This window comes from Nocardia sp. NPDC060249, assembly GCF_042728755.1.
Taxonomy (GTDB): domain Bacteria; phylum Actinomycetota; class Actinomycetes; order Mycobacteriales; family Mycobacteriaceae; genus Nocardia.
The window spans coordinates 132,690-242,981 of the sequence record NZ_JBHXAQ010000007.1; the positions used below are offsets into that span (position 1 = coordinate 132,690).

At 67.7% G+C, this 110,292-nt stretch carries 114 protein-coding genes, 4 tRNA genes and 2 pseudogenes (1 of these 120 cut by a window edge); 43 read left to right on the forward strand and 77 right to left on the reverse strand.

Translation table 11 applies throughout. From position 1 onward, the window contains the following. Positions 1–281: 281 nt before the first annotated feature. Positions 282–1,949, reverse strand: a complete 1,668-nt coding sequence (locus tag ACFWFP_RS23905) for an FAD-dependent oxidoreductase (RefSeq protein WP_379298492.1) — start codon at positions 1,947–1,949, stop codon at positions 282–284. Between the two features lie 155 nt (positions 1,950–2,104). Here ACFWFP_RS23905 and ACFWFP_RS23910 point away from each other — a divergent pair, with 155 nt between their 5' ends. Beyond that, on the forward strand, positions 2,105–2,596 hold the full coding sequence (locus ACFWFP_RS23910) for a SixA phosphatase family protein (protein WP_379298494.1): 492 nt from the start codon (positions 2,105–2,107) through the stop codon (positions 2,594–2,596). Positions 2,597–2,612: 16 nt separating this feature from the next. On the opposite strand, the gene ACFWFP_RS23915 is transcribed toward ACFWFP_RS23910, so the two are convergent. After that, entirely contained in the window at positions 2,613–2,816 is a 204-nt protein-coding gene (locus tag ACFWFP_RS23915; protein WP_062988972.1) for a hypothetical protein, read from the reverse strand. 48 nt (positions 2,817–2,864) lie between these two features. On the opposite strand from ACFWFP_RS23915, the gene ACFWFP_RS23920 reads away from it, so the two are divergent. The 5 genes from ACFWFP_RS23920 to ACFWFP_RS23940 all read left to right on the forward strand — a co-directional run bounded on the left by ACFWFP_RS23920 (position 2,865) and on the right by ACFWFP_RS23940 (position 6,229). After that, positions 2,865–3,233, forward strand: a complete 369-nt coding sequence (locus tag ACFWFP_RS23920) for a VOC family protein (protein WP_378634314.1) — start codon at positions 2,865–2,867, stop codon at positions 3,231–3,233. A gap of 87 nt (positions 3,234–3,320) precedes the next feature. Beyond that, the gene (locus ACFWFP_RS23925; RefSeq protein WP_379298496.1) at positions 3,321–3,785 is read left to right on the forward strand and encodes a MerR family transcriptional regulator; all 465 of its coding nucleotides are present in this window, start codon (positions 3,321–3,323) and stop codon (positions 3,783–3,785) included. Then, entirely contained in the window at positions 3,782–4,798 is a 1,017-nt protein-coding gene (locus ACFWFP_RS23930; protein ID WP_379298498.1) for an aldo/keto reductase, read from the forward strand. Before ACFWFP_RS23925 ends, ACFWFP_RS23930 begins: the two co-directional genes overlap by 4 nt. 130 nt (positions 4,799–4,928) lie before the next feature. Beyond that, entirely contained in the window at positions 4,929–5,243 is a 315-nt protein-coding gene (locus tag ACFWFP_RS23935) for a GNAT family N-acetyltransferase (RefSeq protein ID WP_379298500.1), read from the forward strand. Between the two features lie 5 nt (positions 5,244–5,248). Further along, complete coding sequence (locus tag ACFWFP_RS23940; RefSeq protein WP_379298897.1) at positions 5,249–6,229, forward strand: pirin family protein; 981 nt, start codon at positions 5,249–5,251, stop codon at positions 6,227–6,229. Between the two features lie 64 nt (positions 6,230–6,293). On the opposite strand, the gene ACFWFP_RS23945 is transcribed toward ACFWFP_RS23940, so the two are convergent. Further along, positions 6,294–6,767 (reverse strand): SRPBCC family protein, encoded by a 474-nt coding sequence (locus ACFWFP_RS23945; RefSeq protein ID WP_379298502.1) that lies wholly within the window; start codon positions 6,765–6,767, stop codon positions 6,294–6,296. Beyond that, a complete protein-coding gene (locus ACFWFP_RS23950) occupies positions 6,764–7,096 on the reverse strand; it encodes an ArsR/SmtB family transcription factor (protein WP_379298504.1) in 333 nt (110 codons plus the stop codon). The genes ACFWFP_RS23945 and ACFWFP_RS23950 overlap by 4 nt, the downstream gene beginning before the upstream one ends. 124 nt (positions 7,097–7,220) lie before the next feature. Here ACFWFP_RS23950 and ACFWFP_RS23955 point away from each other — a divergent pair, with 124 nt between their 5' ends. Together ACFWFP_RS23955 and ACFWFP_RS23960 are read left to right on the forward strand one after the other, a co-directional pair. Further along, a complete protein-coding gene (locus ACFWFP_RS23955; RefSeq protein ID WP_379298505.1) occupies positions 7,221–8,477 on the forward strand; it encodes an FAD-dependent oxidoreductase in 1,257 nt (418 codons plus the stop codon). A 111-nt stretch (positions 8,478–8,588) separates the two neighbouring features. After that, entirely contained in the window at positions 8,589–9,230 is a 642-nt protein-coding gene (locus tag ACFWFP_RS23960; RefSeq protein ID WP_379298507.1) for a hypothetical protein, read from the forward strand. Between the two features lies 1 nt (position 9,231). On the opposite strand, the gene ACFWFP_RS23965 is transcribed toward ACFWFP_RS23960, so the two are convergent. Beyond that, positions 9,232–10,077 carry a helix-turn-helix transcriptional regulator gene (locus tag ACFWFP_RS23965; protein WP_379298509.1) on the reverse strand — a complete coding sequence of 282 codons (846 nt, stop codon included), beginning with the start codon at positions 10,075–10,077 and terminating at the stop codon, positions 9,232–9,234. A gap of 100 nt (positions 10,078–10,177) precedes the next feature. Between ACFWFP_RS23965 and ACFWFP_RS23970 the strand changes: the two genes are divergently transcribed. Both ACFWFP_RS23970 and ACFWFP_RS23975 read left to right on the forward strand, forming a co-directional pair. Next, the gene (locus tag ACFWFP_RS23970) at positions 10,178–11,188 is read left to right on the forward strand and encodes an aldo/keto reductase (protein WP_379298511.1); all 1,011 of its coding nucleotides are present in this window, start codon (positions 10,178–10,180) and stop codon (positions 11,186–11,188) included. Positions 11,189–11,268: 80 nt separating this feature from the next. Further along, on the forward strand, positions 11,269–11,946 hold the full coding sequence (locus ACFWFP_RS23975) for a hypothetical protein (protein WP_379298513.1): 678 nt from the start codon (positions 11,269–11,271) through the stop codon (positions 11,944–11,946). Positions 11,947–12,007: 61 nt separating this feature from the next. On the opposite strand, the gene ACFWFP_RS23980 is transcribed toward ACFWFP_RS23975, so the two are convergent. Both ACFWFP_RS23980 and ACFWFP_RS23985 read right to left on the reverse strand, forming a co-directional pair. Beyond that, on the reverse strand, positions 12,008–13,342 hold the full coding sequence (locus tag ACFWFP_RS23980) for a serine hydrolase domain-containing protein (protein ID WP_379298515.1): 1,335 nt from the start codon (positions 13,340–13,342) through the stop codon (positions 12,008–12,010). A 24-nt stretch (positions 13,343–13,366) separates the two neighbouring features. Beyond that, a complete protein-coding gene (locus tag ACFWFP_RS23985; RefSeq protein ID WP_379298517.1) occupies positions 13,367–13,885 on the reverse strand; it encodes a hypothetical protein in 519 nt (172 codons plus the stop codon). A gap of 114 nt (positions 13,886–13,999) precedes the next feature. Between ACFWFP_RS23985 and ACFWFP_RS23990 the strand changes: the two genes are divergently transcribed. Beyond that, positions 14,000–14,668 (forward strand): TetR/AcrR family transcriptional regulator C-terminal domain-containing protein, encoded by a 669-nt coding sequence (locus ACFWFP_RS23990; protein WP_379298519.1) that lies wholly within the window; start codon positions 14,000–14,002, stop codon positions 14,666–14,668. Between the two features lie 42 nt (positions 14,669–14,710). Here ACFWFP_RS23990 and ACFWFP_RS23995 read toward each other — a convergent pair whose 3' ends face one another. Continuing rightward, positions 14,711–15,241 (reverse strand): CGNR zinc finger domain-containing protein, encoded by a 531-nt coding sequence (locus ACFWFP_RS23995; RefSeq protein WP_379298521.1) that lies wholly within the window; start codon positions 15,239–15,241, stop codon positions 14,711–14,713. Between the two features lie 38 nt (positions 15,242–15,279). On the opposite strand from ACFWFP_RS23995, the gene ACFWFP_RS24000 reads away from it, so the two are divergent. Next, complete coding sequence (locus ACFWFP_RS24000; protein ID WP_379298523.1) at positions 15,280–16,281, forward strand: DMT family transporter; 1,002 nt, start codon at positions 15,280–15,282, stop codon at positions 16,279–16,281. Between the two features lie 15 nt (positions 16,282–16,296). Here ACFWFP_RS24000 and cynS read toward each other — a convergent pair whose 3' ends face one another. Then, positions 16,297–16,746, reverse strand: coding sequence for a cyanase (gene cynS / locus ACFWFP_RS24005; RefSeq protein ID WP_379298525.1), 450 nt, complete (start codon positions 16,744–16,746; stop codon positions 16,297–16,299). A gap of 157 nt (positions 16,747–16,903) precedes the next feature. On the opposite strand from cynS, the gene ACFWFP_RS24010 reads away from it, so the two are divergent. Further along, the gene (locus ACFWFP_RS24010; protein WP_379298527.1) at positions 16,904–17,731 is read left to right on the forward strand and encodes a formate/nitrite transporter family protein; all 828 of its coding nucleotides are present in this window, start codon (positions 16,904–16,906) and stop codon (positions 17,729–17,731) included. On the opposite strand, the gene ACFWFP_RS24015 is transcribed toward ACFWFP_RS24010, so the two are convergent. The 6 genes from ACFWFP_RS24015 to rplJ form a co-directional block, all read right to left on the reverse strand. Next, complete coding sequence (locus tag ACFWFP_RS24015; RefSeq protein ID WP_379298529.1) at positions 17,728–18,261, reverse strand: hypothetical protein; 534 nt, start codon at positions 18,259–18,261, stop codon at positions 17,728–17,730. The two genes, ACFWFP_RS24010 and ACFWFP_RS24015, sit on opposite strands and share 4 nt — an antisense overlap. A gap of 81 nt (positions 18,262–18,342) precedes the next feature. Then, entirely contained in the window at positions 18,343–22,296 is a 3,954-nt protein-coding gene (locus tag ACFWFP_RS24020) for a DNA-directed RNA polymerase subunit beta' (protein WP_379298531.1), read from the reverse strand. 107 nt (positions 22,297–22,403) lie between these two features. Further along, entirely contained in the window at positions 22,404–25,904 is a 3,501-nt protein-coding gene (locus ACFWFP_RS24025; RefSeq protein ID WP_358060948.1) for a DNA-directed RNA polymerase subunit beta, read from the reverse strand. Between the two features lie 642 nt (positions 25,905–26,546). Next, a complete protein-coding gene (locus ACFWFP_RS24030) occupies positions 26,547–27,626 on the reverse strand; it encodes an ABC transporter ATP-binding protein (protein WP_379298533.1) in 1,080 nt (359 codons plus the stop codon). 231 nt (positions 27,627–27,857) lie between these two features. Then, entirely contained in the window at positions 27,858–28,244 is a 387-nt protein-coding gene (gene rplL, locus ACFWFP_RS24035) for a 50S ribosomal protein L7/L12 (RefSeq protein WP_379298535.1), read from the reverse strand. Positions 28,245–28,306: 62 nt separating this feature from the next. Next, a complete protein-coding gene (rplJ, locus tag ACFWFP_RS24040) occupies positions 28,307–28,870 on the reverse strand; it encodes a 50S ribosomal protein L10 (RefSeq protein ID WP_062988862.1) in 564 nt (187 codons plus the stop codon). Positions 28,871–29,272: 402 nt separating this feature from the next. On the opposite strand from rplJ, the gene ACFWFP_RS24045 reads away from it, so the two are divergent. Further along, on the forward strand, positions 29,273–30,880 hold the full coding sequence (locus tag ACFWFP_RS24045) for an MFS transporter (protein WP_379298537.1): 1,608 nt from the start codon (positions 29,273–29,275) through the stop codon (positions 30,878–30,880). Between the two features lie 98 nt (positions 30,881–30,978). On the opposite strand, the gene rplA is transcribed toward ACFWFP_RS24045, so the two are convergent. From rplA to ACFWFP_RS24095, 10 genes are all read right to left on the reverse strand, one after another. Then, positions 30,979–31,692, reverse strand: coding sequence for a 50S ribosomal protein L1 (gene rplA, locus ACFWFP_RS24050; protein WP_301903705.1), 714 nt, complete (start codon positions 31,690–31,692; stop codon positions 30,979–30,981). 81 nt (positions 31,693–31,773) lie between these two features. Beyond that, positions 31,774–32,208: a 50S ribosomal protein L11 gene (gene rplK, locus ACFWFP_RS24055; RefSeq protein WP_019049397.1), complete on the reverse strand. Its 435-nt coding sequence runs from the start codon at positions 32,206–32,208 to the stop codon at positions 31,774–31,776. 214 nt (positions 32,209–32,422) lie between these two features. After that, positions 32,423–33,208 (reverse strand): transcription termination/antitermination protein NusG, encoded by a 786-nt coding sequence (gene nusG, locus ACFWFP_RS24060; protein WP_379298899.1) that lies wholly within the window; start codon positions 33,206–33,208, stop codon positions 32,423–32,425. Positions 33,209–33,320: 112 nt separating this feature from the next. After that, a complete protein-coding gene (secE, locus tag ACFWFP_RS24065; RefSeq protein WP_379298539.1) occupies positions 33,321–33,701 on the reverse strand; it encodes a preprotein translocase subunit SecE in 381 nt (126 codons plus the stop codon). 31 nt (positions 33,702–33,732) lie between these two features. Then, a tRNA-Trp gene (locus tag ACFWFP_RS24070) sits at positions 33,733–33,805 on the reverse strand. A 194-nt stretch (positions 33,806–33,999) separates the two neighbouring features. Continuing rightward, positions 34,000–35,073, reverse strand: coding sequence for a fused (3R)-hydroxyacyl-ACP dehydratase subunits HadA/HadB (locus tag ACFWFP_RS24075; protein WP_379298901.1), 1,074 nt, complete (start codon positions 35,071–35,073; stop codon positions 34,000–34,002). Between the two features lie 162 nt (positions 35,074–35,235). Further along, positions 35,236–35,406, reverse strand: coding sequence for a 50S ribosomal protein L33 (gene rpmG / locus ACFWFP_RS24080; RefSeq protein ID WP_056814348.1), 171 nt, complete (start codon positions 35,404–35,406; stop codon positions 35,236–35,238). 36 nt (positions 35,407–35,442) lie between these two features. Then, positions 35,443–35,518 (reverse strand) — tRNA-Met (locus tag ACFWFP_RS24085). A gap of 59 nt (positions 35,519–35,577) precedes the next feature. After that, positions 35,578–35,650: transfer RNA gene (locus ACFWFP_RS24090), tRNA-Thr, on the reverse strand. Between the two features lie 242 nt (positions 35,651–35,892). Then, positions 35,893–35,975, reverse strand: a tRNA-Tyr gene (locus ACFWFP_RS24095). A 177-nt stretch (positions 35,976–36,152) separates the two neighbouring features. On the opposite strand from ACFWFP_RS24095, the gene ACFWFP_RS24100 reads away from it, so the two are divergent. Further along, positions 36,153–36,644 carry a YajQ family cyclic di-GMP-binding protein gene (locus ACFWFP_RS24100; protein WP_056814350.1) on the forward strand — a complete coding sequence of 164 codons (492 nt, stop codon included), beginning with the start codon at positions 36,153–36,155 and terminating at the stop codon, positions 36,642–36,644. A gap of 17 nt (positions 36,645–36,661) precedes the next feature. On the opposite strand, the gene htpX is transcribed toward ACFWFP_RS24100, so the two are convergent. Beyond that, on the reverse strand, positions 36,662–37,525 hold the full coding sequence (htpX, locus tag ACFWFP_RS24105) for a zinc metalloprotease HtpX (RefSeq protein ID WP_379298541.1): 864 nt from the start codon (positions 37,523–37,525) through the stop codon (positions 36,662–36,664). 143 nt (positions 37,526–37,668) lie between these two features. Then, the gene (locus tag ACFWFP_RS24110; RefSeq protein WP_379298543.1) at positions 37,669–38,691 is read right to left on the reverse strand and encodes a polyprenyl synthetase family protein; all 1,023 of its coding nucleotides are present in this window, start codon (positions 38,689–38,691) and stop codon (positions 37,669–37,671) included. Positions 38,692–38,836: 145 nt separating this feature from the next. Between ACFWFP_RS24110 and ACFWFP_RS24115 the strand changes: the two genes are divergently transcribed. From ACFWFP_RS24115 to ACFWFP_RS24125, 3 genes are read left to right on the forward strand one after another with little or no spacing between them, the layout of a single operon-like run. Further along, entirely contained in the window at positions 38,837–40,102 is a 1,266-nt protein-coding gene (locus ACFWFP_RS24115; RefSeq protein WP_379298545.1) for a geranylgeranyl reductase family protein, read from the forward strand. 25 nt (positions 40,103–40,127) lie between these two features. Then, the gene (locus ACFWFP_RS24120; protein WP_379298547.1) at positions 40,128–40,589 is read left to right on the forward strand and encodes a helix-turn-helix transcriptional regulator; all 462 of its coding nucleotides are present in this window, start codon (positions 40,128–40,130) and stop codon (positions 40,587–40,589) included. 9 nt (positions 40,590–40,598) lie between these two features. Next, on the forward strand, positions 40,599–41,015 hold the full coding sequence (locus ACFWFP_RS24125) for a VOC family protein (RefSeq protein ID WP_379298549.1): 417 nt from the start codon (positions 40,599–40,601) through the stop codon (positions 41,013–41,015). 41 nt (positions 41,016–41,056) lie between these two features. Here the strand turns inward: ACFWFP_RS24125 and ACFWFP_RS24130 are convergent, their stop codons facing one another. Beyond that, entirely contained in the window at positions 41,057–41,554 is a 498-nt protein-coding gene (locus ACFWFP_RS24130; protein ID WP_379298551.1) for a DUF2505 domain-containing protein, read from the reverse strand. Positions 41,555–41,711: 157 nt separating this feature from the next. On the opposite strand from ACFWFP_RS24130, the gene ACFWFP_RS24135 reads away from it, so the two are divergent. From ACFWFP_RS24135 to ACFWFP_RS24150, 4 genes are all read left to right on the forward strand, one after another. Beyond that, entirely contained in the window at positions 41,712–42,152 is a 441-nt protein-coding gene (locus tag ACFWFP_RS24135) for a DUF3592 domain-containing protein (RefSeq protein ID WP_379298553.1), read from the forward strand. Positions 42,153–42,224: 72 nt separating this feature from the next. Then, complete coding sequence (locus ACFWFP_RS24140; RefSeq protein ID WP_379298555.1) at positions 42,225–43,367, forward strand: glycosyltransferase family 4 protein; 1,143 nt, start codon at positions 42,225–42,227, stop codon at positions 43,365–43,367. Positions 43,368–43,418: 51 nt separating this feature from the next. Next, positions 43,419–44,132 (forward strand): demethylmenaquinone methyltransferase, encoded by a 714-nt coding sequence (locus ACFWFP_RS24145; RefSeq protein ID WP_379298557.1) that lies wholly within the window; start codon positions 43,419–43,421, stop codon positions 44,130–44,132. Between the two features lie 198 nt (positions 44,133–44,330). Beyond that, on the forward strand, positions 44,331–48,590 hold the full coding sequence (locus ACFWFP_RS24150; protein WP_379298559.1) for a molybdopterin-dependent oxidoreductase: 4,260 nt from the start codon (positions 44,331–44,333) through the stop codon (positions 48,588–48,590). Positions 48,591–48,604: 14 nt separating this feature from the next. Here ACFWFP_RS24150 and ACFWFP_RS24155 read toward each other — a convergent pair whose 3' ends face one another. Then, positions 48,605–49,651: an aldo/keto reductase gene (locus tag ACFWFP_RS24155; RefSeq protein WP_379298561.1), complete on the reverse strand. Its 1,047-nt coding sequence runs from the start codon at positions 49,649–49,651 to the stop codon at positions 48,605–48,607. A gap of 82 nt (positions 49,652–49,733) precedes the next feature. On the opposite strand from ACFWFP_RS24155, the gene ACFWFP_RS24160 reads away from it, so the two are divergent. Then, positions 49,734–50,366 carry a TetR/AcrR family transcriptional regulator C-terminal ligand-binding domain-containing protein gene (locus ACFWFP_RS24160; RefSeq protein ID WP_379298563.1) on the forward strand — a complete coding sequence of 211 codons (633 nt, stop codon included), beginning with the start codon at positions 49,734–49,736 and terminating at the stop codon, positions 50,364–50,366. 8 nt (positions 50,367–50,374) lie between these two features. Here the strand turns inward: ACFWFP_RS24160 and ACFWFP_RS24165 are convergent, their stop codons facing one another. Continuing rightward, positions 50,375–50,965, reverse strand: coding sequence for a TIGR03086 family metal-binding protein (locus ACFWFP_RS24165; RefSeq protein ID WP_379298565.1), 591 nt, complete (start codon positions 50,963–50,965; stop codon positions 50,375–50,377). A 34-nt stretch (positions 50,966–50,999) separates the two neighbouring features. On the opposite strand from ACFWFP_RS24165, the gene ACFWFP_RS24170 reads away from it, so the two are divergent. Then, a complete protein-coding gene (locus tag ACFWFP_RS24170; RefSeq protein WP_379298567.1) occupies positions 51,000–51,401 on the forward strand; it encodes a hypothetical protein in 402 nt (133 codons plus the stop codon). Positions 51,402–51,460: 59 nt separating this feature from the next. Here ACFWFP_RS24170 and menD read toward each other — a convergent pair whose 3' ends face one another. The 3 genes from menD to ACFWFP_RS24185 all read right to left on the reverse strand — a co-directional run bounded on the left by menD (position 51,461) and on the right by ACFWFP_RS24185 (position 54,421). Next, a complete protein-coding gene (gene menD / locus ACFWFP_RS24175; protein WP_379298569.1) occupies positions 51,461–53,092 on the reverse strand; it encodes a 2-succinyl-5-enolpyruvyl-6-hydroxy-3-cyclohexene-1-carboxylic-acid synthase in 1,632 nt (543 codons plus the stop codon). Positions 53,093–53,349: 257 nt separating this feature from the next. Next, positions 53,350–53,610 carry a hypothetical protein gene (locus tag ACFWFP_RS24180; protein ID WP_379298571.1) on the reverse strand — a complete coding sequence of 87 codons (261 nt, stop codon included), beginning with the start codon at positions 53,608–53,610 and terminating at the stop codon, positions 53,350–53,352. Positions 53,611–53,974: 364 nt separating this feature from the next. Then, positions 53,975–54,421: a DUF6918 family protein gene (locus tag ACFWFP_RS24185; RefSeq protein ID WP_301903721.1), complete on the reverse strand. Its 447-nt coding sequence runs from the start codon at positions 54,419–54,421 to the stop codon at positions 53,975–53,977. A gap of 141 nt (positions 54,422–54,562) precedes the next feature. Between ACFWFP_RS24185 and ACFWFP_RS24190 the strand changes: the two genes are divergently transcribed. The 5 genes from ACFWFP_RS24190 (at position 54,563) to ACFWFP_RS24210 (ending at position 59,132) form a co-directional block, all read left to right on the forward strand. After that, positions 54,563–55,456, forward strand: a complete 894-nt coding sequence (locus tag ACFWFP_RS24190) for a 1,4-dihydroxy-2-naphthoyl-CoA synthase (RefSeq protein ID WP_056816187.1) — start codon at positions 54,563–54,565, stop codon at positions 55,454–55,456. Positions 55,457–55,470: 14 nt separating this feature from the next. Beyond that, the gene (locus ACFWFP_RS24195) at positions 55,471–55,863 is read left to right on the forward strand and encodes a VOC family protein (RefSeq protein ID WP_379298573.1); all 393 of its coding nucleotides are present in this window, start codon (positions 55,471–55,473) and stop codon (positions 55,861–55,863) included. A gap of 277 nt (positions 55,864–56,140) precedes the next feature. Further along, positions 56,141–57,265, forward strand: a complete 1,125-nt coding sequence (menE, locus tag ACFWFP_RS24200; protein WP_379298903.1) for an o-succinylbenzoate--CoA ligase — start codon at positions 56,141–56,143, stop codon at positions 57,263–57,265. Positions 57,266–57,324: 59 nt separating this feature from the next. Then, complete coding sequence (locus ACFWFP_RS24205) at positions 57,325–58,311, forward strand: ATP-binding cassette domain-containing protein (RefSeq protein ID WP_379298575.1); 987 nt, start codon at positions 57,325–57,327, stop codon at positions 58,309–58,311. Next, positions 58,308–59,132, forward strand: a complete 825-nt coding sequence (locus tag ACFWFP_RS24210) for an ABC transporter permease (protein WP_379298577.1) — start codon at positions 58,308–58,310, stop codon at positions 59,130–59,132. The genes ACFWFP_RS24205 and ACFWFP_RS24210 overlap by 4 nt, the downstream gene beginning before the upstream one ends. A gap of 54 nt (positions 59,133–59,186) precedes the next feature. Here the strand turns inward: ACFWFP_RS24210 and ACFWFP_RS24215 are convergent, their stop codons facing one another. Then, positions 59,187–63,098: a BTAD domain-containing putative transcriptional regulator gene (locus tag ACFWFP_RS24215; RefSeq protein WP_379298579.1), complete on the reverse strand. Its 3,912-nt coding sequence runs from the start codon at positions 63,096–63,098 to the stop codon at positions 59,187–59,189. A gap of 114 nt (positions 63,099–63,212) precedes the next feature. On the opposite strand from ACFWFP_RS24215, the gene ACFWFP_RS24220 reads away from it, so the two are divergent. Both ACFWFP_RS24220 and ACFWFP_RS24225 read left to right on the forward strand, forming a co-directional pair. Beyond that, positions 63,213–63,677: an SRPBCC family protein gene (locus ACFWFP_RS24220; RefSeq protein WP_379298581.1), complete on the forward strand. Its 465-nt coding sequence runs from the start codon at positions 63,213–63,215 to the stop codon at positions 63,675–63,677. 78 nt (positions 63,678–63,755) lie between these two features. After that, positions 63,756–64,628 (forward strand): 1,4-dihydroxy-2-naphthoate polyprenyltransferase, encoded by an 873-nt coding sequence (locus ACFWFP_RS24225; RefSeq protein ID WP_379298583.1) that lies wholly within the window; start codon positions 63,756–63,758, stop codon positions 64,626–64,628. Here the strand turns inward: ACFWFP_RS24225 and ACFWFP_RS24230 are convergent. The 5 genes from ACFWFP_RS24230 to ACFWFP_RS24250 all read right to left on the reverse strand — a co-directional run bounded on the left by ACFWFP_RS24230 (position 64,625) and on the right by ACFWFP_RS24250 (position 67,383). Continuing rightward, the gene (locus tag ACFWFP_RS24230; protein WP_379298585.1) at positions 64,625–65,020 is read right to left on the reverse strand and encodes a phage holin family protein; all 396 of its coding nucleotides are present in this window, start codon (positions 65,018–65,020) and stop codon (positions 64,625–64,627) included. The genes ACFWFP_RS24225 and ACFWFP_RS24230 overlap by 4 nt on opposite strands. 63 nt (positions 65,021–65,083) lie before the next feature. Beyond that, on the reverse strand, positions 65,084–65,659 hold the full coding sequence (locus ACFWFP_RS24235) for a Clp protease N-terminal domain-containing protein (RefSeq protein WP_379298587.1): 576 nt from the start codon (positions 65,657–65,659) through the stop codon (positions 65,084–65,086). After that, on the reverse strand, positions 65,659–65,880 hold the full coding sequence (locus tag ACFWFP_RS24240) for a hypothetical protein (protein WP_019049431.1): 222 nt from the start codon (positions 65,878–65,880) through the stop codon (positions 65,659–65,661). Before ACFWFP_RS24240 ends, ACFWFP_RS24235 begins: the two co-directional genes overlap by 1 nt. A 94-nt stretch (positions 65,881–65,974) precedes the next feature. Further along, a complete protein-coding gene (locus tag ACFWFP_RS24245; protein ID WP_379298589.1) occupies positions 65,975–67,060 on the reverse strand; it encodes a PLP-dependent cysteine synthase family protein in 1,086 nt (361 codons plus the stop codon). Then, a complete protein-coding gene (locus ACFWFP_RS24250) occupies positions 67,057–67,383 on the reverse strand; it encodes a DUF4229 domain-containing protein (protein WP_378991009.1) in 327 nt (108 codons plus the stop codon). The genes ACFWFP_RS24245 and ACFWFP_RS24250 overlap by 4 nt, the downstream gene beginning before the upstream one ends. A gap of 164 nt (positions 67,384–67,547) precedes the next feature. Here ACFWFP_RS24250 and ACFWFP_RS24255 point away from each other — a divergent pair, with 164 nt between their 5' ends. From ACFWFP_RS24255 to ACFWFP_RS24265, 3 genes are all read left to right on the forward strand, one after another. Then, positions 67,548–67,757 carry a BldC family transcriptional regulator gene (locus ACFWFP_RS24255; protein WP_056814442.1) on the forward strand — a complete coding sequence of 70 codons (210 nt, stop codon included), beginning with the start codon at positions 67,548–67,550 and terminating at the stop codon, positions 67,755–67,757. Positions 67,758–67,871: 114 nt separating this feature from the next. Continuing rightward, positions 67,872–68,063, forward strand: coding sequence for a hypothetical protein (locus tag ACFWFP_RS24260; protein WP_379298591.1), 192 nt, complete (start codon positions 67,872–67,874; stop codon positions 68,061–68,063). A 79-nt stretch (positions 68,064–68,142) separates the two neighbouring features. Then, entirely contained in the window at positions 68,143–68,793 is a 651-nt protein-coding gene (locus tag ACFWFP_RS24265) for a hypothetical protein (protein ID WP_379298593.1), read from the forward strand. A gap of 73 nt (positions 68,794–68,866) precedes the next feature. On the opposite strand, the gene ccsB is transcribed toward ACFWFP_RS24265, so the two are convergent. The 7 genes from ccsB to hemL all read right to left on the reverse strand — a co-directional run bounded on the left by ccsB (position 68,867) and on the right by hemL (position 75,222). Beyond that, positions 68,867–69,823 carry a c-type cytochrome biogenesis protein CcsB gene (ccsB, locus tag ACFWFP_RS24270; RefSeq protein WP_379298595.1) on the reverse strand — a complete coding sequence of 319 codons (957 nt, stop codon included), beginning with the start codon at positions 69,821–69,823 and terminating at the stop codon, positions 68,867–68,869. A gap of 31 nt (positions 69,824–69,854) precedes the next feature. Then, positions 69,855–71,483 carry a cytochrome c biogenesis protein ResB gene (locus ACFWFP_RS24275; RefSeq protein ID WP_379298597.1) on the reverse strand — a complete coding sequence of 543 codons (1,629 nt, stop codon included), beginning with the start codon at positions 71,481–71,483 and terminating at the stop codon, positions 69,855–69,857. Next, positions 71,483–72,298: a cytochrome c biogenesis CcdA family protein gene (locus ACFWFP_RS24280; protein WP_379298599.1), complete on the reverse strand. Its 816-nt coding sequence runs from the start codon at positions 72,296–72,298 to the stop codon at positions 71,483–71,485. The genes ACFWFP_RS24275 and ACFWFP_RS24280 overlap by 1 nt, the downstream gene beginning before the upstream one ends. Then, positions 72,295–72,531, reverse strand: a complete 237-nt coding sequence (locus tag ACFWFP_RS24285; protein ID WP_131816568.1) for a hypothetical protein — start codon at positions 72,529–72,531, stop codon at positions 72,295–72,297. The genes ACFWFP_RS24280 and ACFWFP_RS24285 overlap by 4 nt, the downstream gene beginning before the upstream one ends. Continuing rightward, the gene (locus ACFWFP_RS24290; protein ID WP_379298601.1) at positions 72,528–73,169 is read right to left on the reverse strand and encodes a TlpA disulfide reductase family protein; all 642 of its coding nucleotides are present in this window, start codon (positions 73,167–73,169) and stop codon (positions 72,528–72,530) included. The genes ACFWFP_RS24285 and ACFWFP_RS24290 overlap by 4 nt, the downstream gene beginning before the upstream one ends. After that, positions 73,166–73,783, reverse strand: a complete 618-nt coding sequence (locus tag ACFWFP_RS24295; RefSeq protein WP_378943160.1) for a histidine phosphatase family protein — start codon at positions 73,781–73,783, stop codon at positions 73,166–73,168. Before ACFWFP_RS24295 ends, ACFWFP_RS24290 begins: the two co-directional genes overlap by 4 nt. A 119-nt stretch (positions 73,784–73,902) precedes the next feature. Continuing rightward, on the reverse strand, positions 73,903–75,222 hold the full coding sequence (gene hemL, locus ACFWFP_RS24300; RefSeq protein WP_379298603.1) for a glutamate-1-semialdehyde 2,1-aminomutase: 1,320 nt from the start codon (positions 75,220–75,222) through the stop codon (positions 73,903–73,905). A 207-nt stretch (positions 75,223–75,429) separates the two neighbouring features. Here hemL and ACFWFP_RS24305 point away from each other — a divergent pair, with 207 nt between their 5' ends. Continuing rightward, a complete protein-coding gene (locus tag ACFWFP_RS24305) occupies positions 75,430–75,816 on the forward strand; it encodes a hypothetical protein (RefSeq protein ID WP_379298605.1) in 387 nt (128 codons plus the stop codon). Here ACFWFP_RS24305 and ACFWFP_RS24310 read toward each other — a convergent pair whose 3' ends face one another. From ACFWFP_RS24310 to ACFWFP_RS24330, 5 genes are all read right to left on the reverse strand, one after another. Beyond that, positions 75,817–76,041, reverse strand: coding sequence for a hypothetical protein (locus ACFWFP_RS24310; protein WP_143875995.1), 225 nt, complete (start codon positions 76,039–76,041; stop codon positions 75,817–75,819). Between the two features lie 76 nt (positions 76,042–76,117). Beyond that, positions 76,118–76,381, reverse strand: a complete 264-nt coding sequence (locus ACFWFP_RS24315) for a hypothetical protein (RefSeq protein WP_379298607.1) — start codon at positions 76,379–76,381, stop codon at positions 76,118–76,120. Between the two features lie 210 nt (positions 76,382–76,591). Then, positions 76,592–77,104: a hypothetical protein gene (locus ACFWFP_RS24320; protein WP_379298609.1), complete on the reverse strand. Its 513-nt coding sequence runs from the start codon at positions 77,102–77,104 to the stop codon at positions 76,592–76,594. Beyond that, positions 77,101–78,078, reverse strand: coding sequence for a porphobilinogen synthase (gene hemB, locus ACFWFP_RS24325; RefSeq protein ID WP_379298611.1), 978 nt, complete (start codon positions 78,076–78,078; stop codon positions 77,101–77,103). The genes ACFWFP_RS24320 and hemB overlap by 4 nt, the downstream gene beginning before the upstream one ends. A gap of 42 nt (positions 78,079–78,120) precedes the next feature. Next, complete coding sequence (locus ACFWFP_RS24330; RefSeq protein WP_379298613.1) at positions 78,121–79,299, reverse strand: serine hydrolase domain-containing protein; 1,179 nt, start codon at positions 79,297–79,299, stop codon at positions 78,121–78,123. Positions 79,300–79,553: 254 nt separating this feature from the next. On the opposite strand from ACFWFP_RS24330, the gene ACFWFP_RS24335 reads away from it, so the two are divergent. Next, the gene (locus ACFWFP_RS24335) at positions 79,554–79,832 is read left to right on the forward strand and encodes a hypothetical protein (protein ID WP_364403472.1); all 279 of its coding nucleotides are present in this window, start codon (positions 79,554–79,556) and stop codon (positions 79,830–79,832) included. Positions 79,833–79,888: 56 nt separating this feature from the next. Here ACFWFP_RS24335 and ACFWFP_RS24340 read toward each other — a convergent pair whose 3' ends face one another. The 5 genes from ACFWFP_RS24340 to ACFWFP_RS24360 all read right to left on the reverse strand — a co-directional run bounded on the left by ACFWFP_RS24340 (position 79,889) and on the right by ACFWFP_RS24360 (position 85,389). Further along, on the reverse strand, positions 79,889–81,463 hold the full coding sequence (locus ACFWFP_RS24340; RefSeq protein WP_067449880.1) for a bifunctional uroporphyrinogen-III C-methyltransferase/uroporphyrinogen-III synthase: 1,575 nt from the start codon (positions 81,461–81,463) through the stop codon (positions 79,889–79,891). After that, positions 81,460–82,491, reverse strand: a complete 1,032-nt coding sequence (gene hemC / locus ACFWFP_RS24345) for a hydroxymethylbilane synthase (protein WP_379298615.1) — start codon at positions 82,489–82,491, stop codon at positions 81,460–81,462. Before hemC ends, ACFWFP_RS24340 begins: the two co-directional genes overlap by 4 nt. Further along, a complete protein-coding gene (locus ACFWFP_RS24350) occupies positions 82,488–83,960 on the reverse strand; it encodes a glutamyl-tRNA reductase (RefSeq protein ID WP_379298617.1) in 1,473 nt (490 codons plus the stop codon). The genes hemC and ACFWFP_RS24350 overlap by 4 nt, the downstream gene beginning before the upstream one ends. Positions 83,961–84,036: 76 nt before the next feature. Further along, positions 84,037–84,900 carry a redox-sensing transcriptional repressor Rex gene (locus ACFWFP_RS24355; protein WP_378634153.1) on the reverse strand — a complete coding sequence of 288 codons (864 nt, stop codon included), beginning with the start codon at positions 84,898–84,900 and terminating at the stop codon, positions 84,037–84,039. 207 nt (positions 84,901–85,107) lie between these two features. Continuing rightward, the gene (locus ACFWFP_RS24360; protein ID WP_379298619.1) at positions 85,108–85,389 is read right to left on the reverse strand and encodes a glutaredoxin family protein; all 282 of its coding nucleotides are present in this window, start codon (positions 85,387–85,389) and stop codon (positions 85,108–85,110) included. 88 nt (positions 85,390–85,477) lie between these two features. Here ACFWFP_RS24360 and ACFWFP_RS24365 point away from each other — a divergent pair, with 88 nt between their 5' ends. After that, positions 85,478–86,503 carry an HAD family hydrolase gene (locus ACFWFP_RS24365; protein ID WP_378815460.1) on the forward strand — a complete coding sequence of 342 codons (1,026 nt, stop codon included), beginning with the start codon at positions 85,478–85,480 and terminating at the stop codon, positions 86,501–86,503. On the opposite strand, the gene ACFWFP_RS24370 is transcribed toward ACFWFP_RS24365, so the two are convergent. From ACFWFP_RS24370 to ACFWFP_RS24410, 9 genes and pseudogenes are all read right to left on the reverse strand, one after another. Further along, positions 86,500–87,516: a lysophospholipid acyltransferase family protein gene (locus ACFWFP_RS24370; protein WP_379298621.1), complete on the reverse strand. Its 1,017-nt coding sequence runs from the start codon at positions 87,514–87,516 to the stop codon at positions 86,500–86,502. The genes ACFWFP_RS24365 and ACFWFP_RS24370 overlap by 4 nt on opposite strands. Then, positions 87,513–88,547, reverse strand: coding sequence for an NAD-dependent epimerase/dehydratase family protein (locus ACFWFP_RS24375; RefSeq protein ID WP_379298623.1), 1,035 nt, complete (start codon positions 88,545–88,547; stop codon positions 87,513–87,515). The genes ACFWFP_RS24370 and ACFWFP_RS24375 overlap by 4 nt, the downstream gene beginning before the upstream one ends. A 234-nt stretch (positions 88,548–88,781) precedes the next feature. After that, the gene (locus tag ACFWFP_RS24380) at positions 88,782–88,883 is read right to left on the reverse strand and encodes a 30S ribosomal protein bS22 (RefSeq protein ID WP_003402602.1); all 102 of its coding nucleotides are present in this window, start codon (positions 88,881–88,883) and stop codon (positions 88,782–88,784) included. A 188-nt stretch (positions 88,884–89,071) separates the two neighbouring features. Next, complete coding sequence (locus ACFWFP_RS24385; RefSeq protein ID WP_379298905.1) at positions 89,072–89,353, reverse strand: helix-turn-helix domain-containing protein; 282 nt, start codon at positions 89,351–89,353, stop codon at positions 89,072–89,074. Between the two features lie 144 nt (positions 89,354–89,497). Further along, the gene (gene proC / locus ACFWFP_RS24390) at positions 89,498–90,316 is read right to left on the reverse strand and encodes a pyrroline-5-carboxylate reductase (protein ID WP_379298625.1); all 819 of its coding nucleotides are present in this window, start codon (positions 90,314–90,316) and stop codon (positions 89,498–89,500) included. Between the two features lie 28 nt (positions 90,317–90,344). Beyond that, positions 90,345–91,211, reverse strand: coding sequence for a thioesterase family protein (locus ACFWFP_RS24395; protein WP_379298627.1), 867 nt, complete (start codon positions 91,209–91,211; stop codon positions 90,345–90,347). A gap of 102 nt (positions 91,212–91,313) precedes the next feature. Then, positions 91,314–92,198, reverse strand: coding sequence for a sugar phosphate isomerase/epimerase family protein (locus tag ACFWFP_RS24400; protein WP_379298628.1), 885 nt, complete (start codon positions 92,196–92,198; stop codon positions 91,314–91,316). A gap of 16 nt (positions 92,199–92,214) precedes the next feature. Further along, positions 92,215–92,433: pseudogene (locus ACFWFP_RS24405) on the reverse strand (hypothetical protein); the annotation flags it as partial. Positions 92,434–94,346: 1,913 nt separating this feature from the next. Beyond that, positions 94,347–95,333, reverse strand: coding sequence for a hypothetical protein (locus ACFWFP_RS24410; RefSeq protein ID WP_379298630.1), 987 nt, complete (start codon positions 95,331–95,333; stop codon positions 94,347–94,349). Positions 95,334–95,398: 65 nt separating this feature from the next. On the opposite strand from ACFWFP_RS24410, the gene ACFWFP_RS24415 reads away from it, so the two are divergent. After that, positions 95,399–96,277, forward strand: a complete 879-nt coding sequence (locus ACFWFP_RS24415) for a hypothetical protein (RefSeq protein WP_379298632.1) — start codon at positions 95,399–95,401, stop codon at positions 96,275–96,277. A gap of 70 nt (positions 96,278–96,347) precedes the next feature. Next, complete coding sequence (locus ACFWFP_RS24420; RefSeq protein WP_379298634.1) at positions 96,348–96,677, forward strand: hypothetical protein; 330 nt, start codon at positions 96,348–96,350, stop codon at positions 96,675–96,677. Between the two features lie 190 nt (positions 96,678–96,867). Here ACFWFP_RS24420 and ACFWFP_RS24425 read toward each other — a convergent pair whose 3' ends face one another. The 3 genes from ACFWFP_RS24425 to ACFWFP_RS24435 form a co-directional block, all read right to left on the reverse strand. After that, a complete protein-coding gene (locus ACFWFP_RS24425) occupies positions 96,868–97,557 on the reverse strand; it encodes a response regulator transcription factor (RefSeq protein ID WP_056814516.1) in 690 nt (229 codons plus the stop codon). After that, the gene (locus ACFWFP_RS24430; protein WP_056816211.1) at positions 97,554–98,792 is read right to left on the reverse strand and encodes a cell wall metabolism sensor histidine kinase WalK; all 1,239 of its coding nucleotides are present in this window, start codon (positions 98,790–98,792) and stop codon (positions 97,554–97,556) included. Before ACFWFP_RS24430 ends, ACFWFP_RS24425 begins: the two co-directional genes overlap by 4 nt. A gap of 130 nt (positions 98,793–98,922) precedes the next feature. Beyond that, positions 98,923–99,303 (reverse strand): winged helix-turn-helix transcriptional regulator, encoded by a 381-nt coding sequence (locus ACFWFP_RS24435; RefSeq protein WP_379298636.1) that lies wholly within the window; start codon positions 99,301–99,303, stop codon positions 98,923–98,925. 110 nt (positions 99,304–99,413) lie between these two features. On the opposite strand from ACFWFP_RS24435, the gene ACFWFP_RS24440 reads away from it, so the two are divergent. After that, the gene (locus ACFWFP_RS24440; RefSeq protein ID WP_379298638.1) at positions 99,414–100,130 is read left to right on the forward strand and encodes an NADPH-dependent F420 reductase; all 717 of its coding nucleotides are present in this window, start codon (positions 99,414–99,416) and stop codon (positions 100,128–100,130) included. 76 nt (positions 100,131–100,206) lie between these two features. Here ACFWFP_RS24440 and ACFWFP_RS24445 read toward each other — a convergent pair whose 3' ends face one another. From ACFWFP_RS24445 to ACFWFP_RS24460, 4 genes are all read right to left on the reverse strand, one after another. Further along, entirely contained in the window at positions 100,207–100,554 is a 348-nt protein-coding gene (locus ACFWFP_RS24445; RefSeq protein WP_379298640.1) for a DoxX family protein, read from the reverse strand. Between the two features lie 135 nt (positions 100,555–100,689). After that, entirely contained in the window at positions 100,690–101,427 is a 738-nt protein-coding gene (locus tag ACFWFP_RS24450; protein ID WP_379298642.1) for a phosphoglyceromutase, read from the reverse strand. Positions 101,428–101,454: 27 nt separating this feature from the next. Continuing rightward, positions 101,455–101,631, reverse strand: a complete 177-nt coding sequence (locus ACFWFP_RS24455; protein ID WP_170112119.1) for a hypothetical protein — start codon at positions 101,629–101,631, stop codon at positions 101,455–101,457. Between the two features lie 86 nt (positions 101,632–101,717). Further along, positions 101,718–102,611, reverse strand: coding sequence for an ROK family protein (locus ACFWFP_RS24460; RefSeq protein WP_379298644.1), 894 nt, complete (start codon positions 102,609–102,611; stop codon positions 101,718–101,720). A 187-nt stretch (positions 102,612–102,798) separates the two neighbouring features. Between ACFWFP_RS24460 and ACFWFP_RS24465 the strand changes: the two genes are divergently transcribed. Further along, positions 102,799–103,974 (forward strand): lipase family protein, encoded by a 1,176-nt coding sequence (locus tag ACFWFP_RS24465; protein WP_379298646.1) that lies wholly within the window; start codon positions 102,799–102,801, stop codon positions 103,972–103,974. A gap of 50 nt (positions 103,975–104,024) precedes the next feature. On the opposite strand, the gene ACFWFP_RS24470 is transcribed toward ACFWFP_RS24465, so the two are convergent. The 5 genes and pseudogenes from ACFWFP_RS24470 to ACFWFP_RS24490 form a co-directional block, all read right to left on the reverse strand. Beyond that, positions 104,025–104,501: a YbjN domain-containing protein gene (locus ACFWFP_RS24470; RefSeq protein WP_379298907.1), complete on the reverse strand. Its 477-nt coding sequence runs from the start codon at positions 104,499–104,501 to the stop codon at positions 104,025–104,027. 14 nt (positions 104,502–104,515) lie between these two features. Beyond that, on the reverse strand, positions 104,516–105,874 hold the full coding sequence (mshA, locus tag ACFWFP_RS24475) for a D-inositol-3-phosphate glycosyltransferase (RefSeq protein ID WP_379298908.1): 1,359 nt from the start codon (positions 105,872–105,874) through the stop codon (positions 104,516–104,518). 152 nt (positions 105,875–106,026) lie between these two features. Next, positions 106,027–107,019, reverse strand: coding sequence for an alpha/beta hydrolase (locus ACFWFP_RS24480; protein WP_379298910.1), 993 nt, complete (start codon positions 107,017–107,019; stop codon positions 106,027–106,029). 393 nt (positions 107,020–107,412) lie between these two features. Then, positions 107,413–108,105: pseudogene (locus tag ACFWFP_RS24485) on the reverse strand (alpha/beta hydrolase); the annotation flags it as partial. Positions 108,106–108,232: 127 nt separating this feature from the next. Beyond that, positions 108,233–109,051 (reverse strand): alpha/beta fold hydrolase, encoded by an 819-nt coding sequence (locus ACFWFP_RS24490; RefSeq protein WP_379298648.1) that lies wholly within the window; start codon positions 109,049–109,051, stop codon positions 108,233–108,235. Positions 109,052–109,160: 109 nt separating this feature from the next. On the opposite strand from ACFWFP_RS24490, the gene ACFWFP_RS24495 reads away from it, so the two are divergent. Further along, on the forward strand, positions 109,161–109,895 hold the full coding sequence (locus ACFWFP_RS24495) for an SDR family NAD(P)-dependent oxidoreductase (protein WP_379298650.1): 735 nt from the start codon (positions 109,161–109,163) through the stop codon (positions 109,893–109,895). Between the two features lie 274 nt (positions 109,896–110,169). After that, positions 110,170–110,292, forward strand: the 5' end (the start) of a protein-coding gene (gene mscL, locus ACFWFP_RS24500) for a large conductance mechanosensitive channel protein MscL (protein ID WP_379298652.1). 330 nt of this gene lie beyond the right edge of the window; only the first 123 of its 453 coding nucleotides appear in the window; the start codon lies at positions 110,170–110,172; its stop codon lies off the right edge, out of view.

The window sequence follows — 110,292 nt, forward strand, 5'->3', positions numbered from 1 at the left end:
GATCTTCCCTCCCTCCGGGCACTCCTTCGTCGCACCCTCCACTCAGTCCAGATCAAGGCGGCCGAGAACCGGCCTGCGGCCGTTCCTGTGGCGCGGCTGGCACGGCACCCGGCGCCGCGGGTTCTCGGCCCGGAAGCCTCGATCTTCCCTCCCTCCGGGCACTCCTTCGTCGCACCCTCCACTCAGTCCAGATCAAGGCGGCCGAGAACCGGCCTGCGGCCGTTCCTGTGGCGCGACTGACACGGGAACCCGGCGCCGCGGGTCCCGTGTCAGCACTGCACCTAGCCCTTGGCTGCTTTGAGCAGGTCGGCGCGGGTGGTGAACTTGACCCGCGGCCTGCCCGCCGACTTGCCCGCGGTCTTCTCGGCCTGGTCGATGGTCTTCCAGCCCTTGCGGTCGACCAGATCGGGCTGGCGCTGCGCGAGCAGGGCGCGCAGGGCGGCCCGGTCGCCGGTCGGCGCGGTGAGTTTGCCCGCCATGAAGTCGGCGATCACCGCTTCGACGGTCTCCTCGGCGTCGATTCGGTTGGAGCCGATCACCCCGCGCGGGCCGCGCTTGATCCAGCCCGAGACGTAGACGCCGGGGACGGGCTCGGTGGCGTCGATGACCCGGCCGTGCTCGCTCGGCACAGTGCCTCGGCGCTCGTCGAAGGGCAGGCCGGCGACGGGTTCGCCGCGGTAGCCGATCGAGCGCAGCACCAGGCCGGTCTCGATGGTCTCGGTACGGTCGGTGGCGGTGGCCACCAATTGCCCGTTCTCCTCGGTCAATTCGTTGTGCGCGAACTCGATCGCGGTGACCGCGTCGGTGCCGTGCACCGCGGTCGGCGCGGCGAGGTAGCGGAAGACGATCCGCTTGTTCGCCGGGTCGGCCTTCGCCGTCGAATACTCCGTGGCGAGCTCGTACTTCAGGCGCAACGAGGGTTCGATGTTCGGATCGTCGAGCAGCGCGCGGCTGTGCGGGTCGAGTTCGATATCGGCGGGGTCGACGATCACGTCGACGCCGTTGCGATGGGTGAGCGCCAGGAACTCCGGCGAGCTGTAGGCGGCTTGCAGCGGACCACGGCGTCCGAGGACCACGACCTCGCGAATATTGCTGCGCCGCAGGGCGTCCAGCGCGTGGTCGGCGATATCGGTCTTGGCGAGCTCGTCCGGGTCGCCGGTGAGCACGCGCGCCACATCGAGGGCCACGTTGCCGTTGCCGACGATCACCGCGCGCTCACCCGACAGGTCGAATTCACGCTCGGCGAAGTCTGGGTGGCCGTTGTACCAGGCCACGAACTCGGTGGCCGAGTGGCTGCCGGGCAGGTCCTCGCCGGGGATGTCGAGCGAGCGGTCGCTCGAGGCACCGACGGCGTAGATCACCGCGTGATGGTGGTCGAGGAGCTCCTGGTGATCGATGTGCTCACCGACCTCCACATTGAGGTAGTACTGCAGCGTGTCGCGGCGGAAGGCCGACTCGAACATCTCGGCGACGCCCTTGGTGCCCGCGTGATCGGGGGCGACGCCCGCGCGTACCAGGCCCCACGGGGTCGGCAGCCGGTCGAACATCTCGACCTCGACATCGCTGCGCCGCAGCAGTTCGTCGGCGGCGTAGCAGGCCGCGGGGCCCGCGCCGACGATCGCGACGCGCAGCGTGCCCAGGCTCTTGGGCGGGCGGGTCGGCGTGCTCAGTGGGTCGAAGTTCGACTCGAGCGGGTGACGCTGGAAGTAGGCGGCGTTGATCTCGCGGTATCTGGACAGCGAGGCGAGCAGGTCGTCCTCGGAGAAGATCGCGTCCACCGGACATGCGTCAACGCAGGCACCGCAGTCGATGCAGGTGTCAGGGTCGATGTACAACATTTCCGCCGTGGCGAACTCCGGTTGATCCGGAGTCGGGCGGATGCAGTCGACCGGGCATTCGGTGACGCAGCTGGCGTCGTTGCAACAACGCTGCGTGATGACGTAGGCCATAGGTGCAGATCCTCGAAATGTGTGGTCGGTGGCTCGAGACGCCCCCTATCAGGGCCCGTGGCGGGTAAACCACGAACCCATCGATAGTGACGCAGCTTTCAGTGTGCCTCGAGTGTGACTGCTACCTCACCCCTGCCCAGGATTACGGTGGTCTCATGGTGGCGACCCTGATCCTGATGCGGCACGGAAAATCGGCCTATCCCGACAACGTCGACGACCACGCGCGCCCGCTGGCACCGCGTGGCGAGCGTGAAGCGGCACTGGCCGGTGACTGGTTGCGCGCCGCCGCGCCGCCGATCGACGCGGTGCGCTGCTCGACCGCCGAGCGCACCAGACAGACCCTCGAAGCCACCGGCATCACCGCGCCCGTCGAGTACACCGACGACATCTACGACGCGAACCCGCACACCCTCATGGAACTGATCGGGCTCACCGACGACACGATCTCGACCCTGCTCATCGTCGGCCATGTGCCCGGGATTCCCTGGACCGCGTGGGAACTGGCGGCCAACCGCGAATCCGATCAGGCGACCGAACTCAGCCGCAAGTTCCCCACCTCGGCGCTGGCCGTGCTCGAATTCGATCGGCCATGGGCACAACTGGGCCCCGGCACGGGCGAACTCACGAAGTTCCACGTGCCGCGCTGACGTCACTCGGTGCGGCTCACTTGAGCAACTTGCCGCCGACGACGATGCCCACCCCCAGCAGCGCGAGGAGCACGAACGCGACGAATCCGTTCGTCAGCGCCCAGACCACGCCGAGCACGAGTACCACCGGCGCCACCGCGATCGCGGTGATCACCGGGCTCTCCTTGACCGTTTCCCAAGCCGAGCGGGCCCTGACGCGGTCGATGTCCTTACCAGCCATGTGATCCACACTACGTTTCCGTCGGACCACCGTGTCATGCTCGACCACATGGATTGGAAAATCGAACTCGTTGCCATCCCGGTCACCGATGTCGACCGGGCCAAGGATTTCTACACCAGCATCGGCTTCAACGCCGATCACGACCACACACCGTCCCCGGAGATCCGATTCGTGCAGCTCACGCCGCCGGGCTCGGGATGTTCGATCTGCATCGGGCGCGGGCTCACCAGTGCCGCGCCGGGCAGCGTCGAGGGCATGCAGATGGTCGTGGCCAGCGCCGACAAGGCCTATGAACAGCTGATCGCCGCGGGTGTGGCGGCCACCCCCGTCGAGGACATGGGCTGGGGGCGGTTCACCTTCTTCGCCGACCCCGACGGCAACAAGTGGGCCATCCAGGAGCTGCCGAACTACAGCTGACATCGCTCGTCCCGTGATGACAGGGCTTGCTTGGAGTGCACTCCAGGTGGATAGCGTCTAGGAAGTTCCACGGAAGGGGCGAGCACGATGGATCAGGACGCGGCGCTGCGCGCCGAGAGCGGCGACGACGAGCACGAGCGCCCGAGGTATTCGATCGGCCAGGCGGCCGATCGATCGGGCCTGAGCCGCGACACCCTGCGCTGGTACGAGCGGATCGGGCTGATGGGCTACGTCGGTCGCGATCACACCGGCAACCGCCGGTTCAGCGACCGCGACCTGGAGTGGCTGGCGCTGATCGCGCGGCTGCGGCTCACCGGCATGCCGGTGGCCGACATGATCCGCTACGCCGAACTGGTACGGGCAGGCGAGCAGACCTACCCGGCTCGGCTGGAGATGTTCCGGCAGACCAGATCCGACGTGCTCGACAAGATCGCGGAGCTGCAGCAGACCGTGGCCGTTCTCGACTACAAGATCGCCGTCTACGAAGGCCGATCGGATGTGGTCCGGCCCGCCACGATCACCGTGCACACGAGCGAAGGAAGCGACACATGAGCACCACCGCGACACTGCCGACCACGACGCTGGGCGCCGGGGGACCGCTGATCGGCACCCAGGGGTTCGGCTGCATGGGCATCAGCGAGTTCTACGGCGATACTGACGCGGCCGAATCGCGGGCCACCCTGGACCACGCGCTCGAACTCGGCGTCACCCTGTTCGACACCGCCGATGTGTACGGATCCGGCCACAACGAGGAATTCCTCGCCGATTTCGTGGCCGCCAACCGCGAAGACCTGCTCATCGCCACGAAATTCGGCATCGTGCGCAAGGCCGACGATCCGTCCTTCCGCGGCTTCGACAACTCCCCCGCCTACATCCACGCGTCGGTCGAGGCCAGCCTGCGCAGGCTCGGCGTCGACACGATCGACCTGTACTACATGCATCGGCGCGACCCGCGGGTCCCGATCGAGGAGACCGTCGCCGCCATGGCCGAACTGGTCGCGGCGGGCAAGGTGCGGGCGCTCGGGTTGTCCGAGGTGACCGGTGACGAGTTGCGGGCCGCGCACGCGGTGCACCCGATCGCGGCGTTGCAGTCGGAGTGGTCGCTGTTCTCCCGCGACGTGGAACGCACCGCGGTGCCCGCCGCGGCCGCACTGGGCGTGGCGTTCGTTCCGTACTCGCCGCTGGGCCGCGGTTTTCTCACCGGCGCGTTCACCTCGGCAACAGAGCTGAGCGACAAGGACTTCCGCAAGTTCCAGCCCCGCTTCACCGGCGACAACGCCCGGCACAACGCCGCATTGCTCGCGCCGCTGGCCGCGATCGCCGCCGCCCACGACATCACCCAGGCCCAGGTCGCACTGGCGTGGGTACACGCGAGGGCGGAGGCGCACAACCTGTCCGTGGTGCCGATTCCCGGCACCCGCAAGCGGACCAGACTGGCCGAGAACGTCGCCGCGGCATCGGTACGCCTGTCCGCGGACGAACTCGCGGCACTGGAGCCGATCGCCGCACAGGTGGCAGGCAGCCGGTACGCGGATATGACGTTCACCTCGGCAGGACGCGAATAGCGTCCCGCGACGACCGGCGATCGCGCGGAATAGGCTGCGGCCTACGAATGGTTCTGTTTACCGTCACGGTCGACGCAACGATGCGCCGACCCTCAGCGCACCGCCGTCGGTGCGGAAGGAGCGTTTGCCGATGACCGAGACAGCAGAGTCACAGCGCCGCGTCGTGCGCAATGCCGAGAAGAATCGCTACGACGTGTTCTTCGACGATGAACTCGCCGGCTTCGCCGAATACATCGAGCGCGACAACGACACCGATTTCATCCACACCGAGATCGACGACGCGTTCGCGGGCAAAGGGCTCGGCGGGGTACTCGCCCGCCAGGCCGTCGAGGACGTGATCGCGCGCGGTCGCACCATCACCGCGCACTGCCCGTTCATCCGTGGCTGGCTGGACAAGCACCCCGAGTACGACGCGCATGTGGTGGGCAAGGGCATCCTGCCGTGAGCGACATGGAGGTCGACCCGGACGAGGCGCTGTGTGAGCCGTCGCCGCGTCCGGGTCCGATCGCCGAGTTGTATCCGGCTAGGGAGGTCCCGCTCGGCGGGGTGCGCGGGGTGTACGTGGAACGCACACTGCCGCAACGGGATCTGCCGACCGTCGGTGCGTGGTGTTTCCTCGACCGGTTCGGTTCGGCCGCCGCGACCGAGGCCGGCGCCTCCCCCGACATCCTGCCGCACCCCCACATCGGCTTGCAGACGGTGACCTGGCCGCTCGACGGCCGCATCCGGCATCGCGATTCGGTGGGCTCCGACGTCGAGATCGAGCCGGGGCAGCTGAACCTGATGACCTCCGGTCGCGGCATCGCGCATTCGGAGTTCGGCGTGCCCGGCGCCGAAGCGGGCCACGGCCTCCAGTTGTGGATCGCGCTGCCCGGCACCGCCACCGGCATCGACCCGCATTTCGAGCAGCATCGCGAACTGCCGGCCTACGCGGCGCCGGGACTGCGCGCCACCGTGCTGATCGGCGCGCTGGGTGGTGTCAGCTCACCCGCGAAGTCCTACACACCGATCGTCGGGGCCGACATCGTGCTCGATCCCGACGCCGAGGTGGTGCTCCCGCTGGATCGCGCGTTCGAGCACGCCGTGCTGGTGATCGAGGGCACGGTGACGATCGACGGCACCGAACTCACCCCGGGGCCGCTGCTGTATCTGGGCACCGACCGCGCCGAACTGCGCGTGTTCAGCTCCGACGGCGCGCATTTCGCGCTGGTCGGTGGCGAACCCTTCGCCGAGGAACTGGTGATGTGGTGGAACTTCGTGGCACGCAGTCACGAGGAGATCGTCGATGCCCGTGCGGCGTGGGAAGCCCGTGATACCAGTCGCTTTCCCACCGTCGTCGGCCATTCCCCCGACGAGCGGATACCCGCCCCGCCCCTGCCACCGTTGCGTTTGAAGCCGCGCAAGCGAGCGACCGGCTGCACTCACCTCTGAGCCGGGATCAGACCACGCGGGAACCCGATGCGGCGCTCCCCGGTGCCGCATCGGGTTCGCCCGTTCAGCCGGCCAGCAGGGCGTCGAGGGCGCGGTAGCTGTCGTTGAGGCCGACCTCCATGCCCGAGTCGAGCATGCCGGCGCATTCCTCGGCCGTGTGGAAGATGCTGTCGGTGACGACCCTGGTGCGGCCGTCGCCGAGATCGGTGAAGGTGGTCGAGTCGATGCTGATGTGGGCGGGCATGCCGTCCCACTCGAAGGATTGCACGATGCGTTCCTTCGGGGTGATCTCGCGGAAGCGGCCTTCGAAACCGTAGGACTCGTCGCCGTCGTGTTCGACGAAACGCCAGTGCCCGCCCTTGCGGAACTCCCAGCGCTCGACGTCGACCACATGGCCGCGACCCCACCAGCGCGAGAGCTGCTCGATGCGGCTGTAGGCGTCCCATACCCGGTCCAGTGGCGCGGCGAAATCGCGTTCGATGTGGACTTCGCGGTCCGAGGTGGAGGTGATGACGGCGTCGTTGGTGGTTGTGCTCATTGCTCTGGCTCCGTTCGTTGCAGGAATTCACCGAGACGGTCCATCCGGGCTTCGAGCATCTGCCGATAACCCTGCATCCAGGCCACCTCACGATCGAAGACGTGCTCGCAGATCCGGCAGTACCGCACCCGCCCACGCTTCTCGGTGACCACCATGCCCGCATCCTCGAGCAGACCGATGTGCTTCTTGATGCCGGTCAAGGTCATCCCGAATCGGTCGGCCAACTCGGTGATACTCGCGGGCCCACGCCCGAGCTGCTCGAGGATGCCCCGCCGTGTGGGGTCCGCGAGCGCCCCGAACGAGGCGTCTAGGAAGTCATACTGAACCATCTAGTTCAGTATTGCGCGGCGCCGTCATCTGGTCAACCCCTTTCGGAAAACCCTGGACGGGCCGTTGGATTTACTACTACGCTTTGTCGTAGCACTTGGCGGGAATCATCGAGGGGGAACACTCATGGACAAGACCACCTGTTGCATCGTCGGCGGTGGCCCTGCGGGCACGATGGCAGGCCTGCTGCTCGCCAGAGCAGGCGTCGACGTGACCGTGCTGGAAAAACACGCCGACTTCCTGCGAGATTTCCGCGGCGACACGGTGCACCCGTCGACGGTGCGGCTGATCGACGAACTGGGACTGGGCGCCGAGTTCGCCGGACTGCCCCGCGCCGAGCTCACCCGGATGTGCATGTACGCGGGCGACCGCATGGTGGTCGCCGCCGATCTCACCCGGATTCCCGGCAAGTACCGCCACATCGCCATGGTGCCGCAATGGGACTTCCTCGACCTGCTCACCACCGCCGCGGCCGAGGAACCGACCTTCACACTGCGGATGCGCTCGACCGTGACCGGACTGATCGACGAAGCGGGCGGGGTGGCAGGCGTGCGCTATCGCGATGCCGACGGTGCCGAACACCTCCTGCGCGCCGATCTCGTGATCGCCTGCGACGGACGCGATTCCGTGGCGCGCGAGGCCGCGGGCCTGCGTCAGCGCATGGAGGACGTGCCGATGGACATGTGGTTCTTCCGCATCCCGAAAGCCGACGACGACACCGACGGCGGTGCCGTGCAGGCACGCTTCACCAGCGGCAACTCCGCGGTGGCCATCGACCGCGGCGACTACTACCAGACCGGCTACATCATCGACAAGGGCTGCGACGCAGAGCTTCGCGCCGCGCACGACGTGCGATGGCTGCGCGATCGCGTCACCGAGCTCTTCGGCTGGTCCGCCGAGGCGACAGCGGCGATCCGGACCTGGGACGACGTCAAGCTGCTCGAGGTGACGGTGGGCATGCTCGACCGGTGGTACGTCCCCGGCCTGCTGTGCATCGGCGATGCCGCGCACACGATGTCACCGGTCGGTGGAGTGGGCGTCAACCTCGCGGTGCAGGACGCCGTCGCGGCCGCGCGCATCCTGGCCCAGCCGCTGCTCGACGGCACCGTGCAGACCGCCCACCTGGAAAAGGTGCAGCGCAGGCGGATGCTGCCCGCGAGCTTCACGCAGCGATCCCAGCGCGGCGAACACGACATGCTCATCGCGCCCGCGCTGCGGGGAACCCTGCACACCGCGCCGCTGCCGCTGCGTGTCGTCGACGCCGTGCCCGCGCTCGCCGGAATCACCGCCTACCTCGGCGGCATCGGGCTGCGTCCCGAGCACGCGCCGGAGTTCGCGCGACGTCCACAGACCGGCGCCGCACCGTCGAACGCGCGGCGCTGATCTGTCCCGGCCGTGTCGACCGCCGACTTTCCGAACCGGGCCGCACCGGCTAGGTTTGCCGCGACGAACGGGACGAATCGGTCCCGGGTGAAGCAGCGGGAGGCTTGCGGGATGAGGATCGGCACTGGGGTCGGGGCGGCACTGCTCGCGATGGGGGTCATCGTGGCGGCAGCCGGGAACGGGCACGCCGAGCCCACCCCGGCGGTCGCCGAACAGCCGGTCGCGGCGCCGTCGCTGCGCGGCATCGACAAGGGCGTGAACTACGAGGTGAGCGCGACCGATGACCGGCGCGCGGTGGTCACCACCATCGACGCGGGGCGGTTCCAGCTCGTCCACGACGCGAAAGTCGTCGCGGTCACCGACGAATCGGGTGCGGTACTCGCGGCGCTGCCGATGGTCGTGCGCGTCGGCGCGCACGCGGTCCCGCTCACGCCGTCGATCGACGAGCAAGGCACCAGCCTGACCCTCACCCCGATCACCGAATCCGCCACGCCGGTGCGCGACATCAGCGCACAGGAACGCTTCTTCGCCGAAACCCAGCGCCTGCAACCGAAGATCATCGAAGGCGCCGCCATCGGAGCGGCCATCGGTTTCGTTCTGGGCTTCCCGCTCGGCCTGTTCATCCTGGACTTCATCACCGTCCCGGTCGCCACCGTGGCGGGCGCGGCGATCGGCGCGCTCGCCGGGTACGCGCTGGCAGGTGGTCAGCCCGCGATCGACACCGCGCTGGCCTACGTCACCGGAGCGCCCTGAATCACGGTGCTGGACTGAGGAGCTGGGTGCCGATCACGCGCAGCAGCGCCATCTTCTCCGCCGCGTCGGTGCCGGGACGCGGCAGATAGACCAGCAGTCGCTGGGCCGCGTTCGGAGTGAGCAGGGTTTCGCAGATCGTATCGATCAGGCCGATTTCCGGGTGCAGGAACTGCTTGATGTCGGAGATCCGCACGGCGACTTCGTGTTCGTTCCACAGGTCTTCGAATTCCGCACTGTTGCGGCGTAACTCGCTGATGAAGCCGGTGACTTCGGCATCGTCGGCGCGACGTGCCGCGGTAGCACGCAGATCGGCCACATGGCTGCGGCTCATGCGGGACCAATCCGATTCGGGGAACAGCGTTCTGGCCGACGGGTCGGTGAACCAGCGCCAGGAATAGAAGCGATCGAGGCCGCTGCGGGTGCTGTGGTCCCCGGCCAGCAGGCTGTGCATCCGGTTCTGCACGAGGACCTCGCCGAGGTCGGTGATCACGGCGGCGGGGACGTCGTCGAGTTTGTCCAGCATGTGCAGCAGCCCGGGGCCGACGTGCTTGTCGCGCAGTCCACGGTCCGGCGACGGGTGGCCACACAGATGGAACAGGTGGTCGCGCTCGTCGGCACTCAGGCGCAGCGCGCGAGCCAGCGCGGCGAGGACCTGAGTGGACGGGCGTGGACCACGCGCCTGTTCGAGACGGGTGTAGTAGTCGGTCGACATGCCGGTGAGCAGAGCCACCTCGTCGCGGCGCAGACCGGGGGTGCGCCGGCGCACGCCGGGCGGCAGACCCACGTCGGCGGGGGTGAGCAGGTCCCGGTGACGGCGCAGGAAGTCGGCCAGCTCGGATCGGTCCATGTCTCCATGGTGCGCGTCACGGCGGCGGCCGGCCAGGGACCGGCGATCCCCCGATGAACGATCTCTGCCGTGTCCGGGGCTCGCGGCGCAGGCTCGAAGCATGATGAACTCTCAGATCCCCACTGTCGTTCTCGGCGACACCGGACCCCGGGTCAGCCGCATCGGCCTCGGCGCCATGGGCATGTCCGGGATGTACGGCGCCTCCGACGACCGTGAATCGATCGCGACCGTCCACGCCGCCATCGACGCGGGCATCAACCTCATCGACACCGGCGACTTCTACGGCGCGGGCCACAACGAGATGCTGATCGGCAAGGCCATCGCCGAACGCGCTCGCGAGGACGTGCTGCTCAGCGTGAAGTTCGGTGCGCTGCGCGGGCCGGGCGGAACGTGGGGCGGCTTCGACGGGCGTCCGGCCGCTCTCCGCAACTTCCTCACCTACACACTGACTCGGCTCGGCGTCGACCACATCGACGTCTACCGGCCCGCGCGCCTGGATCCCGCGGTACCGATCGAGGACACCGTCGGCGCGATCGGCGAACTCGTCGAGGCGGGATACGTGCGGCATATCGGGCTCTCCGAGGTCGGCGCCGACACGTTGCGGCGTGCGGCCGCCGTGCATCCGATCGCCGACCTCCAGATCGAGTACTCGCTCCTCTCGCGCGGCATCGAGAAGGAAATCCTCCCGGTCGCGAGGCAACTCGGCACGGGAATCACCGCCTACGGCGTGCTCTCGCGAGGGCTGCTCAGCGATACCTTCCGCAACGGCGGGCCCGCGCCGGCAGGCGACTTCCGCGCCCACAGCCCGCGATTCCAGGGCGAAAACCTCACCCGGAACCTGCGCTTGGTCGAGGCATTGGCCGATATCGCCGCCACGAAACAGGTTTCGGTCGCGCAGCTGGCGATCGCCTGGGCGCTCAGCCGTGGCGAGGACATCGTGCCGGTCATCGGTGCGCGCAGCCGGACCCGCCTCGACGAGGCGCTCGGCGCGCTCGCGATCTCGCTCACGCCGGACGAGCTGGCCGTGATCGAGGCGGCGGCACCGGCCGACGCCGTCGCGGGCGAGCGGTACGCGGCCGAGCAGATGGCGATGCTCGACAGCGAACGCTGACTGTCGCCGGGCCACCCGCCGTGCGTTGTCCCCGGTCTCCGCTACCGTTGACACCAGTAAGTCCGCACGGGTGGGTGGTGATGAGAGTGGTGTTCGACCCGCTGGCCGATATCGAACGCGCCCTGGCCGAACAGGCCGGGTGGACGTGGTTCGACGACTACCTGCTGTACACCTGCGGGGTGGCCGATCTACTGGCGCGCGGTGAGGTGGGGCTGATCCCGCACACGGCGACGCGGGTGCGGATCGAGCCCGGCGAGGTCGGCCTCGCCGAGGGAGCCGTCAACTGGTACACGTGGCGGGCGACCGGCGACGGCACGGCGACTCGGAGCCGGGGCCCCGTCGCGGGTCCGGCCCCGATCGTCGCGGCCGCGCAGTTGGGCAATGCCGTCGTGAACCGGACCCGGCGCACACAGACGGCCGCCGCGCAACCGCGCTGGGTGGCGGAACGGCCGGGGTCGGTGATGATCTCGGACCGGCGGCTGCACCTCACCAACCCCGACCGGTCGTTCTCGCTGTACTGGTCCGCACTCGAGTCCATCGACCTCACCGCCCCGGATCGCGTCGGCTGCCGTTTCCCCGACCGGGACGGCAAATTACAGCAGATCCAGGTCCAAACCCCGTGGGCAGCTTTGCTTTTCGTCACCGCTGCCCTGCGGCACTTCCCGCACCACCCGCTGTTGAAGACCGGCACCTGGCTGCCCGCGGGATTCGAGGACAAGTGCCATCTGGCCGGCAAGAAGTGTCCGAAGGTCCGGTAGCCACCCTTCGGGCACGGCCGAACCGCCGGGCATCGAAACCCGGCGGTCCACCTGACTGGCCCTAGCCGACGCGCGTGAACAACCGTCCAGCCAGGTCCACTCCGATCACTGCACCGCCCTCGTCACGGCTGAAGTATCCGCGCTGACCGACGAAAGCCCCTGAGGTGACGATGTATTCGTCACCACCACCGGGCAGCAGGCCGAAGTCGAACGGCGCGTGGTCGGGCGGGAGATCCTGGCCGGCCGCCGCGCGCAGCTCCGGCTTGATCCTGACCTCGAGGACCAGGCTCGACGAGGTCGCGGTGACGTCGAAGGTCATCGCGTCGATCTCGTAGCTGCCGACCAGTTCCGCGGCAGTCTCGGCGTCGAAGGGCAGCGGTGCCGGGTCGACATCGTCGATGCCGAGGTAGTGCGCGAGGACCCAGCGGACGATGCGCTGGTTGCACGCGATGCCATCGGGACCGGCGTTGGCCATCACGACCACCGCGAAGTCGCGTTCGGGGACGAGAAGCAGTTCGGCGAATTGCCCGAAGCCCGAACCGCCGTGGCCGATGGTGCGGACACCGTCGATGTCGCGGACGAACCAGCACAGGCCGATCGCGTCGCCGAGTGAACTGGCCCGCAACCGCACGGTCGGCTCCTGCATGCGGGCGAGCAGGTCGGTCGGCAACACATCGTCGCTCCCCAGATGCACCCGCATCCACCGCACCTGATCGGCGACCGTGGTGGCCAGGCCACCACCGGGATTGTTGGCGCGGTTGCCCTTCCACGGCTGGACGACGCTCACGGTGTGGTCGGCGCCGAGCTCGTGACCGATCGCGAAGCGGCGAGTCATGACATCGGAGAGCTGAAAGACGCTGTTGTGCATACCCACCGGCGCGAGCACGAGGTCATGGACCGCGCTCTCGAAGCTCTGTCCGGTGACAGTTTCGATGACCCGGCCGAGGAGGTTGAACCCGGCCTGGCTGTAGGAGGAGCGTTCGCCTGGCTTGCCGATCGGCGGGAGATCGCTCAGCAGGCGGGCGAACTCGGCGAGCGCGTCGTCACCCTCGCCGGTGTCGACGAGCAGGTTCCAGTCCAGGCCCGAGGTGTGGTTGAGCAGAGCCCCGACGGTGATGTCGGTCGATGCCGTGAATTCCGGAACATACTGCTGAACAGTCGCGTCCAGGTCGATTCTGCCCTCGGCGACCAGCCGCATCAGCGCGGTCGCGGTCACCGGCTTGGTGATGGAGCCGGCGGCGAACAGGGTGTCGGGGGTGACGGGAAGCGGGTTGTCGACGCCGGTGACGCCGTGCGTCGCGAAGATCTCGTGACCGTCGGCGAAAACACCGACAGCCAGGCCGGGGATACCGAATTCGGTGGCGGTAGCGGTGATGAACTGGGCGAGCTCGGACATGGTTCTTCTCCTTTGTTGCTGGCTTCAGGAAAGGGCGAGGGCGGCGAGGCCGAGGAGGGTGCCGCCGAAAACGGTGATGTTGCGCAGCGTCTGCAGCGTCCAGGTCCAGGCCGGGAAGCCGTATTCGGCGGCCGCGAGCAGCGCGGGAACGTCGATGCGGATCAGTTCGGGATCACCCTTGCGGCGGAACGCGGCGCGCACCGAGCGCACAGCGGTGTGATTGCTGTAGACGATGACGGCGTTGCCGAGCAGGACCAGCGTCAACAGCACCCAGTTCAGCGGCGGGGCGACGGCCAGGTCGGCGAGGTTGACCCCGGCGAGCGCGATCATGATCGCGGCGATGCTCAACGGCGCGGCGCTCTCATGGCCGCTGGCGTCGAATCGCATGCCGTTCTCGGTGAGCGCGGTGGTGCGCACGCCCTGCCGGGCCAGCTCGGACTCCGCGGTGGCCATGGCGGCCGCGCCGTAGCGATTGCGCACGATCGGCATGCTCACGAATGCGGCGGCGATGAGCAGGTCGATGCTGGCGAGGAGGATGTTCATGCTGGTCGATCCCTTCTTGAACTTTGTAAAAGTACGATAGCTCGCGACTTGAACTAAGTGCAAGAGGTTTCTTGAACTTTGTGAAAGTGCCAGGTGAGGCCCTAGGGTGAGGACATGCCGCGTGAGACATTGACCCGCGAACAGATCGTCGCCACCGCGATCGAACTGCTCGATGAAGAGGGCCTGGACGGGCTGAACATGCGCAGTCTCGGCAAGCGGCTCGACTCCGCGCCGACCGCGATGTACTGGCACGTGAAGAACAAGGACAACCTGATCCGCTTGGCCGCCGACGAGACCTGGGGCGAAATCGCCCTGCCCGATCCCGACTCGCCCGACTGGCGCACGGCCACCGAACAGCTGGCTCGCGGGTTGTACACAACCATCACCAGGCATCCCTGGCTGGCGCAGGCCCAGTCGAGCTACCTGCTCTACGGGCCGAACAAGGCTCGCCATGACGAGGTGGCGCTGACGGTGTACGAGAACGCCGGGTTCGTCGGCGACGCGGCCGACCAAGCACTGGGGGCGGTGTTCACCCTGATCCTCGGTAGTGCCGCCGGCGCCGCGGCCGACGTGTCACTGCGGCGCCGGCTCGGGCGTGGCGATCGCGATCCGGCGGTCGAATTGCAGGCCGCGCTGGACGAAGCGGGTGAGATCGCCCAGCCCTACCCGCGGCTACGGGCGCGGCTCGAGCGTGCCGACATCGCCACCCTCACGGCCGTGGCGAGTTTCGAGTTCGGACTCGCGGCTTTGCTCGACGGGCTCGCGGAGCGGCGGTCGAACTAGGCCGCAGCCGACCTCACGGCACTGCGAACACGGTGCGGTGAGCTACCTCTGGCGCGCACGGTAAGCCGCGACGGCGTTGCGGTTTCCGCAGTTGGTGCTGCAATAGCGGCGGGAACGGTTGCGGGACAGGTCGAGCACCAGTCCCGCGCAGTCGGTGTCCGCGCAGATCGACAGGCGGCTCAAGTCGTCGGCGCGGATGAGGTCGATCATCGCCATCGCGGTCTCGACGGCGATACGGACCGGGAGCGGAGCCCGCGCCGGAACGGCGTGCACGTGGTAATCGACATCGCCGTGCCGGACCAACTGCGGCACCGCGCGGTGCTCGGCGAGGGTCTCGTTCACGAGCGTGACGGCGGCATCGCGATCGCTGGTGAGCATCGCGCGTAGTGGTGCGCGCAGGGCTCGGACGGCGGCCAGTTCCGCGGGGTCGCCGGTGTGTACGCCCGTGTAGACGTGCCGTTCGAAGAACTCGGCGAGCTGGGCGGTTTCGGTCAATGTGTCGGGGTCTTCGGCGGAATTGACCAGTTCGACCGCCGCCAGCAGGGCCGCTTCGGTGTCATGAGCAAAAACCACATTGACATATTACCGCAGGCTCCCTACCGTCATTAGTCATGGTGACTTTGACTCATGACAGCGCGATCCGGATGCGATCCGGGCTGCTGCTCGCGCTGGCGTCGGCCACCTCCTTCGGGCTGTCCGGTCCGCTCGCGCGCGGGCTGATGAACGCGGGGTGGAGCGCGGCCGCCGTCGTCGCGGCACGGGTCGTCCTCGCCGGAGTAGTGCTGCTGCCGCTCGCACTTCCGCAGCTACGGGGCAACTGGAACCTGGTGCGCGCCAACGCGAGTCTCATCGGCGCGTACGGGCTGGTCGCCGTCGCGGGCACGCAGCTCGCCTACTTCAACGCCGTCGCGCACATGGAAGTCGGCGCCGCGCTACTGATCGAGTACACCGCGCCGATCGCCGTGGTCGGCTGGTTGTGGGTGCGCCACCGGCAACAGCCCGGCGCGGCCACGATCGGCGGCGCGGCGCTCGGCATCACCGGGCTGCTGCTCGTCCTCGACGTGGCCTCGGGCATGTCGACCGACCCCCTCGGCATCGCCTGGGCACTGGCCGCGATGGTCGGCGCCGCAGCCTATTTCGTCCTCTCCGCCCAGGGCGGCGACCTCCCCGGCACCGTCCTGGCCTGCGGCGGCCTCCTGATCGGCGGCCTCACCCTGATCCTGGCAGGCACCCTCGGCATCGTCCCCCTGCGCGCCACCACCCACCCGGTCGTCTTCGCCGATTTCACCACCCCCTGGTGGATCCCCATTCTCCTCATCGGCGTCGTCACCGCCGCCATCGCCTACGTCACCGGCATCGCCGCCACCCGCCGCCTCGGCTCCCGCCTGGCCTCCTTCGTAGCCCTCACCGAGGTCCTCGCCGCCCTGATCTTCGCCTGGATCCTCCTCGCCGAAGCCCCCCGCCCCATCCAATTACTCGGCGGCACACTGATCCTCATCGGCGTCGTCACCGTCCGCCTCGGCGAACCCGGCGCCCCCGCCCTCGGCGACCCGCAGACACCGGCAGACACCCCGACGGAGATCCCGCAGGCTCGGTCCGAGCAAGTATCCTGACCGACACAACCCGCTTCACCAGCGGTAGTCGAGGAATTTGCCGTCCAGGGTGATGACGACGCGGTCGCCGTCCGGGTGGGGGCGGCGGGCGATGTCGATGTTGAAGTTGATGGCGCTCATGATGCCGTCGCCGAATTCCTCGTGGATGAGCTCTTTGAGGGCGGGGCCGTAGACCGAAACGGCTTCGACAAGGCGATAGATGGTGGGGTCGGCCAGTTTCGCCGGGTCGGCGCCGCGGAAGGGTTGCAGGCGCAGACTTTCGGCGACGGTGTCGTCGAGGTCGAGCAGAGCGCAGACGGTGGCGGCCTGTTCCTCGGTCATCGGATGCTGGCCGAGGAGGGCCGCTGTCGTCCAGACCAGGGGTGCGCCGAGCGATTCCGCGATGCCCGCCCACGTCAGGCCCTTGCGGATACGGGCGGCGACGATCAGGTCGGCGGCAGCGGATTTGCTCAGGATCGGTTGCATACGGGCTCCTAGGGTCGGGGTCGCCGCTAGCCTGCCATTCGGGGGCACTGGCCGCCATAGTGGAATACCACTATTTACGTGGGAGCAACGTCCGGTGATCGCGAGGCAACCTCGACAGCGAAAACTCCTGCGCTAGAAGCACTACGAAGGGGTTTCCATGTCCTATCTCCCACCGGCGGACTTCGTCGAGAAGATGATCGACGCGGGCGAGGCCAAAGCGTTCATGTCCACCCGCGACACCGTGATCCGCGCCTACATGGCGGGCGCGATTCTCGCCCTCGCCGCCGCCTTCGCGGTGACCATCACCGTGAACACCGGCGAACCGCTACTCGGCGCTGTGCTCTTCCCAGTCGGGTTCTGCATGCTCTACCTGCTCGGATTCGACTTGCTCACCGGCGTTTTCACGCTGGTTCCGCTGGCCATGATCGACAAGCGCCGTGGTGTCACCGTGCGCTCGATGTTGCGGAACTGGGGCCTGGTGTTCGTCGGCAACTTCGCCGGCGCGTTCACCGTCGCGGTGATGATGGCGATCATCCTCACCATGGGCTTCTCCGTCGACCCCAGCGCCGTCGGCGAGAAGCTCGGCGAGATCGGCGAATCCCGGACCCTCGGCTACGCCGAACACGGCGGCGCGGGCATGCTCACCCTGTTCATCCGCGCCGTGCTGTGCAACTGGATGGTCTCCACCGGCGTGGTCGCCGCCATGATGTCGACCTCGGTGTCGGGCAAGGTGATCGCGATGTGGATGCCCATCATGCTGTTCTTCTACATGGGCTTCGAACACTCCATCGTCAACATGTTCCTGTTCCCCTCGGGCCTGCTCCTCGGCGGCGACTTCTCCCTCGGCGACTACCTTTTCTGGAACGAAATCCCCACCGTCCTGGGCAATCTCGTAGGCGGGCTCACCTTCGTCGGCCTGACCCTCTACGCCACCCACGCCCGCACCGCCCCGTCACGGCGGCCCGCCGAATCGGCCCTGGACTAGAGCTCCTCCGACGCCCGCAGGGTTGGGTCCGGGTACTCGTACGCCGAGCGAATCCACTCGACCCTGGGGCGGCCACCCGCACCGTCGAACTCGAGGAAAACCGCGTGCCGGTATCCGAGCTGCTCGATGAACGCACAGAGTTTGATGTAATCGCCTTCGCGTGCCCGCGCTGAAACGCGCCCCTTCTTGGCTTCCAGCACAAGGATATTGCCGCGTTTCGAGCCACTGTACGGTTCGTGCACGATCAAGTCCGGTACCACGAAGCTGACATCGTCGAGCCCCGCGCGCGCCAATCGCAGCTGCTTCCGCACCACCGAGAACCCTAAATTCGTGACACGATCGTATTCGACATCCGCCCGCCACTTCCCGGGCAGAACCGCCAATCGCTGATTCAGCGCGGATGCGATGTGCGCCACCACAGTTCGCTCGTGAACGGCATCCAAGACCAGATCCGGACAGTCCGCCCACACCTGCTTGATCGCGCCACGGACCATGTCCTCGATCGACAGGACCTCTGCGGTTCCGGGCATACCGAGATGGTCTCATCCCACACCGACACAGAAACGACGAACGCCCCGCTCCAAGAAGGAACGGGGCGTTCGGGTTACTGCTTAGCGGTAGTCGCTGAAGCCGTAGTCGTCCAGCGGCACCGCTGCGCCGGTGGAGGAGCCGAAGCTGTCCGGGGAGTAGTAGGTGTCGTCGTAGGACGGCACCGCGTACGCCGCGGCACGGGCTTCTTCGGTCGGCTGCACCTGGATGTTGCGGTAGCGGTTGATACCGGTACCGGCCGGGATGAGCTTACCGATGATCACGTTCTCCTTCAGGCCGATCAGCTTGTCGGAGCGGCAGTTGATGGCCGCGTCCGTCAGCACTCGGGTGGTCTCCTGGAAGGAGGCCGCCGACAGCCACGAATCGGTGGCCAGCGACGCCTTGGTGATACCCATCAGCACGGGACGGCCGGAAGCCGGCTCGCGGCCTTCGGCCACCACGCGACGGTTCGAGTTCTCGAACTCGGCGCGCTCGGTGAGCGAACCGGGCAGGAACTCGGTCGCACCCGAATCGATGATCGTCACACGACGCAGCATCTGGCGAACGATGACCTCGATGTGCTTGTCGTGGATCGACACACCCTGCGAGCGGTAGACCTCCTGGACCTCGTGGACCAGGTGGACCTGCACCTGACGGGGACCCATCACGCGCAGCACCTCGTGCGGATCGGCAGCGCCCTCGAGCAGCTGCTGACCCACCTCCACGTGGTCACCGTCGGCGAGCAGACGCTCGGAGCCGTCGTCGTGCTTGAACACACGCAGACGCTGACGCTTCGAGAGCTTGTCGTAGACGACTTCCTCCGACCCGTCATCAGGGATGATCGTGATCTTGTAGAAGCGGTCGTCGTCCTCGAGACGCACCCGGCCCGAGACCTCCGCGATCGGCGCCTTGCCCTTGGGGACACGGGCCTCGAAGAGCTCCTGAACACGCGGCAGACCACCGGTGATGTCGTCGCCCGCGACACCACCCTGGTGGAAGGTACGCATGGTCAGCTGGGTACCGGGCTCACCGATGGACTGGGCCGCGACGATGCCGACGGCCTCGCCGATATCGACCAGCTTGCCGGTGGCCATCGAACGGCCGTAGCAGGTGGCGCAGACGCCGGTGCCGGTGGTGCAGGTCAGCACGGAGCGGACCTTCACCTCGGTGATACCGGCCGCGAGCAGCGCGTCGAGCGCGGGGTCGCCGAGGTCGGCGCCCTTCGCCACGATGACATTGCCCTTGGCATCCACCGCGTCGGACGCGAGCGTCCGGGCGTAGGTGGAGGTCTCGACGTGCGCGTCACGAATGATCGTGCCGTCGGCCAGCTTCTCCGCGATCGGCACCAGGATGCCGCGCTCGGTGCCACAGTCCTCTTCGCGGACGATGACGTCCTGCGACACGTCGACCAGACGACGGGTCAGGTAACCCGAGTCGGCGGTACGAAGCGCCGTATCGGCCAGACCCTTACGAGCACCGTGGGTGTTGATGAAGTACTCGAGCACGGTCAGGCCCTCACGGAACGAGGACTTGATCGGGCGCGGGATGAACTCACCCTTCGGGTTCGTCACCAGGCCCTTCATACCCGCGAGGGTACGGGTCTGGGTGAAGTTACCCGTGGCGCCGGAGTCGACGATCGTGATGATCGGGTTGTCCGGCGGGTAGTGGGTACGCAGCGCGGCGCCCACTTCCTCGGTGGCTTCCTGCCAGATCTTGACCAGGGCGTTGTTGCGCTCGGAGTGATCGAGCGCGCCACGCTGGTACTTCTTCTCGATCAGGTCCGCCATCGACTCGTAGCGTTCCATGATCTCGGGCTTCTCCGGCGGAACGAGCACGTCCGACATGGAGACGGTGACACCCGAACGCGTGGCCCAGTAGAAGCCGGCGTCCTTGAGCTTGTCGACGGTCTGCGCGACGACGATCATCGGGTAGCGCTCGGCCAGATCGTTGATGATCGTGGCCTGACGCTTCTTCGGCATCGGCTCGTTGATGAACGCGTAGTCCGCCGGGAGCAGATCGTTGAAGATCACGCGACCCAGCGTGGTCTCGGCCAGCCACGCGTCGCCGCGCTTCCAGCCGTCCGGGAACAGCTCGCTCTCGATATCGCGCGGCGGGCGCTGTTCGGTCAGCCGCACCTTGATGGTGGACCGCACGGTCAGCTCGCCACGATCGACGGCCATCTGTGCCTCGGCGGGCGAGGAGTACACGCCGTACTCCGGCACGTCCTTGGCGGCGCCCTGGTAGGTGCCTACGCCGTTCTCGTCGAGACGGGTCAGGTAGAACAGGCCCGTCACCATGTCCAGACGCGGCATCGCCAGCGGGCGACCCGACGCCGGGGACAGGATGTTGTTCGACGACAGCATCAGGATGCGTGCCTCGGCCTGCGCCTCCGCGGACAGCGGAAGGTGCACGGCCATCTGGTCACCGTCGAAGTCGGCGTTGAACGCCTCACAGACGAGCGGGTGCAGCTGAATGGCCTTGCCTTCGACCAGCTGGGGCTCGAAGGCCTGGATGCCGAGGCGGTGCAGGGTGGGCGCGCGGTTCAGCAGCACGGGGTGCTCGGCGATGACCTCTTCGAGGACATCCCACACCTGTGCGCGCTGACGCTCGACCATCCGCTTGGCGGACTTGATGTTCTGCGCGTGGTTCAGGTCGACCAGACGCTTCATGACGAACGGCTTGAACAGCTCGAGCGCCATCAGCTTCGGCAGACCACACTGGTGCAGCTTGAGCTGCGGGCCGACGACGATGACCGAACGGCCCGAGTAGTCGACGCGCTTGCCGAGCAGGTTCTGACGGAAACGGCCCTGCTTGCCCTTGAGCAGGTCGCTCAGGGACTTCAGCGGGCGGTTACCCGGTCCGGTGACCGGACGGCCACGACGGCCGTTGTCGAACAGTGCGTCGACCGACTCCTGCAGCATCCGCTTCTCGTTGTTCACGATGATCTCGGGCGCACCCAGATCGATCAGTCGCTTCAAACGGTTGTTGCGGTTGATCACGCGGCGGTACAGGTCGTTCAGGTCGGAGGTGGCGAAACGGCCACCGTCGAGCTGAACCATCGGACGCAGCTCCGGCGGGATCACCGGGACAGCGTCGAGCACCATGCCCATCGGCGAGTTGCCGTTGGTCTGGAAGGCCGCGACGACCTTCAGACGCTTGAGCGCGCGCAGCTTCTTCTGACCCTTGCCGGAGCGAATGGTCTCGCGCAGGCTCTCGGCCTCGGCGTTGATGTCGAAGTTCTCCATCAGCTTCTGGATGGACTCCGCACCCATGGCGCCGGTGAAGTACTCGCCGTAGCGGTCGACGAGCTCGCGGTAGAGCACCTCGTCGACGATGAGCTGCTTGACCGACAGCTTGGTGAAGGTCGTCCAGATCTCGTCGAGGCGGTCCAGCTCACGCTGCGAGCGGTCGCGCAGCTGACGCATTTCGCGCTCGCCGCCGTCCTTGACCTTGCGACGCACGTCGGACTTGGCGCCCTCGGCTTCCAGCTCGGCCAGATCGGCTTCGAGCTTCTGCGCGCGGGCCTCGAGGTCGGCGTCGCGCTGATCGGCGACAGCCTTCTTCTCGACCTCCATCTCGGCTTCGAGCGTGGAGAGCTCGTTGTGACGCAGCTCCTCGTCGACACCGACGATGACGTAGGCGGCGAAGTAGATGATCTTCTCGAGATCCTTCGGCGCCAGGTCGAGCAGGTAACCCAAGCGCGACGGAACGCCCTTGAAGTACCAGATGTGAGTAACCGGAGCGGCCAGCTCGATGTGGCCCATCCGCTCACGGCGCACCTTGGCGCGAGTCACCTCGACGCCACAGCGCTCACAGATGATGCCCTTGAAGCGGACACGCTTGTACTTGCCGCAGTAGCACTCCCAGTCCCGGGTGGGACCGAAGATCTTCTCGCAGAAGAGCCCGTCCTTCTCCGGCTTGAGCGTGCGGTAGTTGATGGTCTCCGGCTTCTTCACCTCGCCGAAGGACCACTGGCGGATGTCATCGGCGGAGGCAAGGCCGATCCGGAGTTCATCGAAGAAGTTGACGTCTAGCACGTAACTTCCTTTCCCCTGTTCGGGTCGAATTCGAGCAAAAGTTCACTAGTTGTCGAGCGCGGTGCGCGGTGCGCCTCGCTTCCACAGCGAAGCGCACCGCTTACCACCTAGTTCGCCAGATCGTCGATGGTGGCGGCTTCGTTCCTGGACAGGTTGATGCCCAGGTTCGCGGCCGCGCGCTCCAGATCCTCGTCTTCGCCGCCGCCCATCTCGATCGCGGCGCCGTCCGAAGACAGCACCTCGACGTTGAGGCACAGTGACTGGAGTTCCTTGAGGAGCACCTTGAACGACTCCGGAATGCCCGGCTCCGGAATGTTCTCGCCCTTGACGATGGCCTCGTAGACCTTCACGCGGCCGACCACGTCGTCGGACTTGATGGTCAGGAGTTCCTGCAGCGTGTACGCCGCGCCGTAGGCCTGCATGGCCCAGCACTCCATCTCACCGAATCGCTGACCACCGAACTGCGCCTTACCACCCAGCGGCTGCTGCGTGATCATCGAGTACGGACCGGTCGAACGGGCGTGGATCTTGTCGTCGACCAGGTGGTGCAGCTTCAGGATGTACATGTAACCGACCGCGACCGGGTACGGGAACGGCTCACCCGAACGACCGTCGAACAGCGTCGACTTGCCGTCGGCGTTGACCATCCGCTCACCGTCACGGTTGGGCAGGGTCGAGCCGAGCAGACCGGTCAGCTCGTCATCCTTGGCACCGTCGAAGACGGGCGTGGCGATGTTCGAGTCGGCCGGCGCCGCCAGCATCTCCTCGGGCAGCGTCGCCGCCCACTCGGGGCGAGTGCCGTCCGCGGCCACGTCGATGTTCCAGCCGGCCTTACCGATCCACCCGAGATGGGTTTCCAGGATCTGGCCGATGTTCATACGACGGGGCACACCGTGGGTGTTCAGGATGATGTCGACCGGCGTGCCGTCGGGCATGAACGGCATGTCCTCGATGGGGAGGATCTTGCCGATGACGCCCTTGTTGCCGTGGCGACCGGCGAGCTTGTCGCCGTCCTGGATCTTGCGCTTCTGGGCCACGTAGACGCGGACCAGCTCGTTCACGCCGGGAGGCAGATCGTCGTCGTCTTCGCGCGAGAACACGCGAATACCGATGACCTTGCCGGACTCACCGTGGGGCACCTTGAGCGAGGTGTCGCGCACTTCGCGAGCCTTCTCACCGAAGATGGCACGCAGCAGACGCTCTTCCGGGGTGAGCTCGGTCTCGCCCTTGGGCGTGACCTTGCCGACCAGGATGTCGCCGTCGCGGACCTCGGCACCGATGCGGATGATGCCGCGCTCGTCGAGGTCGGCGAGGACCTCGTCGGAGACGTTCGGGATGTCGCGAGTGATCTCCTCGGCACCGAGCTTGGTGTCGCGGGCATCGATCTCGTGCTCTTCGATGTGGATCGAGGTGAGAACGTCCTCTTCCACGAGGCGCTGCGACAGGATGATCGCGTCCTCGTAGTTGTGGCCTTCCCACGGCATGATCGCGACGAGCAAGTTCTTGCCCAGCGCCATCTCACCGTTCTCGGTGCAAGGGCCGTCCGCGAGGACCTGCCCCTTCTCCACCCGATCGCCCTCGTCCACGATCGGACGCTGGTTCGAGCAGGTGCCCTGGTTCGACCGGTTGAACTTGCGCATCCGGTAGGACTTGCGGCTGCCGTCGTCGGCCATCACGGTGACGTAGTCGGCCGAGACCTCTTCGACGACACCGGGCTTCTCGTTCACGACGACGTCACCGGCGTCGACGGCTGCGCGCAGCTCCATGCCGGTACCCACGATCGGGGACTCGGAACGGATCAGCGGCACGGCCTGACGCTGCATGTTCGCACCCATGAGGGCACGGTTGGCGTCGTCGTGCTCGAGGAACGGGATCATGGCCGTCGCGACCGACACCATCTGGCGCGGCGAGATGTCCATGAAGTCGACCTGCGCCGGCGTCACGAACTCGACCTCTTCGCCCGCACGGCGGACGAGGACCTTCTCCTCGAGGAAGCGACCCTCGGCGTCGACCGGGGAGTTGGCCTGCGCGCGAACGTAGCGGTCTTCCTCGTCGGCGGTCAGGTACTTGACCTCGTCGGTGACCTTGCCGTCGACAACCTTCTGGTACGGCGTCTCGATGAAGCCGAACGGGTTGACCCGCGCGTACACCGACAGCGAACCGATCAGGCCGATGTTCGGGCCTTCCGGGGTCTCGATCGGGCACATGCGGCCGTAGTGCGACGGGTGGACGTCACGAACTTCCAGACCGGCACGCTCACGGGACAGACCACCCGGGCCCAGCGCCGACAGGCGGCGCTTGTGGGTCAGACCCGACAGCGGGTTGTTCTGGTCCATGAACTGCGACAGCTGCGAAGTTCCGAAGAACTCCTTGATCGCGGCGACCACCGGACGGATGTTGATCAGGGTCTGCGGCGTGATCGCCTCGACGTCCTGCGTCGTCATCCGCTCACGAACGACACGCTCCATGCGGGACAGGCCCACGCGGATCTGGTTCTGGATGAGCTCACCGACGGTGCGCAGACGACGGTTACCGAAGTGGTCGATGTCGTCGATCTCGACGGGGACCTCTTCACCGCCGGGGGCGGTCATCGTGCGGTCACCGGCGTGCAGGCGCACCAGGTACTCGATGGTGTCGACGATGTCTTCCTTGGTGAGAACCGAGGAGGTCACCGGCTCGTGCACGTGGATGCCGAGCTTCTTGTTGATCTTGTAGCGACCGACGCGGGCCAGGTCGTAGCGCTTCTCCTTGAAGAACAGGTTCTCCAGCAGAGTCTGCGCGGACTCCTTGGTCGGCGGCTCGCCCGGACGCAGCTTGCGGTAGATGTCGAGCAGCGCCTCGTCCTGGCCGGGCGTGCTGTCCTTCTCCAGGGTGGACATCATGATCTCGGAGAAGCCGAAACGCTCGACGATCTCCTCGGTCGTCCAACCCAGCGCCTTGAGCAGCACGGTGACCGGCTGACGGCGCTTGCGGTCGATACGGACACCGACGGTGTCGCGCTTGTCGACGTCGAACTCCAGCCACGCGCCGCGCGACGGGATCACGCGCACGCTGTGCAGGTCCTTCTCGGTGGTCTTGTCGATGTTGTGATCGAAGTAGACGCCCGGGGAACGGACCAGCTGCGAGACGACGACACGCTCGGTGCCGTTGATGATGAAGGTGCCCTTGTCGGTCATCATGGGGAAATCGCCCATGAACACCGTCTGGCTCTTGATCTCGCCGGTGTTGTTGTTGATGAACTCCGCGGTGACGAACAACGGCGCCGCGTAGGTCATGTCCTTCTCTTTGCACTCATCGATGGAGGCCTTGACCTCTTCGAAGCGCGGATCAGAGAACGACAGGGACATGGACCCGGAGAAGTCCTCGATCGGCGAGAGCTCCTCGAGCACCTCCTCGAGGCCGCCTGCGAGACCGACGTCGCCGCGAGCGGCCGCCTTCTCACGCCAGTCGGGTGTACCGACCAACCAGGCGAACGAGTCCGTTTGTAGGTCGAGAAGTCCGGGCACCTCCAAGGGCTCTCGGATCTTCGCGAACGAAACCCTCAACGGGGCTCCGGGGATACCAGCCTTGGTCTGGGTGGAGACTGCCAAGATGCGTCCTTCCAGCACCTCACGCGCGTCGCGTGGTGGTCCGCGACCGTCGCTTGTCTGCTACGAATTCCGCTGGTTACAGCCCGAACGAAACCAGAACAAGCAGCAGCGGAAGTAACACCGGAAGGGTGGAACTTTCGAGTGCGAATCAAGGTGTGGACAGGAGGCAGCCAGCGCAACGTCCAAACTTACACCCCTAGACAAGGGAGTGTCAACATACCATCCGTGTGACCGCACGCACGGGATAACGCGCCGAAGCCCTGGACGCTGGCCGCGTCGGGTTCCTTCACCGCTGCGCCCCGCTGCCGACTCCCCCGATCCGACTGCTCACTTGGCGCTGAGCTCTCTATTCAACTGGCGCCGACCCCTGTCAGCTGGTGCTGGGCCGAATTCTCGCTGGCGCTGGTGCCCCTCAACAGCTCACGCTGCTGTGAACAGCGTGACGGTTCGCGGGCCCCTCGTCAAGTGGCGCGCGTAGGTCTGTCCGCGATGCGAGATCGCCTGGCGCGCTGGGGATCCCCCACCCTGCGCCGCGGTCATTTTACTCGCGACACGCCGTGCGCGCCAGCCCGCCGACGGCCGGTCAGCAGCTGTTTTCCGTCCCGTCACGCAGAAGAGCCCCGGCCGTAGGCCGGGGCTCATCCGAGGCGTAAAAGTCGCTCAGCCGTTGATCTGGCCGTGCGGAACCGCCTTGAACGTTTCGGTGGGCTGATCGTTGCCGCCATAGGCTGCCATCACCTGAGTGTCGTCGGAGGAATCCAGCGACTCGCGGATCGCCACCTGTGCCGCGTGCGGCAGCGTGTGGATGATCTCGCGCACGCGCGCCTGGCGGCGGAACACGGCCTGACGGGCGGGCATGCCGGGCTCGGCCTTCATCTGCGGGATGATGCCGTCGATCTCCTCGGCGCCACCGTGGTGGTGACCGGCGTCGACGAGCGCCTGCTCGCGCGCCATCTGCGCCTCGTCCTTCTCCTCCGACATACCGATCGGGCCGATCATCCGGCCGTTGAGGAACTGCTTGACCACCGGCTCCTCACTGGTGAGCAGCACCTCACGGGGGCCGAACATCACCAGGTTGCGGCGGAAGAGCATGCCGATGTTGTCCGGCACGGTACGGGCCAGGTTGATGTTGTGCGTCACGATCAGAATCGTGGCGTCGATCTGCGCGTTGATGTTGAGCAGCAGCTGCGCCAGGTACGAGGTACGCACCGGGTCCAGGCCCGAGTCGGGCTCGTCGACGAGGATGATCTGCGGGTCGAGGACCAGCGCGCGGGCCAGACCGGCGCGCTTGCGCATACCACCGGAGATCTCGCCGGGCAGCTTGCCCTCGGCGCCGAGCAGACCGGTCAGCTCGAGCTTCTCCATGACCACGCGGCGGATCTCGGATTCCGACTTCTTCGTGTGCTCACGAAGCGGGAACGCGATGTTGTCGTACAAATTCATCGAGCCGAACAGCGCGCCGTCCTGGAAAAGGACGCCGAACAGTTTGCGGATCTCGTAGAGCTCCTTGTTGGAGCAGGTCATGATGTCTGTGCCATCGATGAAGATGGACCCACGCTCGGGCCGCAGCAGACCGATGAGCGATTTCAGGAACACCGACTTACCCGTACCCGAAGGCCCGAGCAACGCACTGACCTCACCCGAAGGGAGCGTGATCGACACGTCCTGCCAAATTCGCTGTGAACCGAAGGATTTGGTTACACCCTCGGTCCTGACCTCGACGCCCACTGCTACCTCCATTGATCCCTGCGAGCACCCCACCCGCGTTCCCGCGCGCTCACATCACGGCGGTGCGCTACGACTCTGTGGGTCCGGTCACTGTAACCCATCAGTGAGACGCGGCACACCCCTACATGACTGAAGAGTAACCTGGCGCGGCTACTACGACCCGGATCACTTTCGCATGTCCGGGCAAATAGCAAACGGGCGGCCCGGAAAGGACCGCCCGTTCACAACAGCACTGGTTCCGAATTACTTGACGGAAACCTTGGCGCCGGCCTCTTCGAGCTTCGCCTTGGCGGCCTCGGCGGCATCCTTGGCGACCTTCTCCAGGATCGGCTTCGGGGCGCCCTCGACCAGGTCCTTGGCTTCCTTCAGGCCCAGGCCCGAGACGATCTCACGGACCACCTTGATGACCTGGATCTTCTTGTCGCCGGCACCCTCGAGGATGACGTCGAACTCGTCCTGCTCTTCGGCGGCGTCGGCCGGCGCAGCAGCGCCACCGACGGCGGCGACCGCGACGGGGGCAGCGGCGGTGACGTCGAAGGTCTCTTCGAAGACCTTGACGAACTCAGCGAGCTCGAGCAGGGTCAGCTCCTTGAAGGCGCCGATCAGTTCTTCGGTGCTCAGCTTTGCCATGGTGGTTCCTTTCGTGGTGTACCTCGCAGCGCATACGCACCCCGAGGCGGGTAATAGATGTCTTATTCGGCGTCAGCCGCGGGTGCTTCTTCGGCAGCAGGAGCGCCTTCGGCACTCGTGCGCTTCTCGAGCAGCGCCTGGGCGAGCCGGGCGACCTGCGAAGCGGGAGCGGCGAACAGGGCGGCAGCCTGCGAAGGCTTGGCCTTGAACGCACCGGCCAGCTTGGCCAGCAGCACCTCACGCGAATCGAGGTCGGCGATACGCTCGACCTCGGACACGGACAGCGCGCGGCCGTCCATGTATCCGCCCTTGATGACCAGGGACTTGTTGTCCTTGGCGAACTGCTTGAGCGCCTTGGCGGCGTCGACCGGCTCACCCTGGATGAAGGTGATGGCGGTCGGGCCGACGAACAGCTCGTCGAGACCCGCCACACCGGCTTCGCCGGCAGCGATCTTGACCAGGGTGTTCTTGGCGACGGAGTACGTGGCGTCGGCGCCGAGCGCACGACGCAGCTCGGTGAGCTTGCCGACCGACAGGCCACGGTACTCCGTGACAACAGTGGCCGTGGAGTTCTTGAACTGCTCCGCGATCTCCGCGACAGCGGTGACCTTTTCAGGTTTCGCCATACTTCGCCTCCTCTCTGATGTCGGTTTCGTTGGTGCACTACCGAATCAGGGGCCGGCGACAAAACGAACGCCCCGGACGCAAGGCGTACCGGGGCGCAAAAATAACTTCGGCCTCAGCTCTCCCTGCGTGGGTCGCCGGCAATGTCGCCGGACCTTCGATCGACACCGCGCGAGCGGCATCAACGACCAACGGTCTTCGGTAGAACGAATGGGTTAGTCATCGAACGAGTCGATGACCGTCGTTCACTGTACCCGCACCTGCCCTATCTGCCAAAACGGGACCCCTGCGCCCGATTTCACCGATTCGAAAGTGACTCACGCCACATCGCAGTTCAATTGTGGCAGGACTCCCACCCGGAAGGTGTTACGCCCGGTGACAGTAACCTGGTTCACTCCAATACTATGCAAACCTCCATAGTCGATCCACCAGCGCTGCTGGGCCGACGCCCGCAGCGATTCGTCGCTCTCGTCGTCATCTGCCTGGCCGAACTGCTGGTAGTCCTCGACAACACCATCGTCAACGTCGCACTGCCGTCCATCGGCGTCCAACTGTCAGCCGACGTCGCCGGACTGCAATGGGTCGTCGACGCCTACACGCTGACCTTCGCCGGCCTACTCCTCGCCGCGGGCAATCTCGGTGACCGTTACGGCCGCCGCCGGGTCATGCTCGTCGGCCTGATCGGCATCGCCGTGATGTCGGTCGGTGGCGCGCTCGCCGAGACGATGACGCAGGTGATCTTCGCCCGCGCCGCCATGGGCGTCTTCGCCGCCGCGGTCTTCCCCGCCACCCTGGCCCTGATCATCAACATCTTCACCGACCGGCGCGAGCGCGCGCTCGCGATCGCCGCATGGACCGCGATGGCAGGCTTCGCCATCGCCATCGGCCCCATCTCGGGCGGCTGGCTGCTCGAACACTTCAGCTGGCATTCGGTGTTCTGGATCAACGTGCCCGTGGCGCTGATCGCGCTGATCGCCACCCTGATCTGGGTGCCCGAGTCGCGCGCCGCGCAGTTCGGCAAGCTCGACTTCCCCGGCATCGGCCTGTCGATCGCGGGCATCACGCTGGTGGTGTGGGCGATCATCGAGGCACCGCACAACGGCTGGCTCTCGTTCACCACGCTGGGCACCGCCGCACTCGGCGCCACTCTGCTCGCGGGTTTCGTCGCGTGGGAATTGCACACGGCCGCACCGATTCTCGATATGCGGCTGTTCCGCAATCGCCGATTCTCATTGCCTGCCTTGGCAATCGCGATCGGATATTTCTCGATGTTCGGATTCCTGTTCCTGATCACCCAGTATTTCCAGGGCGTGCGGGAATACACACCGCTGGAATTCGGTATCGCCTCACTGCCGTTCGCGTTCTCGGTGGCGATCGGCGCACCGATCGCCACCCTGCTCGCCCAGCGCATCGGCACCACCGCGGTGATCGTGTTCGGCCTGCTGCTCACCGGACTCGGGCTCTACCTGGGTAGCCAGGTCACCGTCGACAGCACCTATCTGCTCGGCGTGCTGCCGTCGATGGTGTCGATGGCCCTCGGACTCGGCATCGTGCAGGGTCCCGCCACCGAGTCGATCATGTCCTCACTGCCACTGGACGAAGCCGGCGCGGGCTCGGCCGTCAACGACACCACCCGCGAGGTGGGCGGAACCCTCGGCGTCGCGGTTCTCGGCTCGATCGTGGCCTCGTACTACACCACCAACATCGCCGCGCGAATCGACGCCATCCCGGTGGGCATCATGAACGACAGCGAGAAGAGCCTGGTCAAGGCCAGCCCGCTGAGCGTGCTGGAACTGCGCAAACGCGAACTCGCGCCGTTCTTCGAGACCCAGCGCGAGAACCTCATCGTCGCGATGAAGACCGCGACCCTGCAGGGCTCGCACACCGCCGCGCTCGTCGCCAGTGGCGCGGTCGTCGTGTGCGCGGCGATCGTCGCGGTCTTCCTGCCGTGGAAGCCGCAGGAAGGCGAGTCGGTGCTGCTCGGCTGGCGTAAGAAAGACGCTGATCAGTAGCTGGTGAACGCCGGACAGTCCGACAACGCCGCGAGGGTGGGAACGCAGGACGCGTTCCCACCCTCGCGGTGGATCAGGGGTTACCTGTCAGGCGAAGCTCACGCATCCTCGTCGAGGAGGTTGCGGGTGCGGTTCGGGTCCACCGGGATGCCCGGTCCGGTGTTCGTCGAAACCGTGATCTTCTTGACGTAGCGACCCTTGGCGGTCGACGGCTTCACACGCAGGATCTCGTCCAGCGCGGCGCCGTAGTTCTCCACCAGCTTGGCGTCGTCGAAGGACGCCTTGCCGATGACGAAGTGCAGGTTGGCCTGCTTGTCGACGCGGAAGTTGATCTTGCCGCCCTTGATCTCGTTGACGGCCTTGGTCACGTCGTTGGTGACGGTGCCCGTCTTCGGGTTCGGCATCAGACCACGCGGGCCCAGGACACGCGCGATACGGCCGACCTTGGCCATCTGATCCGGGGTGGCGATAGCGGCGTCGAAGTCGAGCCAGCCGCCCTGGATCCGCTCGATCAGGTCCTCGGCGCCCACGGCGTCGGCGCCCGCGGCCTCGGCCTCGGAAGCCTTCTCGCCCGCGGCGAACACGATGACGCGAGCGGTCTTACCGGTGCCGTGCGGCAGGTTGACGGTGCCACGGACCATCTGGTCGGCCTTGCGGGGATCGACGCCGAGACGGACGGCGACCTCGACGGTCGCGTCGGTCTTGGTGGTCGCGGTCTCCTTCGCCAGGCGCGCGGCGGCCAGCGGGGAGTACAGGTTGTCGCGATCGACCTTCTCAGCAGCGGCGAGGTACGCCTTGCTTCGTTTTGCCATGATTTTCTGTCCTTAAGTTTCTGAGTTCAGATGTGGTTTGTTCGGGCCTGGCCGGCCCTCCCACATGAGAGCGAGATTCGCTCAGCCTTCGACGGTGATACCCATCGAACGCGCGGTACCGGCGATGATCTTCGCGGCCTGATCGAGATCGGTGGCGTTGAGATCCTCGGCCTTGGTCTTGGCGATCTCCCGGACCTGGTCCATGGTGACCTTGGCGACCTTGGTCTTGTGCGGCTCAGCGGAGCCCTTCTGCACACCGGCGGCCTTGAGCAGCAGACGAGCGGCAGGCGGGGTCTTCAGCTTGAAGTCGAACGTCCGGTCCTCGTACACCGAGATCTCGACCGGGATGACGTTGCCACGCTGCGACTCGGTCGCGGCGTTGTACGCCTTGCAGAACTCCATGATGTTGACGCCGTGCTGACCGAGCGCGGGGCCGACCGGCGGTGCCGGGTTGGCTGCGCCGGCCTGGATCTGCAGCTTGATGATCCCGGCGAGCTTCTTCTTCTTGGGGGGCATCTTTCTTCCTTGGCTTTCTGGGGTTCGGTTCCTTACGGTTGCCGTAAGCCTCGTATCCGCGCACGACTAGGCCCCGACAGGTACTGCGGGGAAGTCAGAACACGAACCATCACACTCTACTTGACATGGGTCATGACCAAGCAATCGGGTGGCGACCAGCACAAACACGAACGGCACCGCCGATGAGCGGTGCCGTTTCGTGAAAGCGGAGAACTCAGATCTTGGAGACCTGGGTGAAGTTCAGCTCGACCGGGGTCTCACGACCGAAGATCGACACGAGCACCTTGAGCTTCTGCTGCTCGGCGTTGACCTCGGAGATCGAGGCGGGCAGCGTCGCGAACGGACCGTCCATGACGGTGACCGACTCGCCGACCTCGAAGTCGACCTCGATGGTGGGCTTGCCCGAAGCCGCGCTACCGGCATCCGAACCACCGGCAGCGGCCGCGGCGGCCTTCTTCTGCGCCTGCGCACCGGCCGGAACCAGGAACTTCACGACCTCGTTGATGGTCAGCGGGGTCGGCTTGGCGCCGGGGCCACCGCCGGTCATCCCGACGAAACCGGTGACGCCGGGGGTGTTGCGGACCGCGCCCCACGACTCGTTGTTCAGTTCCATCCGGACCAGGATGTAGCCCGGCAGCACCTTGCGGTTGACGTTCTTCTTCTGGCCGTTCTTGATCTCGGTGACCTCTTCGGTCGGCACCTCGACCTGGAAGATGTAATCCTCGAGACCGAGGTTCTGCACGCGGGTCTCGAGGTTGGTCTTGACCTTGTTCTCGTAACCGGCGTACGAGTGCACGACGTACCAGTCGCCGGGCACACGCCGCAGCTTGGTCTTCATCGACTCGATCGGGTCGGCCTCGGGGTCGTCCTCGGTGGCGACGTCTTCGATCACGGCTTCGTCGGCGAGCTCGGCGGCCTCGACCTCGTCGGTGGCGGTTTCCGCCGCGACAGCGTCGTCAACCGGGAACTCGTCGTTGGTGTCGTTCTCCGGGGTGCTCACTGAGGCACTCGCTTCCTGTGTCGTCACGTACATCCTCTGGGCCGGGTCGGGTGCGCGGAGGCACACTCCGCCGTTCCGACCCGCGATCGGCTACCGGCGTGGGTGTCGGCGATCAGCCGAACAGCCAGTCGACACCCTTGACGAACGCCACGTCGATCCCGGCGATGAACGCGACCATGAAGACCACGAACACCAGAACGACGGCCGTATAGGTGACCATCTGCTTCCGGTTGGGCCAGATCACCTTGCGCAGTTCCGCGATGACCTCTCGCAGGAACTTGAGCACCCGCTTGAACGGGTTGCCCGTCTTTGCCTTACCGGCGGTCTTGTCTGCCTTGCGCGAGGCCGACGGCCGATCGAGCGTGGCCACCGATCCGTTGTCTGCCGGAGCATCCGACGCGCGCACACGACGAGCAGACCGCTTGCCACTCGGTCGAGTGGCAGCGGCGGTGTCCTCGCTGTCTTCGCCGCGAGTATCCCGCTCGTCGCTCACGTCGATCCTCTCTCGTCGCTGGCATTCAGGGCAGGGGCGACAGGACTTGAACCTGCAACCTGCGGTTTTGGAGACCGCTGCTCTGCCAATTGAGCTACGCCCCTTCGGTTGGACCAGCCTGAGCTGTAGTGCCCAACCACATTCGATATTCGGTTGTCCCTAGTGTCACACAACACGCGCGCCGCTTCCATGAGGAGATAACCCCTCGGGAAGATCAGCGCGCAGCATCTCGTGACCCCAGAGACCCGACTATACGTCACCGCGCGCGGTTATCGCCAATCCGGGACACTCGACCAGGTCAGGACAGCTGAACGGTTGCCGTGGCGCGGCCGAAGATCTTTTTGCCCGCCGACTTCGCCGTGATGGCGACAACGGCGGTACGGGTCTGCGGATCGACCGATTTCACCTTTCCGGTGTATTCGACCTCCGCCGGGACGTCGGAGCCGACGTAGACCGGGCTGGTGAAGCGGACGTTGTACTCCTTCACCGCACCGGGATCGCCCAGCCACGAGGTGATGAAACCGCCGCCGAGACCCATCGTGAGCATGCCGTGCGCGACCACGTTGTCCAGGCCGACCAGCTTCACGACCTCGTCGCTCCAGTGGATCGGGTTCGCGTCACCGGACACGCCCGCGTAGTTGACGAGGTCGCCACGGGTGAGTCGCGCCACGCGGGCGGGCAGCTCGTCGCCGACCGACACGCTGTCGAAGGACAGGGCGTGCACACTGACCGTCGGCTCCGGCTGCTTGGTGATCGGGGCCGGGGTGTCCCCGATGGACAGCTCGGCCGGCGCGTGGTGGGCGGGTTCCTCTTCGCCGATTCCGTGCATCAGCACATTGCGGACCGCGTCCGACATCCGCGGATCGCTGTCGCCGCCACTGCGGCCGATCAGGGTGGTGTACGTGGTGAGCACCAGTTCGTCGTCCTGGGCGGTGACGATGTTCTTGGTCACGATGATGTCGCCACCGAATGCCTGCCGGAAAGAATCCAGATACACATCACAGGTCAGCTGATCGCCGACCCGAATGGGGCGGTGGAATTCCAGGATCTGATCGGTCTGCATGATCTGGCTCAGGTCGTAACCGGTCACGATCCGTTCGAACAGCTTGCGCTGGGCGAGGATGCCGACCAGGGAGATGAAGGTGAGCGGGGCGAGCAGACCCTGGTGGCCGTACTCGCGCGCGATGTCTTCCTCCCAGTGCACCGGGTGGTAATCCTGCACCGCACGGGCGTATTCACGCACCTTCTCGCGACCGACCTCGTAGTAGTCGTCGACGCGGTAGTGGTGGCCGACCATCGAGGCCGCGTGGGCGGCGGGATCGAAGGATTCGGCGGCTGCGGCAGGGACCGCTTCGTGAGTTCCGGTGTTCACTGTCACAACGTGGACCTTACTCACTCGTAAGACAGCACCGAAGTCGACCGGTGTAAAACGTGATGCGTCCGGGTACTGTATCGGCCCCGAACTTTCCATGAACTTCCTGGGAAAAGCACAAAGGCCGGACTCTCGTCCGGCCTTCGGCAGATGTTCTGGAAACTAGCGCGACTCGCGGTGCGCCCGGTGAGTTCCGCAGTTGGGGCAGAACTTCTTCAGCTCGAGGCGATCCGGGTCGTTACGCCGGTTCTTCTTGGTGATGTAGTTGCGGTGCTTGCACTCGTCGCAGGCCAAGGTGATCTTTGGCCGGACATCGGTGGACTTCGCGGCCACGATTTGCCTTCTTTCCGGTCTGGGCTGAGTTGAAATTGGTAGCGATGGCCGGACTTGAACCGGCGACACAACGATTATGAGTCGTTTGCTCTACCAACTGAGCTACACCGCCACGGCGGACTAATATCCCGATGATGCCGCGGTAAGCCGCTCACCACCGGCAATCCGGCGAGCCCCCTAACGGAATCGAACCGTTGACCTTTTCCTTACCATGGAAACGCTCTACCGACTGAGCTAAGGGGGCATGACAACGTGGCACAGAGTCTGTATCGGCAAGCCGATCAGCGTGACCCCGTGCTCCGGCGTCCTGAACGAGATTACACACTCCTCGCCCCGAGCACCAAATCGGCAGCTCAAAGGGCATTTTCACGGGTTTCACCCGCTGGTTCCGACTCGCCTGCTTCGAGGCTACCCGGGTCCGCGCGGGAACAACCCCACAGAACCAAGGAACCCCCGCCGATCTTCGCGATCGACGGGGGTTCGATGTGGCAGATGTAGGATTCGAACCTACGTAGGCATAAGCCGACGGATTTACAGTCCGCTCCCATTGGCCGCTCGGGCAATCTGCCGTGTGCGCCGTTTCCGGTGCGCTGAGCAGCTTACAACGTACTCACCCGGACTATCAAAACGCCTGCACAGACCCCCTGCGAGCACCGGTCGTCCCCCGATGCGGGTACAACTGTCTCGATGGCCGGGCACAACCCGGCCCCGGAGTTCGCCGGACCTTCACAGGACAGGAGCGCAGTGTGGCTGATTCGTCATTCGACGTCGTGAGCAAGGTCGATCGACAGGAGGTCGACAACGCTCTGCATCAGGCGGAGAAGGAACTGAACTCGCGCTACGACTTCAAGGGCACCGACGCATCGATCGCGTGGTCGGGTGAGGAAGCCATCGTGCTGACCGCCAACGCCGAGGAGCGGGTGCAGGCGGCGCTCGACGTCTTCAAGGAGAAGCTGATCCGCCGCGATATCTCGCTGAAGGCGTTCGACGCCGGCGAGGCGCAGCCGTCGGGCAAGGTGTTCAAGATCACCGGCACGCTCGTGCAGGGTATCGACACCGAGAAGGCGAAGAAGATCTCGAAGAAGATCCGCGACGAGGGACCCAAGGGCGTGAAGGCGCAGATCCAGGGTGAGGAGCTGCGGGTCAGCAGCAAGAAGCGTGATGACCTGCAGGAAGTGATCTCGCTGCTCAAGGGCGAGGACTTCGGTATCGCCCTGCAGTTCGTCAACTACCGATAGGTCCGGTGTGGCGGCACTCAGTGGTGATGGGTGCCGCCTGCCATCTCCTCCAGACGCTTGATGCGCTCGTCCATCGGGGGGTGGGTGGAGTACCAGCGGGCGACACGGTCGCCCGCGCGGAACGGGTTGGCGATCATCAGATGCGATTCGCTGGTGATCTTGGGGTCCGGCGGAAGCGGGGCCGCCTGGACGCCGCGTTCGATCTTGCGCAGGGCCGAGGCGAGGGCCAGCGGGTCGCCGGTGAGCTCGGCGCCGGACTGATCGGCCTGGTACTCCCGCGATCGCGAGACCGCCATCTTGATCAGGCCCGCCGCGATCGGCCCGAGCAGCGAGACCAGCAGCACACCGATGATGTTCGGTCCGTTGCCGTCCCTGTTGCCGAACGAACTCGCGAAGAACGCCATATTCGCCAGACCGGTGATGACCGAGGCCATCGCACCCGCCACCGACGAGATCAGGATGTCGCGGTTGTAGACGTGGGACAGCTCGTGGCCGAGCACCGCGCGCAGCTCGCGTTCGTCGAGCAATTGCAGGATGCCGCTGGTACAGCAGACCGCGGCGTGGCGCGGATTACGGCCGGTCGCGAACGCGTTGGGGGCGCTGGTCGGACTGATGTAGAGCCGCGGCATGGGCTGGCGCGCCGTGGTCGCGAGCTCGCGCACGATCCGGTACATGACCGGCGCCTCCAGCTCGCTCACCGGTTGCGCGTGCATCGCCTTCAACGCCAGCTTGTCGCTGTTGAAGTAGGCGTAGGCGTTCATGCCGACGGCCAGCACGATCGAGATGATCAGGATCGTCGGGCTGCGGAACATCGCCCCGATGGCGACGATCAACGCCGACATTCCCACCATCAAACCGAACGTTTTGATGCCATTGGGCATTTCCGCCTCCCCGCGCCTCTTGCCGGTCGTCAGGCGCTGCGTTCGTCAGGCATCGGGCCTGCGGTTGACAACGGGAACGGTTCTGGGTGTACCCGGCGAGTTACCCATGTGCTCAACGTGCGCCGGGTGGCGTTGGTTCCTGGTCAGCCGACGCGTTCGATCGTGTAGCGGACGAGCCTGGTGAGGGCGTCGTTGGCGGGGCCGGCGGGAAGCGCCGCGAGTTCGGTATCGGCGAGGTCGGCGTATTCGGCCAGCTTTTCCTTGGCCAGCGCCATGCCGGGCGAGCGGCGCAGCAGTTCCAGTGCCTCGTCGACCTCGGCGTCGGTTTCCAGCGGGCGCGCCAGCAGCGTGCGCAGGCGATCGCCGTCGGCGCCGGTCTCGCGCAGGGCGTAGAGCACCGGCAGGGTGTGCACGCCTTCGCGCAGGTCGGTACCCGGGGTCTTGCCCGACTGCTCGGCCGAGGACGAGATGTCGATGATGTCGTCGGAGATCTGGAACGCGGTACCGACCGCGTCGCCGAGGCGGGCCAGGCGTTCGACATGGTCGAGACCCGCACCCGAGAACGTGCCGCCGAAGCGGCCCGCGGCGGCGATGAGCGAGCCGGTCTTCTCCCACACCACGCGCAGGTAGTGCTCGACTGGGTCCTGGGTCTGCTTGGCGCCCATGGTTTCCCGCATCTGGCCGGTGACCAGCTCGGCGAAGGTCTCGGCGATGATGCGGACCGCGTCGGGGCCGAGGGTGGAGGTCAGGCGCGAGGCGTGGGCGAACAGGTAGTCGCCCGCCAGGATCGCGATGTTGTTACCCCACCGCGAGTTGACGCTCTCCGCGCCGCGACGCTGGGTCGCCTCATCCATGACGTCGTCGTGGTAGAGCGTCGCGAGGTGCACGAGTTCCACGACCGTGCCCGCGGTGATCAGCGCCGGGTCGGTCGGATTCGGTCCGAGCTGGCCGGTGAGCACGGTGAACAGCGGCCGGAACCGCTTGCCGCCCGCCCTGGCCAGGTGCAGGGCCGCCTCCTGGAGGAATTCCTCACCGTCGGAGAGCTCGTCGACGAGCAGTTTCTCGACCGCGGCCAGTCCGTCGCGCACGGTGACGGCGAGTTCGGGATCGACGAGATCTACCCCGGCAACCACGGTGCTTTCGTCGCTCACAGCCGATGTGCTCATTATCTTCTCCCAGCGATGCGTCCGACCCCGACGGGTAGCAACCTAGCGTGTCACGGCACTATGGCCGATGAACCCCGTCACACAGTGACAATTCCCGGTGTACCCGACACTCTCGCACAGCGGCCGACAGTGCCAGTATTGAGCCATGGGTTCACCGGATCTCACCCCCGCCGACCATGCTCCGCTGCCTGCCGCCGTCGAGGTGCTGGTAGTCGGGGCAGGGCCCGCCGGTTCCGCGTCGGCGGCGTGGGCCGCGCGCGCCGGACGCGATGTGTTGCTGCTCGATTCGGCGGTTTTCCCGCGCGACAAGACCTGTGGCGACGGTCTGACGCCGCGTGCCACCGCCGAGCTGGAACACCTGGGTCTCGGCGAATGGTTGCGCGCGCACACGGTGAACCACGGCCTGCGGATGGCCGGCTTCGGCAAGGAGACACTGCTGCCGTGGCCGGGCGGGTCGTTCCCGACCTACGGAAGTGCCGTTCCGCGAACCGAACTCGACGACAAGTTGCGCGAGACCGCGATCAAGTCCGGCGCGCGGATGGTCGACGGCGCGAAGGTCACCGAGGTGCTGCGCGAGAACGAGCGGGTCACCGGGGTGACGGTGCTGATCGGTGCGACCACCCACACGGTGCGCTGCCGGGTGCTGGTGGTGGCCGACGGCGTGCGCTCCCCCATCGGCAAACAGCTGGGTCGCACCTGGCATCGCCGCTACGCCTACGGGACCGCCGCCCGCGCCTACATCAAGTCCGGCCGCAGCGACGATCAGTGGATCTCCTCGCATCTGGAGCTGCGCAATGCCGCCGACGAACTGGTCCCCGGCTACGGCTGGATCTTCCCGCTCGGCAACGGCGAGGTGAACATCGGTGTCGGCTCGCTGGCCACCGAGGCGCGGCCCTCGCACGTCGCCCTCAAGCCGCTGCTCGAGCACTACACCCAGCTGCGTCGCGAGGAATGGGAACTCGAGGGCGAACTGCGCGCGGTGGCCTCGGCACTGCTGCCGATGGGCGGCGCGGTCTCGAACGTGGCGGGCCCGAACTGGGTACTGGTCGGTGACGCCGCGGGCTGCGTGAACCCGCTCAACGGCGAAGGCATCGACTACGGGCTGGAAGGCGGGCACCTGCTCGCGGACCTGCTCGACGAACCCGATCTGAGCCGGGCGTGGCCGCAGTTGCTGCGTGACCACTACGGACGCACCTTCTCGGTGGCGCGCAGACTCGCGGGCCTGGCCACCCAGCCGAGGATGGTCCCGCTCGGTGGACCGCCGGTGATGCGCTCGAAGTATCTGCAGCGCACGGCGGTTCGGGTGATGGGCAATCTGGTGACCGACGAGGACCTCGACCTCACCGCCCGCGCCTGGCGAGCGGCCGGACGGGCTTCGCTGCGTGCCGACGAACTCCCGCCGTTCAGCTGATGGCCGAGCGCCGGGCGGAGCAGCCGTGAGCGGCGCGGCGCGGCGTCCGGTGCTGGCCCTGCTGCCGCACCTGCGCACAGCGCGTGACCTCGTCGACCGGCAGTACGCCGATCCGCTCGACCTCGACGAACTCGCCCGCGCCGCAGGTGTTTCGAAATACCACTTCCTGCGCGCGTTCGCCGCGGTCTACGGCCGCACGCCTGCGGTGTATCTGGCCGAGCGGCGGATCGAGCGGGCTCAGGATCTGTTGCGGTCGACCAACCTGACCGTCACCGAGGTGTGCATGCTGGTGGGGTATTCGAGCCTCGGCTCGTTCAGTGCCAAGTTCCGTCAACTCGTCGGGGTGACGCCGAGCGAGTATCAGGCGAAATTCGCCGACGGAGCGCCGCACATTCCGGGCTGCTACGTCTTCATGCACGGGCTCTCCGACCGTGTCCGCCACGACACCGCAATTTCGGAGAAGCCGGATGGCACCGAGCGGTCATAGCCTCGAACCATGACAACGATCACGAACGTTTCCCTGGTCACCGTGTACGTCACCGATCAGGATGCCGCCAAGCAGTGGTACATCGACAAGCTCGGATTCGTCGAGACCGCGGACGTGAGCATGGGCGACAACGGCTTCCGCTGGGTGAGCATCGCCCACCCTGATCATCGCGAGCTCGAGGTGACACTGATGATCCCGGGGCCGCCGCTCACCGACGACCTCGCCGACGCGATCCGGCGGGCACTGGCCGACGGCACCCACGGCGCCCTCGGGCTGCGTACCGCCGACTGCCAGAAGACCTACGACGAACTCACGGCCAAGGGTGTCGAGTTCATTCAGCCGCCGTCCGAACGCCCGTACGGCACCGAGGCGATCATTCGCGACAACTCGGGCAACTGGCTGGTGCTGGTCGAGAACCGCGGCTGACGCCGGGTGCCGCTCGCTGGAGCGGCACCCGTCGCTGTCGCTCAGAGCTTGGCGAACCAGTTCTCGATGAACTTGCGTTCGCTGTTGAGCACACGCTGGTGCAGCTGCTCGGCCAGCGGCTCGATGGCGCCGCCGACCAGCGGAACTTTCACCTTGACCGTGCCGACGACCTCGATCTCGCTGCCCTCGGCAGTGGGGCGCAGTTCGTAGGTGCCCGACATCTCGGTGGTGATGCCGCTGGTGTTGCCGGTGAAACTACCCTTGGCGACCTCGCCGGCCAGTGGCTGCCAGTTGTCGGTGCGAACCAGGACGAGATCGCTCTTGAGTACCTTGCGCACCAGGGCGGGAACCTTGTCCTTACCTGGGGTTTCGGTCATCTGGATGGTGATCGAATCGGGGCCGTCGGGATGGGAGAGTTCGATGGTCGCGGTCTCGGCGCCGGCGAAACGCGCCTGCCAGACGGCATCGTCGACAAGTGCCCGGTGAAGCTCTTCGACCGGGACGGTGTAGGGCACGGTGAAGCTGAATTTGCGGGACATGCCGGGAATGCTAGGCGTATTCGCTGCGCCCGGCTGCGGCAGTCCGTGGTTCCCGGCCGCCCCGATCCGGACCGACCGGAGGGAGGCACGAACGTGGTTCCCAGGCCGAGAACACGCGGCACCAGCCGCCGGGATGACAGCCGGTACTGTGTGGCGGGTGTCGGAAACCAGCCTGTCGGAGCGGCGGAACAAGCGCCTGCGACGAGTTCGGGCATGGGTGGTCGGGGCGGCGACCGTCGTCAGCGTGCTGATGGTGTTGCTGGTGCTCGCGGCCTGGCGCAACGACTTCGAGATCGAGCGGCATCGTGGCGTGACCTCCGGCGAGGTGCTGTCCGCGGGCCGGTTGCGCTCGGCGGTGATCTACGTGACGCCCGACAGCGTGACCCACAATCCGAAGGTCGGCATCCTGTATCCGACGAACCTGACCGCTGGTCAGCGGATCAACGTGGAGTACAGCACGCGCGATCCCGACCTGGTCCGGGTGGCCGGGCGCGACGCGCGGGTGGCGATCATCCCGGCGGCGTCGGTGATCTTCGTGGCATGGGCGCTGGCCCTGCCGGTGCTGTGGATCGTGCGCCGCAAACAGCGCGAGTCGTAACTTCGTTTGCTGTTCGTCCCGGCTTCACGTCGGTGTGGGTGTGTCGCGCGGTGTGGCGGTCACCCTGAGAGAGTGCGCGTAGCCATCGTCTCGGAGTCTTTCCTGCCGAACATGAACGGCGTCGTCAACTCCGTGCTGCGGGTGTTGGATCACCTGGATCAGCACGGTCACGACGCGATGATCGTGGCGCCCGATTCCCTGCGCGGTGCCCCACCCGCACCTCGTTTTCACGGCCGCTTCCCGGTGCACCGCGTGCCCGCGATGATGGTGCCGAAGGTGAGTTCGCTGCCGGTGGGCCTGCCACAACCCGGCATCACCGCCGCCATCGCCGCATTCGATCCCGATGTGGTGCACCTGGCCTCGCCGTTCCTGCTCGGCGCGGGCGGGCTCGCCGCGGCGACCCGCTTGGACCTGCCGACCGTCGCGGTGTATCAGACCGATGTGGCCGGGTTCGCCAAGAGTTACGGGCTCGGGCTGGCCGCACGGGCCGCGTGGGCGTGGACGCGCCGGATCCACGAGGGCGCCACCCGCACGCTCGCGCCGTCGTCGGCGGCCGCGCACGACCTCGCCGAGCACGGGATTCCCCGGGTGCACCGCTGGGGCCGTGGCGTGGACATCGCCCGGTTCAACCCGGCCGCGCGCAGTACCGAGTTGCGGGCGAGCTGGCTCGGTTCCAGCGACCGGCTCGTCGTCGGGTTCGTGGGCAGGCTCGCACCGGAGAAGCACGTGGAGCGGCTGGCCGCGCTGGCCGGTGACCCGTCGATCCAGCTCGTCGTGGTGGGCGACGGACCGGAACGGGCCCGGCTGCGCAGGCTGATGCCGGACGCGGTGTTCACCGGCGAACTGGGCGGCAGCGAGCTGGCGACCCACTACGCCAGCCTGGACGTGATGGTCCATCCCGGCGAGCACGAGACGTTCTGTCAGGGTGTGCAGGAAGCGCTGTCCTCGGGAGTGCCGGTGATCGGGCCCGATGCCGGCGGGCCACGGGACCTGATCTCGCACTGCCGCAACGGGTATCTGCTGCCGGTGGACCGGTTCGCGGAATTGCTGCCGAGCGCGGTGTCGGCGCTGCGTGACGCCGGGCAGCGCGGCCGGTTCGCGGCGGCGGCGCGCAAGTCGGTGCTGCACCGCACCTGGCCCGCGGTCTGCACCGAGCTGATGAGTCACTACGCCGACGTCACCGGGATGCGCGAGCGATTGCCGCGCACGGCCTGAGTGGCGAAACCCACCTGCGCTATCGCGGCGAAAAAACTCTAAGCTCGGTGCGTGGCGACAACAGAGCAGCGAGAACCGATTCGGGCTTCGCTGGACAAGCAACCCCACGAGGTCGCGTCGATGTTCGACGGTGTGGCGAAGCGCTACGACCTCACCAATACGGTCATCTCCGCCGGCCAGGATCGGTACTGGCGGTGGGCGACGCGACGTGCTCTCGCGCTGCGTCCCGGCGAGCGGGTCCTCGACCTGGCCGCGGGCACCGGCGTCTCGACCGTGGAACTCGGCAAGTCGGGCGCCTGGTGCGTGGCCGCCGACTTCTCCCAGGGGATGCTCGCGGCGGGCCGGTTCCGGCAGGTGCCGATGGTGGCGGGCGATGCGATGGCGTTGCCGTTCGCCGACGATTCGTTCGACGCGGTGACCATCTCGTTCGGGTTGCGCAATGTCGCCGATATCGATGTGGCGCTGCGCGAGATGCTGCGGGTGACCAAGCCGGGTGGACGGGTCGTGGTCTGCGAGTTCTCCACGCCGGTGTTCGGGCCGTTCCGCACCGTGTACATGGAGTACCTGATGAAGGCGCTGCCGCGGGTGGCCCAGGCGGTGAGCTCGAACCCGGACGCGTACGTGTACCTGGCCGAGTCGATCCGGGCCTGGCCGAACCAGCGCAGGCTGGCCCGCCGGGTGGCGGACGCAGGCTGGGACTCGGTGCAGTGGCGTGACCTCACCGGTGGCGTGGTGGCACTGCACCGCGGCTACAAACTGGGCTGAAACACCGTCGGTGACCGGGGTGAGTCCGGTCACCCCGACTCGTCCGCGGTTACGCGCCGACAGCCCGGAATGCGCCCTGATCAGGGGCGATATTCGGGCCGAATCCTCACCGCCGAGATTTCGGCTTGTGAGGTCGATTGTCACCTGGACATAACGTTCGGTAAATCGAGCGCAACGACAAATGCGGATGATCGAGTCATGACAGGGGAAGCGGACGACCGCGGCACGGACACTGTGCGTACACAGTGCTCGTATTGTGGCGTCGGCTGCGGAATAACCGTCCAGACAAAGACTGATCAGTCTGGCGCGCGATTGATCGCCAAGGTCAGCGGCGACAAGCTGCATCCGGCGAACGCGGGCAGACTGTGCACCAAGGGCGCCACCCACACGGAGATGATGGCCGCGCCCGGCCGGATGGACACCGCCTACCGGCGCCCCGAACGCGGGCAGGTCCCGGTTCCACTGCCGGTCGACGAGGCCGTGCACGAAACCGCCACCCGCCTGCGCGCGATCCTCGACGAGCACGGGCCCGACGCGATCGCCCTCTACGTTTCGGGGCAGATGTCGCTGGAAGCCCAATACCTGGCCACCAAGCTGGCCAAGGGCTACCTGCGGACCAAACACATCGAGGCCAACTCGCGCCTGTGCATGGCCAGCGCGGGCACCGGCTACAAGCAATCGCTCGGCGCGGACGGGCCGCCCGGCTCCTACGACGACTTCGAACACGCCGACCTGTTCCTGGTCAGCGGCGCGAACATGGCCGACTGCCACCCGATCCTCTATCTGCGCATGGCCGACCGGCTCAAGGCGGGCGCCAAGCTGATCGTGGTCGATCCACGCCGCACCGATACCGCCGCCCGCGCCGACCTGTTCCTGCAGATCGCCCCGGGTACCGACCTCGCCCTGCTCAACGGACTGCTGCACCTGCTGGTCGCCGACGGCGCCATCGACACCGACTTCATCGCCGAGCACACCGAGGGCTGGGAGGCGATGCCCGACTTCCTCGCCGACTACCCCCCGGACCGCGTCGCCGAGTTGACCGGCCTGGCCGAGGCCGATATCCGCACCGCCGCCGCGATGATCGCCGAAGCCGGCGAGTGGATGTCGCTGTGGACGATGGGGCTCAATCAGTCCACCCACGGCACCTGGAACACCAACGCCCTGGTGAACTTGCACCTGGCCACCGGCACCATCTGCAGGCCGGGCAGTGGGCCCTTCTCGCTCACCGGCCAGCCCAACGCCATGGGTGGGCGCGAGATGGGTTACATGGGCCCCGGCCTGCCCGGCCAGCGCAGCCTGCTCTCCCCCGCCGACCGCACCTTCGTCGAAACCGCCTGGGATCTGCCCGACGCCACCCTGCGCACCGAATCGGGCCCCGGCACCATCGACATGTTCCGCGGGCTGGCCGACGGCGAGATCAAGGCCGCGTGGATCATCTGCACCAATCCCGTCGCCACCGTGGCCAATCGCAAAACGGTGATCGCGGGCCTCGAGGCAGCCGAGTTGGTCGTCGTCCAGGATGCTTACGCCGAAACCGCGACCAACGCGTACGCCGACCTGCTGCTGCCCGCCACGCTGTGGGCCGAAGCCGATGCCGTGATGGTGAATTCGGAGCGCAACGTCACTCTGCTGCAGCAGTCGGTCGACCCGATCGGCGACGCGCGACCGGACTGGCTGCTGATCGCCCAGGTCGCCACGGCCATGGGGTTCCCCGGCTTCGACTTCGCCACCAGCGCCGAGGTGTTCGCCGAGCTGCGGCAGTTCACCAACCCGGCCACCGGCTACGACCTGAGCGGCATGAGCTACGAGCGCCTGGCCCAAGGGCCGATGCAGTGGCCGTGCAAGGACGCCGATACCCCGCGCAACCCCATCCGCTATGTCAACGACGGCACCCATCAGCCGCTGCACGTGGCGGCCGACGGCACCACCCCGCGGCTCGCGTTCGCTACTCCGAGCAGGCGCGCGGTGTTCTTCCCCCGCCCGCACATGCCCGCCGCCGAATTGCCCGATGACGACTACCCCTTCCTGCTCAATACCGGTCGGCTGCAACATCAGTGGCACACGATGACCAAGACGGGCAAGGTCGCCAAGCTGACGAAGCTGAACGGCGAGCCGTTCGTCGAAGTTCATCCCACCGACGCCGAGCGACTCGATCTGAAGCCGGGCGATCAGCTCGAGATCGCGTCGCGCCGGGGCCGTGCTGTGCTGCCGGTGCGGATCAGCGACCGGGTGCGACCTGGTGATTGTTTTGCTCCCTTCCACTGGAATGACGAACAGGGCGAATATCTGACGATCAACGCGGTCACCAACGACGCGGTGGATCCGGCCTCGTTGCAGCCGGAGTTCAAGGCATGCGCGGTGGCGCTGCGCCGGGTCGGCCCGGCCGCCGCCCCCGAGCAGGCGCCTTCGCACCACGCGCAGCTGCCCGCACAACCGGCCGCGCATCCACTGGCCGGGATCCTCGGCCTCGATGCCGGCACCTCCCCCACGCTCAGTGAGACCGAGCGCATCTATCTCGGCGGGTACCTCGCCGCACTGCAGTCACTACCGGTGACCGGGCAGCCGGTGCTGCCGGTGAGCGCACCGTTGTCGACGCAGTCACGCCTGTGGGTCGATGGACTCCTGGCCGGCATGTACTCCCGCAACGCGGGCGCCCCCGCCGAAGCCTCCGACGGCCCCACCCCCCACCCGATCACCGTCCTGTGGGCTTCCCAGACCGGTAACGCCGAAGAACTGGCCGCCACCGTCGCGGCCCGCCTCGCGGAAGCGGGACTCACGCCGTCGTTGCTCGACATGGATTCGTGCGAGCTGACCTCGATCACCGGTGACGTCCTCATCGTCACCAGCACTTTCGGTGACGGTGGCCCGCCGGACAACGGCGCCGACTTCTGGACCAGGCTCGAAGACAGCATCATTCGCCTCAACGGTGTCCGGTACGCGGTGTTCGCGCTCGGCGACTCCTCCTACGACGACTTCTGTGGCCATGGCCGCAGGCTCGACACCCTGTTCGCCGAACGTGGCGCGAAGCGACTGCTGCCGCGAGTGGACAGCGAGCCCGATTTCGCCGACACCGCCGATCAGTGGCTCGACGATGTCCTGATCGCGATCACCAGCGGATCGCCCGGCGACGGCGGTCCGACCGGCGGCACTCCGCGCGGCCGCGATGCTGCGCTCGTCGGCGCACCGAACGGCCACGATTCGCTCGGCACCAGCACCATTGCCCGGCAGCCTGATTCGGGCCGTGCGATGCCGTCACCGGCCGGTCTCGGTGGCGCGACCGTGCTCGATCGGCAACTCGCGCCCGCACCCTCCCGAGCGCAGCGTGCCGCCGCCGCTCCGTTCACCCGCCAGTCCCCGGTCCGCGCCTCTTTGATGCGCAACGAGATCCTCAGCGCACCCGGCTCACCGAAAGAGGTGCGTCGCTTCGGCTTCGACCTCCACGACCTCGACGCCGGCTACGAAGTGGGCGATTCCCTGGGCGTGCTGCCCGCCAACTGTCCCGATCTGGTCGACGAATGGCTCACCTGCACCGGACTCGATGGTCGCCGCATGATCGAGGTCGACGACCGCGAACTCACGCTCACCGATGCCCTGCGCACCCACTACGACATCACCAAGGTGAGCCAGGATCTGCTCGGCTTCATCGGCGAGCGCAACCCCCACCCGCAGCTGGCCAAACTGCTGCGCCGCGACAATCGCAATGAGCTCGCCTCCTACCTGTGGGACCGCCAGGCCGTCGATGTGCTGCGCGACTTCCCGGTGCGCACCGACCTCGTCGACTGGCTCGGCGCACTGAAAAAGCTGCAACCACGCCAGTATTCGATCTCCTCCAGCCCGTTGACCACGCCCGACGAGGTGCAGCTGACGGTCGGTGTCGTCCGCTACGGCGACCCGGTAGGCACCTCGGCGCGCCGGGGCGGGGTGTGCTCGACGTTCCTCGCCGACCGGGGCACTACCGAGGTGCCGATCTTTCTGCAGCGGGCACCGCACTTCCGTCCGCCGTTGGACCCGAACGCCCCGATGATCATGGTGGGGCCGGGTACCGGTATCGCTCCTTTCCGCGGGTTCCTGCACGAGCGCCGAGCCATCGGCGCGACCGGTCGCAACTGGCTGTTCTTCGGCGACCAGCACGCCGCCCAGAACTTCTACTACCGCGCCGAGCTGGAGGACATGTTCCGCTCCGGTTTCCTCACCCGGCTCGACCTGGCCTTCTCCCGCGATCAGCGCGAGCGGGTGTATGTCCAGCACCGCATGATCGAGCACGGCGCCGAGCTGTGGTCGTGGCTGCGCGACGGCGGCCACTTCTACGTCTGCGGTGACGCCGCCCGGATGGCCAAGGATGTCGACGACACCCTGCTGCGGATCGCCCAGATCCACGGAAAGCTGGACGAGGCGGGCGCGCTGGCCTTCAAGAAGCAGCTCGTCGCCGAGAAGCGGTACGTGCGCGACGTGTACTGACCTGCCTGACGTGATCAGGCCGCCGCGCGGATCGCCGGTGGGTTGAGCCGGGCGAAGTCAGGCAGCCGGTGGTACGGGTAGTACGGGTACGGGGGTGTCGTCGCACTCGCCGCGTCGAGTGCGGCCAGGTGTTCGGGATCGAGCTGCCAACCGACCGCGCCGAGGTTCTGCCGTAACTGCTCCTCGTTGCGGGCCCCGATCAACACCGTGGCGACGGTGGGCCGGGTGAGCAGCCAGTTCAGGGAGATCTGTGGGACGCTGCGTCCGGTTTCGGCGGCGATGCGATCGAGCACCTCGACAATGTCGTAGAGTCGCTCGTCGTCGACGGGTGGGCCGGCCTGAGCCGTCTCGTGCAGTCGGCTTCCCGCCGGAAGCGGCTGCCCGCGACGGACTTTGCCGGTGAGCCTGCCCCAGCCGAGCGGGCTCCAGATGATGGAGCCGACTCCCTGATCGGCACCGAGCGGCATCAGTTCCCATTCGTAGTCGCGACCGACCAGCGAGTAGTAGACCTGGTGCGCCACCGGCTTTTCCAGGCCGAGAGCCTCGGCGGTGGCGAGTGTTTTCATCAGCTCCCAGCCGGCGAAGTTGGAGACGCCGAGGTAGCGGATTTTGCCTGCCCGCACCAGATCGTCCAGGGCGGTGAGAGTTTCGGCCAGCGGTGTGCCCGCGTCGAAGGCGTGCAGCTGGAACAAGTCGAGGTAATCGGTGCCGAGACGGCGCAGCGAGGCGTCGACGGCGCGGATCAGCCTGGCGCGGCTCGAGCCCGCCTCGTGGGGGCCGGGACCGGTGGGCAGTGCCGATTTGGTCGACAGCAGCACCTGCTCGCGCCTGCCCTTGATCGCCGCGCCGAGTACCTCCTCCGACGCGCCGTCGGAATAGACGTCGGCCGTGTCGAACAGGGTGACACCGGCCTCCAGGCTGATGTCGATCAAGCGCCTGGCCTGCGCGGCATCGGTATCGCCCCATGCGCTGAACAGCGCACCGCGACCGCCGAAGGTACCCGCGCCGAAGCCGAGTGCCGGAACGAGAAGACCAGATGCGCCGAGCCGCCGGTATTCCATGAGAGCTCCTAAAGGGTCTACAGTGTCGTTAACACGATCGACAGTACACCCGATCCGCGCTAAATGAAACAGGAGTCCCGTTATGGATCACGACATTGCTTGGCCGGGCTCCGTTCGGCCTGGTGGACGCACCGCCCGGGTGCGCGAGTCCGTCCTGGAAGTGGCGGGCGATCTGCTGGCGGACCGCGGATTCGCGCACCTCGACCTGACCGAGGTCGCCACCGGCGCCGGGGTCGGCAAGACGACCGTCTACCGCCGCTGGCGCACCCCCGCGGGCTTGGTCGCCGATCTGCTCGTCGACATGGCCGAACAGTCGCTGCCCCGCGCCGACACCGGCTCACTGCTCGACGATCTGACCGCGAACGCCCGCCTGGTCGCGAAGACTCTCGCCGACGGTCGCCAGAGCAACCTCTTCCGCGCCGTGATCGCCGCCGCCACCTGCGACGATGCCACCGCCGCCGCGCTGCACACCTTCTACGACACCCGGCTCAACGAATGGGCGCCGTGCGTCGAGGCCGCCGTCGTCCGTGGCGAGGCGCCGGTCGGTACCGACCCGCGCGCCGTTCTCTCCGCCGTCTCCGCGCCGCTCTACTACCGCTTACTGGCCAGCGGCGATCCCATCGACGACGACATCGCCGACCGGTCGGCCCGGGCCGCCACCATCGCCACCGCCGCGGGGACATTCGTCCTCGCCGCCGAGAGTCTCGGCGGCTGAACGCGGTGCTAGGCGGCCGCCGGGGAACGCCAGGCCGGGTCGCGACCGGTGAGACCGAGCAGCCGGTCGAAGGCGGGAGCGCCGGCCGGGATCTCGACGACCGGGCCGAACAGGCCGGGTGTGCCCGCGGGATCGGTCTCGCGCAGGAATTCGTGCAGGATCGCCAGGTCCGCGGGGGCGACGGTCAGCTGCTGGCCCGTGGCGACGGCAAGATCCCACCCGTGGATGGTGATCTCGTCGAGGGCGACGAGCGCCATAATCGCGGCGGGCAGCTCCACGCCACCGGCCTCGGTGTCACCGTCCCATGCCTCGGGGACGCGCCACACCGACGTCAACGTCTCGAGCTGCGCGGCGATGCGAGTGCGCCAGTCATCGGGCAGCGGGCTGCCGGAACCGGCGGGCGGGGGCACGGACCGGCCGATCGACTCCTTCGTCGCGGCCTGGCGGAACGCCTCGGTCAGTCCGACCACGTGGGCGAGCAGATCGCGCACCGTGGACTCGGCGCACGGCGTCGGGTCGGCGAGCTGGTCGTCGGTGATGCCGTCGACGACCGCGGCCAGCGACCGGGCGGCGGGTTCGAAATCGAACTGCGGTTCCATGGGCACTCCTCAGCGATGGCAGGTGGCTGCACTCATGAAGACGACCCTGTCGCCGGAAAGTCATCGGTGCGGGTTGCCGCGCGCACCGGATCGGCGCACGCTGGACAGCGCAGGACCCGATCAGCGTCACATCACGTCCGAGGCTCAACCGATCGAGCAGGCCGACGAACGAGGAGCACCGATGATCGACTACGACACCTCTCGCCCGCTGGACGAGGTCCCCGAGGCCGATCGCGTCGAGCAGGAACAGTCCGCCTTCCGCGATGACGACCCCGACGATCCCGCCTACTCCGACGCCGCCGACTACACCGACGAGATGGCGGCCACGATCGCCCGTGAGGCAGACACCGCGAATCCGGCGGACGTGATCGAACAGACCATTCCCGTCCCCTTCGACGAGGGCGGCGAGGGATTCACCCTCGCCGAGGAAGGCTGACGGGCGCCACCGCGTTTGATCGTCGATCGCGCACGGCCGCGGCGCAGGCGCAGGTTCGCCTAACCGGCGATCTTCGCCCGCAGACCGGCGTGCAGTTCGCGCAGGCTGGAACGCTCGGTCGCGACCTCGAGCACCCGCAGGCCGTGCGCGTCGGCGGCCAGTTCCACGGCCAATTCGTCGGGATCGACCTGACGGTGCGGGATGCGGTAGGCGGCGCACAGCGCGGCCAGATCCATGCCGTGCGGTGTGCCGAAAACCCGCTCGAACACGCCCGCGTACTGCGGATCTCCCTGTTCGAGCAGCTCGAAGATGCCGCCGCCGTCGTCGTTGGCGACGACGATCGTGAGGTTGTCCGGGCGTGGTTCGCCACGCCCGATCAGCAGGCCGGACGCATCGTGCAGAAAGGTGAGGTCACCCATCAGCGCCACGGTGCGGCCAGGATGCGCCAGCGCGGCACCCACGGCGCCGGAGACGGTGCCGTCGATCCCGGCGACGCCGCGGTTGGACAGCACCCGGATACCCGGCCGCGGATGCGAGACCAGGGCGGCGTCGCGCACCGGGTTCGACGCGCCGAGCAGCAGCTGATCGCCTTCCCGTAGTCCGTCCATGACCACGGCCGCCACGTGCAGCCCGGTCGCCTTGGGATGCGCGGCCAGCTCGGCCCGCACCACCGATTCGGCCTGCTGGTTCAGTTCGGAGCAGCGCGCCAGCCACTCGGGCGCGGGTGCGCCGGTGGTCACCGCGCGAGTGCCGGTGCCGACGACGTTGCCGGAGACATCGGGCCAGCGCGGCCCGGTGGTGAGCGCGAAAACGGTGACGTCCGGATCGGCCAGCACGCGCGAGACCTGCCGGTGCAGGGTCGGACGACCGGTGATGATCGCCTGGGCCGGCTTCAGCAGCGACAGCGCGAGCGGATGCAGGGCGGGGCCGTGCATCGGCGCGGTCGGCTCGGCCACCGTCGGCAGCGCGGCGAGTTCGGGCAGCAGCCGGGCGCCGTGGCCGGAGATGACGACGGTGTCGGGCGTGAGATCGATGTCGAGCGGCACGTCGAGCGTGGCGTACTGGGTGGCCGTCCACGGCCGTTCGCCCTCGCGGCCGATGGGCAGCGGATCGTCGGACAGCTCCGGGACCAGCGGTTCCCGCAGCGGAATGTCGAACTGGACCGGACCCGCGTTGCCGGAACGGGTTCCGCGCGCGGCGGCGAGCACCCGGCACACCGACGAGCGCCACACGCTGTTCTGGCGCGGGTAGGCCGACTCCCCCGCTTCGGCTTCGGCCAGCCCGAGGCTGATCGTGGCGCGTACCTGCGAGCCGAACAGCCCGAGCTGTTCCACCGTTTGGTTGGCGCCGGTACCGAGCATCTCGTAGGGCCGGTTCGCGCTGACGACGATCAGCGGCACCCGCGCGTAGTTGGCCTCCAGGACCGCCGGGCCCAGGTTCGCCACCGCGGTGCCGGAGGTCATCACGACCGGAACCGGTCGCCCCGACGACACCGCGAGACCGATCGCGAGAAAGCCGGCGGTGCGCTCGTCGACGCGCATGTGCAGCCGCAGCGCGCCTGCGGCGTCGGCCGCCTGCAGCGCGAAGGCCAGTGGCGCGTTACGCGATCCGGGGCACAGCACCACTTCGCGGACGCCGCCGCGGACGAGCTCGTCGACGACCACTCGAGCCTGCGCAGTAGACGGATTCACAATCACAGCCTGTCAGACCGGCGCGCACCCGTCTGCCCCCGGCCTGCGTTGCCTGCGTCACCGAGCCCGACGGCGCGCCGATATTCGAACGCTCAACCCTTTACCGGAAAGCCGGGCAGCTATTCATATCCGGCAGCAACCGATATTCATGAAATCGCAAAGAGAACAATAGAAGAAAGAAATCCGGCGACGAGCAAGAAGCCCGGCGCCGGAATTCCCGCCAACCCCGTACAAGGCCGGCCGAACGAAGAGTCAGCTCACTCCGCGGGGGCGGTGAGATCCTGGATGCCCGTGACGGACTCGATGATGTTGAGGACAGCGGAGGTGGCGCTGTCGGCGGCGGCGCTGCCCGACTCGAGCACGCCGGAACCCGCGGACGAGCCGGTCAGCACGTCAGCCGAGCCGGTGGAGGCCTCCGCGGAGCCGGTGTCGGCGCTCGCGATGGCGACGGGACCGAAGAACATGACAGCGGCGGCAGCGGCAGCACCGGTGGCGGCGAGGGTCTTGCGAGAGATCATGTGAGCAAACTTCCTTTCGACCTGTGCAATGCAGTCACTTGAAGCAATTCACCTTTCGAATCGCTTGATTGGCAACGTAACCGATAAGGCAGGGTAGTTGTCAATCGCGACGATGACGCACGCGCATATGACGAATTCGTGGCAACCCGCAATTATCCTGGCGTTCACCGGAGCGGTAATATTCCTCACACACACCGCCGCGGAATTTACCGCCGACCGGGAATCGATGTGTCCGCCACCACCGCACACCCCTGTTCCGTGAGCGTGGTCACCCACCGACGCGAAAAGGCCGGTGCGGTTCGGTTACCCGAACTCGCACCGGCCTCTTCGGACGATCGCGGCGAGGGCTACCTCGCCATACCGCTCAGCCTGCGTGCTTCTGCACCAGATCGCCGACGCGCGGCAGTGCCTCGATGACGTGCTTCTTGGCCGAACCACGCATCGACGAGTACACCTTCTTCAGCGCGGGCCGGGTGGACGACTCGGCGCGGGCGTCGGTGACGGCCAGCAGCGACTCGGCGACCTCATCGGACTTCGCAGCCAGCAGATCGGCGAAGGTGCCGGTGCCGGAGGCGGTGAACTCCGCCCAGTAGGGCTGGAGCTGATCGAGCAGTTTCGGCGCCAGCGACGCGAGGCCGTCGGGAACGATGGTCGGGCTGATCTTCTTGACCGCCGCGTAGCCACCCTTCACGGCCAGGCCGGACGCACCACCTTTGTCCGAGACCTCGGCGTCGAGCACCTCGACGGCGTCAGCAAGGAAAGCCGGACGCTTGGCGTCGTCGAGCAGGGATTCAGACAGTGCTGCAACCACTTTCAGGTTCCTCCGGATCGGTTCGATGTACGAGCAGGCGCAACTATACGCACCGGGTGCTCAGAGTATGCGGCGACCGCTCGAGCTGCGGTGTTACGACCTCGTACCGCGACGTCGGAAGGTAAGGCAATAATCGTGCTCGTGACTTTCGATCCGAAGCTGTGGCAGCCCGTCCCCGGGTTCGAGGACCTGACCGACATCACCTATCACCGCCATATCGAGCAGGGCACGGTGCGGGTCGCGTTCGACCGGCCCGAGGTCCGCAACGCGTTCCGTCCGCACACCGTCGACGAGCTGTACCGCGCGCTCGATCACGCACGGATGAGCCCGGATGTGGGCGCGGTGCTGCTCACCGGCAACGGTCCGAGCGAGAAGGACGGCGGCTGGGCGTTCTGTTCCGGTGGTGACCAGCGCATTCGCGGCCGCAACGGCTATCAGTACGCCGACGGCGAGACCGCCGATACGGTCGACGCGGCGCGTGCGGGCCGCCTGCACATCCTCGAGGTACAGCGGCTGATCCGTTTCATGCCCAAGGTGGTGATCGCGCTGGTCAACGGTTGGGCAGCGGGCGGCGGCCACAGCCTGCACGTGGTCTGCGATCTGACGCTCGCCTCGCGCGAGCACGCGCGGTTCAAGCAGACCGATGCCGACGTGGGTTCGTTCGACGGCGGCTACGGCAGCGCGTACCTGGCGAAGATGGTGGGCCAGAAGTTCGCCCGCGAGATCTTCTTCCTCGGCAGGCCGTACACGGCCGAGGAGATGCACCAGATGGGTGCGGTGAACAAGGTGGTCGATCACGACGAGCTGGAGAACGTCGCGCTCGAGTGGACCGCCGACATCAACGGCAAATCGCCGCAGGCACAGCGCATGCTGAAGTACGCGTTCAACCTGCTCGACGATGGTCTGGTCGGTCAGCAGCTGTTCGCCGGTGAGGCGACTCGCCTGGCGTACATGACCGACGAAGCGGTCGAGGGCCGGGACTCGTTCCTGGAGAAGCGCAAGCCCGATTGGACGCCCTACCCCTGGTACTTCTGAGAACGGACACCCCCATGGAGATTCTCAACAGCCGGACCATCGTGCGTCCCAGCGATTATGGGCGCACGCTGGCGTTCTACCGCGACAGCCTCGGCTTGGCGATCGCCCGGGAATATCCGGGCGGCACCGTGTTCTTCGCCGGGCAGTCGCTGCTCGAGGTCGCCGCGCACGGTGGCAGCGGGCAATCCGGCAGCTTCGACGGCGCGATCTGGTTGCAGGTGCGCGATGTCGAGGACGCGGCGGCGGAGTTGGCGCTGAAGGGAATCGAGATCGAGCGCACGCCGGTGCTCGAGCCCTGGGGCCTGTGGGAGATGTGGGTGCGCGATCCGGACGGGGTCGCGATCGTGCTGGTGCAGGTTCCGGCCGAACATCCGATCCGGCGGGATCCGCGCTGGTCGGCGGAATGAGCGAGCTGTGCCCGCGGCCGAGCCGAGTTGCCGATGACGGCTCGGCCGCGCACGATAGCTGCGAGCAAGCGCCCGACCGACGCCGTCCGGACCGCAGTGCGAGTGGTGTCCATCTACTGAATCGCAGTCGCTATGCCTGGCTTTCACGACCCGTTTCCCGACAAACCGACCCGTTGGCCGGGTCTTGTCGGTCGCATGACACGATCGAAGCCGTGAGGGCGCGCGGCAAGCTGTTTCCGGAGGTGGTGGGGTGAGTCGAACCCTGCGGACGCTGCAGATGCCGACCGGCGCCGGGGTCAGCGAAGTGATGCCCCACCTGCGCCAAGCCCTCGACGGCAGCGGCCCGGCGTGGTTACCGATCCCGACCACCGATCGCCGGGAGGCGCGCAGGCTCTCCGACGCGCTCAAGCCGGGCGATCCGATCGACGACGATGTCGCGCTGGTCGTGACGACCTCGGGCACCACCGGTATCCCCAAGGGCGCACTGCTCGGTGCCGAGGCACTGCGTGCCAGCGGCAACGCCACCCACGACCGCCTCGGCGGGCCGGGTAGCTGGCTGCTGGCGCTGCCGACCCACCACATCGCCGGTATCCAGGTGTTGCTGCGCAGCATTCTCGCCGGTACCGAACCGACCGTGCTCGACGTGTCGGGCGGTTTCCTGCCCGAGGCACTGGCCGGCGCTGTCGGAGCGATGCGTGGACCGCGTCGCTATACCGCGCTGGTGCCGACGCAGCTGATCAAGTCGCTGGATTCGCCGGTGGCGGCCAAGGCGCTGGCCGAACTCGACGGCGTCCTGGTCGGCGGCGCGGCCACGCCGGCGCCGGTGCTCGACCGGGCGCGTGACCTCGGTATCACCGTGGTGCGCACGTACGGGATGAGCGAGACCTGCGGCGGGTGCGTCTACGAGGGCGTGCCGCTCGATGGCACCGAGGTGCGGATCGAGGACGGCCGCGTCGTCCTGGGCGGTGCGATGATCGCGCGCGGTTACCGCAATCTGCCCGATCATCCGGCCTTCGCCGAGCCCGGCTGGTTCCGGACCGAGGACGCGGGTTCCTTCGACGACGGCGTGCTCTCGATTTCGGGCCGCCTCGACGAGGCGATCATGACCGGCGGCCTGCTGGTGATTCCGCAGGTGGTGGAGGCTGTGCTGGCCAACCACCCCGGTATTCGCGAATGCATCGTGCTCGGCCTGCCCGACGAACGGCTGGGTCAGCGGGTCGCGGTCGCGATCGTGCCGGCACCGGGTGCCGCGCCGACGCTGGACGAACTGCGTGCCCACGTGGTGGCCGAACTCGATTCGATCGCCGCACCGCGCGAATTGGCCGTGCTGTCCGAAATCCCACTACGCGGCCCCGGCAAGCCCGACCGCGCGGCCCTGCGCAAGCTCCTGCAAGCCGAGTAGCCCCACGACGACAGCGCTGCGCAAGGGGCGTGCAAGTCGGGGTGGGCACGGTAGTGCTCATGACTTACACACCCACTTCATCCCTCGCCGTCGAGGCGGACGGGCTGGTCAAGGTGTTCGGCAAGCAGCGCGCGGTCGACGGGGTGAGCCTGACGGTGCCGCGCGGCGCCGTGTACGGCGTGCTCGGACCGAACGGCGCGGGCAAGACCACGACCATCAAGATGCTGGCGACCCTGCTGCGACCCGACGGCGGTAGCGCCCGGATCTTCGGCCGCGACGTCGTGGCCGAACCGAACGCGGTGCGCTCGCTGATCGGTGTCACCGGCCAGTACGCCTCGGTCGACGAGGAACTCACCGCCACCGAGAACCTGATCATCTTCGCCCGCCTGCTCGGCCTGAGCAGAGGCGATGCCCGGCGCAAAGCGGTCGAGCTGCTCGAGGAGTTCGACCTCGTCGAGGCCGCGTCCAAGCCGTTGAAGAACTTCTCCGGCGGCATGCGCAGGCGCCTCGACCTCGCCGCCAGCCTGATCTCCACCCCGCCGCTGCTGTTCCTCGACGAACCGACCACCGGCCTCGACCCCCGCACCCGCGCGCAGATGTGGGACACCATCCGCCGACTGGTCCGTGAGGGCGCCACGGTGCTGCTCACCACCCAGTACCTCGACGAGGCCGACCAGCTGGCCGACCGGATCGCCGTGATCGACCGCGGCAGGGTGATCGCCGACGGCACCGCCGACGAGCTCAAGGCCTCCATCGGCGGCGCATCGGTCCACTTGACCCTGGTCGATCCCGAGCAGCTCGACGAGGCCCGCCGCATCGTCGGCGACTTCCTCGACGTGAGCGCGCAGATCAGCCCCGAAGCGGGCAGGCTGACCGCGCCGCTGCCCGACCCGAATCTCACCGCCGAGCTGCTGATCCGGTTGCGCGACTGGGAGATCGGGGTCGAGGAGATCACCGTCAGCAAGCCGACGCTGGACGAAGTCTTCCTCACCATCACCGGCCACCCGGCCGACGAATCCGACGACACCGAACGGAGCGCGGCATGACCGCAGTTCTCACCGCTCCCCCAACCATCGACGACCTCCCCCAGGCCAGCGACCGAATCAGCCTGCGCGACACGATCTCCACCTCGTTCACGATGGCCTATCGCGGCCTGCTCAAGATCAAGCACAATCCCGAACAACTCTTCGACGTGACGGTGCAGCCGATCCTGTTCACGGCGCTGTTCACCTACATCTTCGGCGGCGCGATCTCGGGCAGCGTCTCCGGCTATCTGCCGGTGCTCATCCCGGGCATCCTGGTGCAGACCGTGGTGCTGACCTCGGTGGTCACCGGCACGCAGTTGCGTGAGGACATGGACAAGGGCGTGTTCGACCGCTTCAAATCCCTGCCCATCGCCCGGGTCTCGGCACTGTCCGGTGCGCTACTGGCCGATATGGTGCGCTACGCCATCGCCTCGACGCTGACCGTGCTGGTCGGTCTGTGCCTGGGCTACCGGCCCGGCGGCGGTCTGGTCGGGGTGGTCGCGGCCTGCCTGGTGGTCGTGGTGTGCTCGTTCGCGGTCAGCTGGATCTGGGCGCTGGTCGGTGTCACCGGTAAGAGCGCGGCGTCCGTGCAGGGCATCTCGATGATGGTGATGTTCCCGCTGACGTTCATGTCCGGCGCCTTCGCCCCGGTGAGCACCATGCCGGGCTGGATGCAGGGGCTCAACCACGTCAACCCGGTGTACTACATGGTCAACACCTGCCGGGAACTGATGAACTCCAACAGCTACGGCACCGACCTCGTCTGGTCACTGGTCGGCTCGCTCGTGGTGATCGCGATCTTCGCGCCACTGGCGGTGCGGGCCTACATGCGCCGCGCCTGAACACCGCTCCTGCGCAACGGCATCCGATCCACCGGGTCGGGTGCCGTTGTCGTGTCAGGGCAATCCGGCGATGATCTCGATGATGCGCATCGCGGCGTCGAGCCGACGCGTACCCGCCGCGCGATGCAGTGCCGCGTCCATCGCGGCATCGCCCACCACGCTCCGGTGCAGGGCGAGATGAGCGGCCACTTCCATCGACGGACCGTCCTGTCTCGCCTTCGATGTCCTTGCCAGAGTGAGCAGTTCGAGTCCCTCGGTACGCCCGTTCTCGGTGGTGAGCAGGTAGGAGCCGAGTGCGCACGCGACCGCACCGATCTGCGGCAGGTCGATGTACTGCGCCAACCGCTGATCGGCGGTCTCGATCAGCTCGGTCACCAGGCCGACGGCAACCGATGCGCGGCCGTGCAGCACATGGGCGCTCACGGTGGACGCCGCGACCATCAGCGAACCGGGGCCGGGCGTCGGTTCGAAATCCGGCCAGCCGAGGAGTTCCAGTCCGCGACGGTAGTGGCGGAGTCCGGCGTCGATATCGCCCTCGGCGAGTTCGAGTTCGGCGAGGGCGGTGGCGGCGTTCGCCAGCCGGTGGTTGCGGCGAACGGTGGGGTCGTCGACCGGGCTCACGCCCGAATCATCTTTTCGCACCACGAAGTCGAGTTCGGCACGCGCCTGCTCGAGCCGGCCGCTGCCGACCAGCGCGGCGGCCAGATAGCAGCGACTCTCCATGATCTCTTCGTGCACGCGGAGCTTGCCCATCGACTCCAGCGCGCGGCGGTAGTACTCCACGGCGTCGTCATAGTGCGCGGACTGACCGGACAGCTGGGCCAGGTGCTGGCACACCGTCGCCATGCCCCACACCTCCGCCGGATCCATCTCGTCGAGCGTGCGGAAGGAGTCTCGGGCCGAGCCCGCGACATTGCCGCCGTTCTCCCAGAAGTTGGCTCGTGCCACCAGCGCGGCGACCCGGACCTGCTGATGGGGTGAACGCGCGCCCCGCGCGAACAGCCTGCCCAGCCGGAACAGCTTGGGCTGCACGGTGATCACCGTGCCGAGGAAGGACAAGCCCGGATCGAGATCGGGATTCGTCAGCAACCGCCTTGCGCGCATGCGCACGATCGCCGTCGCCCGGACGCCACCGTCTTTGAGGAACAGCATGTGCAGGCAGGTCAGCAGATGCGCGATCATCTGCAGGTCGGCGGCCTCGCCCGAGGCCGGTGGCGGCGGCACGAGAGCGACCAATCGCATGGCCCACCCGGTGAATTCCAGGTGCGCGCCGCGCATCACCCAGACCATCGCGACCACCGGGAAAACCGAGTAGGCGGTGTGCGCGTCGGCGCGATCGACGGCGGTGCGCAGCACGGCGACCAGGTTGTCCAGGTCGGCGGTCACCGCGAGCACTGCCCGCACCTGTTCGCCGCCGCGGTAGCCGCGAAACGACGCCAGCGTGAATTCCCTGGCCCAGCAGAACATTCTGTCGAGCACGAGCGCGGATTCGGCGCCGTCGGTCGCCGCGTCGACGGCGGCGATCTGTTCGGCGCCGAACTCGCGAACTGTTTCGAGCATGCGATAGCGGATGCCGACGCCGTCGGGGTCGTCGAGGACGGTGAGCAGGGATTGGCCGACCAGCCCCTCGACCGCGGCGGCCACATCCGGGCCCGCGGCGACGGTTTCGGCCGCCGGCAAGGTGAACCCGGCCGGGAAACGGCTCAGTCGGCGCAGGGTCACCTGTTGGTCGGGGTCGAGAAGGTTCCAGCTCCAGGCGATCACCGCGTGCAGCGTGCGATGCCGATGCGGCGCGGACCGATCACCGCTGCGCAACAGGGCGAAACGATGTTCGAGTCTGGTTTCGATCTCGGCGACGCTCATGGTGCGCACCCGCGCGGCGGCGAGCTCGATCGCCAGCGGGAGACCGTCGAGGGTGCGGCACAACCTGGCCACGGTATCCGGGTCGAGCCGCACGTCGGGGCGCACTGCCCGGGCGCGAGCCGAGAACAGTTCGGTGGCGGGCGAACCCGCCGCGTCGATCGCCAAAGGAGCGAGGGGATAGACGGATTCGGCGGTGATCGCCAGCGGCGAGCGGCTGGTGGTGAGCACGGTGAGCTGGGCGCAACTGCCGACCAGATCGGCGACCACCTCGGCCGCGGCATCGATCACGTGCTCGCAATTGTCCAGAATCAGCACCATCGGCCGCGCCGCGAGCGCCTCCCGCAGCCGGGTGCGCGCATCGATCTGCCTGCCCTGCCGGAGGGAACCCGGGTCACGGATCACCTCGCCCAGGCCCATCACCTGCCCGATCACGACCTCGATACCGGTGCGCGAATCGGCGCCCACCTCCGATTCGGGCTGCACCGAAGCCAATTCGACGAGCACCACCGGTACCGAACGAGCCAGGCGTTCACCCACCGCGTTGGCGACCCTGGTCTTGCCGGTGCCGCCCGGTCCGAGGACGGTTGTCACCCTGGAGCGGTGTGCCAGGTCGGTGATCGCGTCGAGATCCGCTGTACGACCGAGCAGTTCGTTCGGTGCGGCGCGGAGTCCGACGGCAGTGCGGGGTGCGGGGCTGCTCGACGGCGAGGACGGCCGGTCCCAGTCGCTCACCAGTGCATCGCGGGTGTCGGTTCCGCGCTCATCGGCACTATGCGCCTGTTCAGCCTCAGCTGCGCGCACGGACGCGCTGCCCGAGTCGGCGGGGGTGTTCCCAGCGCCGACAGCGAACCCGGAATCACCGGCATCGTTTCCGGTGCCGCCGACCGGCCAACCGCGCTGAGCGCTCCCCGCACCGTCGGCGAACCCGGAATCACCGGCTCCGTTTCCGGTGGCACCGACCGGCCAACCGCGCTGAGCGCTCCCCGCACCGTCGGCGAACCCGGAATCACCGGCTCCGTTTCCGGTGGCACCGGCCGACCAACCGCGCTGAGCGCTCCCCGCACCGTCGGCGAACCCAGAATCGGCGGCTCCGTTTCCGGTGGCACCGGCCGACCAACCGCGCTGAGCGCTCCCCGCACCGTCGGCGAACCCGGGACCGGCTCCCCCACCGCCGGAGTTTCCGTTGTCACTGCCCGGCCGACCAGGATGGTTGCCGCTGACGTCGGCCGCCGACCATGTGCCGGCGGATCGACTGCCTGCCGTCGAGATACTCGGGCCCGATTCAACGCGGTGTTGTGGTGCGCCTCCGGGCAGCTCGATCGGATCTCCACGCAGGACGGCGGTGTTGAGGGCGAGAAGGGTGGGACCCGGGTCGGCACCGAGTTCCTCGATCAGACGTAGGCGGTAGGCGGCGAAGACCTCGAGGGCTTCGCTCGGCCGGCCCGCGGCGGCGAGGACGCGGATGAGGGTCGTGTGGGCGGTTTCGTCCAGTGGGTTGGCTACGGCCGCGGCGCGGGCGAGGGGAATGGCGGCGGTGATGTCGCCGTGGGTGACGCGGGCGGTGAGTTCGGTGTGGTCGAGGCGGCGGGCCAGGTCGCCGGCGGCGGCGCGCAGGTCGTCGGCGGGCGCGGAATCGGGGAGGTCGGCGCCCGGTTCACCGCGCCACAGGGTGCGGGCCTGTGTGACCGCGGCGAGGCTGTCGGCGGTGTTTCCCGCGGCGAGATGTTCATCGGCATCGCGGGCGAGCGCGGCGACCGCGGTGAGATCGACGCTGCCGGCGGGCAAGGTCAGGCGGTAGCCCGCGGGCCCGATCTCCAGCGCGCCGTCGGGCAGCATCGCCCGCAGCCGTGAGACCTGGGTGTGCAGCGCGTTCATCGGTGCGCGGGGTGGCTGGTCACCCCATACCTCGTCGATCAGCGTGTGGGCACTGCGCGCCCGGCCGGGATGCACCGCGAGGGCGGCCAGCAGCAGCCTGGCACGGGCGCCGGGCAGCGCGATCATGGCGTCGTCGCGGCGGATCGCGATCACGCCGAGCACCCCCACGACAACGCGGGAGAGTGCCTCGGAGGGCGGCCCCTCGGGGCCGCGATGCTGTACAGACATGCCGGATGTCATCGTAGGCGAGGGCGGCGACGGGTTCCCGGTTCGTGCCCCGGCGCGACACCACCGACGTTGTGTCCCGCGAATTTGTCCCCACCTCGCTTTAGGCTCACGCACATGGGCAACTTCGAGGTGTCGCGGCGCACCGTCATCGCCGCTGAACCGGCACGGATCCACGCACTGATCGACAACTTCCACCAGTGGCGGCTGTGGTCGCCATGGGAAGACGCCGACCCGCAGCTCGCCCGTACCTACACCGGCCCGGAATCCGGCGTCGGCGCCCGCTACGCCTGGCGCGGCAACCGCAAAGCCGGTGCGGGCGTAATGGAGATCAAGGCCGACGCCGAACGCGAGATCGGCGTGGAGCTCACCTTCGAGAAGCCGTTCAAGGCCACCAATTTCGTCACCTTCACGCTCGCTCCGGTGGCCGGTGGCACCGAGGTGACCTGGCAGATGACCGGCACCCACTCCGGCCTGATGGGCGTGCTCGGCAAGGTGTTCCCGATCGACAACCTCATCGGCAAGGACTTCGACAAGGGACTGGCCCGGCTCAAGACGATCGCCGAGTCCACCCCGGCCTGACCGCGATCAGGCGCCCTCCGGCCGTGCGCGAGGGACTCCGGGAGCGGGCAGCGCCCGTGTCGGATTAGGCTTCGAACCATGGCTACAGCAGCGGAATGGATCGAGGGCGCCCGACCACGGACGCTGCCCAACGCGATCGCGCCGGTTCTCGCGGGCACCGGCGCTGCCGCATCCATCGACGGGGCCGTCTGGTGGAAAGCGATTCTGGCGCTGCTGGTTTCGCTGGCGCTGATCGTCGGGGTGAACTACGCCAACGACTACTCCGACGGCATTCGCGGCACCGACGACGTGCGGGTCGGTCCGCTGCGACTGGTCGGCTCGAAACTGGCCTCCCCCCAGGCTGTTCGCACCGCCGCGGTACTCAGCCTGGCGATCGGCGCCGTCGCCGGCCTCGTGCTGGCCGTGACCACCGCCTGGTGGCTGGTGCTGATCGGCGCACTGTGCCTGGCGGGCGCCTGGTTCTACACCGGCGGCAGCAAGCCGTACGGCTACAGCGGTTTCGGCGAGATCGCCGTGTTCGTGTTCTTCGGGCTGATCGCGGTGCTCGGCACCCAGTACGTGCAGGCGCTGCGGGTCGACTGGGTCGGCCTGCTGCTCGCGATCGGTGTCGGCGCGTTCTCCAGCGCGGTGCTGGTGGCCAACAACCTGCGTGACATCCCGACCGACACCGAGTCGGGCAAGGTCACCCTCGCGGTGAAACTCGGCGACGCGCGCACCCGCACGCTGCACCTGGTGCTGCTCGCGGCGCCGTTCGTGATCAGCCTCGCGCTGATCGCGCGCACACCGTGGGCGCTGGCCGGACTGCTCGCGTTGCCGCTGGCGATCCGGGCCAACGCTCCCGTGCGCACCGGCAAGGGCGGGCTGGAACTGATTCCCGCCCTCCGCGACTCGGGGCTGGCCCTGCTGGCCTGGTCGGCGCTGAGCGCGCTGGCCGTCGGGCTGGCCGGCTAGTCGCCGTCGGGCACCAGGATGCCGAGCACCCAGTTGACCAGCGTGATGATCAAGCCACCCCACAACGCCGCCCAGAAGCCGTCGACGCGGAGGCCGTAGTCGGTGAGCTCGGTGATCTTGGCGGTGAGCCACAGCATCCCCGCGTTCACCACCAGCAGGAACAGGCCGAGCGTGAGGATCACGAACGGCAGCGACAGGAGTTGCACGATCGGCTTGATCACGGCATTGACCGCCGTGAACACGAGCGCGACGATGAGCAGGACCAGAGCCTTGCCCCAGTTGCCCCACTCCGCTGACCACTCTGGCGGCACGATGACGTCGATCTTGTCGATCCACGCGGCCGCGGCCCAGATGGCTATGGCGTTGATGACCAACCGGATTGCTAGTTGCATACACGCAATGCTAGGCCGGGAAACGGACATTGCGGCGGGTCTGACACACACCCGCCGTGGAATTCACGCGGCGCGGTCGAGCATCGCGTAGAGATCGGCGCGTAGACCCGACACCTCGTCGCGGCCGCCGAGCAGGTCGATGGTGGCCGGGTCGGCCCCGCGCAGGATGCCGAGCAGCAGGTAGGTCGAGGAGATCTCGCGATCCTTGCGGTGGATCGCCTCGCGCAGCGCGAGTTCGAGCGTCTTCTTGGCCGTGCCGGTGAACGGGATGTGCCCGGAGCCGAGCAGCCTGCCGAACATGCCGCGTCTGGCCTCCGGTTCGGCCCGGTCCCAGGCCTGCGGGCCGAAGTTCTCGGCGATGCTGGCCTGTACGGCATCCAGGTCGATGCCGATCGAGCGCAGGGCCTGTGCGTCGTCGGCGCTCAGCGGTGGCTCACTCGTGCGGGTGGCGAGGGCGGCGCGAACACCGTCGGCGGTGATGCCGTGCGCGTCGAGCACCGCACGGAGGCCGGGTTCGGCGTTCGACAGGGTGCCGAGCAGAACATGCTCCGGCCCGATCCGTTTCGCGCCCAGTTCCTTCGCGTCGTCCTGGGCGCTGACCACCGCGACTCTGGCCTCGCGGCTGAATTTTTCGAACATCAGCGGGTTCCACCTTTCCGGTTGTGTTTCTGATGGACCGCTTGCTTGCTCACCTCGAGCGCCTCGGCGATGGCCTGCCACGACCAGCCGTTGGCTCTGGCGTTGGCGACCTGGATGGTTTCGAGTCGGTCGGCCAGCCTGCGCAGGGCGAGCACCGCGCGCAGCCCGACCGCGGGGTCGGGGTTGCCTGCCGCTGAGGCGAGAGTTGTCGCATCGGTCATGCCGTCAATTTTGGTTGACGACTGCCGCGTTTGTCAACAAAAATTGACATCACTGAGCGTGAACAGACCAGGAGAGGATGTGCGGAGAAGTTTGTCAGCCGTTCCAGCGGCCGGTGGAGGCGAACTCCGTGAGGATCTCGGCCGGGCCGGTCAGATCCATGCCCTGGGCGGCCACCCAGTCGTCGTCGAAATAGGTGCCCGCGTACCGGTCGCCGCCGTCACACAGCAGCGTGACCACGCTGCCACTGCGACCCGCCGCGACCAGCTCAGCGACGAGATGGAAGGCACCCCACAGGTTCGTGCCGGTCGAACCGCCGACGCGACGGCCCAGCGCGGCGCTCGCATGCCGGGCGGTGGCGATCGAGGCCGCGTCGGGCACCACGATCATGCGATCGACCACCTGGCCGACGAACGACGGCTCCACGCGAGGACGGCCGATCCCCTCGATGCGCGACGGCATTCCGGTCTCATAGCCCGCGTCGCCCGTCTCGTAGCCGCCGTAGAACGCCGAATGCTCGGGATCCACCACGGCCAGACGCGTCGCGTGCCTGCGATACCGGATGTAGCGCCCGATCGTCGCACTGGTGCCGCCGGTGCCCGCCCCCACCACGATCCACTCCGGCACCGGATGATTCTCCAGCGCCAGCTGTTCGAAGACGGACTCGGCGATGTTGTTGTTGCCACGCCAGTCGGTGGCCCGCTCGGCATGGGTGAACTGATCCATGAAATGCCCGCCGGATTCGGCGGCGAGACGCTTGGCCTCGGTGTACATCTCCGGTGGTCGATCGACGAAATGACATCGGCCGCCCTGCGCTTCGATGAGCGCGACCTTCTGCGGCGACGTGCTCGCGGGCATCACCGCGACGAAGTCCAGACCGAGCAGCTTCGCGAAGTAGGCCTCGCTCACCGCCGTCGACCCCGACGACGCCTCGACCACCGTCGTCCCCTCGGTCACCCAGCCGTTGCAGATCGCGTACAGGAACAGCGACCGCGCCAGCCGGTGCTTGAGGCTGCCGGTGATGTGGGTCGACTCGTCCTTGAGATAGAGCTGCACCGGCCAATCGGCGGGCAGCGGGTAGCGCAGCAAGTGGGTGTCGGCCGAGCGCTGCGTGTCGGCGTCGATCAGCCGGACGGCATTGTCGACCCAGTCACGCGGGGCGCTGCGATCGAGGTATTTCACGCCGACGCGCCGTCGTCGTCACCCCGCAAGCGGGCCCGCAGCTGCGCCTTGTCCTGGCGGCGGCGCGCGTCGACGACGGCGATGTCCTCGTTCACCTTCACCCGCAGCTTCTTGAACAACGTCAGCGACAGCGGCATCGCGACGATCAACGCGAACAGCGCCGCGACGATGACCGGCACGTCGACACCGATCAGCTTGGCGACGCCTACGATCAACGCGGCGATCACCACGACCAGCCCGAGACGAGCCAGCGTGTAGAGCGCGAGATTGCGTACCAGCCGCTTCCCTGCGCCAGGACCTTGCTGACCTGTTGCTTCACTCACGACCACCAGCCTAGCCCCGGCGGAATTGTCGCCGATGCGGCCCCGTTCGCGGCTTTTGTCTATTACTTCCCCTTTACCAACAGTAGGTGGTTCGACTACATGGGGGTCGCAGTGCGACGATGACGCCACTGATGAGGGAACTGTCGAGAACGGAGAGGTTAGCTATGACTGCGATCACCGTCGGCCTTCAGGACACTCTGCTGACACCAGGCCAAGTGGCCGCCATGTTCCACGTAGATCCCAAGACCGTCACCCGGTGGGCCCATGCGGGCAGACTCGGCTCACTGCGTACACCGGGCGGACATCGCCGTTTCCGCGAGTCCGAGGTCCTGCAGTTGCTCAGATCACTGACCACCGAGGCAGCACCCCGCTGACTCACCGGCCGACGCGAGCCCACCGTGGGCTCGCGTTTGCCAAAAATTTCCCTCCCGTTGCGGATGTGCACACGGCGCGGACACGGCTACCCTCGATAGCAGGAGGTGAGCGACGTGACGTACCTATTGGCACTGCTCGCGATCGTGGCCATCGCGGTGTTGTGCTGGAAGGCGTTCGGCCCCGAATTGTCCCGCCCGAATCCCGGTCCACCCTCGCGCAGACCGGTTCTCGGCCCCGACGACGATCCGGAATTCCTCTGGCGCCTCGGCAAACAACCACGCGACGACTCCGGCCCCACCGAGTGACCTCGCATTGTGTGTCGCCGTGAGCTGTCGCACATACCCCCGTTGCGCGTCGAAAGAGCTGGGTAGATAACGTATTCCGGTGATTGATGTGCAGCAGGGTTCTGTCCCGACCACTTGGCGCGCGGCCGACGGCAGCGCCGTGACGTTCACCGAGGCACGGTCGGAGTGGACTCGCGCCGCATACGAAGTGCTGGCCGATACCGCTACCCGGTTCAACAACTTCATCGTCAACACCGAGTTGGCCGAGCTGGTCCAGGAAGAATCCGGGATTCGCACCGCGGTGAAGTGGCAGCACTGGCTGCCGGTCGTGCTGGACAAGGTCGCCGAGCACTGTCACCAGAACAACGAGCCGCCGCTGAGCGCGCTGTGCGTGCGCAAGAACCAGACCGTGGGCACCGGCTACCGCTACATCCTCGAACTCGCGGGCCTGCCCATTCCCGACGACCTCGAGATGCACGCCGCCGCGGCCCGCTGGCAGTGCTACCAGCACTACGCCACCGACCTCCCTGCCGACGGTGGCCTCCCCACCCTCCCCCCGAAGGTCGCCGCCATCCGCCAGTCCACCTCCGCAGACCTGGCCACCGCCGAAGCAGCCGAGGCAGCAGTCAAACGCCCCTCCGCCGCCCGTCGCACCGTCGCAGCCATCCCCAAGCCCGAACCGGTCCGCAAACCGGTCTGCCTCAACTGCCACGTAGAACTCCCCGCCAACAAGATCTGCTACTACTGCTGATCAGCAGCCACGAACACCGAAGGCCCAGAAGCTCTTCAGAGCCTCTGGGCCTTCCACGTATCCAGCAGGTCGACTAGTTCAGACCCGCGTAGCTGTGCAAACCGCTGATCACCATGTTGATGATAAAGAGGTTGAAGAGCATGGCTACGAAGCCGGCGATGTTGATCCAGGCTGCCTTGGTGTCTCGCCAGCCGGAAGTGGCTCGGGCGTGCAGGTAGGCCGCGTAGAGGACCCAGGCGATGAAGGAGCAGGTTTCCTTGGGGTCCCAGCCCCAGAAGCGGCCCCAGGCGGCTTCGGCCCAGATGGCGCCGAGGATGACGCCCGCGCCGAAGAGAGGGAAGCCGATGATGGTGGTTTTGTAGGCGAGTTGGTCGAGGGTGCGGGCGTCGGGGAGGCGGCGGGCGATGGAGCCGAGGATGTTGGTGGATTCCTCGCCCGCGGGCTGGCGCATGCGGAACAGATAGAGCAGGCTGGCCACGCCGGAGACCAGGAAGACGCCGCTGCCGATGCTGACGATGGTGACGTGGATCGGCAGCCAGAACGAGCGAAGGGCGGGGACAACGGGGGCGGCGTCGGCATAGAGGATCGTGCCCGCCAGGAACATCAGGATCAGCACGGGGACCAGCAGGAACGCCCACATGGCGCGGTAGCGCTGGTCGCGCAGGAAGATCAGGCCGATCGCCACGGCGGCCGCGGTGGCCATGGTGGTGAACTCGTACATGTTGCCCAGCGGGAAGCGGTGAGTGGCGAAGCCGCGCAGCACGATCGAGCCGATGTGCAGGGCCGCGCCGACCAACAGCACCGAGAAGGCCATGTTGCCCAGCCGTTCGGCGAGCGGTGTGGCCTCCGGAGTCTCGATGCGGCCGGGCAACCCCGGGTCGCCCGCGGGGACGAGTTCGCGCGCGGTGACCTGCTTGGCGCGCGCCGAGGCGTACTGCACGATCAGCAGGACCGTGGCCAGGGCGTAGATCGCCATGGCCGACATGAACGCGAAGTCGCTGTACCGTGCCAGCGTTTCGTCGATCTGCATCAGGATTCCGTCTCCATGTCGAGTGCGCGCATCACTTCTCCGCTCCCAGCAGCCGTGTCCGCAGTCGATCGAACTCGGCGCCCCAGCCGGCTTGATCGCTTCTGGCCAGGCCACCCATTTCTACTACGGTGCGTCGTTGACCCACGGTACCTGCCGCGGCCTCGGCCGGGTACGCCCGGACCCAGATCCGCCGCCGTTTCAGCAACAGCGACACCAGCAGACCGGCCATCATCGTCAGCGCGCTCACCAGCACCCACTGCTGGGCGGGGTCGTGCGAGACCTGCAGGTTCACGAATTCCTCGGCGCCGTCGAAGGTGACCTTCGCCCCGCTGGGCAACGTGGTCGACTCGCCGGGACGCAGGTTGACCCGCGCTTCCTTGGTCAAGCGACCCTGCTTGATCATCTCCGGGTCCAGCGAGAACAGCGACTGCGAGCGACCGGTGTCCAGGCCGGTATTGCCGCGGTAGACGTCGACCGCGACCGCCGGATCGTCCATCCGCGGGAACGACGAGGTGAGCAGGCTGCCGTGGAACATCGCGGTCGGCGCGAACAGGCCTTCGATGGCGATCTGGTTCTGCCGCCGTTCCTCGTCGGTGGCGTACATGCCGCCGGGCGGGTCGATGCGCAGCACACCGCTGGACAGGAAGGTCTGGGCGTCGTCGGGCCGCCACTGGATGGTCTCGGTGCGGGTCTGCCCGTTGGGGAAGGTTACGGTGAACGTCGGCGCGAAGCCGTGCCCCTGCAGGTAGACGCGGTCACCGGCGACCCGCAACGGGTGGTTCACCCGCAGCTCGGTGCTGCGCCACGTGTCGGTGCTGAGGTCGGCACCCGCCTGGTACTCGATGTTCGAGTGGAACATCTCGGCCTGGCCGGTGGGCAGGTAGTCGGCCTTGAAGTCCTTGACCTTGACGCACAGCGGCGTCATCCCGGTGCCGTCGTTGGTGTTGCCCGCGCGGAACGAGTCGAACACCGCGGGCGACGTGGTGCAGAAGCCGGGACCGTCGTTGGCGATCACGATGACATTGCCCTCGTACCCCAGCAGCTTGCCCAGCGCGATCGCGACCAGCAGCCCCACCAGCGACAGGTGGAACACCAGATTGCCGAACTCGCGCAGGTAGCCCTTTTCCGCGGACAGCGTCACCTCGCCCTCGCGCCGGCCGCGACGAACCTCGGTCCGCCACCCTCGCAAGGAAACCTCGGCGGCCTCGATCACCTCGTCGGGGGTCCGGTCGTCGGTCTCGCTGAAGTGGTGCGGCAACCGGCCCAGGTTGCGCGGCGCGGGCACCGGCGGGGTCCGCAGAGCCCGGTAGTGGTCCCAGCAGCGCGGCAGGATGCAACCGACCAGCGAGATGAACAGCAGCACGTAGATGGCGGTGAACCAGAAGCTGCCGAACACGTCGAACAGTTCGAACCGGTCCATCCACGGGCCCAGCGTCGGACGGTCGGCGATGTACTGGTCGACCTTCTGCGCGTTGAGGCTGCGCTGCGGCAGCAGGGCGCCGGGGATCGCGGCGAGGGCGAGCAGGAACAGCAGCACCAGCGCGGTGCGCATGCTCGTGAGGCCGCGCCAGGAATTACGGACCAGGGCCCAGACCCGGCCCAGCAGCGACTGCCGGACGGGCGGGGTGGGGGTGGTCGTAGTGGTCAGCGTGTCAGTCATCAGATCGGAAGAGTCACCTCGGAGACGAACCCGTCACGCACCCAGCTGACGAACTGGTCCCAAGCCCCCGTGACCAGCGCGACGCCGACGGCGACGAGCAGAACACCCCCTACTACCTGAATGGTGCGCGAATTGCGCCGCAGCCAGCCGACCCCGCGCAACGCACCGGCCGACCCGAAGGCCAGCACCACGAACGGCAGCCCGAGACCGAGGCAGTAGGCGACGATCAACGTCACCCCGCGCACGGCGGTGGTGCCCTCGGTCCCCGCGGACACCGCCATCACACCCGACAGCGTCGGCCCGAGGCACGGTGTCCAACCGAGCGCGAACACCCCGCCGAGCAGCGGCGCGCCGAGGATGCTGGTGAGCCTGCGCGGCTCCATCCGCGTGTCGCGCTGCAGGGCGGGCACCAGGCCGATGAACACCAGACCCATCAGGATCGTCACCACACCGCCGATGCGCTGCAGCAGTTCCCGATTCACATTGAGGGTCTGGATCACGCCGAAAACAGTGGCCGTGGCCAGCACGAACACCACCGTGAACCCGGCGACGAACAGCCCGGCGGCACCGGCCACCCGCATCTTCGCGCTACGGCGCTGCGCGGTGAGTATGCTCGCCTGCGCGTTGGTGGCAGGCGGCGCCTCGGCACCGACCAGCCCGGCCAGATACGACAGATAGCCGGGGACGAGCGGCACGACACACGGTGAAGCGAACGACACCAGGCCCGCGAGCAGGCAGGCTCCCAGCGCCAGCAGAAGCGGACCCGATGCCGCGGTCTGCTGGAAGGAATCCCCGACTGCGGCGAGCGGAATCACTCGTCGGTGTCCGTATCCATGTCCTGCTGCTCGTCGCGCGGCAACGACAGGGTGCGCTCGGTCTCGGCCGGTTCAGCGGGGCCGAAATCGAACAGACCGGCACCGGCGACACTGCGCGGCACGGTCGCGATGCCGGCCCAACGGTCATCGACCGTCCAGCCCGCACCCATTCGGCGCGCGCCCTGACGGGGACGACACGCGGTCAGATTTCCTGGACGACGACGGCTGCTCACTGCTTCTCCTCGGCGGCGATGCGCTCGACCACGGGCTGAAGGTCTTCGGCCAATAGCGAGCGAAGGAAGACCGCGGCGACCCGGTGCTGACGATCCAGGATCAACGTGGTCGGAATAACACTGGTGGGAAAGTTTCCGCCGAGAGCGAGCAAGGTCCGCATCGACGGGTCGTAGATGGACGGGTATTCGATCTTGTTGTCCACTACGAAGTCCTGGGCTTTGTCGCGCTGATGGTCACGGACATTGATCCCCAGGAACGCGACGCCTTGATCTCTGGTCGCCGCGAAGACTTTTTCGAGAGCGGGCGACTCGGCGCGGCACGGGCCACACCACTGTCCCCACAGGTTCACGACCACGATCTGGTTCGGGAAATCGTCGACCGAAACGGTCTTTCCCTCGTTCATCAGATCGGGCCCCGAGAGCGTGCCGATCGTCCCGCGCGTGGCGGGCGGATCGTAATAGATATCCGTTTTACCACCGGGTGAGACGAATTCGAAGGTCCCACCGCCGGTGGCTACCGCATCGGTACCCGTCGAACAGCCCGCCGCGGCGATGATCACCAGCAGGGCGGACAGGACGGCGATCAGCGCCCGCGGCCGACGGCCACGGGCGGTTCCCGACGAGGTGAAGCGTGTCATGCGCCGTGAACCGACGGATCCGACGCCCCGGCGGGCTCGGAATAGACGATGTCGACGAGCGTGTCGCCGTGATAGACCAGCGAGGTCAGCGACGCCAGCGAGCACTGCCGGTTGCGCGGGTCGTGCCACAACCGCTGCCCCTGCAGGAATCGGCGCAGCGTCCACACGGGCAGCTGATGCGAGACCAGCACCACCTCGTGACCGGCGGCCTCGACGCGGGCCTTGTTCACCGCGGCGAGCATGCGATGAGCGATCTGCAGGTACGGCTCGCCCCAGGACGGGGTGAACGGGTCGCGCAGTTTCCACCAGTGCCTCGGCTTGCGCAGGGCCCCGTCACCGACGGAGACGCGCAGGCCCTCGAAGGTGTTGCCCGCTTCGATCAGGTTCTCGTCGGTGCGCACGATCAGGTCGTGGGCGGCCGCGATCGGCGCCGCGGTCTCCTGCGCGCGCTGCAGCGGGGAGGCGATCACCATCGCGATGTCGTGGTCGGCCAGCGAGCGCGCGACGGCACCGGCCTGCGAGCGACCGGCCACCGAGAGGCTGAAGCCGGGCAGGCGGCCGTAGAGGATGCCGTTCGGGTTGTGCACCTCGCCGTGGCGCAGCACGTGCACGATGGTTTCGACGCTCGACGGGTCGTCGTCGAGGGCGGGCGGCGCGGCGGCGGGGGCAGGATGGGGCGCCTCGTCGCTATCCGCCGGGACTGGGGCGAATTCTGCGTCGGGCTGGTCGGAGCTCACGCTGGGGATCCTTCGGGGGTTGCGGCCGCGGCCGCGAGGGCGGCGGCGGGCAGAGCGGCGGCGATACGGTCGAACGCGTCCTCGTCGAGTGCCGCGGAGACGAACCATGCCTCGAACGCGCTCGGCGGCGCGTACACGCCCGCGTCGAGCAGAGCGTGGAAGAAGGCAGGGTAACGCCAGGTCTGGCTCGCTTTGGCGGCGGCGTAGTCGGTCACCGGACGCTCGGCGAAGAACACGCTCACCATATTGCCTGCGAACTGGACTTGATGCTCGACACCGGCCTCTGTCAGGGCTTTCGCGAACAGCGAGCCGAGGCGGTCGGCGTTGCGGTCCAGCGCCGCGTACACCTGCGCGTCGGCCGCACGCAGCGTCGCCAGGCCCGCCGCGACGGCCACGGGGTTACCGGACAGCGTGCCCGCCTGATACACCGGGCCGAGCGGAGCGAGGTTGTTCATGATCTCGGCGCGACCGCCGAACGCGGCGGCGGGCAGGCCACCGCTCATCACCTTGCCGAAGGTGTAGAGGTCACCGGCGACGCCTTCGTGGCCGTACCACCCCGACGCGCTGACCCGGAACCCGGTCATCACCTCGTCCATGATCAGCAGCGCGCCGTGGTCGTGGGCGAGGGTGCGCAGGCCCTCGTTGAAGCCGGGCAGCGGCGCGACCGCGCCCATGTTGCCCGCGGCGGCCTCGGTGATGACGCACGCGATCTGACCGGAGTGCGCGTCGAAGGCGGCGGCGACGGCGGCGAGGTCGTTGTAGGGCAGCACGATGGTGTCGGCGGCCTGCGCGCCGGTGACGCCCGGCGAGGTCGGCAGGCCGAGGGTCGCGACACCGGAGCCCGCGTCGGCCAGCAACGCGTCGACGTGGCCGTGGTAGCAGCCGGAGAATTTGATGATCTTGGATCGGCCGGTGAAGCCGCGGGCCAAGCGGACCGCGCTCATCGTGGCCTCGGTACCGGAGTTCACCAGGCGGACCCGCTCGACGGGGTCGACGCGGGCGGCGATGGCTTCGGCGAGCTCGATCTCGGCCTCGGTCGGCGCACCGAACGACAGTCCGCTCGTCGCGGCCTTCTGCACGGCCTCGACGACGGCGGGGTGGGCGTGACCGAGGATCATCGGCCCCCAGGAGCACACCAGATCGACGTAGTCGTTGCCGTCGGCGTCGGTGAGCGTGTAGCCGCTCGCGGAGGTGATGAACCGTGGCGTACCGCCGACCGAGTTGAACGCACGAACCGGGGAATTGACGCCACCCGGGATCACGGCGGCCGCCCGCTCGAAGAGCTGGGCCGAAACCGGTACCTGCGTAAGACTCACGGATTCCAGTGTCTCAGTTCGCCTCGGCACGCCGGACGACAGGGTGGAGCACAGTGACCCAGACCGCAGCGACCCACCGACGACACGCCCGACACGCCGCCCCGATCGACGAAAGAATTCGATCTAGGCCCATTGGCCTGCGACTACGCTCCGTGCGGCTCAGCACCTGGGCCAGAGGGAAATCAGCTATCAGCGAGAGGGTATTTCATGCGTTTCGGCGTCACCAGCACTGCCCTTGGCACGGGATTCATCGCGGCGGGAGTGCTCTTCGGTTCGGGTTCGGCCACCGCGTTCGCACCGCTGGCCCAGCCCGATCGGATCGGTGCCCAACTCAGCCACGAGGAGACCGTGGCCCTCGGGTCGGGGCCGATTCCGGCGATCACCGCCATGCTCGTGCCCGCCAATCGGATCGGCGTGGGTCTGCACACCGACACCGACCTGTACCGCGACGCCGACGGCGGTATCCACGCCACCCTGCGTCAGGTGGTGACGGAAGCGGCGGCCCATCCCGACGGCACCGTCTCCGTCTTCCTGAACGCACCCGGCACGCGCGGCGGCCGGGTCGTCGACGTCTACCAGCAGTGGACCAGCTGATCAGGTGTACATGCAGGGCACTTCGGCCGAGATCGTGTGCAGCTGGCACATGATGCCGTTGTAGATCCCGCTCGAGCCGGTCTCCGGGGCGAAACCGTCGGCGGCCGGCTCGGCGATCATCGGGGTGAGCGGCAGGCCGGGGGCGGCCTGGGCGGGCGCCGCGGCCAGGGCGATCGTCGCCACCGCGGCGGCGACGGTACAGATTCCTGCGGTCAGTCTGGTCATCGATTCCTCCTCGAGGGAGCCCGCGGTGCGAGCTCGCGTCCCGAACCCCCACGCACACATCGGAATTCGGCTTCCGCTAGATCATCGGTTCGACGCCGCGCGGTGCTACAGATCCGCGGTAGAACCTGGCGACGACATCGATCACCAGCAGCCCGCTCACGATCACCAGCGCACAGGCGAGCAACAGCATCGGCGGCACGTAGCGCACCGCCACGAAGCCGGGGTGCTCCTCGGTACCGGCGAATTCGGTCGTGCGCCGTGCGGCACGCCAGCTGACGACCGCGCAGGCCAGGAAGAGCACGGCGAAGCCGAGTTCGAACAGCGCGATCCAGCGTCTCATTCCTGCGATCCTGCCAGGGGCGAGATCGAATCAGCCGACCAGGCTCGGTAGCAGAATCAGCGCGATGACGGCGAGAGTGAGCACAACCATCAGCCCGATGACCAACAGGTCGCGTCGCAGGCTGTGTGGTTGCTCGATCACCACGCGCATCATTGCCTCCGCTTCCCCGGCTCACCCGGTGTGATAAACCTCACCATACACTGTGTGGTGTCACTTCCGGCGGGACTGGAAGTACTTCGTCGACTCCGGCCGATAGCTGAGGAACGCGGCCCCCGCGGCGAGCACGCCCTGCACGATCGCCGAGCCACCCGCCACGATCGTCGCGGCATTGGCGACGGCGGAGAAGCTGAACATGGTCGCGACGGCGCCGAGTCCGAGCCAGATCGCGACGACCGTGAGCACCGTGCGCGCCCAGCTCTTGCCACGGCCGAGCTGATGCGCGATGGCCACGGTGACACCGGCCAGCAGCACGCCGACCAGCGCGGTCAGCCCGAAAGCCACCAGCACCATCGCATCGACGGTGGACGCCGGGAAGTTCGGATCCGACTTGTGCATCTCGTCGAGGAACTGCTTGCTGAGCTTGTCGCGCTCCCCGGTCATGGTGATGACGCTGGCGAAGGTGTAGACGACACCGAGGCCGGCGATTCCCCACCACAGTTGACGGGCGGTGCCGACGTCTTCCGGCATGGGAAGGGTTTCGGGTTTGTTCGGTGGAACGATCACGACAGCCAGTGTGCTGCCTCGGTCGCCCAGTAGGTGAGCACGATGTCCGCGCCTGCCCGCCGGATGCCGATCAGCGACTCCAGGATCGAGGCCCGGCGATCGATCCAGCCACGCTCGGCGGCGGCGGTGATCATCGCGTACTCGCCGGAGATCTGATACGCCGCGACGGGGACCGTCGAACGGTCGGCGACGTCGCGCAGGATGTCGAGGTAGGACATCGCGGGCTTCACCATCACGATGTCGGCGCCCTCGGCGAGGTCGAGGTCGAGCTCGCGCAGCGATTCGCGGCGATTGGCCGGATCCTGCTGGTAGGTGCGGCGATCGCCCTCCAGCGACGAGCCGACGGCCTCACGGAACGGGCCGTAGAAGGCCGAGGCGTACTTGGCCGCGTAGGCCAGGATGGCGGTGTCGGTGCGGCCGACCGCGTCGAGGCCGCGCCGGATCGCGCCGACCTGTCCGTCCATCATGCCGCTGGTTCCGAGCAGATCCGCACCGGCTTCGGCCTGCGACAGCGCCATCTCCACGTAGCGGTGCAGGGTGGCGTCGTTGTCGACCGCGCCATCGGTGCCGATGACCCCACAGTGACCGTGATCGGTGAATTCGTCGAGGCAGGTGTCGGCCATGATCACCGTCGCGTCCCCGACTTCTTCGGCCAGGGCGCGCAGACCGCGGTTCAGGATCCCGTTCGGATCACTGGCCTGGCTGCCGGAGGGATCCTTGTCCTCGGGCAGCGGCACCCCGAACAGCATCAGCCCGCCCACCCCGGCGGCCACCGATTCCACGGCGGCCTTGCGCAGCGAGTCCAGCGAGTGCTGATACACCCCCGGCATCGAGCTGATCTCCCGCGGCTCGTCGAGTCCATCGGCTACGAACATCGGCAGCACCAGCTGACGCGGCTGCAGTGTGGTCTCGGCGACGAGTCGACGCAATGCGGGTGTCCTGCGCAACCGCCGCGGGCGGTCGAAAGCGGTCATAGCCCGCAGAATACGCCTGTCCCCCGATGGTCGCCGCAGCGCCTACAACGGGTCGCGACGGCGGGCGGTTTCGCCCAGAATCTGCTCGAAAGTTGCGAAGACCGGGGAGGGGCCCGCCGAACTCCAGGTTTCGTTGGTGAGCAGGATCGCGGTCACCGCGCCGTCGTTGGACCAGGTCGAGCCGAGTCCGCCTGCCCAGCCGTAGGCACCTGCGCGTGGGCCATCGGGTTGGTCGCGTAACTGGACGCCGACGCCGTAACCCCACCCCGCGCTGTCGCCGGGGCCGGGCCCGCCGCGGGCCAGTTGCTCGGCGGTGAGGTGGTTGGTGGTCATGGCCGCGACGGCGTGCTCGGACAGCACCCGGGTGCCGTCGAGTTCGCCGCCGTCGCGCAGCATCCGCGCGAAGCGGTAGTAGTCGGCGACGGTGGAGACCAGGCCGTCGCCGCCCCCTTCGAAGGCGGGCGGAGTGCTCCATTGACCGTCGACGGGGTCGAAGACCGTGCGGGCGCCGTCTGTTTCCGCGTAGTGCGGGCCGAATCGGGCCAGCTTGCCGGGCGGGACGGAGAAACCCGTGTCTGTCATGCCGAGCGGGCGCAGAACTCGTTCGGCCAGGAATTCCGAGAGCGGCCGGTCCGCTGCCCTGGCGACCAGGAAGCCGAGGATCGACGCGCCGACGTGATAGAGCCAGCGTTCGCCGGGCTGATATTGCAGGGGCAGGGTGCCGAGCCGGCGCAGCCAGGTGTCCGGGGGCAACATCCGCGCGGGCGTCGGCGGGCCCCAGCCGAGGTCGAGGTCACTCCAGGCGGCGTCGAACGGCTTGGGTGAGAAGTCGGCGAAATCCATGCCCCAGCCGAGGCGGAAGGTCAGCAGGTCGTCGACGGTGATCGGGCGGTTCGCCGCGACCGTGTCGGTGACGTCGGCGGTGGGGTTCGCGAGAACGCGCGCGCCGGCGAGTTCCGGGAGCAACCGGTCGACCGGTTCGGCCGGGTCGAGTACGCCGTCGTCGATCAGAATAGAGGCCGCGACCGCGGTGAGCGGTTTGGTCATCGAGGAGATCCGGAAGATCGTGTCGGTGCGTATCGGGGTGGCGCGGGTGGCGTCGAGATGACCGATGGCGCCGGTGGCGACGTCGTCTCCGGTCGCCACGAGCCAGGCAAGGCCGAGCAGTTCGTCCGCCGCGATGTGCGCGCCGAGCCGCTTGCCGATCTCGTCCACCGTCATCGCCTCTCCTCGGGTTGCCTTGCGCTACTAGACCACAGCGGTCCGACAGCTACTGACGAATCAGCACCGGCGGCGCTTCACCGAGGTCGGCGACCGGCCACGGCGAACCTGTGGATAATATCGAAACCCACTGGAGCTCAATGGCTTCCGCGAGAGATCGACGAAACCTGTCGGTACCCCTCGGTATAATCGAAAGCGTGTTCGAGGGTTCCGACGATCGGGGGCGGGACCCAAACGCAACGGGAGGACGCCGAATGAATGCCATTGCCGCTCAGACCACTTTCATCACCGCGCCGTACGTGCCGCTCGAGAAGAAGCGGCTGCCAGCGGGCCGTCCGCGCCGCTGGTACGTGGCGCACAATCGTCGGCTCAAGGCCATGCGGTTGACGATCGCGCTGCTGGATTCCGGTGTGTACCTACCCAATCAGGCCACCAACGACACGATCCGGCGCACCGCCGAGAAGATCGACATCCGCCCGCCGTCGGATGCCACCTGCCGACTGGTGCGCACCTTGCTGCGCTACAGCCGGTGACCCCGATACGCCGAAAGCCCGCCGTCGCGGGCGGGCTTTCGGGGTATCTGCTGAGATCAGCGACTGCTGCTGCGGCGGCTCTTCTTGCGCGGCGGCGGCAGCAGGCCCTCGGCGCGCAAGCGCGACGCGTGCTCGGCCAGTGCCTCCACCAGTGGGCCGACCTGAGCCGTCTCGGGCTGCACGTCCACCCGCAGACCGAACTCGATCGCGGTCTCGGCGGTCTTCGGGCCGATGCAGGCCACGATGGTGCGGGCGTGCGGCTTGCCCGCGATGCCGACCAGGTTGCGCACCGTGGAGGACGAGGTGAACAGGACCGCGTCGAAACCGCCGGTCTTGATCATCTCGCGGGTCTCCGCGGGCGGCGGCGAAGCGCGCACCGTGCGGTAGGCGGTGACGTCGTCGATCTCCCAGCCACGCTCACGCAGGCCCTCGGCCAGGGTCTCGGTGGCGATGTCGGCGCGGGGCAGCAGCACCCGGTTCACCGGATCGAACACGTCGTCGTAGGGCGGGAAGTCGGCGAGCAGACCTTCGGAGGACTGTTCGCCGCTGGGCACCAGTTCGGGGTTGATACCGAAGGAGCGCACCTTCTCCGCGGTGGCCTCGCCCACACAGGCGATCTTCACACCGGAGAACGCACGGGCGTCCAGACCGAACTCGGCGAACTTCTCCCACACCGCGCGCACCGCGTTGGTGGAGGTGAACACCACCCACTGGTAGCGCCCGTCGACCAGGCCCTTCACCGCCCGTTCCATCTGGGCGGGGCTGCGCGGCGGTTCCACCGCGATGGTCGGCACCTCGATCGGGATCGCGCCGTGGGTGACGAGCCGCTCGCTCATCTCCCCCGCCTGATCCTTGGTGCGCGGGACGAGCACGGTCCAGCCGTAGAGGGCACGCGACTCCCACCACGACATCTTGGCGCGCTTGTCGACTTCCTTGCCGACCGTCACGACCAGCGGGCCGACGAGCTCGGACGCGGCGTTGTTCAGCGAGGCCAGCGTGGCCTCGATGGTGCGCTGCTGACGAGTGGTGCCACGCACAGTGACCGCGACCGGCGTCTGTGGCGCCAGACCGTGTTCCACCAGCGCGCTCGCGGTCTCGGCCAGGTGACCGGAGGTGGCGTGCAGCACCAGCGGGCCGGGGGCGGCGGCCAGCGCCGACCAGTCGACCTCGCCGCGCACATCGGCCTCGGTGTGCCCGGAGCCCAGCGCGATGCCCGCGTAGCTGGGCACGGCCGAGCCGTTGGGCAGGCCAGGCAGCACCTCGAACACCATGTGCGAGCGGGTGACGGCGTTGACCTCGTTGATCACCGAGTCGGTGGTCAGCGGGTCGCCGGTGACGATGCGGACCACGTCGTGACCGTTGCGGGCCTCGGCGATCAGCGTCTTGGCCACCTCGGCGGGTTCACCGAGAGCGGGCCGCACGTCGACCGGGCTCTCGCCGTCCTCGCCCACCTCGACCGCGCTACCGATCAGGGCGAGCACGCCCTTGTCGACATCAGGGTCGGTGAACGCCAGCATCGCCCGCTCGAGCACCTCACGGGCACGCACGGTCAGCAGGGCCGGGTCGCCGGGGCCGGATCCGACGAAAAGGATCCGCCCTGGTTGCTTCTTGGTAGCTCGGCTGCTGCTCATCGGTTGTTCTCCATCGGGCTGGAATTAGTGAAGTCGGTGGGTGCCGGTTCGTCTGTGACGCTCAGCAACGCGCGAGCACCCAGGTCCAGCAGTTCGCGCGCCAGCGTGCGACCGAGTTCGGCCGCGTCTTTCGGCGCCCCGACGATCGAGGCGCGTAGGACGTCGGAGCCGTCGATCGCGGCGGCACAGGCGCGCAGCGAGAGTTCGTCGAAGATCCGGCCGTCCTCGTCGATCGACTCGACGATCTCGGCGAGCGCTCCGATCGGTGCGGTGCAGCCTGCCTCGAGCTCACCGAGCAGCGAACGCTCGGCGAGCACCGCAGCTCTGGTCGCGGCATCGTCCAGCCCGGCGAGTATCTCGATCAATTGCGGGTCGTCACTGCGGCATTCGACCGCGAGCGCGCCCTGCGACGGGGCGGGCAGCATCTGCACGGGTTCGAGCGATTCGGTGATCTCGTCGGTGCGCCCGATCCGGCACAGGCCTGCCCGGGCGATGACGATCGCGTCGAGTTCGCCCTCGCTCACCTTGCGCAGGCGGGAGTCGATATTGCCGCGCAGCGGGAGGATGTCGAGGCCGAGGCCGAGTGCGCGCAGCTGTGCCGCACGGCGCGGGGCCGAGGTCCCGACGCGAGCACCGGCGGGCAGTTCGCCGAGGACCATGCCGTCGCGAGCCACCAGCGCGTCGCGCGGGTCCTCGCGCGGCGGGATCGCGGCGATGGTGAAGCGCGGGTCCTGCGCGGTGGGGAGGTCCTTATAGGAATGCACCGCGATGTCGATGCCGCCCGCGGCGAGCTCGTCGCGCAGCGCGGAGGTGAACACGCCGACACCGATCTTCTGCACCGGGTCCGAGGACAGGTCGCCCGGCGTCTTGATGACCACCAGTTCGGCGGGCTGGCCCACCGCGATCAGCGCATCACGGATAGTGCCCGCCTGTGTCAGCGCGAGCAGGCTGCCGCGCGTGCCGATCCGCCACGGCGCACTGCTGCTGCCTGCGGTCACGGTGTCCTCTTCCTGCACTGTCGTGGTCATGCGGTTTCCTCCTGCGCATGCCCGAGCGGCGCTGCGTGGTTTCGCATGCTGCCTGTGTCGGGTCTTGACTCGGTCAAGCGTGACGGCCCATCGCCGAGGTGGCCTGCGGTGAAGTCGTCGGCCAGCGCGGCCTCCGCCGCGGCGACCTCCATCGGGGCGGCAACCGCTTGTACCGCACCAGGTTTCAGTTCGAACAGCTCACGCAACGCTTCGGCGTAGCTGTCGCCGCCCGGCGTCGATGCCAGCTGCTTCACCCGCACGGTCGGCGCGTGCAGCAGCTTGTCGACCACGCGGCGCACCGTGCGTGCCACCTCGTCGCGGGCCGGGTCGGCCAGGTCGGGCAGCCGTGAATCGAGGCGGAGCAGTTCGGCCTCCACCACATCGGCGGCACGCTGACGCAGTGCGGCCACCGTGGGGGTGACCTCCGCCATGCGTTGCCCGGCAAGGTATTTGGCGAGTTCGTCGGCGACGATGACGCGCGCGGCGGCGGTGTCGTCGGCCGCGGCACCCGCGGCCGGATCGCGCTGCAGCGATTCGATGTCGATGACGGCGACGCCGGGCAAGCCCGCCACGGCGTGCTCCACATCGCGGGGCAGGCCCAGATCGCAGAAGACCAGGGGACGCTCGGCGGCGTCGGTGCGCGCCCGGCCCGCGAGCGCGCGATGGGTGTCGGCCAAGGTCACCACGGACCCGACCGCGCCCGTACAGGTGATCACGACATCGGTGCCCGCCATGGCCTCGGTGAGCCGCGACATCTCGACCGCCTCGGCGTCGACACCGTGCATGGCCCGCCCGGTTTCGGCAAGACGCTGGGCGCGTTCGAGGGTCCGGTTGACGACGATGATGCGCCCGATCCCGGCCCGCGACAGGTGTGCCACCGCCAGCCCGCCCATCGCGCCCGCACCGACCACCACCGCGGTCCGCCCGGCGAGATCGCCGACGACACCGCGCGCCCGATCCAGCGCCACCGACACCACCGAGGCACCGGCCCGGTCGATTCCGGTCTCCGAATGCACCCGCTTGCCGACCCGCAACCCGTGCTGGGCCAGCTCGTGCAGGGTGCGCCCGACCGCCTGCTGACCGTCGGCGCTGGCGTAGGCGCTGCGAATCTGGCTGAGCACCTGCTGCTCGCCGACGACCATCGAGTCCAGGCCGCTGGCGACCGCGAACAGATGCTCGGCCGCGGCTTCGCTGTAGCGCACGTAGGCGTGCTTGGTGAGATCGCCCAGCGGCAGTCCGGAATGCTTGGTGAGCAGCTCGCTCACCTCGCCGAGTCCACCGTGGAAGGCGTCGACGACCGCGTAGACCTCGACCCGATTGCAGGTGGAGACGATCATCGCCTCCGACACGTGGCTCGAGGCGAGCAGCCGATCCACCAGCTTCGGCCGATCGGCCTCACTGATGGCCACCTTCTCCAGCACCGACACCGGGGCGCTCCGGTGCGAAATCCCTACCAGCAGAACACTCATGACCGCACCTCGCCGGCGCTGTGTTTCGCCATGCGTGTCCGCACGCCGTGTCGCTGTTCAGCTCGCTGGCGCTCGCTCATGGCGTGATCACCGATCCCTTGGTGCTTGGCTCCGTTGCCGAGTGGGGCGTGGCCGAATGCGGCGCGGTACGCCGCGTCGGCCTGCCGCGAGCCGGTTCGACCGGTGCGGCATGGGTGAGGTGGTTCGGCGGCGGTACCCGGCGCGCGACACGGCCGGAGCCGACCTCGGCGATCTCGGGCAGCGCGGGCGCGTCGTTGCGGGCGGCGTCGAAGGACAGCATCTGCAGTTCCATCGCCAGGTCGACACGACGCACCTGGACATGGGCGGGCGCGCGCAGTTCCAGCGGCGCGAAACTCAGAATCGACGGCAGTCCGGCGTCGACGAGCCGGTCACACACGTCCTGGGCGGCTTCGTCGGGCACGGCCACCACCGCGATGGTCGGCGTCAGCGCCGGAATCTGCGCGGTCAGCTGCTCGACGTCGCGCACGACGAGACCGGCGTACGACTGGCCGATCACCGACGGGTCGTTGTCGAAGATCCCGACCACGGTGAAGCCTCGTACCCCGAATCCGCCGTAACCGACCAGCGCGCGGCCCAGGTTGCCCGCGCCGATCAGCACCACCCGATGTCCCTGCGACAGTCCGAGCACATCTTCGATCCTGGTGCGCAACTTGGCTACGTCATAGCCGACACCCCGCACACCGTTGGGTCCGAGGAAGGAAAGATCCTTGCGCAGCTTCGCCGAATTGACACCCGCCGCGACAGCGAGTTCCTCACTCGATACGATGACTACACCCTCGTCGGCCAACCCGGCGAGAACCCGGAGATAGGTAGCAAGACGAGTCACCGTGGCCTGCGGAATGTCCCGCACAAGAGCCTTGCCGGAGACGCCACTCGGCGTCTCGTGCTGCTCTGTCACGTCGTCGGCTCCTCGTTCCGGGCCTGATCGCGGTCCGGATCCTCTGTTTCGTTCACCGGTGTGGGTCGCTGCGATTACGAGAGCGCGACCGGTGCCATAGGGGCGGTACAAACCCGGCCACCGCCGCTGCGTGCCAGGGGCGGTGCGGATTGCGTGTCACCACCGTAACCGCTTGTGCAGGCGTTCACAAAGTCGGTGAATTCGGCCTCATTTTCCGTCGCGACCAGCGATCCGGCTCAGGTCCGCCCGCAAACGGGGCTCATCGACGTCGAAATAGCTGTGTTCACGGCCGTTCAACAGGACCACCGGCAGGCGATCACCGTATTCCGCGCGCAGTTCCGGCTCGCTGACCGCGGCTTCGTCGACGTCTACGGTGGCGACCGGGAGACCGAAATCACCACAGATCGTCCGCAATTGCTCCAGTGCCGTGCTGCACATGCCGCAACCAGCGCGGGTCAGCAGGGTCACCGTCGGTGTGGGATTAGTCATGAGCCCTATTTAATCCTCGAGCCCTCAGCGAGTTGTCGGTGCGGCCGGTTACTGTGGACATGGTTCGCGCGACTAGCGGAGGGTACTGGTGCCGGAACGTTCGAAGGTGACTAGGGCCGGATTCGTCGCAGGGCGATTCGGGGAGTTCCCTGCGCGGTGGCAGCCCAGCCGCCTCGGTCAGGAGCTACAGGAGCAGTTCGCACGGCTGCCACGCAGCCCGTTCGGACCGAGCGAAGAAGAGCTACGCGCCAACCTGGCCGGTGAGGCCAGTGCCGACGCCGCGCTCGAGCTGCACGATGCCGAGCTCGCCGAGCAGGGTGCCGACGCGGGCCCCGAGGTCCCGCGCGACCTCACCGCCGCGGCGTTCTTCGACGTCGACAACACCCTCGTGCAGGGTGCCTCGATCGTCCACTTCGCCCGTGGGCTGGCCGCGCGCAAGTACTTCAAGACCTCCGACCTGGTCGACGTCGCCTGGAAGCAGGTGAAGTTCCGGGTCACCGGCAAGGAGAACTCCTCCGACATGGTTTCGGGGCGGGAGAAGGCGCTCAGCTTCATCGCGGGCCGCCCCACCGCCGAACTCGCGGCCCTCGGCGAGGAGATCTACGACGAGATCATCGCCGACAAGATCTGGCCCGGCACCCGCGCACTCGCCCAGATGCACCTCGACGCCGGTCAGCAGGTCTGGCTGGTCACGGCCACCCCGGTCGAGCTGGCCAACGTGATCGCCAAACGCCTCGGCCTGACCGGTGCCCTCGGCACGGTCGCCGAGAGCGTCGACGGCAAGTTCACCGGCCGCCTGGTCGGCGACATCCTGCACGGCCTCGGCAAGGCGCACGCGGTGCGCACCCTCGCCATTCGCGAAGGACTCAACCTCAAGCGCTGCACCGCCTACTCCGACAGCCACAACGACGTCCCCATGCTGTCGCTGGTCGGCACCGCGGTGGCGATCAACCCTGACTCCGATCTGCGCGAAGTCGCGAAGAACCGCGGCTGGGAAATCCGCGACTTCCGCACCGGCCGCAAGGCGGCCAAGATCGGCGTCCCCACCGCGTTGGCGCTGGGTGCCGCCGGTGGCGCCGTGGCGGCCGTTGTCGCGCGCCACCGCGACACCTAGCCGAGCACGACGTTCCGGCGCTTGGCCAGCAGCTTGTAGAGGGTCTGCTGGATGGTCTCGCGGACCTGGTCGGTGACCTCGAACATCGTCATCGGGTCATCGGCCTCTTCCGGCTCGAACGCCGTGGTCGCGATCGGCTCACCGAATTCGATGTACCACTTCGACGGCATCGGCACCGCGCCCAGCGGCCCCAGATGCGGGAACAGCGGCGTCACCGGGAAGTACGGCAGTCCGAGCAGGCGTGCCAGCGGCTTGATATCGGCCAGTTTCGGGTAGATCTCCTCCGAGCCGACGATCGAGACCGGGATGATCGGCACCCCGGCCCGCACCGCCGCCGACACGAACCCGCCGCGCCCGAACCGCTGCAGCTTGTACCGGTCGGCGTAGTTCTTGCCGACGCCCTTGAACCCTTCCGGGAACACGCCGGCGATGTGCCCGGCGCGCAGCAGCCGCTCGGCATCGGGATGGCAGGCCAGCGTGTGCCCGGCCTTGCGAGCCAGAGCGCCGAGCAGCGGCATCTCGAAGATGAGGTCGGCGGCCAGCAGCCGCAGCGCCCGCTGATGCGGATGCTTGTCGTGCACGGCCAGCTGCAGCATCAGCCCGTCGATCGGCACGGTGCCCGCGTGATTGGCGACCAGCAGCGCGCCGCCCACGGCGGGGATGTTCTCGATCCCCGCGACCTCGACCCGGAACCAGTAGTCCGACAGCGGCCGCAGCGCGGGCAGGATCACCGATTCGAGCAGGTGCCGGTCGTAGCCGAACTCGTCGACCTGGTAGTCCCCGGTGAGCCTGCGGCGCGCGAACTCCGCGGTCCGTTCGATCTGCTCGCCGACGGCATCGCGCACGATGTCGGTCAGCGACTTCGGCGGCCGGGCGGGCATGCCCGGTCGGCGTTCGCTGAGGGAGGTGACCGGCATCGCCTGCATCGGCTGATCCGGCCATCGCCGGGTCTGCGGTCGCTGTCGGGTCTCGACGTTCACGTCGAGACGAATGACTTTCGCTCCCTCGTTCATGTACGCGCTCCTGTACCGGCCCCGATGAGACCGAGCAGTTTGTGTTCCGCGGCGTCGATCCAAGCCGGATCGAAGACAGGCCGCAACGCTGCGCCCGCGATGAAGTCGTCGAACGCCTGGATCGTGGTCCAGCGTGGGGTGAAACCGAGTTCGGTTCGCATACGGGTGGTGTCGAGCCCGCAGCCGAAATAGAAATAGTCGGGTTGTTCGCCACTGAATCCCCGCATGACCGGACCCATCAGCGAGCGGCCGACCGTGCGGAAGACGAAAAAGGGAACCGGCGCGACGATGCGCCCGGCACGGCGGATCGCCTGCGACATGGCCAGCGCGCCGTCACCGGCGATATTGACCGTGCCACCGTGTGCACGCTGCGCCGCGTGCACCAGCACCGCGACCGCGTCTTCCTCGTGCAGCAATTGCAGTCGGGCTTCGCGACCGAGAACGGTCGGAGTGATCGGCGAACGCAGATATTGCACGCCCCGATCGGCCAGGCGCGGACCGACGATCGGCGCGAAACGCAGAATCGACGCGGAAATGTCGGGCCTGCGGCGCGCCATTCCGCGCACCAGCGCCTCGATATCGATCATGTCGCGCGCGAACCAGCCCGCGGGCGGCGTGCGCGCGCCCATTTCCTCGGTGAATTTCGCCGGATCCTTGGCGCTGCAGCCGTACACCGCCGACGACGATCGCACCACCACGCGGCGCACCGACGGCGCTTTCTGACAGACGGCGAGCAATTGCATCGAGCCGAGGACATTGAGATCCTTCATCACCGCGCGACCGCCACCGGCGGGCGGACGGGTGAGCACAGCCGCGTGCACGACAGTGTCGACGTCGTTGCCCTCGACGACTTTGCGGATCAGCGGATTCCGGATATCGGCACGCACGAAGTCGGCACTACCCATTTTTCGCCGGAGTTCACGGCTGGGAGTCACGGTATCCACCGCGATGACACGTTCGACGCCGGGTTCGGCAGCCAGCCGTGCCGCGACATTGCCACCGAAGAAGCGGCTGGCACCGGTGACCAGCACAACTCTCGGTGCGTGTCTTTCCCGTGTATCGGAACTCGAACCTGACGCCACTCAAAGCCCCCTGCTCATCGTGTTTCGCGTACCAGAGTAGCCGCATTCACGCCACTCACCGTCACGATCTACAAGCTTTTAACACCGGCGACCCATCCTCGACCAGTGAGCTTCACAAACCCGCGCATTTCACAGCGCGAGCCCGCCACCTCGAAGGTGACGGGCTCGTCGCGGTACGCAGGCTTACTTGCCGAGTTTGCGCCGCTGAACACGCGTGCGGCGAAGCAGCTTGCGGTGCTTCTTCTTCGACATACGCTTGCGGCGCTTCTTGATCACAGAACCCATAGGGTTTCCTCGCGTTCTCTCTACTCGGCATACACACGCGGTGTTCACGTGCGTCGTTTGGCGTCCGCGCCGCCGGGGCAACCGGACACCACGAACGGTGCCACCGGCAGGCGGACACGAACCAGTTGTCCATGCTACCGGGGCACCCGAGCAGCAACGAAACCGCCCTTGTACCTGGCCGAACTACGTCATCCGGCGTCGAAGTACGACGTCTCCAGGTAGTCGTGCACCGCCTTCGCGTGCACTCGGAACGAGCGTCCGACACGCACCGCGGGCAGTTCACCCGAGTGCACGAGCCGGTACACCGTCATTTTCGACACCCGCATGAGATCGGCGACTTCGGCGACGGTGAGAAACTGCGTGCCACCGCCGATCACCGTTTGCGGGGTGGCGCCGACCCGCGGCGCGGGCGAACCCGAACCACCGCTCGACGCCGATGGATTACTTGACATTCTGTTCGCAGACATCATGGCACCATTGACCTCCGGCACGCCCGCGCCGCCGGCTTCCCCACCAGCGGAACAGACACGCACGTGCTTCTACGAGCTTAGCGGGACCAGTGGGATTACTGCGACGGGTGTGAGAAATCGGTTCTCGAACCGGGTACCCGTTTGTCACTCGTTCGTTGCGCCCTGTTCGACAGAGCGCTGCTTGGCAGCGTGTAGCGCTTCGGTGAAAGCCGAACGCAGCGCACCACGTTCGAGTTCGCGCAGTGCCGCGGCGGTGGTACCGGCGGGCGAGGTCACCGCGGCCCGGAGCTCGGCCGCGCTCTGCCCGGTTTCGTCCAGCAGGGCCGCCGAGCCGATCATGGTCTGCACGACCAGTTCGCTGGCCACCTCGCGGCTCAGGCCCAGGCCGACGCCCGCATCGATCATCGCCTCGACGACGAGGAAGAAATACGCCGGCCCCGAACCGGATACCGCGGTGACCGCGTCCATCTGCGCCTCGGGCACCGTCACCACTTTGCCGACGGCTTCGAGCATCTCGCCGACCTGCTCCAGCTGCTCCGGCTTGGCGTAGCGACCGGGCGACTGCACACTCATGCCCTGTCCGACCAGCATCGGCGTGTTCGGCATCACCCGCACGACCGCGAAACCGGCGGGCAGTTTCGACTCCAGCCGGGCGGTGGAGACGCCGGCGGCCAGCGAGACGAGCACCTGATCACGACCGTTGTCGAGATCGGCCTTCGACAGGTCGGTGAGCACCGAGTCGACCACGCCGGGCTTCACCGCGATGACCACGATGTCGGCACCCTCGACAGCGTCGGCGACCGAACCGCTCACCCGCACCTTGAATCGCTCGGCCAGCTGCGCGGCGCGCGCGCCGAGCGGCTCGACAACGACCAGATCCTTTGTTGCCCGGCCGGATTCCAGCAATCCGGCCACTAGCGCCTCACCGATCCGACCGCCACCGACCACCGCAATTCTCGTCATGAGAACTAGGTTAGTTGGCCCGGTGACGTCAGCGCGCCGCCGGGATCAGGGCCAGCTGACGACTCTGGGCGACGACGGCACCAGTCGAGTCGATGACCAGGTGGTCCTCGTCGAACATCCGCTCACCGACCTCACGGGCGGTCGCGATGACGCGCAGCCAGCCGCGCGCGGGGATGCGACGCAGATACGTGGTCATCTGCACCGTCGGCGACCAACCGAAGTGGCCGAGGTTCATCGGCACCGGCGGGCTGATGTCGGCGGCCATCATCGCGAAGGCCGCACGCGCCCGCGGATCGGCTTCGTCGCCGTCGAACGGGCGGATCCACAGCCGCAGCCGGGGCGGGCCGGTCTCGCCACGCAGGAATTCGCCCCAGCTCGGATCGATCACCATGTGGGCGCCCTGGCTGACGTGCACGATCTTGCCCATGGGCGAATCGGCGGAGTAGCGGAACGCCTCGTCGACCGGTTCTGCGGGCATGTCGGTGTCGGGGCCGCTCCAGCGCGTCTCGGCGGAGTCGAGGTGGCCGAAGGTGAACGCGGTCCGGACCAGGGTGCGGCCGTTCTGGATCAGGTCCACGTCGGCCAGGCAGATCTGGCGGCCTTTCTTGCGGATGTGCACCGCGTATTCGACCTCGCCGGGGTCGGGGGCGCCGAGGAAGTCGGTGCTGGCCGCGATGGGCGCCATCTGGGCGAGCGCTTCGTCGGCCTCGGTGAGCCAGCGGGTCGCCGCGGCGGCGGTGGCCGCGACCATGGTGCCGCCGTGGACCTTGGGGCCGATGGTCCAGGTGGGCGCGATCACACCGGCGTAGCGGCCGGTCTCGGCATCGGTGGTGGTGAGCTCGGTCAGGTCGAGGACCTGGCTGAACGGCGCGTCGGTCGCGAGTTCTCGCGTCATCGTCACTCCTGGTCGAGGGGCACAACAATTCGTACAGCGTACAAGCACGCCGGGGCCGCGACTATTCCGCGCTGCGGCGAGACGATTTCCGCCGCACCACGGTCATGGCAAGTCGGCGTGGCGCGGCTGGGGGTCCGGCGTCGCGCCGGTGAGGTGGCGGCGTGCGAAATCGAGGGTGCGCGCCAGCTGGGTGGAGCGTTCGGCGGTGGTTCGCGCGTTCTGGGTATTGATCTCGGCGACCGCGTGGCCGCGGAAACCGGTGTGGATCAGGTGTTCACACAGTTGCGCGCACGGCTGGGTGCCGTCGCCGGGCACCAGGTGCTCGTCGTGCGCGGCGCCGCGACCGTCGGCCAGGTGCAGGTGGACCAGGCCCTCACCCATCCGGCGCGCCAGCTCCAGCGCGTCGGCGCCCGCGGTCGCGGTGTGCGAGAGGTCGAGGGTGTAGTGGTCGAAGCCGATGTCGGTCGGGTCGTAGGAGGGGCTGAACGCGCTCACCGCGCGGCCGGGGCCCGCGCGCCGTTCCAGCCTGCGCACCGCGCCGTCGCGGAACAGGGTGTCGGCCCGCATCGGGAACATGTTCTCCACAGCCACCTTGACCGGGTGATGCGCCTCGAGCTCACCGACCTGATCGGCGAAACCCCGCGCGTAGCGGCGCTGCCAGCGAAACGGCGGGTGCACCACCACGGTGTCGGCGCCGAGCGCCTCCGCGGTCCGCACGCTGCGTTCCAGCTTGGCCACCGGGTCCGCGCCCCAGACCCGTTGGGAGATCAGCAGACACGGCGCGTGCACGGCCAGCACCGGGACGCCGTAGCGTTTCGCGTAGGACTGCACGGTCGCGATGTCCTGGCTGGCGGGCTCGGCCCAGACCATCAATTCGACACCGTCGTAACCCAATTCGGCGGCATAGCGGAACGCCGCCTGCGTGTTCTCCGGATAGACCGAGGCCGTCGACAGCCCGATCGCGATGTCCGCCCGTGCGTTCCCCACAGCCCACTCCCTGTATTCAGCTGGTACTGAGGAGAAAGGCTAGCGGTCCCAGCGTCACGAAGACGCCAACGACGACGGCGATCACAGTGCTGAAGATGTCATCGGTGCGCCGCAGGATCCGAACCAGCGCCACCAGACCCAGGATCACCACCATCGCCAGGGCCAGCGCCACCCATGGCAGCGTTTCCCACATCGTCTCGAAACCCTTGAACAGCAGCATTCCGGCGACCGCCGCGCCCGCGCTCTGCGCGCCCAGGATCATCCACTGGCGGCGGTTGGCATTGTCGCCGTCGCCGCGGGCCATGCTCGATACGCGGGCGGCGCGGCTCGCTACCGACCCGCCCGCTCGATTGCCCGACAGCCTGCTCGCGGCCCGTGACTCGGCGACGCTGCCGGTCTTGGGCTTGGTCCGGCTCGCCACCTTCGCCCGCGCCCGGTCCGCCAGGGTCACGGCGGCCGCCTTGGTCGCGGCGCGCCTGCTCGCCCTGGTCGGCTTGGGTTCGTAGTCGTCGTCGTAGTCGTCGTCATCGTCGAACGCCGCGTCGTCGTACTCGGATTCGGCGTAGTCGGCGTCGGAGTAGTCGTTGTCGACGTAGTCGCGGTCGACGTAATCGGACTCGGCGTAGTCGTCGGTGTCCTCGCCATCGACCTGGTCGGCGCCGACCCGGAACACGACCTCGGTGTGCGCGTCGGCGCCGGGACCGCGATCGGCGCGCTGGCGCAGCAGGTCCCCGGCCACCGTCTGCCCGGATACCAGCGGCTGCTCCTGGCTGACCGGCGACCACGCGGCCGTCGGGAAACCGCCGCTCTCCGGCGCGGGCGCGTTCTTGTCCGGACGATGCCTGCGCGCCGACCACGACGGCAGCCCGCCGGACTTCGGCTCGCCCCGCCGGCGATCCAGCGAGGGCCGCTGGTCCGCGCCGCGGGCAGGCGGCGCGTCGACACCCGGCGCGAGGTTGTAGGCCTGCGTGGCGTCGGCGCCCGACGGCGGATACCCGTTGAAGGCTTGCGTGGCGTCGGCGCCCGGCGGCGGATATCCGTTGAAGGCTTGCGCGGCGTCGCCACGCCCCGGCGCGGGCTGCCCGTTCGACCCGGGCGTGCCATTGCGCCCCGCCCCGTGGAAACCTCGCGCGGGCTCAACCCCAGGCCGCCCGGTGGCAGGCTGACCGTCGAAAGACTCGCCCGGGCGCCCGTTGAAGCCCGACGCGGGGCTGCCGTCGAAAGACTCCCCCGGTCGGCCGTTGAAGCCCGGCGCGGGCCGACTGTCGAAAGACCCGGCGCCGCGATGCTCGTCGAAACCCGATCCGGCCAGATTGTCGAAACCGGCGATATCGGGGAGCGCATCCAATCCACGCGACTGCCCCGGCCGGCCCATGAATGCCTGTGGCGCGTCGATGCCCGCCTCGTACAGCGGCGCGTCGAACGACGGGCGGCCCGGCGCCGGGCTCGCCTCGACGGCCTCTTCCGCGGCTTCGGCGGCCCGCCTGCGCGCCGCCCGGCCACCGGTGACCGGCGGCGGCGGTTTCGGGGGCTCGGCGTACGGGGCGAGCTCGGGCTCGTCCGGTCGATGCCGTCTGCCTCCGCCGACCGCGGGCAGCGCACCGGAGCCGAACATCTCGGCGATACCGGGATCGACCGGCTGCGTGGGACCACCGGGAACACCGAGGCGACCTGGACCGCGTCCGCTTCCACGGGACCCGGCGTCGCGCGCTTCGGCACGGAACGGGCCGAACGGATCGGACGACGGTCGCTGTTCGGCGAGTCCGAGTGGATCGCGCGAATCGGGCGCGGAGTACCCCGCGTCGGGGTCGAATCGGGTGATCGGGCCCGACATCGGCGAGAAGGCCGGTTCGGCCGGACCGGGCGGCGGGTAGGGCGCGGGCTGGTAGCTCGCGGGCGGTTCGTAAGTCGGCGCGGGCTCGGGTGCGTAGGTGGGCGCCGGGACATAAGCGGGCGGGGGTTCCGGCGCGGGCGCGGCGTGCGAGTTCGGCTTGACCGCCGCGTTCTCGCCGGTCAGATCGTTGACCGAGAGTCCGCGCCCGCTGCGCCGTCGTCGTCCGCCGCCACCGGAGGCAGCGGGCGCGGCCCCCTGCGCGGCGTTGCGCGCCAGCAGCTCAGCCACCGATAGCTGTTTAGAATCCTCGCTACTCATGCCGACTCCACTTCCGCGACCGGCGTGACCGGCGGCACCGCGGCCGGTCCACCTCCGTTGGGCTCGGCGTCCAGTTTGCGCAAGATGAGGCCTTCGCGCAGCGCCCAGGGGCAGATTTCGATGCTGTCGAGCGATAACGCCCGCATACTCGCCTCCGCGACCAATGCGCCGGCCACCAATTGCTGGGACCGATCCGAACTCACGCCTTCCAGTTCCGCGCGATCCGACGCGGTCATCCGGGAGATGAACGCGATCAGCTGGCGCAGACCGGAGCTGGTCAGTGTACGTCGCACCCGCGGACCGGCCACCGAGGGTGCCGCGCCGGTCAGCCGGGCCAGCGAACGGAAGGTCTTCGAGGTGCCCACGGCCAGGTCGGGCCTGCCCGCGTCGATCATCGTCTTGGACGGGACGACCAGTTCGGCGTCGAGCCAGTCGCGCAGGACCGCGATCTTGCGCTTGCCCGGCGGGTCGTCGCGCAGCCACTCCCTGGTGAGCCTGCCCGCGCCGAGTTGCAGCGACAGCGCCACATCGGGTTCCTCGTCGCCGCCGTTGGACAGCTCCAGCGAGCCGCCGCCGATGTCGAGGTTGATGATCCGGCCCGCGCTCCAGCCGAACCAGCGGCGCACCGCGAGGAACGTCAGCCTGGCCTCGTCGTCGCCGGAGAGCACTTGCAGATCGACTCCGGTCATCGCTCGCACGCGCGCGAGCACTTCCTCGGAATTGGTCGCCTCGCGCAGGGCCGAGGTGGCGAACGGCATCAGCTCCACGCACTTGGAATTGCGTGCCAGATCAGCGAATTCGAGGATGGTCGCGATCAGCCGCGCCTCACCCTCCTCGGTGATCCGGCCCCCCGAATCCATGCTCTCGGACAGGCGCAACGCCGACTTCGTCGAGCTCATCGGCATCGGGTGGCCACCACGATGCGCGTCCACCACGAGCAGGTGGACGGTATTGCTTCCGACATCGAGAACACCAAGCCGCACACGAATACGGTACTTGGTGATCCGGTACAGCAGGCCAGGCGACTGAACTGTTAGCGTCAAGAGTTGTGACCGAAGGCGCATCTGGCACCGCGGAGACCGGGCTCCGACCTGGGCGAAAGATCGATCCCACCCCGGAGGTCGAGCTCGATTTCCCCCGGGAGTGGATCGAGTTCACCGATCCAGCAAACGACGAGCACCAGATCGTCGCCGATCTGACGTGGCTGCTGTCGCGCTGGACGTGCGTGTTCGGCACGCCTGCCTGCCAGGGCATCATCGCCGAACGCCCCGACGACGGCTGCTGTTCACACGGCGCTTTCCTGGCCGACAAGGACGACCGCAAGCGCCTCAACGGTGCTGTGAAGATGCTCACACCCGATGACTGGCAGCTGATGGGCGAGGCCACCGAGAACGGCAAGGTCGTCAAGAAGGGTTACCTCGAACTCGACGAACTCGAGGACGAACCGGCCCTGCGCACCCGTCGCTTCGACGGCGCCTGCATCTTCCTCAACCGTCCCGGATTCGCGGCGGGCCCCGGCTGCGCGCTGCACATCATGGCCGTGCGCAAGGGCATCGAACCCCTGGAAGTGAAGCCGGACGTGTGCTGGCAGCTGCCGATCCGGCGCACCCAGGATTGGGTGGAACGCCCCGACGGCGAACAGATCCTGCGCACTGTGGTCACCGAATACGACCGGCGCGGCTGGGGGCCCGGCGGCCTCGACCTGGATTGGTACTGCACCGGCTCTCCCGACGCCCACGTCGGCGCGAAGCCGGTCTGGCAGTCCTACGGCCCGGAACTGCGCGAGCTGCTCGGTGCGCCCGCCTACGACGAACTCGCCAAGCACTGCCGCCGACGCGAGGGCCTCGGCCTGGTCGCGGTGCATCCGGCGACGGTCGAAGCCGAACGGATGAACCCCGGAGCTCACAGATCGAATCACGCGGAGTGAAAGCCTCGTGACCATTCGGTTCACCTGTAGGTCGTGCATCCGTCACCGAACTCGGGTTGGATAGCTGTTCATGTCCAAGAAAGCGATCTACGCAGCGACCCTCGCGATCGGCGCGACCCTCTCCATGACCGGCCTGGCCAATGCCGAACCGAACGGTGATCCGGCCGCGTACGCGGACTTCACGGCCGACTTCGTGAACTACAGCGACCCGGCCGCGATCGATGCCGCCAAGAACGGCAAGTACATCATCATCAGCACGCAGGGAACCTCCTCCCCCATCGGCTGCCGCGGCAACGGCGCCGACGTGCCGATCTACGACTGCAAGCAGTTCGACGGCGTGGAAGTTGTCGCCCTGAAGAAGATCGAAACCCCCCTGGGCACCGCGTGGAGCGTGCTGTAACCGCCTCTGCGCGACTCTTGGCCAGATCTAGGTGCGGGGAGACCCATGTACGCGACCGGCGGCAAGGCATCTAGTTCGTTGGCTCGTGCCCGGTGAGTTACCCATGTTCTCGCTAGATCAGTCATTCCGTCCATGAACGAAAAGGATCCCGTCGGTGTGCCGACGGGATCCTTTCGTTATCGGGCTGGTGTCAGGCTTCGAGCTTGTAGCCGAGGCCTCGTACGGTCACCAGGTGTTCCGGTTTGGCCGGGTCGGCCTCGATCTTCGAGCGCAGGCGCTTGACGTGGACGTCGAGGGTCTTGGTGTCGCCCACGTAGTCGGCGCCCCAGACGCGGTCGATCAACTGGCCGCGGGTGAGCACCCGGCCGGAGTTGCGCAGCAGGTATTCGAGCAGGTCGAACTCCTTGAGCGGCAGGGTGACCTGACCACCGTTGACGTGCACGGTGTGCCGGTCCACGTCCATCCGTACGGGTCCGGCCTCGAGCACACCGTTCTCACTGCCCGAGTCGAGCTCGTCGCCCGCGCCGCGGCGCAGCACGGCCCGGATCCGCGCGATCAGCTCGCGCGCCGAGTACGGCTTGGTGACGTAATCGTCGGCGCCCAGTTCCAGCCCGACGACCTTGTCGATCTCGCTGTCGCGGGCGGTCACCATGATCACCGGCACGCCGCTGCGCGTACGCAGCTGCTTGCACACGTCGGTGCCGCTCATGCCGGGCAGCATCAGGTCCAGCAGCACGATATCGGCGCCGGAGCGGTCGAATTCGGCCAGCGCGGACGGGCCGTCGCCGACGACGGTGACGTCGAAGCCTTCCTTGCGAAGCAGGAACGCCAGCGGCTCGGCCAGCGAATCCTCGTCTTCGACGATCAACACACTCGTCATCTGCGTGCCTCCACACCGTTCGTTCGTCCCGCGAGAGTGCGCGGGACGGTGGTTTCTCTCGTGGTGGACTCCGGCGTCTGTTCCGCGTCCTCGTCCCCATCGGTTTCCAGATGGGCGGGGATGCGCAGCGTGAACGTCGAGCCGGTGCCCAGTTTGCTCCACAGGGTGATTTCGCCGTTGTGGTTGGCCGCCACGTGTTTCACGATGGCCAAGCCGAGCCCGGTGCCGCCGGTCGATCGGGAGCGGGCCTTGTCGGAGCGGAAGAACCGCTCGAACACCCGTTCCTGGTCTTCCTTGGCGATCCCGATGCCACGATCGGTGACCGCCATCGCGACATGGTCGCCGCGCAGCGACCGGCTCACCGACACGTGCGAACCCTGTGGTGAATACGCGATCGCATTCTCCACCAGATTCGACAGCGCGGTCACCAGCAACGTTTCGTCGCCGAGCACTTCCAGCCCGCTGGGCCGGTCGGTGCTGACGGTGATGCCCGCGGCCTCGGCGGCGGTGCGCGAGCGGTCGACCGCCTGCTGCACCACCGTGTCGACGTCGACCACGGCCAGATCGGGCAGTTTCTCGGCGCCCTGCAGTCGCGACAGCGCGATCAGCTCGGTCACCATCTTGCCCAGCCGCCGGGATTCGCCCAGTACACGGGAGCCGAAATGGCGTACGGCCTCGGGATCGTCGGCCGATTCCAGCATGGCCTCGGCCAGCAGGCTCATCGCGCCGACGGGGGTCTTGAGTTCGTGGCTGACGTTGGCGACGAAATCGCGCCGCGTCGCTTCCATGCGGGCCTGCTCGGAATCGTCGTCGGCGAACAGCACGACGAAACTGGTTTCCTCGCGGGAGAGTTTGCGGGCAACACCGCGCACGGCGATCCGGCCGCGGCCGGGTAGCGGGTTCTTGGCGGTGAGGTCGTATTCGGCGGATTCACCGGTCGCGAGGACCTTCTCCACGGCGGCCCACGCGCGTTCGTCGAGCAACCGGTTGCGGACCAGCCCGAGTTCCTCGGCGCGCGGATTCACCAGCACCACATCGCGGTATTCGTCGACCACGGCGATGCCGGACTCGGAGGCGAGCACGATCAGGTCGAGCACCTGCGACATCGTCAGCCCGGTGTCTTCCTGGGTACGAGCGGCCTGCCTGGCATTGACGAACGGGATCAGCAGGCCACCGACTGCCAGCCCCACGACAGCAGCGAGGACTGCCAACAGCACGGCCTGCGGAACACTCACAAGATTGATCGTACGAGTGCGGACCGACATAACGTCGGCGGGTCGACGAAGTTTCGCGCAGGTCACAGGCACTTGGCATGGCGTTCTTTTGCCGTTCACCCGGCGGGCACCTGGATTGGCGCCGGGCGTGTCAGCCGGGCGGTTCGCCGTACATCGCGGTGGTCACCGCGGGCCCGTGCCGGTCGACCCATGCGCCGAGCGCATAAATCGGAACGAGCAGATCGCGGCCCGCTTCGGTGAGTTCGTACTCCACTCGCGGTGGCGCTTCGGCATACCGCCGCCTGCGTACGAGCGTCATCCGCTCCATCCGCCGCAACGTCTGGGTCAACATCTTCTGACTGATCCCACCGGCCCCGGTCAGAAGTTCGCTGTGACGTTGCGGACCATCGCGCAACAGGTACACCACCACCGGCAGCCACGAGTTCGCGAACAGGTCCACCGCCATTCGCGCGGGACAGTCGGCCTCGTAGTCACCGTAGGGCGGGTATTGCACCGGTTCGGCGGCGGTCATGGGTACCAGCGTGCCACCGCCGATAGGCACCCGCGGGTGCCTATCGGCCTTTCTAGCGTCGGTGTGGTCGATGCCACCGGGCTCGACACCGGCGAATCACGGGAGTTCTCATGCGTATCGGAATCATCGGCGCGGGCGCGATGGCGTCCGCGTTGGGCGGCGGCTGGGCCACGGCGGGCCACGAGGTGCGGATCGGGGCCCGCTCGGCCGACGCGGCGCGGGCAGTCGCGTCCGAGATCGACGCGATCGGTGGCGCGGGATCGGATGCCGGCCGGGCGAGCAGGCCTGTGGTCGACGTGCGACCGGCGACGATCAGCGCGGCGATCGCCTTCGCCGAGGTAGTGCTGTTCGCGATACCCGTGAGCGCACTCACCGAACTGCTCACCACACACGGCGCCGAGCTGGCCGGAAAGATCGTCATCGACTGCACCAACGCGTTCCTGCCCGACGAATCGGCACCGGACGGCGTCACCGCGTTCGTCTTGAGCGAGGACGCGGTGGCCGAACGCATCGCCGCGGCAGCGCCGAAAGCCCACGTGGTCAAGGCCTTCAACCTCCTCGCCGCCGAGGTGTGGGCGGGCGCCGACCGAGTCTTCGACGGAGTGCGGTTGGCCGTCCCGATCTGCGGCGACGACGCGGCGGCGGTACAGACAGTGGCCCGACTCGCCGAAGACCTCGCTCTGCGACCGTTTACCGCGGGCGGCCTGCACCGCGCCAGATATCTGGAGGCGACCTCGGTCTTCACCGTCGGCCTCTGGTTCGCCGGCCTCGATGCCCGCGCGATGTTGCCTCCACTGTCGGCGGCCTTCGCGGTCGCCGACGCCTGACACGGGTCGGTCCGGCGTCATCGTGCGATGCGTCGTCATCCACACGATCACGCCGGCTCGGCCGTCCCCGGGACGTTCAGGCTGCGATCCCCAGCCCCAGCGCCACGGCGACCGGCGCCAGGTACAGCACCGGGAACGCGACCGTCTTGTACGAGCGCGCTCGCAGCACCGTCACCACCGCACCGGCGAAGTACAGGATCAGCCCGGTCGCGGCGAGAACCCCGATCACCGGCACGAACAGGCCAGCCAGCAGCCCGATCGACCCGAGGGCCTTGGCGATACCCAGCGGTGTCCACCAGGTCTGCGGCACACCGTATTCCACCAGCGGCTCCACCACGAAGGGGGCCCGGCGCAGCAGCGAGAACGCCGAGAACCCCACCCACAGCGCGGCGATGACAGTAACGATGACGTAGGCCGTGAACATGTGCGTAACTCCTTCGGCAGCCGCGTGTTTCGCGGTATCTACCGAGGTGACGACACAGCCCCCGCAAGTGTGACATCGCCGCGGCAGCACAACGGCCCCACACCGGTGGACGGTGTGGGGCCGAAGCGCCGGAAGTTACTTGCCGCCCTGATTGGCGACCGCGGCGGCACCGGCAGCGGCGGCCGCCGGGTCCAGGTACTCGGCGGCCTTCACCGGGCGCAGGTTCTCGTCGAGTTCGTAGACCAGCGGAATGCCGGTGGGGATGTTCAGACCGGAGATGTCCTCATCGGAGATGCCGTCGAGGTGCTTGACCAGCGCGCGCAGCGAGTTACCGTGCGCGGCGACCAGCACGGTCTTGCCGGTGAGCAGTTCCTTGGAGATGGTGTCTTCCCAGTACGGGACCATCCGCTTGACGACGTCGAGCAGGCACTCGGTCTCGGGGACCTCGATGCCCGCGTAGCGCGGGTCCTCGGCCTGGCTGTACGGGTTGTCGGGCTGGATCGGCGGCGGCGGGGTGTCGTAGCTGCGACGCCACAGCATGAACTGCTCCTGGCCGTACTGCTCGCGGACCTGCTCCTTGTTCTTGCCCTGCAGGTCGCCGTAGTGGCGCTCGTTGAGGCGCCAGTCGCGCACGACCGGGATCCACAGCCGGTCGGCGGTGCCGAGCGCGTTGTCCGCGGTGCTGATCGCGCGGCGCAGCAGCGAGGTGTAGACGACATCGGGCAGGATGCCTGCCTCTTTGAGCAGCTCCCCGGCCCGTTTGCCCTCGGCGATGCCCTTGTCGGTGAGTTGGACGTCCACCCAACCGGTGAAGAGGTTGAGGGCGTTCCATTCGCTCTCGCCGTGGCGCAGCAGCACGAGGGTGTAGGTCATAGGGGTCATTCTGACATTGCGGTGATGTCAGGCCCACTCCACCTCGTCGAAGCCGATGACGATCTCGTACGGCCCGCCCTTGACCAGCGCGTCGACCTGTAATCGTGACGCCACGGAGTCGACTTCGCGCACTACGGCGCACACTCCTTGGAACGGACCCTCCGGTATATGGACGACATCGCCCGGCACATAGTCGGCAGCCACCTCATGGAGGCTACGCCCGCCGGTGACCAGGCAGAACGAACGCGCCGAGCACGCATTCGGCCGGACCGAAGAGTCCTCACATCGCCTCAGTCCGCGTCGGCCTCGACCGCCAGCACCCCCGCACCGACCAGCGTGGCGCCCTCGCTCAACGTCGACAGCTCCACCGACAGCTCTTCGATGAACTCGAGCCGCGCGTGCCGGGCGACGGCAGCGCGCAACGGTCCCCACAGTGGCTCCCCCGAGTGCGCGAAACCGCCGCTGATCACCACCCGATCCACATCGAGGAGCGCGGCGGCCGACGAAATCCCCTGACCGAGAGCGGTTCCCGCGCGGGCCATGGCGGCGAGCGCGATCCGGTCGCCACGGTGCGCGGCGTCGGCGAGCTCCATTCCGCTCTCCCCCGCCCAGCCACGCGCCCGCGCCCAGCGCACCGACGACATCCCGCTCGCCACCGCCTCCACGCACCCGAATCCCCCACAGGGGCAGGCGGTGTCATCGCCGGGCACCACGATGTGCCCGATGTGCCCGGCATTTCCCGTGCGCCCCACCACCACTCGACCGTCGGCGACGATCCCCCCACCGACTCCCGACGACACCGTCAGGGCCAGCCCGTTGTCCACCCCGCGCAGCCCGCCCACCCGATGCTCGGCCAGCACCAGGCAGGCGCCGTCGATGGCCAACCGCACCACCGCGTTCGGGAACAGCGCGCGCACATGGTCGACGATCGCGAACCCGCCGCGCCACGCCGCCAGATTCAACGGCCTGATCATTCCGGCGGGCACATCGACGGGCCCCGCCGCTCCGATCCCGACCGCGCTCACGTCGTTGTCACCCGCCACAGCGAACAGCAGATCTCGGCACACCGCCCACGGATCGTCCGCGACAGCGGGCGCCCGCTGCACCCCGTGCAACCGGTAGTGCGGGTCCACAAGTCCCGCAGCGAATTTCGTTGCCCCGATATCGAGCGCAAGCACCGCCATCACCACTCCTACCTACCGCGCCGGGTCACGTCGCCGCACACCTCGACCGCACCTGATGTGAGTCATCACAACATGTGGCACGCGACACTTTGACTACTGGTCGGTACAAATCACAGGTTTTCGTTAGATACTTCGACACGGGTCGGGTCGTCTCGTTGGGCAGCACTACTGTTGATGAAGGAAAGCTGTGTCGAAAATCGCTGTACTGGTGTTGAGTCTGCTATCGGTGGGCTTGTTCGCCGCACCCGCGGGCGCGAACCCGCTGTATCCGACGCCTGATCCGGATCCGTTCTTCACCGCACCCGCCGACATCGCCGCGCTGGCACCCGGCGACGTCGTGCGGACCCGCCACATCGACACCTGGATGTACCCGGGCACCGAAGGCCACCAGGTCGCGTTCCGCTCCACCAATTCGGCGGGCAACGCGATCATGGGCATCACCACCGTGCTCATGCCGATCGGGGTGAAGAACCCGCCGCTGGTGTCCTACCAGGCGCTGATCAACTCCATCGGCACCCGCTGCAATCCGTCGCAGTCGCTGTTCAACGGCGAGCTGCAGGACGCGCCGGGCGCCATGCTGCCGTTGGCGCGCGGCTGGGCGATCTCGGTGCCCGACTACCTCGGCCCGACGGTGGCCTACGGTGCGGCCAAGCTCAGCGGCATGGTCACTCTCGACAGTGTGCGCGCGGTGCAGAAGGTCGCCGAGCTCGGCGTGGGCAACTCGCCGGTGGCGATCGCCGGCTACTCCGGCGGCGGCATGGCCACCGCCTGGGCGGGCGCGCTGCAGCCCACCTACGCACCGGAACTCAAGCTCGCGGCCGTGGTGTCCGGCGGCATCCCCGCCGACCTCGAATTGATGGCCGACGCACTGGGTTTCGCGCCGCACCCCGGCTTCGGCCTCGCCTTCGCCGCCGCGATGGGCATCGAGCGCGAGTACCCCGAGCAGGTGCCGGTATCGGACCAGCTCAACGAGAACGGCCTGTGGTTCCGTGAATTCACCAAGGACGCGTGCCGTCGCTTCCTGCTGTTCCACGGCGCCCTGCGCAACGCCGACCAGATGGCGGCGTCCAAGGAGCTGATGGGCAGCCAGGTGGCCCGCGGCGTCCTGCAGGAGAACAGCCTCGTGCACTTCCAGGGCGCGCCCACCGCACCCACCTACATCTGGCAGGGCAAGTACGACATCCTCACCCCGTACGCTCCGGTCGCCGAGACCATCGCCCGCTGGTGCGGTCAGGGTGCGCCGGTACAGCTGAACACGGTCGAGATCTCCGAACACATGACCGCCGCCGTGGCGGGCTTCCCCGACGCGTGGAACTACGTCGAGGCCCGCTTCCGCAACGAACCGGTCCCGACCAACTGCTGAGCTGAAAAACGATGCCGGACAGGAATTTTCCTGTCCGGCATCGTTTGTTTTCAGACCTTGTCGGCGTCGTCGATGATGTGCTCGAAGGCGCGCAGGTTCTTCAGCGACTCACCGCGCGAGACCCGCCACTTCCATTCCTTGCGAATGGATTCGGCGAAACCGAGCTCCAGCAGGACGTTGAAGTCGTTGTCGACGGCTTCGAGGATCTGACCGAAGATGCGGTCGAGTTCGTCGGCGGTGACCGACTCGGCGGACATGCGGCCGACCAGGTAGATGTCGCCGACATTGTCGAGGGTGTAGGCCACGCCGTAGAGGCGGCGGTTGCGGCGCAGCAGGTATTTGTAGACGCCTTCGAAGTTCTCGTCGGGCTTGCGGCACACGAACGATTCGATGCGAACCCCGTGCTTACCGACGGTCAGCATCACCGTGGTCTTCAGCTTGCGCTCGCCGGGCAGCACCACGATGAACGTGTCGTCACCGTGGCGGGTGTATTCGATCTCGCGATCGCGCAGCGTGTCGTCGATGATCTGCGAAACGGCGCTCACCTGCGCACTCCCGTCCGGCGCCGCAACAGCGCCCGCGATCTGGCCTGCCTGGTCTCGCCCGCGTGCAGGGCGATGGGACCGCGTTCGGTGCGGAACCCGGCCATCGCGGCAGCGTAGCTGTCGAGCAGGCCGTCGGCGGTGTGCGCCCAGGAGAACCTGCTCGCGTGCTCCACGGCGGTGGCGCCCATGCGGGTGAGCCGGTCGGGGTCGTCGAGCAGGGCGGCCAGCGCGTCGGCCCAGTCGGGGGTGCGATGCCCCGGCACGAGCAGACCGGATTCGTGGTCGCGGACCGCGGTGCCGAGACCGCCGACGTCGGCGGCGAGGACGGGGGTACCGCTGGCCTGCGCCTCGATGGCGACCAGGCCGAAGGATTCGTTGTAACTGGGCACGGCCACCACATCGGCCGCGCGATACACCTGCACAAGCTGGTCGGCGGGCTGCGGCGGCAGGAACGTGACCCGTTCGGCGATGCCGAGGTCGGCGGCCAGTTCGATCAGCGCGTCGGGCCTGGCCAGGCCCGTGCCGGACGGTCCGCCGACGATCAGCACGCGCAGCTTGCGGCCCGGGTCACGGCCGAGGAGCTCGGCCGCGGCGCGCACGAGCACATCGGGGGCCTTGAGCGGCTGGATCCGGCCGATGAACGCGACGATCTGCTCGTCGGCGCGCAACCCGAGCTCGGCGCGCGCGGCGAGCTTGTCGCCGGGCCGGTAGCGGGTCAGGTCGGCGCCGGGCGGCACCACGTCGATGCGGTCGGGCGAGGCGCCGTAGAGCTCGACGAGCTGCCGGGCTTCGTCACCGGTGTTGGCCACCAGCCGGTCGGACTCGGCGATCACCTGCTTCTCGCCGATCACCCTGGTCTCGGGTTCGGGGGTATCGCCCTCGGCCAGCGCGGCGTTCTTCACCGCGGCGAGGGTGTGCGCGGTGTGCACCAGCGGCACCCGCCAGCGGTCGCGTGCCAGCCAGCCGACCTGGCCGGACAGCCAATAGTGCGAATGCACGAGGTCGTAGTGGCCGGGCAGATGCCGTGCTTCCTGACGCAGGACCTCGGCGGTGAACGGACACAACTGAGTGGGCAGCTCGTGCTTGTCGAGTCCCTCGAACGGGCCCGCGACCACGTGGCGCACGATCACGCCGGGCGCGGCTTCGGCCACCGGCGGCAGTTCCGAGGACGTCGCCCGGGTGAAGATCTCCACCTCGGTGCCCCGTTTGGCCAGCTCGAGCGCGGTTTGCAGCACGTAGACGTTCATCCCGCCCGCGTCCCCCGTGCCGGGCTGCGCCAGCGGCGAGGTATGCACCGATAGCACCGCGATGCGATGGGGCAAAAGATCGGGACGACGCTGGCTCACACCCTCCAGTGTGCACGCCACGACGCCGCCACCGTTACCCCTACCGGGTTCGGTGACGGCTGTCACAGCCTGTTCGTGAGTGAGTTCACGTGCGCGTCGTGGTCGAGCCTGCCCGATCCGCGACCCGCGCGCGAGCGGATTTCGGTCCTCGCACTCCGACGTCACGCGCGGTGCAGCGCCGCCTCGAACACGGGCCACGATTTGTGCATGTCCTGCTCCCAATAACCCCACGAGTGGGTGCCGTTGGGGCGCATGTCCACGGTCGCGGGGATGCCGAGCGATTGCAGTCGATCGCGCAGCTGCTGGGTGCACAGATTCGTGACGGCTTCGAGCCCGGCGCCGAACAGCAACTGCATGGTCAGCTGCATCGGGTCGCCGTTGGCGCCGGTGATGGTGTCGTACGGCCCTGGGATGCCGGTGCCGGAGGAGATATAGACGTCGGTGCCGCGCAATGCTTCCGCGTGCAGGTAGGGGTCGTTGGCCGACCACGCGGGATCGGTGGGTGGGCCCCACATATTGGCCGCGTTGCCGAGCCTGCTGCCCACCACGGTCCGCACGATCGCCTGTCCGCGTGGATCACTCGTGCGCACGCACCCGCTGTAGGACCCGATCGCCCGGTACAGGCCCGGTTCGGCGAGCGCGAGCTGGAACACCGAGGTCCCCGCCATCGACAGTCCCGCAATGGCGTTGGCGCCGGTGCCGCCGAACTCCGCGTCGATCACGGGCGGTAGTTCCCTGGTGAGGAAGGTGGTCCAGCGCTGCTTGCCGAGCACCGGGTCGTCGGTTCGCCAGTCGGCGAAATAGCTTCCCGCCCCGCCGAACGGGATCACCACGTTGACCTGTTTGTCCTTGAAGAACTCGACGACGTCGGTGCGATCGAGCCAGTTGCCGTCGGCACCTCCGCCGACCCCGTTGAGCAGATACAGCGTCGGCGCGGGCGCTGTCGGATCCGCGGCTCGCAGCACCCGCACCCGGGTGACGAGGTCCATCGCCGGTGAGTACACGCCCACATCGATGGTGTGGTCCGGTTCGACCCGCTGATCCTCGATCCGCGCCGCCCCCGGTTCGGCGCTCGCGGGCACCCCGACCACGACACCGGCCATCAAGCCGAGCACGGCCACCGCGACCCGTACGCCCACTGCCCGACCAAACATCATCGAACTCCGTTCTCGACGCCGAATCCTCTTCTCCACATACGATCCAACGACATTCCAGAACGCTACACACGAATTCAGTGGAAGTCTGTGACGATTCCCAGAAGATTTTCCTGAACTCTGGACGTTCGATCCGATTGGTTAGCGAGAACAATCACAGGCCGATCACATCAGCGCGGCAGACCAATCACACCGATGACTCTACCTGCACGGACACCTGGTCCGCCCGCCGAGACCCGAGCCGCGCCCGCGCCTCCGCCGACAGATTTCACCCACATCAATAGACCGACCGGACCTTTTCATTCGATGCCCTGAATTGTGAAATATGACGCAACATGTCTGCGAATTCATTCGCATCACCGGAGTCCGCGGTGAACCCGCAGGCAGGAGCGTTCAGCCGACGCGCAGTGCCGCGGCGAACACCGGCCAGGAGTGACGCAGATCGTCGCGCCAGTAGCCCCAGGAGTGAGTTCCGTTGGGGCGCAGGTCGACCGTGGCGGGAATGGCCAGGTCGTGGAAGCGGGTGGCGAGTTGCCGGGTGCACAGCGCGGTGACCGCGTCGAGCGCGCCGCCGATGATCAACTGGTCGACGAGCTTCATCGAATCACCGTGCAGGCCCGGCCCGTCGATGGTGTCGAGCACCCCGGGAAGACCGGTGCCGGAGGAGACGTAGATCGCCAGGCCGCGCAGGCGCTCGGCGTGCAGGAAGGGGTCGTTGGCGGCCCAGAGCGGGTCGCCGGGTTGTCCCCACATGTTCACAGGGTCACCGTTCTGGCCGGAGACGACGGTGTTGACGATGGCATGGCCCTGTGGACCGCTGGTGGAGACGCAGCCGCTGTAGGAGCCGACCGCCTTGTACAGCGCGGGCGCGGCGAGTGCCAGCTGGAAGGCCGCGGTGCCCGCCATCGACACGCCCGCAACGGCATTGGCCCCGGTTCCGTGGAATTCGCGGTCGATGACGCGGGGCAGCTCGCGAGTGAGGAAGGTAGTCCAGCGCTGACGGCCGAGGACGGGGTCGTCGGCCCGCCAGTCGGCGTAGTAGCTGCCCGCGCCGCCGATCGGCATCACGACGGTGACCTGCTTGTCGGGCTCATGCGCCACCTCCATGCCCGGCCGCAGGACCTGGCCGTCCAGCTCAGAGTAGGTCGCCCTCACTTGCCCCGGACATGTTTCTGAAACATTAACGATTCAGAGCCGACGGGGTCCGCGTTGCTCACTCCAGCGCGTCGATGAACGCGCTGACCTCGGCGAGGAAGCGTGGCCGGTCCTCGATGAACAGCCCGTGCAGAGCGCCTTCCCAGAAGGAACCGCGAGCGTCAGGGGCATTGTCGAGGATGTACTGACCATTGGCCGCCGGGACCACCGGGTCATCGGTGCCGTGCAGCACGAGAACCGGAACATCCAGGGCGCGCAGGGTTTCGGTGTTGTCGATCGTGCGGTAGAACAGCGCCTTGCGCACCGACGGCGGGGTCGCGAGACTGCCGCCGAACAACCGCTGCGCGTCGACACCCTTGTCCGCGCTGGGCCCGGTATTGGCATTGCCGAACACCGAGAACGCGCGCACCGCCCGCCCGGCGGCCTCGTCGAACACGCCCGGAATCGCCTTCTCCATCGACGGCCCGGGCGCGGCGCCGGGCACATCGCGTCCGATATGGGCGGGCGCGCCACAGTAGACGACACCGGCGACAGCCGCGGTGCCATAGGTGGCGAGGTAGTCGGTGGCGACGATCCCCCCGTAGGACCAGCCCAGCAGCACCGCACCGGCGTCGATACCCTCGGCAGCCAGGACCGCGGCCACATCACCCGCCCACGCCTCGGGGTCGTCATAGCCGGCGCCGGGATCATCGGAATACCCGTGTCCGCGCAGGTCGACCGCGATCACCCGGTAGCGCTCGGCCAGCTCGTCCGCGGCCGCCCCCCAGCACCGCAGATTCCCGGCCCACCCGTGCAACAGCACCAGCGGCCTACCGGTACCACTCACCCGGTAGACGATCCTCGTTCCATCGGCACTGACAGCATCGCGAACAGCCATCCCGACAGGCTAATCGGCGCACGGCCGCAGCGAAGGCGCAGGTACGGCTGGCATCACCGTGATCGGAGCCATGGCGGGCGGAAATCCTGGGCGAATAAGATCGGCAAACATGAGCATTCGCACCGCTGTCGTCACCGGGGCCAGCTCGGGAATCGGTGAAGCCACCGCCCGGGAACTGGCGAAGCAGGGTTATCACGTCTACGTCGGTGCCCGCCGGTTCGACCGGGTGCAGCGCCTCGCCGAGGAGATCGGCGGCACCGCCATCGAACTCGACGTCACCTCCGAGGAATCGGTGCGCACGTTCACCGAGGCCATCGAGCGCGTGGACGTGCTGGTCAACAACGCCGGCGGCGCGAAGGGCATGGCCGCGGTCATCGACGCCGACCTCGACGACTGGCGCTGGATGTGGGAGACCAACGTCGTGGGCACCCTGCGCGTCACCAAGGCGCTGCTGCCCAAGCTGATCGCGTCCGGCGACGGCCTGATCGTCACCGTCACCTCCATCGCCGCCCTGCACACCTACGACAACGGTTCCGGCTACACCTCCGCCAAGCACGCTCAGGCCGTCGCTCACCGCACCCTGCGCGGCGAGCTGCTCGGCAAGCCGGTGCGCCTCACCGAGATCGCCCCCGGCGCCGTGGAAACTGAGTTCTCCCTGGTCCGCTTCGACGGCGACGCCGAGCGCGCCGCCAAGGTCTACGAGGGCATCGACCCCCTGCACGCCCAGGACATCGCCGAAATCGTCGGCTTCGTGGCCACCCGCCCTCCGCACGTCAACCTCGACACCATCGTCGTCAAACCCCGGGACCAGGCAGGCCCCGGCTCCTTCGCCCGCCGCTCCTGAACCGTTCCCTCCCCGTAAACGTGAGCCTGGACACCTCGACCCATCGGGTTCGCCGCCCGGCCGATCGCACAACACGATGGGCCGGGCGGTCAATCCGCTCGCGAGACAGGCGAATCCGGGACGGCAACCGTTCGAGTAGCGGGAGCGGCAGCGGGTATTGATACTGGGGGCGGGCGGTTCGAGCGTTGCTGAGAATTCGCCGCAGCAGCCGAACTGGCACTAACATCGCCGTTTGCCGTTAGCCAGTCTTAGGAGTAGAAGTTCGATGCTCGGTATGAAGTCTGTTTTCAGTGGGTTCAAAGATTTCCTGATGCGCGGGAACGTCATCGACCTCGCGGTCGCGGTCGTGATGGGTACCGCTTTCACCGCGGTGGTCACCTCGTTCAGCAAGGGGCTC

What these genes read in the sequence shown, in the direction of transcription:
- ACFWFP_RS23905 (WP_379298492.1), bottom strand. Translation starts at nt 1,949, where the DNA reads ATGGCCTACGTCATCACGCAGCGTTGTTGCAACGACGCCAGCTGCGTC.
- ACFWFP_RS23910 (WP_379298494.1), top strand. Translation starts at nt 2,105, where the DNA reads ATGGTGGCGACCCTGATCCTGATGCGGCACGGAAAATCGGCCTATCCC.
- ACFWFP_RS23915 (WP_062988972.1), bottom strand. Translation starts at nt 2,816, where the DNA reads ATGGCTGGTAAGGACATCGACCGCGTCAGGGCCCGCTCGGCTTGGGAA.
- ACFWFP_RS23920 (WP_378634314.1), top strand. Translation starts at nt 2,865, where the DNA reads ATGGATTGGAAAATCGAACTCGTTGCCATCCCGGTCACCGATGTCGAC.
- ACFWFP_RS23925 (WP_379298496.1), top strand. Translation starts at nt 3,321, where the DNA reads ATGGATCAGGACGCGGCGCTGCGCGCCGAGAGCGGCGACGACGAGCAC.
- ACFWFP_RS23930 (WP_379298498.1), top strand. Translation starts at nt 3,782, where the DNA reads ATGAGCACCACCGCGACACTGCCGACCACGACGCTGGGCGCCGGGGGA.
- ACFWFP_RS23935 (WP_379298500.1), top strand. Translation starts at nt 4,929, where the DNA reads ATGACCGAGACAGCAGAGTCACAGCGCCGCGTCGTGCGCAATGCCGAG.
- ACFWFP_RS23940 (WP_379298897.1), top strand. Translation starts at nt 5,249, where the DNA reads ATGGAGGTCGACCCGGACGAGGCGCTGTGTGAGCCGTCGCCGCGTCCG.
- ACFWFP_RS23945 (WP_379298502.1), bottom strand. Translation starts at nt 6,767, where the DNA reads ATGAGCACAACCACCAACGACGCCGTCATCACCTCCACCTCGGACCGC.
- ACFWFP_RS23950 (WP_379298504.1), bottom strand. Translation starts at nt 7,096, where the DNA reads ATGGTTCAGTATGACTTCCTAGACGCCTCGTTCGGGGCGCTCGCGGAC.
- ACFWFP_RS23955 (WP_379298505.1), top strand. Translation starts at nt 7,221, where the DNA reads ATGGACAAGACCACCTGTTGCATCGTCGGCGGTGGCCCTGCGGGCACG.
- ACFWFP_RS23960 (WP_379298507.1), top strand. Translation starts at nt 8,589, where the DNA reads ATGAGGATCGGCACTGGGGTCGGGGCGGCACTGCTCGCGATGGGGGTC.
- ACFWFP_RS23965 (WP_379298509.1), bottom strand. Translation starts at nt 10,077, where the DNA reads ATGGACCGATCCGAGCTGGCCGACTTCCTGCGCCGTCACCGGGACCTG.
- ACFWFP_RS23970 (WP_379298511.1), top strand. Translation starts at nt 10,178, where the DNA reads ATGATGAACTCTCAGATCCCCACTGTCGTTCTCGGCGACACCGGACCC.
- ACFWFP_RS23975 (WP_379298513.1), top strand. Translation starts at nt 11,269, where the DNA reads ATGAGAGTGGTGTTCGACCCGCTGGCCGATATCGAACGCGCCCTGGCC.
- ACFWFP_RS23980 (WP_379298515.1), bottom strand. Translation starts at nt 13,342, where the DNA reads ATGTCCGAGCTCGCCCAGTTCATCACCGCTACCGCCACCGAATTCGGT.
- ACFWFP_RS23985 (WP_379298517.1), bottom strand. Translation starts at nt 13,885, where the DNA reads ATGAACATCCTCCTCGCCAGCATCGACCTGCTCATCGCCGCCGCATTC.
- ACFWFP_RS23990 (WP_379298519.1), top strand. Translation starts at nt 14,000, where the DNA reads ATGCCGCGTGAGACATTGACCCGCGAACAGATCGTCGCCACCGCGATC.
- ACFWFP_RS24000 (WP_379298523.1), top strand. Translation starts at nt 15,280, where the DNA reads ATGGTGACTTTGACTCATGACAGCGCGATCCGGATGCGATCCGGGCTG.
- cynS (WP_379298525.1), bottom strand. Translation starts at nt 16,746, where the DNA reads ATGCAACCGATCCTGAGCAAATCCGCTGCCGCCGACCTGATCGTCGCC.
- ACFWFP_RS24010 (WP_379298527.1), top strand. Translation starts at nt 16,904, where the DNA reads ATGTCCTATCTCCCACCGGCGGACTTCGTCGAGAAGATGATCGACGCG.
- ACFWFP_RS24015 (WP_379298529.1), bottom strand. Translation starts at nt 18,261, where the DNA reads ATGCCCGGAACCGCAGAGGTCCTGTCGATCGAGGACATGGTCCGTGGC.
- ACFWFP_RS24030 (WP_379298533.1), bottom strand. Translation starts at nt 27,626, where the DNA reads ATGGAGGTAGCAGTGGGCGTCGAGGTCAGGACCGAGGGTGTAACCAAA.
- rplL (WP_379298535.1), bottom strand. Translation starts at nt 28,244, where the DNA reads ATGGCAAAGCTGAGCACCGAAGAACTGATCGGCGCCTTCAAGGAGCTG.
- rplJ (WP_062988862.1), bottom strand. Translation starts at nt 28,870, where the DNA reads ATGGCGAAACCTGAAAAGGTCACCGCTGTCGCGGAGATCGCGGAGCAG.
- ACFWFP_RS24045 (WP_379298537.1), top strand. Translation starts at nt 29,273, where the DNA reads ATGCAAACCTCCATAGTCGATCCACCAGCGCTGCTGGGCCGACGCCCG.
- rplA (WP_301903705.1), bottom strand. Translation starts at nt 31,692, where the DNA reads ATGGCAAAACGAAGCAAGGCGTACCTCGCCGCTGCTGAGAAGGTCGAT.
- rplK (WP_019049397.1), bottom strand. Translation starts at nt 32,208, where the DNA reads ATGCCCCCCAAGAAGAAGAAGCTCGCCGGGATCATCAAGCTGCAGATC.
- htpX (WP_379298541.1), bottom strand. Translation starts at nt 37,525, where the DNA reads ATGCCCAATGGCATCAAAACGTTCGGTTTGATGGTGGGAATGTCGGCG.
- ACFWFP_RS24110 (WP_379298543.1), bottom strand. Translation starts at nt 38,691, where the DNA reads ATGAGCACATCGGCTGTGAGCGACGAAAGCACCGTGGTTGCCGGGGTA.
- ACFWFP_RS24115 (WP_379298545.1), top strand. Translation starts at nt 38,837, where the DNA reads ATGGGTTCACCGGATCTCACCCCCGCCGACCATGCTCCGCTGCCTGCC.
- ACFWFP_RS24125 (WP_379298549.1), top strand. Translation starts at nt 40,599, where the DNA reads ATGACAACGATCACGAACGTTTCCCTGGTCACCGTGTACGTCACCGAT.
- ACFWFP_RS24130 (WP_379298551.1), bottom strand. Translation starts at nt 41,554, where the DNA reads ATGTCCCGCAAATTCAGCTTCACCGTGCCCTACACCGTCCCGGTCGAA.
- ACFWFP_RS24150 (WP_379298559.1), top strand. Translation starts at nt 44,331, where the DNA reads ATGACAGGGGAAGCGGACGACCGCGGCACGGACACTGTGCGTACACAG.
- ACFWFP_RS24155 (WP_379298561.1), bottom strand. Translation starts at nt 49,651, where the DNA reads ATGGAATACCGGCGGCTCGGCGCATCTGGTCTTCTCGTTCCGGCACTC.
- ACFWFP_RS24160 (WP_379298563.1), top strand. Translation starts at nt 49,734, where the DNA reads ATGGATCACGACATTGCTTGGCCGGGCTCCGTTCGGCCTGGTGGACGC.
- ACFWFP_RS24165 (WP_379298565.1), bottom strand. Translation starts at nt 50,965, where the DNA reads ATGGAACCGCAGTTCGATTTCGAACCCGCCGCCCGGTCGCTGGCCGCG.
- ACFWFP_RS24170 (WP_379298567.1), top strand. Translation starts at nt 51,000, where the DNA reads ATGAAGACGACCCTGTCGCCGGAAAGTCATCGGTGCGGGTTGCCGCGC.
- ACFWFP_RS24180 (WP_379298571.1), bottom strand. Translation starts at nt 53,610, where the DNA reads ATGATCTCTCGCAAGACCCTCGCCGCCACCGGTGCTGCCGCTGCCGCC.
- ACFWFP_RS24195 (WP_379298573.1), top strand. Translation starts at nt 55,471, where the DNA reads ATGGAGATTCTCAACAGCCGGACCATCGTGCGTCCCAGCGATTATGGG.
- menE (WP_379298903.1), top strand. Translation starts at nt 56,141, where the DNA reads ATGCCGACCGGCGCCGGGGTCAGCGAAGTGATGCCCCACCTGCGCCAA.
- ACFWFP_RS24205 (WP_379298575.1), top strand. Translation starts at nt 57,325, where the DNA reads ATGACTTACACACCCACTTCATCCCTCGCCGTCGAGGCGGACGGGCTG.
- ACFWFP_RS24210 (WP_379298577.1), top strand. Translation starts at nt 58,308, where the DNA reads ATGACCGCAGTTCTCACCGCTCCCCCAACCATCGACGACCTCCCCCAG.
- ACFWFP_RS24215 (WP_379298579.1), bottom strand. Translation starts at nt 63,098, where the DNA reads ATGTCTGTACAGCATCGCGGCCCCGAGGGGCCGCCCTCCGAGGCACTC.
- ACFWFP_RS24220 (WP_379298581.1), top strand. Translation starts at nt 63,213, where the DNA reads ATGGGCAACTTCGAGGTGTCGCGGCGCACCGTCATCGCCGCTGAACCG.
- ACFWFP_RS24225 (WP_379298583.1), top strand. Translation starts at nt 63,756, where the DNA reads ATGGCTACAGCAGCGGAATGGATCGAGGGCGCCCGACCACGGACGCTG.
- ACFWFP_RS24230 (WP_379298585.1), bottom strand. Translation starts at nt 65,020, where the DNA reads ATGCAACTAGCAATCCGGTTGGTCATCAACGCCATAGCCATCTGGGCC.
- ACFWFP_RS24235 (WP_379298587.1), bottom strand. Translation starts at nt 65,659, where the DNA reads ATGTTCGAAAAATTCAGCCGCGAGGCCAGAGTCGCGGTGGTCAGCGCC.
- ACFWFP_RS24240 (WP_019049431.1), bottom strand. Translation starts at nt 65,880, where the DNA reads ATGACCGATGCGACAACTCTCGCCTCAGCGGCAGGCAACCCCGACCCC.
- ACFWFP_RS24255 (WP_056814442.1), top strand. Translation starts at nt 67,548, where the DNA reads ATGACTGCGATCACCGTCGGCCTTCAGGACACTCTGCTGACACCAGGC.
- ccsB (WP_379298595.1), bottom strand. Translation starts at nt 69,823, where the DNA reads ATGCAGATCGACGAAACGCTGGCACGGTACAGCGACTTCGCGTTCATG.
- ACFWFP_RS24275 (WP_379298597.1), bottom strand. Translation starts at nt 71,483, where the DNA reads ATGACTGACACGCTGACCACTACGACCACCCCCACCCCGCCCGTCCGG.
- ACFWFP_RS24290 (WP_379298601.1), bottom strand. Translation starts at nt 73,169, where the DNA reads ATGACACGCTTCACCTCGTCGGGAACCGCCCGTGGCCGTCGGCCGCGG.
- ACFWFP_RS24305 (WP_379298605.1), top strand. Translation starts at nt 75,430, where the DNA reads ATGCGTTTCGGCGTCACCAGCACTGCCCTTGGCACGGGATTCATCGCG.
- ACFWFP_RS24310 (WP_143875995.1), bottom strand. Translation starts at nt 76,041, where the DNA reads ATGACCAGACTGACCGCAGGAATCTGTACCGTCGCCGCCGCGGTGGCG.
- ACFWFP_RS24315 (WP_379298607.1), bottom strand. Translation starts at nt 76,381, where the DNA reads ATGAGACGCTGGATCGCGCTGTTCGAACTCGGCTTCGCCGTGCTCTTC.
- hemB (WP_379298611.1), bottom strand. Translation starts at nt 78,078, where the DNA reads ATGACCGCTTTCGACCGCCCGCGGCGGTTGCGCAGGACACCCGCATTG.
- ACFWFP_RS24330 (WP_379298613.1), bottom strand. Translation starts at nt 79,299, where the DNA reads ATGACGGTGGACGAGATCGGCAAGCGGCTCGGCGCGCACATCGCGGCG.
- ACFWFP_RS24335 (WP_364403472.1), top strand. Translation starts at nt 79,554, where the DNA reads ATGAATGCCATTGCCGCTCAGACCACTTTCATCACCGCGCCGTACGTG.
- ACFWFP_RS24340 (WP_067449880.1), bottom strand. Translation starts at nt 81,463, where the DNA reads ATGAGCAGCAGCCGAGCTACCAAGAAGCAACCAGGGCGGATCCTTTTC.
- hemC (WP_379298615.1), bottom strand. Translation starts at nt 82,491, where the DNA reads ATGACCACGACAGTGCAGGAAGAGGACACCGTGACCGCAGGCAGCAGC.
- ACFWFP_RS24350 (WP_379298617.1), bottom strand. Translation starts at nt 83,960, where the DNA reads ATGAGTGTTCTGCTGGTAGGGATTTCGCACCGGAGCGCCCCGGTGTCG.
- ACFWFP_RS24360 (WP_379298619.1), bottom strand. Translation starts at nt 85,389, where the DNA reads ATGACTAATCCCACACCGACGGTGACCCTGCTGACCCGCGCTGGTTGC.
- ACFWFP_RS24370 (WP_379298621.1), bottom strand. Translation starts at nt 87,516, where the DNA reads ATGAACGAGGGAGCGAAAGTCATTCGTCTCGACGTGAACGTCGAGACC.
- ACFWFP_RS24380 (WP_003402602.1), bottom strand. Translation starts at nt 88,883, where the DNA reads ATGGGTTCTGTGATCAAGAAGCGCCGCAAGCGTATGTCGAAGAAGAAG.
- ACFWFP_RS24385 (WP_379298905.1), bottom strand. Translation starts at nt 89,353, where the DNA reads ATGATGTCTGCGAACAGAATGTCAAGTAATCCATCGGCGTCGAGCGGT.
- proC (WP_379298625.1), bottom strand. Translation starts at nt 90,316, where the DNA reads ATGACGAGAATTGCGGTGGTCGGTGGCGGTCGGATCGGTGAGGCGCTA.
- ACFWFP_RS24395 (WP_379298627.1), bottom strand. Translation starts at nt 91,211, where the DNA reads ATGACGCGAGAACTCGCGACCGACGCGCCGTTCAGCCAGGTCCTCGAC.
- ACFWFP_RS24420 (WP_379298634.1), top strand. Translation starts at nt 96,348, where the DNA reads ATGTCCAAGAAAGCGATCTACGCAGCGACCCTCGCGATCGGCGCGACC.
- ACFWFP_RS24425 (WP_056814516.1), bottom strand. Translation starts at nt 97,557, where the DNA reads ATGACGAGTGTGTTGATCGTCGAAGACGAGGATTCGCTGGCCGAGCCG.
- ACFWFP_RS24435 (WP_379298636.1), bottom strand. Translation starts at nt 99,303, where the DNA reads ATGACCGCCGCCGAACCGGTGCAATACCCGCCCTACGGTGACTACGAG.
- ACFWFP_RS24440 (WP_379298638.1), top strand. Translation starts at nt 99,414, where the DNA reads ATGCGTATCGGAATCATCGGCGCGGGCGCGATGGCGTCCGCGTTGGGC.
- ACFWFP_RS24445 (WP_379298640.1), bottom strand. Translation starts at nt 100,554, where the DNA reads ATGTTCACGGCCTACGTCATCGTTACTGTCATCGCCGCGCTGTGGGTG.
- ACFWFP_RS24450 (WP_379298642.1), bottom strand. Translation starts at nt 101,427, where the DNA reads ATGACCTACACCCTCGTGCTGCTGCGCCACGGCGAGAGCGAATGGAAC.
- ACFWFP_RS24460 (WP_379298644.1), bottom strand. Translation starts at nt 102,611, where the DNA reads ATGGCGGTGCTTGCGCTCGATATCGGGGCAACGAAATTCGCTGCGGGA.
- ACFWFP_RS24480 (WP_379298910.1), bottom strand. Translation starts at nt 107,019, where the DNA reads ATGTTTGGTCGGGCAGTGGGCGTACGGGTCGCGGTGGCCGTGCTCGGC.
- ACFWFP_RS24490 (WP_379298648.1), bottom strand. Translation starts at nt 109,051, where the DNA reads ATGGCTGTTCGCGATGCTGTCAGTGCCGATGGAACGAGGATCGTCTAC.
- ACFWFP_RS24495 (WP_379298650.1), top strand. Translation starts at nt 109,161, where the DNA reads ATGAGCATTCGCACCGCTGTCGTCACCGGGGCCAGCTCGGGAATCGGT.